The organism is Methanoregula sp. PtaB.Bin085 (assembly GCF_002067035.1).
In the GTDB taxonomy this organism is placed as follows: domain Archaea; phylum Halobacteriota; class Methanomicrobia; order Methanomicrobiales; family Methanospirillaceae; genus Methanoregula.
Map to the genome: position 1 here is coordinate 1 of NZ_MVQB01000043.1, position 115343 is coordinate 115343.

A 115343-nucleotide genomic window follows, 5' to 3' on the forward strand; every position below is an offset into this window, starting at 1 on the left:
GAAAAATTCTATTGAGCTCTATTACATCCTCGAGGGAACCGGCGAGATGCACATCGGGGTCCGGTCCGCTCCGGTGCACCCCGGCCAAATCGTCCTCATCCCGAAAGGCAGGAGGCAGTTCATCAGAAATACCGGTTTAAAGGACCTTGTCTTCCTCTGCATCGTCAGCCCGAAGTGGCAGGCCGCAGACGAGGAGCTGGCGGATGAAAGCAGTCCGCCTCCCCCCGGAAAAAACCGCCGTAAATAATGAAACCGGAGAGAGGTCGCGCGTTGTGGCCTTTCGTCTCCCGGGAGTATTTTTCCTGTGGCAGGATATCCATGGAATACCGGTGCCGGAGGGCTGCACAAAAAACAGGGTGCCGGGGATCAGTTCCAGTAATTCGCGATAAAAAGTTTCGACGACCGGATCGTGCCGGTACCGAACCGGAGCGCCAGCGGCACGATGAGAAGCGTGACGATGACGTTGCCTGCAAACCACGTGAGAAAGATACCAGTGATACCGGCTGTCGTCACGAGTGAGAGGGTGAATGCCCCCCATGCTGCCCCCGCAAGGTTATTGAGGAGGACGGCAAAGAGGATCACGATCGTCCAGTCCCGTCGTTCAGGAAGGGAGAGATCGACATCGAACATCCGGGTAGCTGCAAGCGGTATCAGCGTCTGCACAAGCCCGGCTGCCGCCCAGATGACAGCAATCTCCGGGTGCTGCACGAGTTCGGGCGTGGTCAGAAGACCGCCGAGAAGAGATCCGGCGTACGCCGCGATTGCCCCGTACAGACCGAACCAGAGGGCGAACAGGACCATGAAGGCGACGGCTATATAGACCGGGGAAACACCGCTGGTGCCGGTTGCAAAGAACGTAACCGAGGCCCACGCGAGCACGGTGTCAATGATGATGAGGAGGAGGGTCAGGATGACCAAGGAATAGGTGGGTTCCTGTTTCTGTCTCACGGGTTTCACCTTCTTTACTTCTTGGGTTTTGTCCTAAAAAGCGTTTTACCCCAAATTACCGGCATGAGACATTCAGGGCACCGCAACAGCCCCGGACAGTTCCGGGCTGCCGGCACTTCAGAGAGAGCGGGTGTACATGCCTCACGTACTGATCGCTTTTTACCCCCTCTTCCCGATACAGGCTTTTATTATATCCTGCACCAACAGGATTACAAAGGGGTTTAAAAAACCCGTAAAATACAGTAGAACCGTCCTCACCGATCAAACACCAGGAGTCCCGGGATGATGCCGAAAGGGCTGGCAGATAAAAAAGAGTTCAGAAACCGCAGGCCGGACACCTGGCTCATTATCGGGATACTTCTGATCATCGCCGGCGGCATTGCGCTGAACCTCTGGATGGCACAGAAAGAGGACCGCAGCCTTCGCGGTGACCTGCTCGCGAAGAGCAGGCTCGTGAAAGTCGGGTTTGATACGGATGACCTGGAAAGCCTGAACGGAACGCCCGCGGACCTGTCATCCCCCGCGTACATTGCCGCAAAACAGCAGCTGATGCGGGTGAGGTTTGCCGATCCGCCGATCCGGTTCGTGTATCTTATGAAACAGCGGCCGGATGGCACTGTGGTTTTCCTTGCCGATTCCGAACCGCCGGAGTCAGAGAATTACTCGCCGCCGGGGCAGGAATATCCCGAGGCGTCGGAAGAGATGCTGTCGGTATTCGCCACGGGAGTGGAGACCACAGAAGGCCCGTTGTCCGACCGGTGGGGGACCTGGGTGAGCAGTCTCACCCCGGTCACAGACCCGAAGACCGGTTCGGTTATCGCCGTGCTCGGCATGGACATGGATGCCCGCGACTGGAACATCATGATGTTCGAAGCATGCCTGCCGGTGATCATCGCCACCCTTATCCTCCTGTTCCTCCTGCTGGTCTTCACGTATGCCCACGAAATGAACGAGAGGGAGCGCCGGATCCTCGAGGAATCGCACCGGGAGATTCGGGAATCCGAACACCGGCTCAACGATATCATCAACTTCCTCCCGGATGCAACGTTTGTCATCGATCGCGGGGGCCGCGTCATCACCTGGAACCGGGCAATGGAGGAGATGACCGGCGTCAAAGCCGGTGACATCCTCGGCAAAGGCGATTTCGAGTATGCCCTGCCGTTCTACAAAAAACGGCGACCGCTCCTGATCAACCTCGTGCTGGAGCCGGATAACACGATCATCCGGCAATATACCGGGGGTGTCCACCGGCAGGGAGATTTTCTGGTCACGGAAACAGATACTGATCTCGTGCGGCCTGACGGTTCCCATGCCTTCCTCGCGGCACGGGCATCACCACTCCGTGACGTGGACGGGAACATTGTCGGAGCAATCGAATCGATCCGGGACATCACCTTCCGGAAGAAAGCCGAACTCGAACTGAAGTCACGGGAAGATCGGCTCCGCCTCATCCTGATGAATATCAACGATGGCCTCCTTATCCATCGCATTTCACAGGACGGTCCGCAGGATATCCTGGAAGTAAACGACCGCATCTGCCAGCTCCTCGGGTACTCCCGTCAGGAACTCCTGAGGATGTCAATCCAGGATATCGACGTACCCGAACAGCAAAAGAACGTGGCCGCCCTTGCCGGCGAGCTCTTTGCACGGAAGCATATCATATTCGAGACCGAGTATTTCAACAAGGCCAGGCAGCGGATCCCGGTCGAGATCAGCGCAAGCCTCTTCGAGATGGACAACCAGCCCGCTATCCTTGCGATCGTGAGAGACATCACGGAGAGAAAGATCCTCGAGTCCGAGATGGAACATCACACAGCCGAGCTGCACCGGTTCTCCCAGACACTCCAGCATGTCAACAACAAACTCAACCTGATGAACCGGATCACACGGCACGACATCCTCAACCAGCTCACGGCTATCGTCGGATACCTTGACCTGATGAAGGAGAAGGTTACCGATCCCGGGCTGCAGGATTACATCGCTATCGAGCTCCGTGCAGCGAAGAATATCGAGGACCAGATCATGTTCACCAAGGACTACCAGGATATTGGCTCCCAGTCTCCCCGGTGGTTCGATCTCAGGAGTGTTATCCGCTCTGCAGCGGAGAAACTCACCCTTTCCCCTGTAACGCTCTCGGTCGATACAGGCCCCTCACAGATCTATGCCGACCCGATGTTCGAGAAGGTGTTCTATACGCTCTTCGAGAACACAATCCGCCACGGCCGGAACGTGACGGCCATCACGATCTCCGCTGCTGAAAAAGACTCCCGGCTCGTCATCGTCTACGAAGACAACGGGGGCGGTGTGCCGGCCGGGCATAAAGAGGATATCTTCAACCGGAAATATTTCAGGCACACCGGCTTCGGGCTGTTCCTGTGCCGGACGATCCTGGGTATCACGGGTATCATCATCCGTGAGACCGGCGAACCGGAGAAAGGCGTGAGGTTCGAGATCCTGGTGCCCGCAGATGCATACCGTATGGAACCACCGGTATGAAACCCCGGGCACTACACCCCGGGAGATGTCGTTCCGCTGTTCCGGGCTACCGGATCCTGCCCGGCGTTTCCCAAATTCTTAAGTAATCCCGGGCCGACTGTCATCATACCAGCTTGCCGTATTCCGGCATTTCCACAGTATGACCCTTCCTGATATCGATTCGGTTGCCGGCCTGTCCGTCCAGGAAGCTGCAAAGAAACTCCGGGCCGACGGGTTCAACGAAATCGCCGACTCGCGCCATACGAGCACGTTCCAAATCATCGTCGGGGTCATCAGGGAGCCGATGTTCATCCTGCTCGTTGCGAGCGGGCTCATCTATTTCGTTCTCGGCGACATTTCCGAAGGCCTGATGCTCCTGAGCTTCGTCGTCCTTGTCATCGGCATCACCGTGTATCAGGAACGGAAGACCGAGCGGGCGCTCGAGGCGCTGCAGAATCTCTCGAGCCCGCGGGCGCTCGTCATCCGGGATCATGAACAGATGCGCATCCCCGGCCGGGAGGTCGTCTGCGGCGATATGCTCATTCTTGCGGAGGGTGACAGGGTGCCCGCAGACGGCATCCTGCTCTATTCCAACAATATAATGGTGGACGAGTCCCTGCTGACCGGGGAGTCTGTTCCGGTCCGGAAGACCGCATGGCGCGAGGGTCTGCCTCCCGCACGGCCCGGTGGTAACGGCCAGCCCGCAGTCTTCTCCGGCACGCTCGTCGTGCAGGGCCAGGGCCTTGCAGAGGTCAGGGCGACCGGGGCGCGGACCGAGATGGGCAGGATCGGTGTTGTACTCCGGACGCTCGAGCGGGGGGATACCCGGCTGAAGACCGAGATCACCGGAATCGTCCGGACCATCGCAGTTGCCGGCCTGTTATTATGCGCTACCATCGTTGTCGTATACGGGCTGACCCGGCACGACTGGCTGGGGGGATTCCTTGCCGGTATCACGCTTGCCATGGCGATCCTGCCGGAGGAGTTTCCGGTTGTTCTGACTGTATTCCTCGCCCTCGGGGCATGGCGGATCTCCAAAAAGAATGTACTCACCCGTCAGGTGCCGGCCATTGAGACGCTGGGCTCGGCTACGGTCCTCTGCGTGGACAAGACCGGAACGCTCACCGAGAACCGTATGGCGGTCCGCAGTTTTTTTGCCGGAGGAGATCTGTGCCGTCATGACGAGGGCGGGAAAAACCCGGTCCCGGAGACCTGCCATGAGCTGGCCGAGTACGCGATCCTTGCGTGCAAGAAGGATCCTTTCGATCCCATGGAGCGGGCACTGTTCCGGTTAAAGGAAGGAGATTTCGGCAGCACCGAGCACATCCACGCAAACTGGATTCTCGTACAGGAATATACGCTGAAACCGGACCTCCTCGCGATGTCCAATGTCTGGAGGTCGCCTGACGGGAATGATTACATCATTGCCGCAAAAGGGGCGCCGGAGGCGATCTTTGATCTCTGCCATTTCGATACCGCACAGGCAGAGGCACTCAATACGCAAATCGACGTTATGGCTGCCGACGGACTCCGTGTGCTGGGCGTTGCAAAGGCCTCGTTCACCCGCGCCCGTCTGCCCGGGGAGCAGCACGATTTCACCTTCACCTTCCTCGGTCTTGTCGGGTTTGCCGATCCGGTCCGGCCGCAGGTGAAGGATGCGATTAGCATCTGCTATTCCGCAGGAATCCGTGTGATCATGATCACTGGTGATTACCCGCTGACAGCCATGAACATCGCCCGGCAGATCGGCCTTGCAGGTGCGGACCGCTGCCTGACCGGTGCTGAGATGGAGGTGATGGGTACGGAGGAACTTCACCGGCAGATCACCGGATTCACGATCTTTGCCCGGGTCGTCCCCGAGCAGAAACTCCATATTATCGATGCGCTGAAGGCAAACGGGGACGTGGTCGCGATGACCGGCGACGGGGTGAACGATGCGCCTGCCCTGAAATCGGCTGACATCGGGATCGCCATGGGCGGGAGGGGAACGGACGTTGCACGGGAAGCCTCTTCACTTGTCCTGCTCGATGACAACTTCACATCCATTGTTTCGGCTGTCCGGCTCGGCAGGAGGATCTACGACAACATCAGGAAGGCCATGGCCTACGTCATCTCGGTCCACGTCCCGATTGCCGGCATGTCGCTCGTCCCGGTAATCCTGAACATGCCGCTCATCCTCCTGCCGGTCCATATCGTTTTCCTCGAGCTGATCATCGACCCGGCCTGCTCCATCGTCTTCGAGTCGGAGAAGGAGGAAGCCGATGTCATGCACCGCCCGCCCCGACGGGTGGATGAGCGCCTGTTTACGAAACGGAGCATCCTTCTCAGTATCCTGCAGGGCACGGTCGTGCTCATGGTTGTGATGGGCGTCTACTTCATGGCCCTTGCACGGGGATTCGGGGAGCCGGAGACGAGGACACTCGCCTTCACCGCGATTGTCTTTGCGAACCTCTCCCTCATCCTGACGAACCGGTCATGGCAGGAGACGATCACTTCAACGATCCGCACGCCGAACCGGGCGCTGGTGTGGGTCTTTTCCCTCACACTCGTCTGCCTGGCGCTGGTACTCTTCGTTCCCGCCCTGCGAGAACTCTTCCGGTTCGGCCCGGTCCCGCTTCCCGATCTCGTTATGTGCGCAGCGGCCGGAGGCGCAAGTGTCACCTGGTTTGAGATCTACAAGCTCTGGAACAGGAAGAACGGTACGACAGCCTAAAGCCGGGGCGGCTGCATGACCGGACCCGGCAAAACCCGGGTTTGCTGCGTTTTTTCCATCAGGATTCCTGCCGGTCAGGTCCTTCCATACCTTGAAGTGAGTTCAGGCCAACAGTATACGTATCGCTATGAACAATTCCCCTGACAAGGAATCACTCGACCTTGCCAAGCAGAACACTGCCCGGCTCTCGGTCCTTTCCAACACCACGCTCGTTCTGATGAAGTTTGTTGTCGGGTTTGCGATCGGCTCGGTCAGCATCATCTCGGAAGCTATCCACTCATCCATGGACCTCATCGCGGCCGTGATCGCCTTCTTCTCGGTCCGGAAATCGGCAGAGCCGCCGGACACCGAGCACTCGTTCGGGCACGGGAAATTTGAGGATATTTCGGGACTAATCGAGGCCCTGCTCATCTTCGTTGCCGCGCTCCTGATCATTTACGAGGCAGGAGTCAAACTGCTCGGCCACGAGACGCAGGAGATGCGGCCGGAGCTGCTCATTGCCGGTATCGCGGTCATGGGCATCTCGGCGATCGCCAACTGGTATGTTTCTCACCGGCTGTTCGCAATTGCAAAAGAGTCCGAGTCGATCGCTCTCGAGAGCGACGCCTGGCACCTGCGAACCGATGTATACACCTCGCTCGGGGTCTTTGCCGGGCTCATCCTGATCAAACTCACCGGCAACCCGATCTTCGACCCGCTCGTCGCCCTCTGCGTAGCCGTCGTTATCATGAAAGCCGCGTACGATCTTACGAAACGGTCGGTTGCAGATCTCATCGATCACAGCATCCCGGCTGCGGACGAGAAGCGGATCAAGGAGATCATCCACCAGCATGCTGAGATCTACGCGGGATTCCACGATCTGAAGACCCGGCGCTCGGGCCCGGAGATCTTCATCGAGTTCCATCTCGTGGTCCCGGGAGACATCTCCGTAGTGCAGTCCCATGATCTCACCGACCACCTCGAGTCCGATCTGACCACCGAATTCCCCCGGGCGACTATCACGATCCATGTCGAGCCCTGCACCGAAGGCAAGTGCACCCGGTGCGGGGAGTTCTGCACTTTTACACAGAAGCACCCGGACGAATAATCTTTCCGGGAGATACGGATGGTAGCCTTGTAGTGGAATACAATCCAGGCTCAAAATCCCCGATGCTTCTATTTTTTTCGCAGTCAACGCCAGGTTCATGAGCTTCTGACCCCAAGCGTGTCTGATCAATCATGACACGCAGCAGTTTCCCCCTCCTCGTGCTCATCGCCCTCGCGCTGCTGGGCGCAATCTTCGCGTCCGGCTGTACGGGGACGGTTGTGGCACCCGCAGTAACAGGGGATATCCACAAGTTCGGTTCAGCGGACGAGATCCGCGAGTACATCAGGAACAACACAGCCCTCGCAGCCAGTGAGGATGGTTACGGGTACCGCGAGGACGCTGGAATGGTCAACGGACTGCGGACTATGGCTCCCACTGCCGCCCCGGCAGCGTCCGGCATGGCCGAGTCTTCCGCGGTTGCCAAGGGAGTGTCCCAGGGAGCCTCACCAGGTTTCTGGGCCGGTTCGGCAGGCTCTGCGGACCACTCAGCGACAAATGTCCAGGTCGCGGGCGTTGACGAGCCGGACTTTGTCAAGAACGACGGAAAGTACATTTACGTGATCACCGGCCAGACACTTGCCATCGTTGACGCGTACCCGGCAGCATCTGCTTCTGTTGTCTCGCGCACTGAGATCGAGAACTCACCGCGGGACATCTTCATCGACGGCAACCGGCTCGTGCTCTTTGCAACCGGGACCGCGGAGGTGGACAATACGGAGTCCTCCGGCAATGCGGGCGGTTCTGCCAAAATGATCGCTATGGACTACTACCGCCCCTCACGGTATTCGATGCCGGTCACCCACGCGGTCTTCTACGACATCACCGACCGGGCGCACCCGAAGGTGACAAAGGACTTCACCATTGACGGTGACTACATCGACGCCCGGCTGATCGGCCACAACCTGTACCTCGTCACCCGTGAACAGGTGTACACGTATTACCTTGACACCATCACTGCGCCCGTGGTGCGGGAAGGCACGAAGACCGTGATCGCGCCGGATGTGTACTACTTCGACAACCCCGAGCGCCAGTACGCTTTCACGACTGTCTCCTCGTTCGACACGCAGGCGGCAAAGGAGAAGGAGGCCAAGACCTACCTCGTCGGCACCGGTAATCTCATGTACGTCTCCGAGAACGCGATGTACATCACGTACCAGAAGTACCACAACGTGTACCGTACGATGAAGGCCCAGCCCCTGATCGATGTTGAGGAGGACGTTGCCGTTTCGGGCTCCTCCGCATCCGGTGTCTCCGCTCCCGTCCTCTGGGAGGACTTCAACAGGATGAGCGAGTCCGACAAGCAGGCGTATATCCGGAAGATGAAAGACGCCGAGCAGGAGGCTGTCAGGAAGAAGGAGATCGACCAGACTACGACCGTGATCCACAAGATCGCGATCAATAACGGCGCCATCAGCTATGTTGCCCGGGGCGAAGTCCCCGGTGTTCTCGAGAGCCAGTTCTCAATGGATGAGTACAAAGGCAACCTCCGCGCTGCCACCACCTCCAACGTGTACACGACCCGGGGCTCGTACGAGTACAACAACGTCTTCGTGCTCGACTCCGGTATGAACACCATCGGCTCCCTGACCCATGTGGCCGAGCAGGAGAAGATCTACTCCGCCCGGTTCATCGGCGACCGGCTCTACCTCGTCACGTTCAAGCGGATCGACCCGTTCTTCGTGATCGACCTGTCCAGCCCGCAGGCCCCGAAGATCCTCGGCAAGCTCAAGATACCGGGGTACTCGGACTACCTGCACCCCTACGATGCAACGCACATCATTGGCGTAGGCAAGGAGACCGCGACAAATGACTGGGGCGGCGTGTCAACAAAGGGCATCAAGCTCGCCCTCTTCGATGTCTCCGATGTTGCGAATCCGAAGCAGATCGACAAGGTCGAGATCGGCGATGCCGGTTCGGACTCCGCGGCGCTCTCGGACCACAAGGCGTTCCTGTTCAGCAGGGAGAAGAACCTGCTCGTAATCCCGGCCCGCGTTGTGAAAAACCAGGCGGTGACGACCGACAAATACGGCGGATCCCGGCCGACCATCTGGTACGGGACATACGTCTTCGGCATCACGCCCGAGACCGGCTTTAACCTGAAGGGGACAGTCCAGCACGGCACAGACAACAGCACCTACTACTGGTACGGCAGCTCGCAGGCCGAGGTGAAGCGCTCGCTCTACATCGACAACGTGCTCTACACGCTTTCCACAAAGAGGATCCTGGCAAACTCGCTTTCGGATGTCAACACCACGATCAAGACCATCGACCTTGCGGGTGCGGACGACGTGCTTTACCCGCCGGTGCTGAACGAGAAGGCGATGGTGGAGTAAGCCGGAAACCCCCTTTTTTCAGATTCATTTTTAATAAAAGTTCTCGCCAACTCCTTACTCGGCCGGCATCCAACGGATACTCAGGGCGTCCTGCGAATCGTTCGAAGGATACCGCTCCTGTTGCCAGTCTGCTGACTCGCGAGATTCTCCTGTTTTCAGGTTCACAGATGCTGGCATCCCCTCATTGATCAGACGGTTTGTTTTTCCAGCCCTCGGTTCTGATAATCCTGAGGAAGAACTGGATAAAGGACACTCTGACAATCGTTCAGAAAAAAGTGATTGGGATCAGATCGGCTGGGCGCCCATGCCGGGCGGGATGATCTGGCGGATAAGGATCTCCGGGACCTGCCGGGAGGTCATGACCCGCATGTCAAAGAGTGCGTTGCTGCCGGAAGACCCGATGTATTTCAGCACGATCTGGAAATCCGTGTCGATGACCGGCATGCCGAGTGCGGAGATGCGGGCATAGCGCGCACTGATAGTCCGCTCCTGGCCGACCGCGAGGCGTTCCTTGACGCCGTCAACAGAGGTATCGACCTCGTTGCCCATGGTCAGGACGAGGATCTTGCTGCTCCCGATGGAGATCGGCTGGCTGTCGGGAATCGAGACCCGGTACGTGGTGGTGTACGGGAACGAGTTCCCGGTCGGTGTGTCGAGGACGGCGACCGAGAGGGTCAGGACCGCGATGACACTAACGATGACCACAATAGCGATCAGCCAGAGCAGGATCCGGGTGCCGAGGCTCCATCCCTGCTTCTCCTTGATCACCACAGTCTGCTGGACAGGCTGGGTTGTTGGTTGGGGTGAATCATTCGCCATAGTAGTATTCCATGGGAAGGTGGGGGCGATGATAATATATTGGTTGTGGAATGATTTCAGAAATTACGCACGGAACGATCCATCCGGAAGGGTGCCCAAAGCATGCCGATGGATTCGAAAGATTCATTATACTCCTGATGCCGATGCAGGTTGGATGGGACGCAGGCCGCCACAGGCAGGCCGGTAAATCCTGCGGCGAAAAACCCTGAGGTTCCCTGAAAACACTCCCCCAGGACGAGGGATGTTGGATTCCCGAGACCTCCGCCAGATCAGGTAAAGCGATACTTTCCCTTCGGTACGCGGATCTCGAAGCGTGCACCACTCCCCAGCGTGCCGGTCTCTTTCATTGCAAGATCCGTGATGGAGAGGATCTCGCGGGACAGGAACAGTCCCAGGCCGGTATTCTTCCCGAACCCTTTCTCAAAGATACGCTCCTTCTCGGCATCCGGCACGCCGATGCCGTCGTCCCCGTACACAATCGAGAGCTCATCGTTCGGCTCCCGGACGAGCGAGAACGATATGCGCCGGACACGTTCGCCATGCCGCCGGGAATTGTCGATGAGGTTCTCGAACACCTTATCCAGCATGGGATCGGCATAGACCTCGACCGCGTCCAGCGCCGGTGACGCATCGATAACGATATCGGGTACTGCCGGGACCAGCGCCCGTACCCGCGCCCCGATGTTCTGCCACACGGGCGTATGGGCGCCGATCCCCTCGTAATTCCCGACAAACTCGATCTGTCGCTGGATATTCTGTGCTGCGGTCTCCTCCTGCCCAATGAACTGCAGCATGGCGGGATCGGCGGTCTTCAGCCTCGCAAGCCCGGCTGCGGTGCGGAGCACCGTAACCTGGTTGAGGATGTCGTGGCGGGTGACCCCGAGAAGGAGGCTGAGTTTCCGGTTCACCAGGGAGAGGGCGTTCCGTGCCTCACGGTGATCGGTGATGTCGACCACCGTGCATATGATCTCGTCCTGGTCCGTCTTCACAGAAGAGACAAGCACCCACCGGATGGTGCCGTCCCGGGCAAGAAGACACAACTCGCCATCCACGACAACCTGCCGGCCATGGAGGCGGGAAAGGAACGACGCCCGTTCTGCGGGATCCGGGATGATGTCGGCAAGCGTCATTGTCTTCAAGATTTCAGGATCGTACCCGATCATCCGGGCGAACTTCGGGTTGGTATCCGATATCTTTCCCGATTCCTCGTTGAAACTGAACGCTCCTGCCTGGGAATTGTAGTACAGGTCGCATTTCCTCTGTTCCGCCCGGTAATATTCCTGGGAATAGACCGAGATCAGGACACCGAGCGAGACAAAGATGTAGAACTGGATCGTTGCAACGGTAAAAATGCGTGCATCCGCCGGTGCCCAGAACCAGGCCAGCATGAAGTACAGCCACCCGATGAAGACTGTCCCGTAAATCCCGACTTTCGGGCGGGAGAACGCAATCAGGACAATAGGGACAAGATAGAAGTACGGGAAGACATCGTACACCCCGTTTGTGAGACATTCGCGGGTGATCACGATGGCAGCAGCGACACTCGCAACGGTGCATACGTCGAACAGGACCTGCTTTCTGCGGGACATCTGCTGCATGGAGGTTCTTACATCATAGTATTTGCTCGGTTTAATAAAGATACCCCCATTTTTCAGGCAGTCCCCGTCATGCCGTTTTCCGCTGAATAGAATCTGAAAGTGAAAGACAGCCGGTTCCAGCGGAAGCTCAGGCACAATAACATCATTACCTCCCGCCGCACATTGTTATAGGATTCTGATGCGCATTCCCATCAACGAAGTAACGCCGGCAATCCCGTCTGCGGAGGTCTGCGGCTGGGTCCACGAGGTCCGTGATCTCGGCGGCCTCGCCTTCCTGCTCGTCCGCGACCGGACCGGCATCATCCAGGTCACCATCCCCAAGAAGAAGGTACCCGAACCGGTCCTTGCCGCCCTGAAGTCCGTCTCCCGCGAGTCCGTAGTCCGGGTCACCGGCGCGGTCAAGGCCATGGAGAAGGCTCCCGGTGGCCGCGAGCTCGTGCCCGAATCCCTTGTGATCGTCAGCCTTGCCGAAACCCCGCTGCCGCTCGACGTTTCCGAGAAGGTCCCTGCGGAACTCGACACCCGGCTCGATGCCCGCTTCCTGGATGTCCGCAGGCCCCGGGTCGCAGCGGTCTTCGAGATCCGGTCCGCAGCAATGCACGCCATCCACCAGTACTTCCACCACGAGGGTTTCACCGCCATCACCACGCCAAAGATCGTGGCGGCGGCGACCGAGGGCGGCACCGAGCTCTTCCCCATCGCGTACTTTGACAAGGAGGCCTTCCTCAACCAGAGCCCGCAGCTCTACAAGCAGATGATGATGGCTGCCGGATGCGAGAAGGTGTACGAGATCGGCCCGATCTTCCGGGCGGAGGAGCACAACACAACAAAGCACCTGAACGAGGCGACGAGCATTGACATCGAGGTTTCGTTTGCCGACCACACCGACGTGATGCGCATCCTCGAAGAGATAATCGTCAAGGCCTACGCGTACGTGTACCGCTCCTGCCCTGATCAGCTCGCGAACCTGGAGATCGCCGACTTCGCCGTGCCGAAAGCCCCGTTCCCCCGCCTTCCCTATGCGGAAGCAATCGAGATCGCGAAGAAGGGGATCGACGAACCGATCAAGTACGGCGACGACATCTCCCCGGCAGCCGAGCGGGCGATCGGGGCCGAGATGGGCGGCCACTACTTTATCGTGGACTGGCCCTCCGAGATCCGGCCGTACTACGCAATGCATTACGAGAACGATCCCTCCATCTGCAAGGCATTCGACCTGATGCACCCGCGGATGGAGCTCTCGAGCGGGGCCCAGCGGGAGCACCGGTACGACAAACTCGTGCAGCAGATCAGCCAGAAGGGGCTCAACCCCGAGTCCTTCGAGTTCTACCTCAGGCCGTTCCGGTACGGCATGCCGCCGCATGCGGGCTGGGGCCTCGGCGCCGAGCGCCTCGTGATGACAATGCTCGGCCTTTCCAATGTCCGCGAAGCCGTCCTCTTCCCCCGCGACATGCACCGGCTCGTGCCGTGATTTCAGGGAATCCAATTTTTCGATGTAGTTGTGAAGAGAACGATCGCCCCCTTGCGCCAGCCCTGCTCCCGTTGGGGGCGGGGGCGCTTAGGATTCCGCAGCATTACCTGTACAGGAATTTTTCCACGTTTTTTTTAGTATCGTGGTCATTGGTCTCTTCCGGAACCGCCCGCCCGGAGGACTGCCTGCCTGTGGCGGCAGTCCGTAGGAGTGGGGGGATTGGGGGGAGTTGGTTCACAAGCGGGTTATCGTTGGTAATTTCCTTTGATTTTCCCCCCACCACGAACTATTTCTCGTAAGGAGTCAACCCAATAACCAATCAGTGTCCGGACACTATGACGAAGGCATATTTTATCAATAAAGTACTGGCGACCACGGTTGTCGGCAGTTACCCGGTGGTGAAAGGCGGCGGTCTCATGAGCTTCCTCGATCCGCTCCGCCCCGCGGTTGAGACCGCGATCGGCGACCAGCTTGCTGCCGGGATCGATATCATCTCGGACGGGCAGGTCCGCGGGGATATGATCGGGGCGTTCGTATCCCACCTTCCGGGTATCCGCGAGCAGGAGGTCATCGGCAAGGTCCAGCCGGCGAATGGCGGGATCACGGTTGCCGATACGAAGCTTGCCATCAGCAGGGCTCCGAAGGTGAAGGGAATCATCACCGGCCCGACAACGCTCGCCCACGGCCTTCACATCGCTACGCCGATGTACCGCGGCAAGGAAGATCTTGTACCTGACCTGGCTGCCGCTCTGCTCGTGGAAGCCCGGGCACTCGAGGCAGCGGGAGTGGCTCTCATCCAGATCGATGAGCCCATCCTCTCCACCGGCATCGCCGACCTGGCCGTGGCGCGGCAGGCGGTAGATACCATCACCGCAGGCCTCCATACCCCCGTCTGCATGCATGTATGCGGCAGCCTCGGCAACGTCATCGACGAGATTTTGAAGTTCAATGTGCATGTCTTCGACTTCGAGTTCGCGAACAACCCGGCGAACCTCGACCTCCTCTCCCGCCGTGACCTGGGCGGCCGCATGCTCGGGTACGGCTGCGTGGATAACACATCGGACCGCATAGACAGCGTCGCCGAGATCAAAAAGCGGATCGAGAAGGGCGTGGAGATCTTCGACCCGAAGATCCTGCTCATCGACCCTGACTGCGGCCTGCGGATGCGGACCCGCGAGTCGGCCTATGCCAAGCTGAAGTACATGTGCGACGCGGCAAAGGAAGTGCGGCTCGCGCTGTAATATTTCCTCCTTTTCCTCTTCATCAGCCTTTGGCATGGCAATAAGCGCAGATCAACAGCTTATTGATTCATCACGGAACCAATAGTATTCAGCGATACACAATGCCCAAGACCTGTCCCTCCTGCGGGTACCGCGAGCCCGATCCGCAGGCCATGTACTGTAACAAGTGCGGGTATCCCTTCCCTGCACAACAGCCCCGGCAGGTGCCACCGCAGCCAGTACGGCAGGCCGCATCGGCACCCGCCGCCCGCCCTGCACCCCGAACCGCGAAACGGCCGGCCCGGAAAAAAGCCCGCGGGGGTTTTCTCGATTTTTCCTCCCTCATCACGGAGAACCACCTGAAGCTGATCTACATTCTCGGTGCGGCCCTGATCGTGCTCGTCTCGGTCATGGGGATTGCCGGGATGTTCAAGAAACCGGGAACATCGGACAAGGAGGAGAAGACCGCCAATGCAACCCTCATCGACACGAAAGCGATGGCCGAGTACCCGGCGGGCTCCCCGGTCTTCTGGGTTGGTTTCCTTGTTGTGGGGAGTGTCCTGTGGCGGATGTTCTGCGAGCTCTTCGCGCTGCTGTACCGGCTGCACGGCGGTGCCGGTTCGGACGAGGACGAGGATGAAGGGTATGACGATGATGATGAGGGGTACGCGGACGTCCACGCTGCCGCCCCGGGCGGGGCCGGATCCGGCCAGATGGTCGAATGCCCCAAGTGCCACAAAATCGTCCCCGTTGAAGACCTGCGGGAGTGCGAGCACTGCGGGGTGCAGGGGTGCACGAACTGCATCCGGCTGATGGGGCTCCTCAAAAAGAAGCTGACCTGCCGGGAGTGTTTCGAGGGGAACTGACCGGCCGATATGAGAGGGCACTTCATCCTTTTCATCGCGATCATCTTTATGAGCACCCAGGGTGCTGCAGGTTTCACAGTCTCCTGGTTCGCTGTCGTCCCGCCTGGTGATCTCGAGGACCGCACCATGGTCACCATAACGTGCGAAATCCCGCGAACCGGCATCCTGCTCTACGACCAGCTGGTGATCGTGACCGATCTCGATTCTCCGGTCTGGGAGCCCGTGGTCATCGTGCATGACCGGGAGACACCGGTCACACCCGCATCCCAAGACGGGAACCGGCTCGTCCTCAACGGGGCGGCGTTCAATTACCCGGAGCCGGTCCCGGCGAAACTCCGGCTGATCGTCAAGGGATGGGTGCCCGCCAACCACACGGCAAACCAGACGCTGCTGGACATCCGGCAGATCGATTCGGGCGGGATTCCGTATGCCTGGCCGTCGGGAAATTTTACCCTGCCGATGCCCGGGTTACCTACAGGAACTGTCCCGGTGCTTCCCGCGACAACGATCCCGATACCGGAAGAAACCCTCACCCCGTACACGATGCCAGCGATACAGCTGCCGTCCCCGGCAGAATCTTTGCCGGCAGCAGCCGGTACGAACCCTGAGAAAACCCGGGTTCTTCCCACACCATTGCCAGACACAAGACCGAAAAAAACTGCGTCAGCCGGGCCGCTGGTTGTTCTCGCGGCGGTGGGGATCGCCGCATTGTTCACAGGAAAATGTTCCGGCAGATACGCTGAGTCAGGAAAAACTGTCTGAAAAAAATATGAAAATTTTAAACGGGGAGGTTCTGCCCGCGGTTCATTTGCCCATCGACGGGGTCACCGATCCGTCCAGCACCCGGCGGACACCTTCATTGGATCCGCGCCGGTGGATGGAATCGGAGTAGGGATTGTAGATCCATTCCTTGGCGTATGCATACGGGTCAGCAGCCGTGCCGGCCTCCAGATTCTTCACTGCACGGCTCTCGACCGTGACGAAGTAGGAATACTTCTCCATGTCGTTGGCTTTCCACGTGATGTTCTTGTCGCCGTTGACATAGCCGTCAGCACCAAAGATCAGCCCGTTCTCCCACGAGCCGATGATCGGGTCCATGCCGGCCAGCGGGCGCGTCACTGTCGGCTCGGGAGTCGGTGTCGGCGGTATCGTCATGGTCGGCTCGGGAGTGGCGACCGGCTGCTGTGTTGTCGTGCACCCGGCAGATACCAGGACGAGTGCAAGCAGGAGAATAACAATACAGTACCTCATACACTCCCCTTTATTCTGAAGCCCTAAAAATATTGCTAAATTTTTCGGATCTGTGGGTGCATCAGCCAGAAGAAACCTGCACCACACGGCCTTTTCAGGAATACGTCATGCAAACGAGAACGTTTCCGGAACCAGCGTCTGCAAATCCACCGCAACCGCGAGCGCCGGTGTCGGGTTCACATTCATCTGCTTCTGGAACTTGGTCTGGGACTGCCACGTGCCGGCATTGATCCCGAGCACGCCGCGGTACTGGGTGATGCCCTTGATGTGGACGTGGCCGGTGTGCAGGATCTCGGGCAGCGGGTCGATGATGAGCCGGTCGGTCCGGCCCGCCGCGATCGGCGTACGGCGGCCGTAGGCCGGCGCGAGGTGCCTGCGGATGAGCATCTCCTCCATCATGAGGCCGGAATGCTCGTACGAGGCGCCGGGGATGAGCCCGATCATGTCATCGATGGACCTGCCGTGGTACATCAGCACCCGCACACCCTGAAGCCGCACGAGCGCCGGGTTCTCCACGAGAACGCAGTTGTCCGGGAACTTCTTTGTGAACTGCTCCGGGAGCACCGGCTGGGGCTCGGCCCCGCGGACAACGTCGTGGTTGCCGGGCGAGATGATGATCTTCATGCGGGAGGGCAGGTCCTTCATCATGGCACCGAAAGCGTCGTACTGTTCATAAATATTCTTTATCCGGAGCTCGGCATCCTGCCCGGGGTAGATGCCGATCCCGTCCACGAGGTCGCCTGCGATCAGGAGGTAGGAGTAGTCGGAATCGGAGAGCCAGTCAGCGAATTTGTTCCAGCTCCCCTCGAGGAACGTGTCGCTGCCAACGTGGGTGTCGGAGATGAAGACGGCTTTCCCGGGATCAGTGCTCCTGAACGGGGCGTTGTCGATCCGGATATCGGGGCGGTACAGGAGCTCGGCAAAGAAGAGCTTGCCGTCCATGGAGAGCTTGCCTTTGACCCCAATCACTTCGTCGTGGATGATCCTCTCGGCATCGGAAAAGACCGGCCGGTCCTTGCGGAAGAGCACCGTGATGGTGCCGGTCGCGTCCTCGATCTCGGCGATGCGGTGGCCGTTCGTGGTCGTCTTCACGTCAACGACCATCCCGATGACCGTGCACTCCTCCTGCCGGTAGCGGGTGCTCTTTGACAGCCCCTCGATGGGCATGGCGCCGACCCGGCCCCGGATCATCCCGCCGAGCTTCGCATACCGGTGGCGGAAGTAGTGGAGGTAGTCCTCCGTGCCGTTGACAGCCCCGGATGTGCCGGCGGAGCCGGTCACGACCTCGACTGCGGGGTCCACGTGGAACCGCATGCCGTCCCGGACCGGCTTCACCCCGGGGATGTGCTTTGCGGAGACCACGATGGCGTCCTGCGGGACAGTGGCGATGATGCGGTCGATCATCGCATCCGGCTCGTCCTGCTCCAGGATGTGGCGCACGACCTCCGGGTGCACCTGGAGCTTTTTGTCGAGGAAGCGGTGAGCGATCTCCTGCGCATCAAGCATACCGGATTTTTGGCGCCGGAAGTAGATAGAGATGGTTGTTACGGCACCGGCAACGTGAGAGTACCGCGGCAGGCGATCGTTTCCTACAACCTTAATAATTTGATGACCCAGACCGGAATAAGCAAAAAAACCCGGCCTGCTCCTGTGCTGCGCCGCACTCGCAACCCTCGCCATCGTCTCGGCCTGCACAACACAGACAGCAGGAACCGATCTGGGAAACGGTTTTAAGGAATACAGGGATGTCCCGATGGGCATCAGTTTCGAGTATCCCGCCAGCTGGCATATGGAACGGGCAGCTTCCGCAGAATATGCAAGAACCGTGCAATACACCTTCATCCGTCCCGGCGGGAATTTCACGGCTGCGTTCCAGAGCGGCGACAACGCCGCCCTGAAACATTCCCCGGCAACCCTTGAAGCGTGGCGGGACCAGTATCTGGAGATGCTTCCCAACGCCACCTACCGCACGGACTACAGACTCGTGGCAAGCGAGCCTGCCACTCTGTCGGGATCGCCGGCCTGGCGGATCGAGTACACCGCCCTGATGAAGAACGGCCCCCGCATGCGGGGGGAGGTTTTCCTGATGATGAACGGGACGCGGGGCGCCATGATTGCGCTTGTCGGCAACGATGATGCCGACGGTGCCCTTTCCGACGGCCCGCGCATTTCGTCAGGTCAATCGAAATCGCGGGATAATACCGGCCGGAACGGCCTTTTTTTGGAAGAATCTTCTTTCCCCAAAAATACTCGAAAAACACCCGGCCCGCATCTTCCGCAGCGGCAGATTCCCGTGCCATTCCAATAACGGCAAAAGTATTCATATTTACAATGCTTACACTATGATCATGCCCGCGGTAAAACGGATACCGGTGACAGAACCGGTCTGGAAGGATCTTGCCGAGATGCGGTCAGCCGGCCAGACCTACACGGATCTTCTGGAGGAGATGATTCAGGATCGGAAGATGCGCCGGCTCGAGGAAGACGCGAGGTCCTGGCGCAGCCGCAGAAAGAGGGATTATGTTTCCCTTGCGGAGATTAAGGATTGACCTATTCCCTCATCCTCTGGCATGAACTGGCAGACGAGATCAACAGCCTGCCTGATAAATCACGCCGGATTATCAAAACTGCCCTGAAACGGCTCGAGGAAGATCCGTTCCCGGGAAAAGAGGGCGATAAGGAAAAACTGGTCCTGCGGGGCGGGATAATTATTTACCGGCTTCATATCTCCCGCAGGTATACCGTCTTATATGAGATCGATAAAGAGGAAAAACTGGTGATTGTCCAGGAGATCCTCCCGATAGAACAGGCTCACAAGAAATACGGGTATTACTGATTACCCGTACCCGTCGTTTTTTCAGAACATAAAAAAATTTTCTGTTATTGTCGCCTCCGCATCCAGAGCACGGCGCCGATCGCGATAATCCCGAACACTGCCGCAAAGCCCGGCGACTTCTTTGCCGCAGCAAGCCCGGTGTTGTACTTCGTTGTCTCGCCCGCGGTGATCGAGACCGGCGTGGAGAGATCGGCGTACCCGTCCAGTTTCAGAAGGAGCGTGTGATCGCCCGGTGCGAGCCCGGGGATGTCTGCCGGGGAGACACCCCGCTGGACGCCGTCGATGAAGATTGAGGCGCCGGCCGGGGTCGTGGTGACCGAGAGGGTGCCGGTGGCTCCGGGTGCGATACTGCCTGCCGCTGCTGAACCGGACTGCTGGGAACCGGATCCCGATCCGGACTGAGATGAGCCTGTCTGCTGGTTATCTGAAGAGGAGCCGCCCTGCTGGCTGCCGGAGGAGGATACGGTTTGCGATGACCCTGACTGCGAAGAACCGGCGAGCGCTGCTGCCGCTGCACCTAGGTTCTGCGATCCCGATGCACCGACCTTCGACCCGCTGCCCTGTGCTGCCGTTGTGGTCGTGACTTTCGCAACAATCGTGGGCTTGTCAAGTTTCGGCATCGTCGTGGTCTTCGCTGCTGCGAAATTCACTGCGCCCGGTTTGATCGCGACGGGCGTTGTCGTTGGAGGGGCAGCCGATGAGGGCGTCAGATAAACGTATACATACGAATACTTGCGATCGCAGACCGTCGTGGCGATCAGAAGACGTTCATATCCCGGCCTGGTATATTTCAGGATATAAGAGCCGGGACCAAGCGAGACATGATATGCCGGGATATCACCGTACGGTGCGGGTAAATACTTATAATCTGCCGGAAGGAGTGTTGTATCCCCCCAGTATATCTTCACGTCTTCTGAATACGGCAGATCGGAAAGGAAATAAACATCCCCGCTGGCCCAGTTGGAGAGCGCGGGATTGTCCTCTACGCAGGACCCTTCCGGCGGTGCTGCATGTGCCCACCCGCTACAGAGTGCCGCGAGCAGGAGAAAAAGGAGAACAGGGTATTTCATATCCGGTCTGTTGTATGAAGGGGTTAATTACCGTTCCGATTTTAATCCTGCTTCCCGAATAATCCCGGATAACGTCGTAATTGAATCGTCGGGCCCGGAAATGGGCGGATTGCCGGTACAGGAGGTGAATCGGGCGATGAGATAGCCGGCAGGGAAATACGTTATTGGGATCGCATCTCCCGCAGGCAGAGGACCGCACCCAGTGAGGCGAGTGCCGCGATGAACGCAAAGCCCGGCGACTTCTTTGTGGCAACAGGAGTCCCGGATACCGGGACAAGACCGGAGCTGAATGGCTGGGTCTGGCCGGCGATGATCGTTATCGTGGTGGTGAGGTCCTTGTACCCGTCCATCTTCAGGAGAAGGGTATGGTCCCCGGGTGCAAGTCCCGAGATGGTCGCGGGGGTGACGCCCCGCTGGGCCCCGTCGATGAAGACATAGGCGCCGGCCGGAGTCGTGGTGACCGAGAGGATGCCGGTTGCAGCGGGTGCAATATTCCCGGCAGTTCCGGAGCCGGCCTGCTGCGATCCTGAGCCGGAGCCGGCCTGCGAACTTACGGAGGTAGACCCGGTCTGGCCGGAACCCGTGGAACCGGTGCCGGTGCCCTGCGATCCCGTTCCTCCGGTCTGCGACCCGCTGCCCTGCGATACCGAAGCGGTCGTGGTCTTCGGAGCAAGAGTAGCGACATCGATCGTACCAGCAACATTGACGGCATATTTGGGCGTCGTGGTCACCGGTGCGGTGGTGGCCGCGGTAATGACTGAATAGCCGGATACTGCCGGTTTGACGGCATACCCGCTCTTTGCCGTTGTCACCGTTGTCGTGACGGCAGGTACCATGACGACATTGACAAAGGAATACTTGCAGTCGCAGACTTCGGTTGAGAACGCGGCATCGTTATAACCGGGTCTCCTGACGGTGATCGTGTAGGTCCCGGGAGAAAACCCGAGCTCGTATCCCGTGTAAATTGAATACGGATCAGGAAGGGACCGTATCGTGGGATGCAGCTGCTCGGTCCCGCGCAGGAATATCACGTCATCGGACACGGGGAGGTTGAGATACACCATAACCCGCCCGTTGGGCATGTTGCCACAGCTGCCGATATATGATTGTGCGCAGGACTGTGTTGGCGGTGCAGCACAGACACAGGCGATACAGAAGAACAGTACGAGGAGAAATGCTGTTCCGTATTTCATATCCGGACTGTTGTATGCATCGTTTAATACCGTTCCGTTTTTAATCCGGCCTCTGGAATAATCCCGGATGGCGTCCGAATTCTGCCGTAGCGGATAACGAAAGGCCGGATTGCCGGCACATGAAAAATGACGGGCAGGGGAAAAACCGAAAAAACGGGGATTATGATCGTATCTTCCGCAGGCAGAGGACCGCACCCAGACCCGCGAGCGCTGCAATGAACGCAAAGCCCGGCGACTTCTTCGGCGTTACTGTTGTTTCCGGGGTCGCTGCCGCTGCTGTTGTAGCCTCAGTTGTTGCCGCCACCTTCGCCATGGCTGATGAGTATTCCTGCGTCTTGCCGGCTGAGATCGTGACCGGCGTGCTGATGTCCTGGTACCCGTCAAGTTTCAACAGCAGCGTGTGGGTGCCGGCTGTAATCCCGGGGATCGTGGCCGGCGTGACGCCCCGCTGGACGCCGTCGATGAAGATGAACGCACCGGCTGGCTCTGTCTTCACGGAAAGGGAGCCGAGCGTGTCAGGCTGGGCCGTTGCGAAAGTCTGCTGTCCTGCTGGTACGGCCGGTACTGCAGATGATCCTCCGGAGGACGGGACTGTTGTCGTCGGCAGGGGGACGTTGCCGAATGCCCCACCGGACTTCGAACTCCCGCCGGAACTGGCTGCAGCGGTTGTGATTGTCGTGGTTACCTTGACAGCGCCGGTATTGATCCCTGTCTTGCCGAGGGATACGCTCTTCGTCGGACTAAAGTCTGCATTCGTCACTTTCCCGGCGCATACCTGTATCGTATCGCTGATTTCGCTATATCCTGTCGCCGTGAGTCTCAGCGAATGATATCCCGCCGGTATCTGCCCCACGTATTCGCGTTCCGAATCATCGTAAATGACCTCCGTCAGCGATGCCGGATATACTCCGTCAATGGTAATATCGCCACCAGAATGGCTGAAACCCGCGCTGTTGTGGAGCTGGATTCGGACATGCCCGTTATTCTGGGTACACCAGGAACAGGCCTCGGTCCCGCATGCAATGCTGGCTGTTGCGGGAGCGATACAGAAGAGAAGGACAAGGATAAGCGACAGGGAGAATCTCATACAGGTACGGTAAAATCTGATGGGTAATTATTCTTATGCTCGTATCCGACCGTCTTGATGACGACGGTACGAGACGTCGTTCACGACGGAAAATCAGTCCGGAACCATTGGCCGGGCTGCCAGGAGCGGCCGGAAAAATTATCCGGCCAGTCCCTTCCGCAGGCAGAGGACTGCACCCAGACCCGCGAGCGCTGCAATGAACGCAAAGCCCGGCGACTTCTTTGTGACTGAAGGTGCCGCAGTTGCCAGTAGGAAAAAAGGCTATCCCACCGGATCATCCGCGGGCAAAGGTGCCTGCCCGGTCTATTTATCCCCATTGACCCCCCTTTCGCATGCTCCCGGTAAAAACCTGCATTTTCCGGAGTAAAATGGACCGGAATTAACCATGAAAGCGGGCATGCCACAAGGGGGGTCATTGGGGATAAATTTCCGGCAGCCGTTCCGGATTCCTTAAATTCAACAGGTATTTACGCCGTAATAAAACCTCGGCTCTCCGGCCGGCAGGATCCGGAATTATCCCCACTGACCCCCCATGCGTGGCTGCACGGGTCATGCTGGCCCGGCATGTTTCAATACCGAACGGGACAAGAAAGTACATACGGAGCCACTCTGTTGCTGACCGAAATCCTCTCCACCCTCGCCCTCGGCCTCCTCATCGGCTTCACCGGAGCCCTCGCCCCGGGGCCAACGCTCGTCGCCACCATCAACGCATCGCTGAAAGGCGACTGGACGGCGGGGCTGCGGGTCTCGCTCGGCCACATCGTGATCGAGACCGCGATCTTCTTTCTGATCGTCCTCGGCCTCGCCGCGGTTGCGCGGCCGTACACGACCATCATCGCGATAGTCGGCGGTATTGCGCTGATCGTCTTCGGGATCATGACGATCACCGGCAGCCGGAGCGCTACACTCTCGCTGGCATCGCAGCATGAGAGCGCCGGCCCGGTCATGGCCGGCCTCCTCACCAGTGCCGCGAACCCCTACTTCTGGCTCTGGTGGCTTTCCGTGGGGAGCGCCCTTTTGATCAATGCACTCTCGGGCGGCCTCCTGCTTGCGATTGTTTTCATGATCGGCCACTGGGGGGCTGATGTCAGCTGGTACACCTTCGTCTCCACCGGCATTGCGAAGGGAAAAGCGATCCTTGCCGACACTGCCTACCGCATGATCATGGGCGCCTGCGGCATCTTCCTTGTGCTCTTCGGGATTTACTACCTTGCCGGCCCGTTCCTGCCGTGACCCTGGAACCGCGGCAATCCTGCCAGGTCGAAGAACACTTCGCGGCATTCTCCTGATTTGAGCCCGATGAGCCTCAGCATGGTTAATGTGCAGGGGATCCAACACTATACCATCAATCAGGTCGATCCCATGGCTGACACCCCGCCGTCCCGCGATTCCCCATCGATCATCGAACAGTTCCGCACCAGCGACCACTGGGCCGTTTCGCTCGCCCGCGACCTTATCTGGGTCGTCTGCGTTGTCGGGGGTATCGCGCTCGCCCTGTACCTCATCTGCGGCACGTGGCCCGCGGTCGTGACCATCGAGTCCGGCAGCATGATCCCCCACATGAACATCGGGGACCTCGTCATCGTGGTCGAGAAGGACCGGCTCGGGAACCTCCAGACCTGGGACCAGGGGAAGGCGTCAGGGTACCAGAAGTTCGGGGACTATGGCGACGTGATCATCTACCGGCCGAACGGGTACACCGACTTCTGGGCGCAGGTCGGCCTGCTGCCGCTCTCGGGCCAGCACCCGATCATCCACCGGGCAATGACCTGGACTGAGGCAGGGGAGCAGGTCCCCCAGTATATCAACGTGTACAAGGGATCCGTCACACCGACAGCCTACCTCCCGCTCGCGGCCGCGGGCACTACCGTAAAAGGGTACACGATCCTTGCAGCCGGCAACGACACCGGTGCAGCGAACTATACCGCTGGCGACAGCGACATCACGATCACCAGCACCGCATTCGGGAATTACGTCATCCCCGAACGCTATGTTGACGGCAAGACCGGTTACATCCGGGACATGGGCATTACCACCGACCATGGCGGGTACATCACCAAGGGCGACAACAACAACTTCAGCGACCAGGGATCGCTCTTCTATACCAATACCGGGAAGATCGAGCCGGTGAAGAAGGAATGGGTTGTCGGGAAGGCGCTCATCGCCATCCCGTACGTCGGGCTCCTGCCCCTCAATATCGTGCCGGTCATTGTCATCGTGCTGATCCTCATGGGACTCCACGAGCTGTACCTCCGCAGGAAAGAGGCGGCGGGGAGCGGGGATGCAAAGCCGGCGAAGAAAGGATCGAAGAAGAAGCGGTGAGAGGGAGAGGCGATGACAAAGATCCAGGCACTGGTATCCGATGTGCTGGACGGCCACCGGCTCACGGAAGCGGAAGCGGAACGCCTCCTTTCGGCAACAGGCCGGGACGTGTGGCGGATCACGGCTGCCGCTGACGAGATGCGGGAGCGGAAGGTCGGCAACACGGTCACTTATGTCCGGAACCAGAACCTGCACGTCACCAATATCTGCAAGAACCTCTGCGGGTTCTGCGGCTTTGGCCGGAAGGCAACAGACGAGGGGGCATTCTGCCACGACAGGGCGGGAATCCAGGAGCAGGCTCGTCTCGCACGCAGGCGGAAGGTGACCGAGATCTGCCTGCTGTCGGGCGTCCACCCCGGGTTCACGCTCGACACCTTCGTAGACATCATGCACTGGATCCAGGAGGCGGCGCCGGGTGTCCATATCCACGCGTTCAGCCCGGACGAGATCGCCCACGCGGCAAAGCGGGGGAAGATCCCGACCGCGGAGGTTATTGCCCGGCTGAAAGACGAGGGTCTCGGGACGATCCAGGGGACGGCAGCGGAGATTCTCGTGGACGATGTCCGGAAGGTCATCTGCCCCCGCAAAGTCCCGACCGCGGAATGGGTGCGGATCATTAAGGAGTGCCACAACGCGGGGCTGCGGTCAACGGCCACCATCATGTTCGGCTCGTGCGAGACCCCCCGCGACCAGGCCGAACACCTCCGCGTCCTCCGCGACGTGCAGGACGAAACGCACGGTTTCACGGAGCTCGTCACGCTCCCGTTCGTCCACACCAGCACGCCGCTGTTTAAAAAAGGGCTCGCCCGGGCAGGGCCGACCGGCCGCGAGGACCTGCTGATGATTGCAACCTGCCGGCTCTTCCTCGATAATATCGACAACGTCCAGGTGGCGTGGGGCAAAGTCGGCCTGAAGATGACGCAGCTTGCGCTTCTCTCGGGCGCAAACGACCTTGCCGGTACCATGTTCACGGACGACGTGACCGGCAGCGCCGGGGTGTCGGGGTCGGATTACCTGGACCCGGAGGACATGGAGCGGATCGTCCACGACCTTGGCCGGAACCTCCGGCAGCGTACAACGTTGTACGACCTTGTCCCGGAAAAGAAGAAAACGAAGGAGAGGGCGTAATCCATGACAACACAGGGCGGTTCGAAGATCGCGGTCATCGCGGCAGTTGCCGGCAACCTGATCATCGCGATCACCAAGTTCATTGCAGCGGCAATTACGGGTTCATCAGCTATGGTTTCCGAGGGCATCCACTCGCTCGTGGACACCGGGAACGGCGGTCTCGTGCTGCTCGGCATGCGGCAGGCACAGAAGCCTGCCGACGAAACGCACCCGTTCGGGCATGGCAAGTCCCTCTACTTCTGGACGCATATTGTTGCGATCTCCATCTTCGGGATCGGTGGCGGGATGCCCCGATTCAGGAATACATCCGCGTTGCTGCAGAACGGAGCGGTTTTCCCTGAGGTGTCCGCGGGATGGTGTCTACAAAGAAGAATTTGAGCGGTATCTTGTGCGGGGAGAGCTGGCCGGCGAGATACCCGCGGAGCTCTCCGGCAGTGAGGGCCGGGGCCGGGCCTTGGACTACCACCAGCGCCCCGATCTCCTCCCCGAGGGAAGGATCATCGATGCGGAAACAGAGGGCGTCTGCAACCGCCGGGTGTTTCAGGAGCGCTGCATCGACTTCCGCCGGGGAGATCTTCTCGCCTCCCTTGTTGATCAGTTCCTTCTTCCGGCCGGTGAGGTGAAGGTAGCCCTCGTCATCAAGGAACCCGGTGTCGCCCGTCCGGAACCATCCGTTGGTGAACAGCGATGCATTCTCCTCCGGGCTGCTGTCGTCATACCCGCTAAAAACGCACGGTCCCCGGACAGCAATCTCGCCTTCCTGCAGGGGAGGGAGTGTGTTCCCGTTCTCGTCGATGATGGCGAGTTCGTCGATTACCGGCCTGCCCACGGATCCCTGCTTTCCCGGCGGCAGGTTGGTAGAGATGGTGCCCCCGACCTCGGACATCCCGTAGCTCTCGATAACGGGGACGCCGAGCACCCGCTCGAGCTCCTCGCGGACGGTGCCGGGAAGGCTCGCCGAGGACGAACGGATATGGCGCAGACTGTGCCCCTGCAGTTCTGCCGGCGGGATTGTTTTGAGCACCTTCAGGATGGCCGCGTGCATGGCCGGTCCGGCCGCGTAGAACGTCGGGCGGAACTCTTTCAGCAGTGGTGGGAGATCGGAGGGTATGAAATCCTTCGGGCAGATCACCGTGCCCCCGGCGCACAGGGGAGCAATAAAGCTCCCCATGATCCCCATGGTATGGTAGTACGGGGCAATATGGAGGCAGCGGTCGCGGGGAGTGAACGCGAACGTCCCGCACACCCGCTGCGCAACCCTGCAGATGAGGCGGTGCGTGAGGGGCACGATCCGGGTGGTCGACGTTGTCCCCGAGGTCTGGAGCAGGATGAGCGTATCAGAACCGGATCCAAAAATGGCATTCCCGGTACCGGGGAAGTCCGGGCGGAGGACGAACGTGCCGGCACGGTTGCCGTCCGGGATCATACCGATGACCGGGAGCCCGCAGCGGGCGGCCGCAGTTCTTGCCGCACGGTTATCGTGCTCCTCCACGATGACTGCATCGATCCGCAGCTGCCGGAAGGAGCGCTCGTACTCCTCCGCGGTATACCTGGGGTTGAGGGGGGCGCAGGTGCAGCCGGTCATGACCGAGAGAATGAGAACGCCGGTTACCGGGTGGTCGGGAGTAACGACGGCAACCCGGCTCGATGTCGAAAATCCCAGCCCGTTCAGGAACCGGATGGTGCCGGCTGCCTGGTCCCGGAGCCCGCCAAAGGAGAGCGGCAGCGAGCCGGGTGATTCGATGGCCGGCGTGTCAGGATCCTGGCCGTTTTCGAAAAGGAGGTCGTAGAGCGAGGGCTGGTCCGCGGTAAAAACCATGATCGTGCAATAGTATGAGCCCGTTCTGCTATCAAGGTTCCATTATGCGGGTAATATGCAGGGGTTGTTTATTTTCCGCAATACCCGGGTTTGCCCGTACGGGGAGCATTATATCAGATTGCCCTCGGACTGCACTCACTTCTTCCAGAGCATCGCGAGCCCGTTCTCGATGATTGCTTCATCGGACATCCCGGATTCCCCGCTCCCGATCAGGGAAAGGATCCCGCTCATGATCTGGTACAGCATCGTGCCATGGAATTCAAACGGGAGATCTGCAAGGAGACCTTCGCGGATCGCGGTCTGCATCAGCCCCTCCATCCAGGAGAATTCCTCATAGATCTCCTGCTGCACGTCCTCGCCGATGCCCGGGTAGTTGTAGCACTGGTCGATGAACCGGACCTTGAGCGGGTTTGTCATGCCCCAGAAGATGAAGCCGCGGATGGCCTTCTCGATGCGCGGCTTTGTCGGCAGGGACGGGTCGGCATTATTCCTGATCGCGGCCGCCATCTCCTTTTTTATCGAGAGGTAGAGCGCCCCGACGAGCCTGTCCTTGTCCGGGAAATAGTGGAAGAGCGTGCCGGTCGAGACGCCGGCTTCTTTGCTGATCCGGGCGGTCGGGGTTGCGTCCACGCCATATTCCGTGAAGAGCCGGAGGGCCGTTGCAAGGATCTTCCCGCGATTGCCGGGAGCGGATTCCGGCGCCGCTGCCGGCGATTTCCCGGCAGTCCTCCGCTGTGCGGTCATGGTGTCCTTTCTTCCGCCACCGCTCTTTTTATGATCCTTCCGCTGCGCTGTCACTCCTTTACCTCTTTGGGGAACATCATCCGTACCACCGGCATCAGTATCTTCGTGCGGAGGCCACCGAGTGTTCTGTTCACTTTTGCCAGCTCATCCGGGATCGCGATATGCTGGGGGCAGGCCTTCGCGCACTTCCCGCACTGCTTACAGAGGGAGGCGTCCGCCCGGGCGGGCATTACTCCTCCCATCAGCATTGCACCGTACATCCCGCGTGTGAGGATCCTGTTCGCACCGATGTGGTAATCGTTATACATCGAGAAGCACATCGGGATGTTCACGCCAAACGGGCAGGGCATGCAGTAGGCGCAGCCGGTGCAGCCGACAGGAACGAGACCGCGGTACGCCGCGACCACATCGGCGATGGTGGCGAGCTCGGCATCGGACATCGCATTCGGGAACGCGGTCTGGCACACCCGGATGTTTTCGGCGATGTGGTTCTCGTCGTTCATGCCGGAGAGGACGACCGTGACCTCGGGATGGTTCCAGACCCAGCGGAGCGCCCACTCGGCCGGGGAGCGTTTCAGGGGCGATTTGTCGTATACCTGCTGCACCGCTGCCGGCAATTTCCCGGCCAGCATCCCGCCCCGGAGCGGCTCCATCACCATGACCGCAACATTCTTCGAGGCGGCATACTGCAGCCCCTCGGTCCCGGCCTGGTTCGTCTCGTCGAGATAGTTGTACTGGATCTGGCAGAAGGTCCAGTCGTAGGCATCGATGATCTCTTTAAACGCCTTCCGGTCCCCGTGGAACGAGAACCCGGCGTTCCGGATCCTGCCGTCCGCCTTTGCCGTGTCAAGGAAGTCCAGCACGCCGAGGTCGTGCAGCCGCTTCCACTGGCTGCCCTCGATCCCGTGCAGGAGGTAGTAGTCGATATGGTCCGTCTTCAGCTTCTTCAGCTGGATCCCGAGGATCCGGTCCATGTCCTCCCGCGTGTTCACGTTCTGCGGGGGCAGTTTTGTTGCGAGTTTCACTTTCTGCCGGTACCCGTCCTGCAGGCACCTGCCCAGGAACCGCTCGCTCTCCCCGCCGTGGTACGGCACCGCGGTATCGATGTAATTGACCCCGGCATCGATCGCCGAGCGGATCTGTTTTGTTGCGCGTTCCTCGTCGATACTCATGCGCCGGGTCGGGAGCCGCATCGCCCCGAAACCGAGCGCCGAGAGCTTGTCGCCGTTCTTCGGTACGGTCCGGTATTGCATCATGGTCATTGTTTTTCACCTCTGTCGTGTGTCATCTCAGAACCCCTGCGGATCCACCGCATCCCACCGTATCTTTGCCTGCCGGATGAAGAGCCATGCCGGCACCGCGAGGATGACCGAACCGAGGGCATACCAGGGGTTGATGAACGAGAGCGCGGAGAAGACGGTTATCACGACGCCCACGAGGAGGAGGTACTCGAAGAGCACCTTTACGTCGTATACGAGCACGTTGGGCGAGAGGCCGCAGAGCCATGCCATGATGCCCACGGCATAGAACGAGACCGAAAGGCCGAGCACCACCGCGGGGACCAGGTACGCCGCCTCGCCCGCGAGGATGGAAACCGCCGCAATGAAGACGGCCGGAATTATCTGGAGGATCGTGAACGTGGTCAGCTTGCTCTCGATCAGCGTGCTGACGGCCACGGGAAGGCAGGCGTATGGTCCGAAGGCGTCGAACATCGTGACCCACGTGTACATGGTCGATGCAATGACGCCGGTGGTCACGGCGTACAGGAAGAGCAGGGCGTGGGGCGGGAAGAACTGCGCCATCAGGGAGAGGAAGAACCAGATCACGCCAAGCGGGACCACGAAGGAGAAGATGGTCTGGCCGATCAGGCTCCCGCTCCGGTGGAGGTCGACGGCGTCCTTTGCAGCGAGCGGGGGGTTGGGCAGGAAACTGAGCCGCCCGAGCACGGGCGTGAAGAGATCGGGGTGTTTCTTCTCCGAGCCGACAGATTCGGGGTTGAAGAGCCAGAGCGAGACCACGAAGAGGTACGCGAGCACGATGCAGGAGAGGCCGAGGTTCCACCACGAGAACTCCTCGTGCAGCATCAGCGGCGGGAAGAGGATGGCAGGGTTCAGGCCGGACGCCATGATCCCGCCGAAACCAACGCCGAGCAGGAGGAGGAAGGCCCAGAAGACCGGCTTCGACCACGAAAAGACCGTGGAGAGGAAGAAGATCCCGCAGAGGCCGAAGAGGAACGAGAGCGTGAGCGTGAGAAGGAGAAAGAGCGTGGAGGAGAGCGGGATACCGAGGAACGGCGCCGCGAGGATGTACCCGAACGCGAACGGGAAGACCCAGAGGAAGAAGTAGTACACGGTGTCCTTGACCACGAAGTTTGCAAAGATAGTCCTCTCGGAGATCGGGAGGCTCCGGGCGGAGTAGGCGAGGAAGCTAGCCTGCCCGAAGCGCCGGTTCATCACTTCGTTGCCCAGCATGCCGAACCCGCCGACCATGAGCCCGAGCATCAGGTACATGGCATGGATGATGATCGAGAGGTTCCCGACCGGGAGCGTCCGCTTTACGACCGGGATCAGGAACGATCCCATGAAAGCGATCCCGAAGATCAGGAACGGGAAGAGGGCGAACGAGAGGCTGCCGAACATGGTGGAATGGACCCGCCACTCCTCCTTGACCATGGCGATGAAGAGCTCAAACATGGCGACCCTTCCCGACGAGCGAGAGGAAGAACGCGGGCAGGTGTTCGCCGCGTGCCTTCAGGTCGGCGACCGGCCCGGTGTGGAGGAGCGTGCCCTTGTGCAGGATCGCAAACTCCGAGCAGATCTCCTCGGCCACCTCGAGGATATGCGTGGAGATGAAGATCGTCCGGCCGTTCTTCACGTACTTTGCCAGGTAGTCCTTGACAAGGTCCTGCATGATCGGGTCGAAGTTGATGAGCGGTTCGTCGATGAGCGCGAGCTCCGGCTCGTGGATAAAGGCCTGCGTGAACATCAGTTTCTGCCGGGTGCCCCGCGACAAATCCTTGCAGAGCACGTCCTTCTTGTCCGCGAAGTCGAGGAAGTCGAACCACCAGTCCGCTTTCTTCCCGATCTCCGGGATCTGCCGGACCGCCGCCACGAACTTCAGGTACTCCATCGCGGTGAGGAAGCTCGGCGGCGTCTCCTGCTCGGGGATGATCCCGACCCGGGCCCGGATCCCGACCGGGTCCTGCGTCACGTCAATCCCGAGCACCGAGGCCGAGCCGCTGGTCGGCCGCGTCTGCCCGGTCAGCATCCTGATCATCGTGGTCTTGCCCGAGCCGTTGGGCCCGAGGAGGCCGAAGAGGGCCCCCTTCTCCACCGAGAGGCTTACGCCCTTCACTGCCTGCACATCGCCGTACGTTTTCGCGAGGTTGTCTGCCTTGATCACTGCGGTCATTGTGAACGTCCCTTCCCAGACTGGTTGGTCTAGACTGACTAGTCGGTTGGATGCGGGAGGGGATAAAGGTGACGGGGCGGGAAAATTTTACTATAGTGACACATAATCATTATATATTTCGTAAGAAATGTTGAAATTCGTCTAAGCCTAATATATTGAATGATGGGGGTGGATGTTTTGGGTGAATCAGCAGACACTGAACGGTGGCAATACACTGTTGGAGCAATTGTACTGTTTGTGATTCTGATTTTTTGGTTACTTTTTTCATCAAAAATGATCTAAAACACCAATCTTTTTTCATCAATTCTCCTTAGCGTCCTTATGGATTATCGCAATGGTACAGCGGTGGAGGCATATTCATATGTCCTCCAAGAGCGAAATTTTTTTTAATGGTTTTTGAACCCATTTTCAGAATTCTTTACATACAGATATGAACACATCGAAGAAAAATGAGGATTAATTTTTGATCATTTTGACCAAATGAGTTTTGAGAAAGGAACACCAGAAAGCCAACTTAAGACAAAAATATAGACGAGGAAATCAAGAATTAAAAAAAACACTATTAAAATACTCACAAAAATCCTTGGCTCTATTGAGGGACTGTTGTTAAGTTGAGGAATGAATATCGAGATCCAAGATAAGAGAGGAAATACACATGTAAAAATAATGATAAGCAAAGCAAAGGTCAAAAATAGTAATAAAATGGTTCTAGCGATCTTTGCACCGGGATCATTTGATACTAGATAACGTCTTCCATTTTTATCTATCATCAGTCTTTCCTCAAATAGAATAATGACTATTTATCGAGCATGAAACTATCATAGCTGTTTAGACCCTCTTATACCTCTCAGCCCGCCGGATGTTGAATTTAGAACCTGATCGGATCTTTTTATGATATCAATACCAACCATAATAGACCAAGCTCCCGCCCCCGACGGAGTGCTAAGGGTCATCAGACCCGACGCAGGGGAAGAGCAATAAGGCTCTTTGACTACAGGGTTGGCGCAAGGGGGACGATTATTTAAAGAAATTACGGCTCTGTAGAAATCCTTTTCATAACGCACTCAGTGGAATTGCGAGGGTGACCCCCTCTCTCCCCCAGAGGGGGAGGCAGCCCAAGGGGGCAAGCCCCCTTGACCCCCAATTCCGATCTTTTTTATGAATGCTCCAATACGGCGATGCTCCACGGGGCGAGGGTCGACAGACCCCGAGCGCCCGTGGCTCCATCGCAATACAATCCAAGATTTCTGTTAGCTTTTCTACAGAGCCGAAATTAAAGAGAAAAGAGAGAGAGGATTATCTTCACAGCTGCTCCGCCTCATGCGTCTCGGCGTGCCCGTGCCGGTTCTCGAACCACACGGTGATCTGCCCCATGACCGAGAGCACTGCGGGCATGATGAAGATCGCGCCGATGAGCGAGAAGCCGACCGCGATCAGCGTGGTGACGCCGAAGTTGCTGATGATCGGGAAGGTCGCGAGGCAGAGGGCCGAGAACCCGAAGAAGGTGGCAAGGCCCGAGACCGTAATCGCGGTCCCGATCTTCTGGACGCTCTCCTGGATGGCAGCGATCGGGTCGTGCAGCCGCTCCTCTTCCTCGGAGTAGCGCTCCATCACGAGGATCGTGTACTCCGCAGCCACCCCTATCGTCATCGACCCGAGCGTCGCGGTCAGCGGCGAGTAGTCGATGCCGAGGATGTACATGGCCACCGCGTTCCAGCCCACGATGAAGATGATGGGGATGATTGGCGATGCCGCGTGGAGGTGCCGGTACACCAGGATCAGGAAGACGAAGACGAAGATGAACCCGAGCATGTTCATCAGCTCCTTGGACTCGGCCATTGACGACAGCAGCGTGGTGAAGAGCTCGAAGTTCCCTGCCGGGTCAACCGAGATCCCGATCGGGGGCTCGATGAAGGTAAGGTCGCTCACGACCCGCTTCTTCAGGTCGTTCTGCTGTGTCATGGACAGGTCCGCGGTGCTGAGCCGGATGACCGCACTCATCGACCCGGCCAGGTAGGGCTTCTTCGTGTCAGCCGGGATGCTGTCCAGCACGGCATCGAGCTGGGACTGGGTCTCCGGCATCGCGCCGCCGTTGTACTGGAGCACGTAGGTTGCAATGCTCGTCGCCCCGGTGATCTCCGGGTGGTGCGCAATCTCGTAGTCCTGGAACTCCTTCATCCAGACGATCGTGTCGAGATCGGTCACGCGGGAGCCCCGGACGAAGAGGTCCGCGGTGCTTGTTGCGCCGATGACGCGGGTGACCTTGTCAATGTTGATCTTGGCCGGCATGTCCGACGGGACGAACGCGTTTTCGGAGGTCTGGATCGGGATGTTCGGGTCGATCTGGAATCCGATGAAGGCGACCAGACCGGCAATGAGCAGGATCGGGATCGGGTTTTTGGCAATCTTCATGGAAACGTTTGTCAGGAAATCGCCATAGGAGAAGCCGTTCTTCTTTGCCTTCTCCTTTCCGATGATCGTGTCGCACGCATCGGTCCCTACTGCATAGCACTGGCCGGTCTGGTCCGGTTTGGGCTGGTAGTTCACGAGAAGGGCGAACGTGGGCATGCCGATGCACGAGATCCAGAAGCAGGTGTTGATCCCGATGATGGAGACGAGGCCGAACGAGCGGATCATCGGCATCGTCGATACGAACATGGCCAGGAACCCCATGCTCGTGGCAAGCATCGCGTACATCACGGCCGGCCCGGTGCGGGTCACGGTCATGAAGACCGCGTTCTCGAGGGAGCCCTTCCGGGCCTCCTCGTCGAACCGGGCATGGAACTGGATTGCGTAGTCGATCCCGAGGCCGATCAGGACCGGGAAGGCCCCGATCACCGCCATGTTCAGCTTAATGCCGAAGAGACCCATCAGCCCGAGGGAGGTGATGAGGCCGATCCCGACGAGCAGGACCGGCAGGAAACGGTGGCGGACATAGGAGAAGAGGATCCCCATCGTGATGACCATCAGGACCATGGCGCCGCCGATCAGAACGCCCATGTTGCTCATAAGCCCGGCGCTCATCTGCTGCTGGAACGCGGGCGAGCCGGAGAGCTCGACCTTCACGCCCGGCGGGGGGGTTGAGGTGTCGGCAATGGACTGGATGTTGGCAAGGACACCCTTCTGGGTCTTCTCGGAGAGGCCCTCCGTGAGTTTGACCTGCACGAGGGTCAGGACATTGGAGGAGACGAGCTGGCTGCGGGTTGCTGCGGGCATCGCGGCGATGATCCGGTCCGTCTCCGCCCGGGACGCGGGCAGTTTTCCGCCGTTGTATGCCTTGAGGGCATCCACGATGGAGAGCGTGCTCCGGATATTCTGCTGCTGCCGGAAATTGGTCTCCAGGTTATCGACATACGCGAGGACTTCGGGACTGAGCGGGTCGGCGGCCTCAATGATGAGGATGATCGCGTCAGACTTGTAGTCCTCCTGGTATTTTGCCTCGAGGATACCGGCGGTGGTGTCTTTGTCGAGGTAGGTCTCCCACCCGGTCTGCATCGTCATCAGGGTCATGCCGTAGAGACCGGTGAGGAAGATGAGGCCGACCAAACAGGCGACCAGCTTTGGCTGCCGGTTGATGGTATGTGCTATGCCTTCGAAGATCTGCTGGATCATGGGATATCCTCAGCGGCTGCTCTTCTTCCGCGTATAGAGGAAGAAACCGGCACCCGCGATGATGAGCACGATGACGAGGAAAACGGTCACGATCCCGCCCGGCAGTACTGAGAGGCCGCCCGCTGCCGGGACGACATCCAGCTGCACCGGTATGGTATCGGATTCAATGCTGGTACCCTTTGCATCGCGGTAGCGTATGGAACTGTCAAGGGAATGTTTCCCCGTCCCTGCCTCCGGGTCCGCACGGATCACGAAGCGGGCCGTTGCCGTCTCCCCGGGTCCGATGTCGCCGAGGAACGCGTTGTTGTCGCTCGCGGTGATCGGGTTGTGCGGCTGGAGCCTCACCTGTGCATCGCGGACCTCAACGCTTCCCTCGTTCCGGTAGACAACTTCGATGGTGGTGTCCGCACCGCGGGGGATCGCAGGGACTGGCGATATGATGGTAAAAGCCGGTTTGTCATACACGGGAACGCCGACGGTGGTCTTCTGGGATGTCACGACTGCCCCCTCGCGGTTGGTATAGGTGACGGCAAGGTCCACGGGGTAGGTCTGGTTCGTAGCGTCCTTCGAGACAGAGACCTTGTACCGGCATGTCACAACGCCGCCGCTCGGGAAGTCACCGATGAAGACGGTGCTCGTTGCCGGGATGATCGGGCTCTGGCCGTTCCGTATCAGCCGGACTGCCGCCATCGTCCCGTTCTCGGGTCCGATATTTTTGATGGTCAGGTTCAGGTACCCCTCGGAGCCGGCAACAATCTGTTCGGGCACAAGCCCGGTGACTTCCGGCTTGACGTGTGGCTTGATCCGGAGGGTGATCGGGAGGGTCTTCTTGCCGTTGTTGTAGGTGTACTCGAAGACATCCGCCCGCTCCTGGACGATCACCCGGAGGTACCGGTACTCGATCGTCATGGGCAGCTGGTATTCCCCTTCGGTTGCATTCGCGGAGATCTTCGCCCTGAACTGAACGGTGACCGTCTCCCCGCCGGGGATGTCGCCCACCATCTGCGGGTCGGTCTTGACGATGACCGCATCGCCCGAGGAGTTGAGGCCAATCACGGTGGTCTTGGCCGTGTTCTGCTGGTCTTCGGGCTGGATGGTGCCCATCATGACCTGTTTCATGGAATTGAGGCCGGTGTTCTTGACAATGATGGATACGGTAGCATCCTGGCCCGGCTCGAACTCGTTGGTCCCGCTGACCGTCGCGGAAAAGTCAGGGCCGCTCCCGAGGTGCTGCTCCACGGCGGATGCGGGCACCGCTATCAGCACGCTGCAGGCGAGCAGGACGAGAAACACTGTTACAGTCCCGGCATATCCGGGACAACGTGTGCGGGTCATTTCGACCTCTCACGCGTTCTGGCGCTTACGGTAGATGAGGTACCCTGCACCGATGATTATGGCTGCAAGGACAGCAAGCAGGATCGGGTTTTTGAGCAATCCTGCAACAAGGCCGGTATCTTCCTTCACGGTGATGCCGAGCTTGATGGGGTCCGAGATGATCTGGTTGTCGAACGCGTCGTTATACCTGATCTCGGAGTCGATACCGTATTTTTTCAGGGTCGCCGACTTGTCGACCGTGATGAGGAACGAGGCCTCTTTTGTCTCGCCGGGCCCGACATCCCCGAGGTATGCCGTATCGTCATTGCTCGTGAACGGGTCGACCATGCTCACGCGGGCCTGGGCCTGGTGCGCCGTTGCCCCGCCGGTGTTTTTGAACTGGACTGTGATGGTCTTCTTCTGGCCGGGGCTTACAGTCACGGGTTCAGAAACGATGACGAACCGGGTCTTCCCGCCGACCGGGACACCGATTGTCTCGATGTCCGAGGCAATGCTGTCCCCGTCGCTGTTCTCGTATTTCACGTACACGTCAAGCGGGTAGGTCTGGGCTTCTGCACTGCTGGAAACCGATGCCCGGAAGACCGCTGTCGCGGTTCCGCCGGCAGGGAAATCGCCGATGTAGGCACTGCCCTCGGTCGGGACAATCGGGCTGCCATCGTTCCGTGCAATGGTCAGGATGGCTTTCTTCCCGTTCTCGTGCCCCGTGTTCTTCACCGTGAGCTTAACGGATCCCTCGGTGCCGGCATTCAAATCCTTAAATTCAGAGGACTCGACGCTGATCCGGACATCCGGCTTGACGCGGACCGGGAACTCGAAGTTCTCTTCTTTCTCCTTGTAGAAATTCTGGACGGTATCAACGCCGTACTGTTCTGCCGTCTGGAGGTAGGTGTAGTTCACCCTGACCGGCAGGTTGTAGACGCCCGCGGGAGTATCCGACGGGATCCTGACCGTGAACCGGCCGATAGCCGTGCTGCTCGCACGGAGATCGCCAAGCATCTGGGGATCGGACTTGATGATGAACGGTGATTCGCCGGCGCCGAGCGTGACGGTCAGGAACTTCGCCGTGTTCGGGAGATCGTCACGACTGACGAGCCCGGTGTTGACGAACTTGAACTGGTTCAGGCCGCTGTTTTCGATGACAACGGCGATCTGGACTTCCTGTCCCGGGGAGAACTCGTTCGTGCCCGCGAGATATGCGGAAAGTTTCGGGCTGCCCGACATGTACTGTTCGCCAGCGCTGGCAGGAGCGACAGCGAGAAGCAGTGCTGCAATACAGATAAGGATGAACGGCCGCAGCAGGCTTGCCTGCCCCTGCGTGAGCGGGAAACTGCCGCTGCCGGTCTTGTGCTGGTTCATGGTAACGATCATAATGATTCCGCGATATTTGTTCTGTCTAGGTTTGAGGTTATTCTATTAAAACATTTGCCATATTGGTTATACAAAATGATTATAAACGATGCGCAGGGGCTTTGGGTAACGGCTGTGCCCCGTGGAAGCACTGACAGAAATTGAACAGTGCCTGCAGCCGGTGCGGCATCGCACCGCGATCAGTGGAGGAGCTCCTGGAGCGCATCGATCCGTTCGCGCAGGACCTTCTCCCGCTCGGCAAAGCCCGTGATATCCGCGATGGTGATGTAGTAGCTTGTGATATCCCCGCGCCGGGCAGCCGTGACCTTGCCATGGATGTAGCGGCGCTCGCCGTCCTTGCGCCGGATCCAGATCTTGAACTCGCACGGTTCGGGAGAATCAGGCCGGACCGCCTGGAATACTTCCCGGATCTGGCACCGCTCCCTGATCGGGAGGAACCGCGCATCAACGATCTCCGTGATGTCTTCTGCCTGCAGCGTGCCGTCAATGCCCTGCCGGGCAATCTCTTCCGTTGTATACCCGGTGATCTCCTTGATGCGGCGGTTGGAGAAGACGATGCGGTCGTTCTCGACGATGATGAGGCCGTCCTGGATATTGTCTGCCATCATCCGGAACCGCTCCTCGCTCTCGGCAATGCGGGCATCCTGCAGCCGGTGTTCAGTAACGTCCGTGAAGACGATGAAGTTGTAGAACCGGTCGTGGTGCCTCACCCCGCTGACCCTTGTATGGACGAAACGCCGTTCACCATCCTTCCTGACGATGCAGGTCTGGAGGTCCCGGGGTTTCTCCGGGTGGGCTTCAACGGCCCGGGCATGCTCCTCAGCTTTCTCACGGTATTCCGGCGCGATGATCCCGATGGGTTTCAGTGCCCACAGCTCCTTGATGGAATAGCCGGTAATCTCGGCTATCCGCTTGTTGGCATAGATGATAGTGCCGTTCTCCATGATGATGAGCCCGTCCTGGATGTTGTCGGCCATCATCCGGAACCGCTCTTCGCTGTCCCGGATCTCCCGCTCGGCAAGGATATGCTCTGTCACGTCCGTGAGCATGACCGTGATCGCCTTTTTGCCGTCATCGAAGACGGTCGGGATGCACTTCTGGTGGAAGATCCGCTCCCCCCGGTCGCGGGTCGGGAAGGTGATGGTGATCTCCCTGTCCCCGCCGTTCTTCGCGATACTCCCGAGCAGCTCGTGCGTGTCTGCTGCAGGCGACTGGAGATACGCGATATTCTTCCCGACAGCCTGCTCCCGGGGGAGTTCGAGGAGGGCAAGGAAATTATCGTTGATGTCGATGATCCGGTTCGCATCGTCGAGGACCATGATCAGTTCCCTGGAGTAACTGAGCATGGCCGAGAGCGGGACGCGGCGGGAGATCGTGTACACCTTGGCCATCCCGAATGTCCGCATGTCCACCTGGCCGGAGATGAGCAGGATGTCGAGGTACCTCCCTACGGTATTCTTGTTCTTTTTTAACGCCTTCGAGATATCGGTGACGCTCATGCCCTCGGGATTCTTCGACAGAAGATCCTTGATGGCCGCGAGTTCCTGCTGGTAATCCTGCATCATAGCCGGGTAAGCCGCGCAACCGTCCCTGGAGCGGACAGTATCAGTGTGTTACTACAGATATGTATCGCCATTATTTATAATCGATTGAAGGAGTGTTTAAATATTTGATTGGGGAGAACTGACGTCGGCAGGGATTCAGCATATATGGCAGCGGACAGGGTACTACAAAATCGCTATGAAGAAATCACTGAATACACACCCTGAGGGTTGGACGTCATCGGACCCGAAAAGGGAGAAGAACCATCGGGCTCTTCGAGTCTGGTGGCGCACGAGGGAGAATCACGTTCCGGTACAGGATTTTTCCAGCAAAAAAAATAGGGAAGACAGGAAAGATCCGGGATATGTCGCAGGTGCGTTCAGAGCAGCTCGAGCGCCTGCCTTCCGGTCATCCCGATGGTGATCCCGCGGCTCATCGCCGAGCGATTCGCTTCCTTTACAATACCCCTGAGGACATCATCCGTGTCCACGATACCCGGGCCGATGGCAGGCCGGACCCTGGCTGCCGGGTAGCTGAACGAATCCATCGCCGCGATATCGAACGCCCCGCACCCGACCATGCCGATGTCAGTCTTTATCGCAACAAGGTTGAAGGGCCCGAGCGGGATAACAAACCCTTCGCCCTTCTTCTTCGGTAACCGGACTTCAGTGAATTCCATAGCGCTCCTGCAGGAATGGTTGGCGCGGAAAAATATCAAGGATGCGCACAACCAAACGATAGATTTACCTCCCCTCAGGCGCCACACTGGACAACAGGAGGAAGGACTTCGGTGGACAGGATACTGGGAACGCTGCTTGATGACGTGAAGGGGGGCCACCGGCTGAACCCGAAGGAGGCGCTCGCGCTCTTTAAGACACGGGGACGTGCTGTCTGGGATGTAGCCGCTGCCGCGGACGAGGTCCGCGAAGAGCGGGCCGGCAATGCTGTCACGTACGTCCGCAACCAGAACATCAACGTCACCAACCTCTGTGTGAACGCCTGCGGGTTCTGCGGCTACTCGAAGAAACCCGGCGACGAGGGAATTTATTTCCACGACCGTGCAGCGATTAAAAAGAAGATCGCACAGGCGCGGGAGCGGAAGGTGACCGAGATCTGCACCGTGAGCGGCCTCCACCCGGACTTCACCCTCGAATCATATACCGGCGTCTACCGGCTCATCCATGAGTCCGCGCCGGGCATCCACATCCACGCCAGCAACCCGATGGAGGTTGCGTACGCGGCAAAGAAGAGCCGGATGAGCACGGTCGACGTGCTGGAGGCGATGAAGGAGGCCGGGCTCAACTCGATGTGCGGGACGGCGGCGGAGATCCTTGTGGACTCGGTCCGGGACGTGATCTGCCGGCAGAAGATCCCGACGAAGGAGTGGGTCCGGATCATCACGGAAGCCCACGGCCTCGGGATCCCGACAACGGCCACGATCATGTACGGCCACTGCGAGACCGACGAGCACCGCGTGAAGCACCTCGCCATCCTCCGGGACATCCAGGATGAGACGAACGGGTTCACGGAATTCGTCCCCCTCTCCTTCATCCACATGAACACGCCCCTGTATAAAGCGGGGAAAGCCCGGGCCGGCGCTACCGGCCGGGAGGACCTGCTGATGGTCGCGGTCGGGCGGCTCTTCCTCGACAATTTCCGGAACGTACAGGTCTCGTGGGTTAAGGAAGGGATCAAGCTGGCCCAGCTCGGCCTGATTGCAGGGGCAAACGATCTCGGCGGCACGATGTTCGAGGAGAGCATCTCCAAGGGCGCCGGTGCGCAGAACACCGATTACCTTGACCCGGCCGAGATGGAGCGGGTGGCAAAGGACCTCGGGCGGACCCTCCGGCGACGGACAACATTATACAAGCTGCTCTGAAGCGGCTGCGGGCACCGGAAAACAGGGACACCAATGCGACGGAAGGATTGTGAGATAACGGATCCGGCTGAGATGGAGGCAGTCATTGCGGAGGCTGCGGTCTGCCGGATCGGCCTTGCGGACGAGACTGGGCCCTACATTGTCCCGCTCTGTTTCGGGTACGGGGACAGGGCGCTCTGGATCCATGCAGCTCACGAGGGAAGGAAGATCGATATGCTCCGGAAGGATCCCCGGTGCTGCTTCGAGATTGATATCTGCGACGGGATCATCAGAGGCGGCAGCCCCTGCTCGTGGGGCATGCGGTACCGGAGCGTGATAGTGTTTGGCAGGGCGGTTTTTGTCCATACCCCGGAAGAGAAACAGTACGGGCTGAACTGCATCATGCAGCATTACGGCGGGGGCACCCACGCATTCTCAGAACGCGATCTCAGAACCGTGACGGTCATCCGGATCGATATCGAATCCATGACCGGAAAAAAGCATGACTGAAGGTCAGGCCCCGTTTATGCGTGGTTTTTCTTCACCAGCCGGACGATCTTGTCGCCGATCTTCTGCGCCTTTTTGATCGCCTCGGTATCGTTCAGAACGTCGCCCTCGTGGTACCCGGTCCCGCTGACTTCCCCGAGCGACGCGAACTCATGGGCTGACAGGAACCCCTCGATGGTCTGGACCGCACGGGTGGCCCCCTTGTTTGCATGGACGGCAACTGCCACGGCCTTCTTTCCCGCAAGCTTGCGATCATGGTAGAGCGAGTAGGTGCGGTCGATGAAGTTCTTGAGCTGGCCTCCCACATCGTAATAGTACGTGGGCGAGCCGACGATGAGCACATCGCTTTTCATAACCTCGAGCACGATATCGTTCCAGTCGTCGCTCTCGTTGATGCACCATTTCCGCTGCTTGCACTTCTCGCAGCCAAGGCAGGGCATGATCTTCTTGCCTGCCAGGGAGATGAAATCGGTCTTGATACCCGCGTCCTCGCACCGCTGGAGGATGACCTTGACCAGCTGTGCCGTGTTGCCGTCCTTCCGCATGCTGCCGGATAACCCCAGGACTCTCATAGATATCCCTTACTGCGTTACGGGTTCATGAGGGTTTTGGTGCGGGCATCAAGCCCGAGGACACGGAAAGCCGCCTGCACTTCCGCGACCGGGTTTGTCCGCCGCCAGAAAAGGTGGGATGTACAGCTGCAGTCGCTGCAGCCGAAATGCGGGACGCTCTCCCCGCCGATGGCCCCTGCAAGCCGGCACTCCAGCCGTTCCCCGGTCGCCCCGCTGATTGCGTACCGAAGGGTGAAGGACGGGCTTGTCGAGAGGTAATCGACATGCCATTTCGGGTGTTTGTTCCTGTCCCGGGAAAGGGCGATGTGTCGGTCGAGCCGGGCAAGCCCGCCGCTGCCGAGCGCCGAGCCTACGTAGATATGCCAGCCTCTTCTGAATGCGATCTCCCCCAGCGCCCCGGCCCGGAGCGTGCAGGCCGGGTTTCTGAAGATCAGGCAATAGATACCCTTATCCATACCCGCTCTTCATCAGCGCCAGTGCTGCCGCGATACACCGGCTGCCATTGATCTCCGTTGGTTCACCGTGGCCGGCAAACAGGCCGTCCACGTCAAGCGCCGCGAGGCGCGTAAGCGACTGTTCAAGCTCAGCCCTGCTGCCGCCCATAAAGTCGTACCGCCCGAAGTACCCGTCGGCAAAGACCGTGTCGCCGGAGAAGAGGAGCCGGTCCTTTTCGGAATACAGGCAGATACAGCCCGGGGTGTGGCCGGGGGTGTGGATCACGGTAAACTCCCCGACCGTATCGCCATCACTGAGGAGGATGTCCGGTTTTACCACCGGTGAGCGCCCCCCAAAATTCAAAGCAAGGCTCCGGACATCGTCGGCAAGCCCCCGGGAATCTGCCCTGTGGATGGCGACCTTTGCGCTGCACATGTGCGCGATCTCCTTCAGCCTGGCAATGTGATCGAAATGGCAGTGGGTGAGGACGATCGTGTCAATCTGCTCCCTGTACGGCGCGACATCCATAGGGAGGACCCCGGCGTCCACGAGGATATTCCCGGCGACATAGGAATTCGCCCACGGATCGCCGCTGTACAGCCATTCGACCTGCATGCACAATAATAAGGGCTGGTGACAGATGTTTCTTATGGATTTGCTCATCCGCAGGTGCCGGAAAGGGCTTCCCCGGGAACTGGGGGCCGCGGCGCGGGAAAGCGGGATGGAACCGGACGAGCTTGCCCGGCGGATAGCAGCGGGACGGGTTGTTGTCCCGAAGAACCCGGCGCGGAAGCATGCGCTCTGCACCATCGGCGAGGGATGCCCGGTCAGGATCAATGTCAACATCGGGACCTCGGGGAGCCGGTGCGACCCGGCGCTCGAGGAGAAAAAAGCGAAGGCGGCGCTGGAAAACGGCGCCGATGCCCTGATGGACCTCTCGACCGGCGGCAACCTTGTCGCGGTCCGGAAGAAGATCCTGAAACTGGACACGACCATCGGGACCGTGCCGGTGTACGAGGCCGTCCGCCGTGCGGGGAATGCTGCGGACGTTGATGCCGATCTCCTGTTCCGCGTCATCCGCGAGCACTGCCGGCAGGGCGTTGATTTCCTGACCCTCCACTGCGGGGTGAACCGGCAGGCCCTCGATGCGCTGAAGGCCGACCCCCGTCTGATGGGCGTGGTGAGCCGGGGCGGGTCGTTCCACTGCGCCATGATGATGCAGCGGGACGAGGAGAACCCGCTCTTTTCGGAGTACGACTACCTGCTGGAGATCCTGGCAGAATACGATGTCACGGTCAGCCTCGGTGACGGGATGCGCCCCGGCTGCCTGCAGGACGCGGGGAAGCTGGCGAAGTCCGTGGAGTACATGACCCTCGGCACCCTCGCGAAGCAGGCGCTGGAGAGGGGTGTCCAGCGGATGATCGAGGGGCCGGGGCACATGCCGCTCGACCAGGTGGGTTACAATGTCCGGATGATCAAGGAGATCACGGACCATGCCCCGCTCTACCTGCTCGGCCCGCTCGTCACCGACATTGCGCCGGGCTACGATCACGTGGTCGGGGCCATCGGCGGGGCTGAGGCCTGCCTTGCCGGCGCCGACTTCCTCTGCATGGTCTCGCCAAGCGAGCACCTCGCGCTGCCGGACGTTGATGACATCATCGAGGGCACCCGGGTCGCGAAGATCGCGGCCCATATCGGCGATACGGTGCGGAAGCCGGGTGGCTGGCGGGCGGAGCGGGAGGTTGCGATGGCAACGGCCCGGCACGAACTCGACTGGGACGAACAGTTCCGGCTCGCGTTGTATGGCGACCATGCCCGGAAGATCCACGAGCGGGACGGGGAGACCGAGACCTGCTCGATGTGCGGGGACCTGTGTGCGGTGAAGATGGTCAACGAGCTGTTCGGGACTGCAAAGAAAGGCAAAGGGAAGAAGAAAAGGGACGAGAAAGTAAATCCCGGATAATGCATCTTTGTTATCCCCCTGTTTTGATTTCAATTCTCCCTGAAAAAATATAACTTCGGGCAATCCCATCATCTATACTAAGAAGGCGTTATCATGCCCGGGGCCAGACCCTCCCGGAAAAAACAATCGGTCGATGAGATCCGGCAGAAACTCCAGGCACACCTGCCCGATCTCCGGAGCCGTTACGGCATTACCTACCTCGGGATATTCGGTTCGTATGTCCGGGGCGAACAGAAAACAACAAGCGACGTGGATATTCTTGTGGAATTCAATCGCCCGGGGACACTCCTTGGATTTATCCATCTCCAGAACGATCTCGAGGACCTGCTCGGTGTCAGGGTGGATCTTGTGGAAAAGAACGGGCTCAAGCCCGCGATCAGGCCGCACGTGCTCGGAGAAGTTATTGTGGTATGACGAGCCCGAGAGAGAGACGTAGTGCACGAGAGTACCTCGCTGATATGCGTGAGGCCGTCCACGCAGCCCGCAGCTTTACCACAGGCGTAACATTCGATGAGTTCCGGAAGAACCGGGAAAAGCAGTATGCTGTCACCCATGCTCTCGAGGTCATCGGAGAAGCGGCAAAGCAGGTCCCGGCGTCCGTGCGGGACGAATACCCGGATATCCCGTGGCGCGATATTATCGGCATGCGGGACCGGCTCATACACGGCTATTTTTCCATAAACATTGAACGGCTGTGGAATACTGTCCGGGATGACCTGCCCGGCCTTGAAGAGAGACTCGGAAAGAAATGATCTTTCCCGTTCCCGTTCAATTTGAGAGGGACGGCGAGACGGAGACCTGCCCGATGTGCGGGGACCTGTGTGCGGTGAAGATGGTCAACGAGCTGTTCGGGACCGGCGGCCGGGTGAAGAAAAGAGAGAAACGCGATAAGATACGGAAAAAGTTAGGGCCGTTTGGCAGAATCACATTTTCTTTTTTCGTTTTTTTATCTTTGGTTTTTTTGTATAATCCTCAATTTTTTTCGTTATGGCTTCATCAGATAAAGAAAGATCAACCTCTATTGAATTGTCTTCTTCGACCTCACCTTTTATCAGATACCTCTTGGTCAGTTTGAATTTCAGGGAGCGGTTTCTGCTTTCAAGCTGCCGAAATTTTAACAAAGCCGTGATAAGACCCACAACTGCTGTACCAAAATAAAGATACGCAATAATTTCCGGCCCGCTTTCGTGGGATTCTAAAACGTATTTCTCTCCATCTCTTTCGATTAGTGTCGCACCTTCTTTTTTAACAGGCTGATATTGAGAGATAAATTCATTGAACTGAGTCCATGTTTCATGCCAATGGTTATAACAACAACAACCCCCATCAACAGGTTTGATTTTTATTGAGACGTATTCTTCGTAATTTTGCGGTGTGCGCAATAATTGAATCGCACGATTCAGATTCAGTTCTAAGTTATCCATAATCCCCCACTTGCTATTATAAAATCTGATACATTATTCTTTCCAACCGTGGGTGGATAATATTGTTTGACGCTCTCGGGGGCTCCGCTGACGCTCCGCCCCGCCGCGTGGGCATCCCCCGCATTGTGATGGTGACCTATAACCTTCTGAGGGATTATCCAAAGTTCGTCCCGTCCCCCTTCTGGGGGTCCGGAGCTGAAAGAGATGTGGTGACATCAGACCTGAGGAATAATGTTCCATCAAATCCAGGATTCAAAATCTCAATCGCAACCATGATCGCGATTGAAAATGTGATCCGGATCGATCGAAACCTGATTTGAATTTTTCAACCAGACTTTGATTTTGTATTTTCAGTCAAACCCTGATTGAAAATTTTTCAGCAGACCCTGATTGAAAAACAGTATAACGGTAAGCTTTCCGTCGTGACCGATTGCTGTGCAATAGTGCACATGTGTTTAACTTTTGATCACCAGACCCTGATGAAAAAAATTTCAGCAGACTTTGATGAAAAAATTTCAAACAGACTTTGATTGAAATAAATTCATCGCGATCACAATCGCGATCGAAAAATCAATCCGGATCGATCGGACCCTGAATGAAATCCCATAACAAATCCTATCGGTACTTCGGATTATGATCATCCGGGCCGTGCTCCTGCATCCCCTGTGGCATTATATCGTACGGGATGAGGAAACGATGATGACCGGCCTGTGCCGGGATGAATACGGGAATACCAGAAGAGGACGGGACGGTTTTTGCCAAGGCTCACCGGGCGTTGAGCTGTCCTGATCCGTTCAGGCCAGCGCCGCGAGCGCCGATGCCGCCATCACGGTATTCACGCCGTTGATGGCCATGATGCCGCGGGACTGCGTGTGGTACCCCCATGCGACGAGCAGGAGGCCTCCGATGACCCAGATGGTAAAGCCGATCTGCTGGGCCGTGATGCTCCCGATCTGGCGGACACCGAACCAGCCGATGATGCCGAGGCCGGCGCCGGCATACTCAAGAAAAGTATTGAGGGTTACCGGGATCATGGAGCACGCTCCCGGCTATTGAAGGGACGGGGCTGCCGGCAGTGTGCGGCTCCGGCATGACAAAAGGACCTGTGGGAGTTCAATGTACTGCCCCGTTTGTGCTCTCACTCATGTGGGGAACTTTTGTTTATGAATTCCTACGATAGCTGCGGTTCAATGGGATGATAAGGAAAATACCTAAGGATTACCCATCCCGGCATCCCGCCGGAAAAAAGAGGGGGCAGACAGTCCTCAGTTCTCAATCCTCTCGATCCGGAAGATCACCGGCCGGACACCGTCCGTGCAGCAGCCGATCATCGTCCGGTCGTCCTTCATCCATCCTTCGAACATTCCGCGGGAGAAGTTCCCGCCGGTGAGCAGGACGGCGACCATCGGGTGAATGTCCCGCCATGCCCAGTCGCAGAATTTTTCGGGTTTCGAAAGGCCGCAGACAAACTCCTGCCCTTCACTGAAACAGGGGCACGGGGATATCTCATTCTGACAGTATTCCTTCGCCAGTTCCGGGTAAAGGGTCTTTTTGATTACCGTGATTTTACACCTTGTCATACCTTGTTCACTTCCCGTTTTTCATTTCTGTCCGATACGCACCAGACCCGCCAGGAGGTTTCCCTCCGTCACTTCCTCGACCTGAGCTCTTTCTCCATCGCGGCAAGGCTTGCCTGTACCTGCTCTTCGGTTATTCCCGGGGTATCCCGGATCCGGTTGTACCGGTCGCACATCAGGTCCGGGCATTTGCCGCAGTGCGGCAACTTCCGGTCATTCGTGCAGCAGTCGTAGATAGCGCACCGGTCAATGCCGACGAACGCGGTCCAGAACGGCTTGCCCTTCGTCTTTATGCAGCCGGGACATTCCTTTGTGTGGTGCATGCAGTCGCTGCAGGAGTACCCGCAGACGGTCTGGATCTTCTTTGGTGCCATACTCTAGTGATATTTTTCTCGATGGATAAAGAGGCGGAATACGCGATGCGAAAGTGTCCGGGCATGGCAGGTCCGCCGTGTCCGGGCCCGTGCATTGCCCTGCGGTATTGCCGGTATCTCGGGAGAACGACCGGCGGGAATCCCGCCGGAGATTCATTTCACAATTTTAATAAACCATTCCGTTTAAAGACGGGATCACAGGATTTCCCATGCTCCCTGCTACCCCTCCTTTTCCTCAATGCAGCAGCAGAACGCTTTTTTGTATCACGATCATGCTCCTGATAGCGTGCTGCTGTCCTGCTCATGCTGCCATTACCGGCCTCCAGCCGAAAGTAACGATCAACCCGGGCGTTGTAACACCTGCAACGACAACCGCGACTCCCACCGTCACCTGCCAGGCGCCATGCGAGTGCATGGCCGAGCGGGATGCTGCCCTGCGCTGGAGGGCGGAAGGGTTCACAAAATGTTCGCCAACGCCATGCGCATATACGTACGGGGCAGCAGATGTTCCCCCGAATTACTGTTTCAAATCCGCAGGGACGACCACGGTCCTCCAGCCGCAGGCCTCTGTGTCCATCCAGAAGATCACCACCAGACAGACCGGAACCGCCCTTGCCAGGCCAACCCTCTCCCTCCAGCAGGTGACAACCTCTGCCGGGAGCATCGCGTTCAGGCCAACGCTGAATCCCGCATACTCCTGCGGTCTCAACACCACCGATTCGGATCTCGGTGTCTCGACCTGCCACCAGGATACAAACAGCCTGAACGGCCAGATCTGCACATCGCAGGGTGATGGTATTCCCGATGCCTGCGACAACTGCCCTTCCGTATATAACCCGGACCAGATTGACTCGGACGGCGACGGGCTCGGGAACGCGTGCGATAACTGCGGCTTTGTTATCAATCCCGGGCAGGCAGATGCGGATGGCGACGGTGCCGGCGACCCCTGCGACAACTGCCCTGCAACAGCAAATCCTCCGCAGACCGATTCGGATCACGATGGTCTCGGCGATGCATGCGATCTCTGCCCGCACCACAAATGCGAAGCCCATGACTGCCTGACGGAAAATGCAGAATCGCCCCGGCACGGGACTGACGCTGATAATGACGGGGTAATCACCTTGTGCGATAACTGCCCGTTCCTTTCCAACCCGAACCAGACCGACACCGACGGCGATGGCGTCGGGGACCCCTGCGATCCCGACACCGGCTGCGGCACAGGATCGTTCTCCCTGACCGCGGTCAAGGCAGTCCAGGCATTTTATGATTCGGATCTCGTGTACGGGAAAGGAACCGCATTCCGGACCCTGGTCAGCTCGACCTATGGCTGCAACAGGTCGGTGAAATTCAAATTGACCCTGCCGGCGGACCAGTGGGGCGTCACCGGCAGCCCGGTGTCCAATTATAATACCGGGCAGGCAATCCAGCAGGTCTATGGCCCGATCTCTATTCCGGCCCATGCGAATAATGTCGAAGTTATCCTGCCGTATGTTCCTCCCGGCCAGGAGAATACGATCGGTACCCTGATGGGACAGATCGCCCCGGGCTGCGAACAGAGCATGTACTGCCCGCAGGTCAGGATCATGCCCATGCCAATTACGAAGGGGGATGTCAGTTTCCAGATCGAAGCGGATCCTGAAAATGAGTTTGCAGGATCCCATGCATCCGGGTATGCGGTAAAATCCGGGACAGCCCGTGTCGTCAGGACAAAACCCTGGAAGTTTCTCCTGATCCCGCTCAAGTCGCAGGGCCTGGTGCAGCCGTACTCCTGTTCCCGGGACGGGATACGCATCTCCATGGAACACCTGCTCGGCGCTTTCCCGGTTGCCGACGACCAGCTGGACTGGGACGTGATGGACGGCTATTATTCCGCCCCCTGTGGTCAGGGCGCCTGTCCGGTCTCCTGCCCGCCGCCCCACCAGGACCAGACCTGTTACCAGCCCTGTCCCACGCAGGGATGGGACCAGTGCCCGTACGTCCGGGACATGGATGCCGATACTTCGGAGTACAGGGTGGATACCTACCAGTACCTTGGCACAACGGCGAAAGAATGGGGATATGATCTCGGTGTCGGCCTTGCCATCGGGGAGGGACAGAACATTGGCGGGGCGATCCTGCTCGACCCCTGCGTGAGTCTCCCGCCGGGTCACCCGGAAAATGCCCCGGGAGGATTCGGGAACAGGCCCTGGGTTCTGGCCCATGAATTCAACCATATCGTCGTCCCGATGGACGACGGGGCGCTGCACCAGTACTGGTATTACTGCAACAAGGCTTCGGGTGCATCGCTCTGGGTGAACCGGTACAGAAATGTCTCCGGTCTCCCCTACTTCATGGACGGCCCGAGCTCGCCCGACTGCTGGAATATTTTCAGCAACCTCGATTCAATGAACATCAATAACGTGGCCTGCCAGAATGAATATCCGCCGGGGAACGACGGGTATTATTCCCTGCTGCACAACCAGTTCAAAGACCCGGTGGATCCGGCGGCGCTGCTGGTGAGCGGGATTGTCCGGAAGAACGGGACGGCGACCCTTGGTACGGTCTCGTACCTCCCGGAGGCGAACCTTGACCTGCTGCCCGACTCAGCCGGAGATTATACTATCGCCCTTGTTGATGCACAGGGCAGTGTTCTGGGCAAGAGCGGTTTCACGCCGCAGTTCTATATCTCGGAACCGGCACTGAACAGCTCATCCTACAAGGGAGGCCCGACACAGAGTACTCCCTTTGCCTACCGGGTTGCATGGAAGCAGGGCGTTAAACGCGTCGAGCTCCGGGACAGCCGGGGTACGGTGCTCGCATCCCGTGCCGTCTCCGCGAACGCCCCGTCTGTCCGGATCATATCGCCGAACGGAGGAGAGACCTGGACCGCAGGATCGCCGGTCACGCTCCGCTGGGAAGGGACCGATGCCGATGGCGATACCCTCACCTATTCTCTGGGTCTCAGCAGCGACGGCGGAAAGACCTGGGTGCCTCTTGCCACGGAACTGACCGGCAACCAGACCACCATCGTTACCGGCAGGCTGGAGAGCGGGGACAATTACCGGGTGAAGATCATTGCAAACGACGGGGCGAATACGGGTGAGGCGGTATCGGCAGCAGCGTTCCGTGTCGGCCCGAAGGGATCCTCGGACGGAGGGATCCCGGTTACCGGTATCGCAGCAGGAGTGCTCGTCATCGGTGCGGCGGGTGCCGGCTGGTTCTTCCTGAGAAAGAAGAACGGCGGGAACGGGCAGTAACGCGGTCCCCCGCCCAAAAAAGTTATTTACTTCCTTTTTACCGTCTTCCGCCGGGCCGGCTTCTTCTTTCCCGCCGCATTCCCTGCCTGCCTGACCCCTTTTGTCTCGCAGGGGATGCACTTCTCGAGTTTCTCGTCCACGATGCGGTAGGCGTTTGCCAGAACCGACGAGTTCGAGATCATGCCCGAGAGCAGGATCACCTCGAGGATCTCCTCGCGGGTGGCCCCCATCTTCAGCGCGGCCTGCATGTGGTAGCCGGTGCAGTGCGGGCACTTGAGGGCCGCCCCCACCGCCATGCTGATCAGCTCCACGTACTTGGGGTCGAGCGGGCTCGTCTCGGCCACCGTACCCTTGTACAGCAGGTGGGAGATAAGCACCTCAGGACGCTCGCTCATCCGCCGGAAGATGAGCGGGACCTTCCCGTACTCCACCTCGATGGCTTTCATCCACTCTTCCGCGGTAACGTCGGCGCCCTGCCGGACAATGTGCGCAAGCTTCTCCTCAAAATGCATTTTCGATGCTTTTCCCATTCATACCACCATGTTCGTCTCGGAGAACGGCAGGATCTTCACCAGGATGTAGTCCCGCATCCGTGAGGGAAGAACCTCTGCCACATCGCCAAGGTGTATCCCGTCCTCGATTGCGATCTTCTTCAGCGGCTCCGCAAACGTATCGTACGGCAGCTTGACCCGGAGGCCCTGCATCTGCACGGTCAGGGGCGTCGGTGAGGTGACGTCGAGGATCGCCGGCACCTTCTCCCGGATCAGGTCCATGAGCCGGGCGGGGGAGACCGAGAGCGGATCCTTTGCGATCTCCTCGCGCTTCTTCTCGACAACCCGGGTGATCACGTCTACGATCTCGTCAAGCTTCTCCAGCTGTTCGGCCTCCTTGGTCCGGCGCATGAACCGCCCGACGTTCCCCACGTACCCGTCGAACGGCGGGTCCGTGATGCGCCGGAGGGCAGCCTCGTCCGGGCCGCCGCAGAGGATGATCGGGACATCGATCCCCCGCCGGAGTTTCGGCATCTTCTCCCCGATGCAGTGCTCGAAGTTCCCCATCAGGTAGACCGCAAGATCGTGCTCGTTGATCACGTCCCGCTCCTCGTCGTTCAGGCCCGAGATCCGTTTCCCGGGCCCGCGGGCAAGGCTGACCATGTTGCTCTTGGCCCCGATCCGTCGCACGTACTCCGCGATGTCGCACGACGGGTGGGGCAGGTGGTGGATCTCGAGGCTCATCGACACGATGGCAATCTCGGTACCCACGAGCGGCGAATCCGTTACCTCGCCAAAGAGCGGCTTGCCGAGCCGGCGGATCAACTCGATGTCCTCTTTCGGGACAAAACACTGGAGCACCACTTCCGATGCAATAACGTGCTTCTGGACGATGTAGCCGCCGAGGTCCTCGATGAGGTCGGTGATGATGTCGTGCTGGTAGATCCCACCCTTGTACGTGACCGGCACGAGCGTCATGGCTTCTCACCAATAAGGGCGAACTTCTGCGCCACGAGTGCATCGATATCCTCGGCAAGGGTGTTCTCGCTTGCGACAAACGAGAACTTCGTCTTGTCGAACTTTTCCTTCCGCAGCCGGAACCCCTCGGGCGCAATGCACCGCAGCGCATAGATGAGGTCGCGGAAGAGGGACTCGCTCGGATCGGCAACGACAATGTCCTCGACCTCCTTTGCGGACATCTTCACGTCATACAGCATGACCGTGAACCGGTCCGGCTGCTCCACGTGCTCCTTCCCGAATGTCTCCCAGAAGATCTTCAGCATCGGGGCAAGGTAGGTCTCGTCTGAGATGACGAGCGTCATCTTGCCCTCGAGCGGGTTCACGTTGACGAAATCGCGGACCCGGACGATCGTGGTGATCCGGCGCAGAGTCCCGACCGCAACAAAGACCGGCACCTTCGGATCGATATAAATGTGGAGTTTCTCCACGACTTTCAGGAGGTTGTGATCGAGCAGGACGTCGTTTGCGATCTGCCGGTAGTACTCCGCCCCCAGCGGCTCGGGGCATTCCACTTCAAAGTACTCGAGGGCTGCCATCTCATCGTTCCTGTATGAATCCCGACGCAAGGAGCGCCGACCCGACCGCACCGATGTACTGCGAGTGGGGCGGGACAACAACGTTCACGTGGAGGAGCTGGCCCATGGCGTAGACAAGTCCTTCGATCAGGGACGTCCCGCCGACCATGATCACCGGCTCCTTGATGTCCACTTCCTGCAGCTGCTGCTCGAAGACCTGCTCGGCAACGGAGTGGCAGGCTGCTGCGGCAACATCCTCGGGCCTGCTGCCGGCGGCAAGGGCATTCACGAGGCTCTGGGTACCGAACACGATACAGTAGCTGTTCATCGGCACGTTTGCGCCCATCCCTTTCATGGCAAGCGGTCCGAGTTCGGTGATGTCGACGCCCAGCCGTTTTGAGGTCATGTCGAGGAACCGCCCGCTGGCGCCGGCGCAGATGCCGCCCATGGTGAAGGTCCCGGGGATCCCGTCCATCACCGAGATGGCCTTGTTGTCCATGCCGCCGATATCGATCACGGTCGCCGGCCCGTGCTGGCGGTCAGCGAGATACACGGCACCCTTCGAGTTGACCGTCAGCTCCTCCTGGATGAGGTCGGCCCTGATCTCCTTCCCGACAAGGAACCGCCCGTATCCCGTGGTCCCGACCGCCTGGATGTCGTCCCGGGTGAGACCCGCTTCGGCAAGGGCGCGGGCGATCACCTCGTTTGCGCTCTTCAGCACCTCGGTCGTGGGCTGCCAGCCGGTACCGATGATTTTGTTGTCCTTCATCACGATAGCTTTCGTTGTGGCAGAACCCGAATCGACGCCGAGGGTAATGCCCTGCTGCACCTCGCGGGCGAGGAGGGCACGCCTGCGGGCGATCGTGGTGAGGGCTTCCATGCGCGTGAGCAGGGTCCCCGCGGTGGTACGCTCGGTGAACGAGTAGCTGACCACCGGGAGGCGCGAGTTCTCGGTGATGTACCGCCGGAGCTCGTTTCTCACGATAGCCGCCTCGGCGCACCGGAAGCAGGTGGCGATGAAGACCGCATCCGCCTCCACCCGCCCTTCCACGAGCGCTTTTGCCCGGGCGATGTTCAGTTTCAGGTCGGGGCTGCGGACGTCGAGGCCGAAGAGGTCGAAGTCCCGGCGGATATCCTTGAGCGCAATGTCCGGGAAGAAGATCTCCCCGCCGACCTCGGCTGCCGCCGTGTCGATCTCGTGCTGGATGCCCGAGTATTCCGCCCCGCAGGAGAGCTGGGCGATCCGGACCGGCTGGGTCATTGCTTCCCTCCCAGCCCGTCAAGGAACCGCTTGATCGCCGCCACGAACCGCACGCCCTCCTCCTCGCTCTTCGGGTAGTACAGGTCGAGCTTCGGGATGTCCTTCTGCCGCAGGAGGTACTTTACCAGCTCGTTCGTGCGGGCGCACCCCATGCAGCCGAACGAGAGGTCCGCGTCGTTAATGATGATCGCTGCTTCTGCGGCTTCGATCTGCGGCCCGTAGAGCGCCATCCGTCCCCGGACTCCCGCCGGGACCTCGACTGCCGCCCACCGGAGGCCTTTCTTGGGCTCCTCGGGGGTGATCTGGAGCGGAGGGGACTCGAGTCCTGCGGTCTGGATACGTTCGCGCACGGCAACAGCCGATGAGAGCGGTGTGTGACCGTAACGGGAGACGAGGTCGGAGAGGATCAGGCTCGTTGCGGGGTAAATGAATACTTTTGCCATTTCAGGACTCCTGTGCTTCAATCAGTTTTTTCAGGCGGGCGATCCCGAGCTCGCGGTGGTCGAGGGGATTCTCCGGCGGCGGGACGGATGCAATGTCGCGGGTCTTCAGCGCTTCAAGGCCGTGCGAGACGTACGGGATGACCGTCATCTCGTTCTCCATGCCATGGTATCCCGGGCGTGCGCCGCCGATGTTGGCCCGGCAGCGACGGGGATCGCCCGGCGGGAACCCCCGGTCCTTGACGAAGATGTGATCGGGATCGATCTTCCGCAGTTCCGCGACAACCCGGTTCACCTCTTCCTCCTTCCCGTTGATCACGAGGCCGAAACAGGTTTCCTTGACCATCGTGTCCTTCGAGATCTCGTAGGCACGGATCCCGAGGTCCGCCGGCGTGATGTCGAACGACTCCACGACAACGTATTTTGTCACGGTCCCGGCATGGACCGGCGTATAGTCCGTCACTTCCGCACCTCCCTGATATACACTTTCTCCCGCTCCTTCACTTTTTTGATCTTATCCGTATCTACGACCCTTCCTATGATATTGGTCCCGTCGAACGGCTCGGACGTAGGCCCGAACTCCCGGTGGGCCGAGAGGCGGACGCCCACGAGGCCTGCGTTCTTGCAGGAATCGTTGGTGATGGCAAGAGCTGCCGCAGGGGCCTCGTTGTCCGGAGTATTCTCCGGGATGAGCTTGATGCCGGGAGGGATCGTTGGCCGGAAGAGCACCACGTCGTCGAACTTCATGAAGACCGGCAGGACGCCGGCATCGTGCTCGGCAAGGCCGGTGATTCGCCGGAACACCGCAACGCTCGCCGGTGCACGTGCTTCATCGAGCTCGATATCGATCACCTTGTCGATGGGTGCGGTGGTCACGGCGACTTTCCCGGTTGCCAGGATCTCCAGCGTGGTTTCGGGTTCCTGAGCGACAACAATCCGCTCCCCCGCGTCCCTGTCAATGGAAAGCGCGATCCCCCGTGCGGCTGCAATGCCCTTTGCCTGCGGGAGCGGAATGCCGAGCAGGTTGATCCGTTCCGGCCGTACGGCTACCGCGAGCACGTCGTGTTCCTGCGCGAGCCGGACCAGTTCGATCCCCTGGACTACCTGGCCGACGACCGTGTGCGCCATGCTCCCCGGCACATCGGTCCGGTACAGGAATACTCCCCCGGCCGCTTTTCCTGCCGTGCGGACTGTTACGGCGCCCTCCCGCCGCGGGTGATGATACTCCCGGGGAACCTCCGTCCCGGCGCGCCGCAGGTCGCCGATATGGGTGCTCGTTGAGCGGTCGGCCACGAACCTTCCGCTCTGCAGGGAGAGGAGCATATGTTCGACGCTCGCGGCCGCTTCGTCCGAGATCTTCTCTGGAGCAAACCCCTGTGCGACGATGGCAACCCGGGTCACGACCCGCATCCCGTCCTCGAGCGGGAGAGAGAGGTCGGTTGTGGTGAACGAACGGCTGGTGTCCGCCCAGCTGATGACCGGTTCCGTCTTCGTTACCCTGTCACCGGTCGACCAGCGGTCGATGACACCGAGGCCGCTGACAACCCTGCCGACGATCCCCCCGTCTTCACCCGCACCATGGTCCGCCGCGTGCCTGCTCCGGGAAAATATCAGGTACGACCGCGCCGGATCGTACCCGCCGCAGCCAAGGATAACGTCCCCCCGCTCGTACAGGTGCGGCTTCCTTGCCGGGCGCGTATCCGCGGGGAACGGCCCGAATGCGGCCGCGTACCGGTCCTGCCAGTGGAGCGTAAGGGACGGGACACGATCCGGGGATTCGAGAAATGCTGCCTGGTCCCCGGCAAGCTCGACCACTACCTGGCCGGCGGTCGTGCTGATCGCAAGGCTGCCGGTCTTAGCCTGCTCCTGCGTGGATGGGCGGATAATCGCAACCGCACAGTCCGGGGGATGGTCCTTCAGGATACTGGTTAATGTGCTTCCGTCGGCAGCCACCAGCCGCTCCCCATCGAGGTGGATGGTGACCATGGCCGCCTCATGGGGCCGGCTGGCTCATGACCTTGCGTTCTTCCGCCGTGAGATGCGCAAGCACGTCGCTGGTCTTGCCGATCTCCACGATCTTGCCGCCCCGCATCAGGGCCAGGCGGTCACAGATGTCCCGCACGAAATCCATGTCGTGCGAGACAACGATGAAGGTCTCGTCCATCTCCTCGCGGGCGTGCATGATGGAGTGCTTGACATCGACCTTGGTGATGGGATCCATGGTGCCGGTTGGCTCGTCGAGGATGACGAGCCGGGGCTCACGGATGAGCACCTGGGCAAGGGCAACACGGTGCCGCTCGCCGTCAGAGAGCTGCCCGGGCATCCGCTCGAGGATCTCCGCGCTCTTCTCCTCGGAAAACCCTGCCATCCTGAGCGTGACGAGCGCTTTTCTCATGGCGAGTTCCTTGGGAAACTCGAGGCCGATGGCATCGGTCAGGTTGTCGAGCACCGTGCGGTGCGGGAAGAGGTCATACTCCTGGTGGAGGAGCCCGATATACGGGGTCGCCCGGCCGCGCTGATCCACGCCGGGCTTGGTCATGTCCACCCATTCCTCTCCGATCCGGATATTCATTTCGCCACTCGTGGGCTCGACAAGACCGGCGATAATGCCGGAGAGGGTGGTCTTGCCCGCCCCGGACTTGCCGATGATGCCGAAGATCTCCCGGGTCTGGACCTCAAAGCTGACGCCGTTGACCGCTTTCACGACGCCCCGGTCGACCGAGATGTAGCGCTTGATAAGGTCGCGGGCAACGACCATCTTCTCGCCAAGCTCGGCCTCTTCGAACTTTTCGGAGTCGTCATACCCCTTCATGAACTGGGCGATGACCTCCTTTGGCGACCCGGCCTTCGCGATACTGCCATCGATGAGCAGGAAAGCCCGGTCAACAACATCCTCGATTGTCTGCGAGAAGTGGGACGTGACCACCATCCCCATGTTGTTTGTCTTTGCCGCCTCGGCAAGCATCTCGTGCACGATCTTCGCGGTGCCGGGATCGAGTGTGCCGGTGGGTTCGTCGGCAAAGAGCATGAAGGGCTCCTTTGCGAGCTGGCGGGCGAGGACCACCCGCTGCTTCTCGCCGCCCGAGAGGTCGCGGGCGATGTGCATCATCCGGTGGGAGAGCCGGACCTGGTCGATGAGGTCGGCCGCCCGGTTGATGGCCTGCTCGGCAGGGTAATCGATATCGTCGAGGGCGTGGAGGACGTTCTCGATGACCCGGTCGTCGCCGTACAGGGCAAAGGTCCGCTGGAACATGATGGCCGTCCGCCGCATCAGCCGGCGACGGAGCGTCTCGTCCTTCTCGTTCCAGAGATCGATATCCTGTGCTGCCATGGAACCGCCGCAGTGCGGGCAGGGCTTCCCGGCGGCGCTCCCCACGTCAAGGAATGCACACCCGCTGCAGACTGCCACATGGTAGACGATCCTGCCGCTCGTCGGGGGCTGTTCCACGCCCCGCATGAGATGCATCAGGACCGTCTTACCGGCACCGCTCCTGCCGATGATCCCCAGGACCTCGCCTTCCGCGATCTCAAAAGAGATGTTTTTGAGAACGCTTTTCCCGTCAAAATTCATGGAAAGGTTCTCGACTGTGATCAATGGAGCCTTCATAATACCCTTGTATCTAATGTGGCACAGGTGGCATATTACCTTTTATGTGTAGTATCACAGCCGTCACGATCGCAACTTTTCTTTGCCCGGAGGAGGTCCTCCACGATGGTCACGACCTCCCCCACGCTGCTGACCACATGGTCCGCTTCCTTGTACAGGTCTTCCGGCCGGTCGCCCGGCTGCTGGACGGTCAGGATGGCGATGTCGGCGTTCCGCATGGCGCACAGGTCGTTGATGCCGTCCCCCACCATCAGCACCTTGTCGTATTCCTGCCGGAGGTCGCTGACGATCTGGGCCTTGACCGTCGGTGTTGCCACGCCATAGACCCGGTCGCGGGGGATCCCGAGATGGTCCGCCATCTTTTCGAGCTTGGTGACCCGGTCGCCGGATGCGATGAAGGTCGGCACGCCCATGCGGTGGAGAGCCGTGATCGCGTCCTTTGCGCCATCGAACGGCCAGCCGCCGGCAGTGATGGCGAACTCGATGCCCCGCTGCGCCATGTTGATGATGGCGCCGCTGTTCAGCGTCACGACCGATTCCTCCTTGCAGACCGTCCAGACGTTCCGGATGCACTCCTGCAGGTCGCCCACCCGGGCGCGGTCATCGGCATACAGAACCTCCCCGATCTCGTCGGCTGTGGTGATTTTCCGCGTGCAGCTGATGCCAAACCCGATATCATGCCGGACCAGGTATTCCGACAGGACGGTGCCGGCCGGCGCTGCCATGAGATCCTTTGACCGGACCGGGAGCACAATCAGGACGCGGTCGGGCGAGCTGAACGTGAGCGTCGTGGTCTCGATGCCGGGCAGCAGGGTGTTGTTGCAGATGTCCTTTGCAACCCGGTAGGTATTCAGGAGCGTTCCTGCACTGTCGAAAACAACGGCCACTGACATGATCCACCCGGCAATACCTTATTGTCCTTTTCACTCCATTGTTCAATGAAGCTGATGACCGTACCTGAAACCGCAGAGAAGATAAAGAGCATGGAGATCCGGGGGGCCGGCCGGATCGCCCGTGCAGCCGCTGAGGCGCTCCGGGATCATGCACAGACCCTGAAAGCAAAGGACCTGCAGGCGTTTAAAAAAGAGATGGAACGGTCCGCACGGGTTCTGATCGCAACACGGCCGACCGCAGTGTCGCTCCCGAATGCCGTCCATATTGTCATGAGAGGCCTTGGCGACGAACGTACCGTGGAGGAGGCCCGCGCCGCCCTGGTCCGGAGGGCAGACGGGTTCATCGATTCTTCCCGGCACGCGGTGGAGAAGATCGCGCAGTTCGGCGCCCGCCACATCCGCGATGGCGACACGATCCTGACGCACTGCAACTCCGAGGTTGCGCTGGGTTGCATCATCGAGGCGCACCGGCAGGGGAGGGATATCGAGGTCTTTGCGACCGAGGTCCGGCCGAGGAACCAGGGGCATATCACGATCCGGACCCTGAACGATGCCGGGATCAGGACGAACTTCATCGTGGACTCGGCCGTCCGATCGTTTATCAACGACGTGGATCTCGTCATCGTGGGCGCCGATGCCGTGACGGTCAATGGTGCAGTGGTGAACAAGATCGGCACCTCGCAGGTGGCCCACACGGCAAAGGAAGCACGGGTGAACATGATCGTTGCCACCGAGACCTACAAGTTCGCCCCGCGGACGGTCATGGGCGAGTTCATTGATATCGAGGAGCGGGGACCGGACGAGGTGTTACCGGAAGCTGTCCGGAAGACGCTGCCGAATGTGACGGTCCGCAACCCGGCGTTCGACGTCACTCCTCCGGAATTTATCGACCTGATCGTGACCGAGGCCGGGGCGATCCCGCCGCAGATGGCCTACGTCATCATCCGGGAATTCCTCGGATGGGACATCGGGGAGTTCGGGGCGGAGACCGGCCCCTCCGGGATCAACGGGGAATGAGGCGTCCGCAACCGGTCAGGGATTCTGATGCCGGCTGCAGGATAGTCATCTTAAAAAGCGGATCTGTTGAAACGGGCATGAAGGGTTTCACATCAGGATGATGAAAAGAACATGAAATCCGGATATGTATGAGGGCTCCCTGCCTCATGGCCTCTCCGGGGCACGGCGGGGCCAGAGCAGGTTTTGGGAACCGGTAATCGAAGGCCGCCGCGGGAGCGCCCCCGCGGGGGCGGCGGCATCTATCCTGAAGGGGGTATGGGGGCATCAGCCCCCATCGTTTATCCTGAAGCGTAATTTTCATGGGAGATCCATTCCTGATGAAAAATTATCACATGGATTTCGATCCAAAATCGTGCTCCACGGGGCGAGCCCCGACAGACCCCGAGCGCCCGTGGCTCCTTCCCAATCCAGAGCTTTGCCTTGAAAGGCTTTCCAAGAATCCAAAAAGACTCAACGGAACACAATTCCGTACCTGTTCCATTCTCCCCGCACCCTCAAAACAATAAATTCCCCGCACAACCCATCTGTACCCATGCAGGGAGCGAAACCAATCACAAAGACCGTCCCCTTTACCAAAGCCCGGATCGAGGAACTTGAGAAAAGGTATCCGACACCGTTCCATATCTACGATGAGGAGGCGATCCGCGCAGGAGCACGGCGGCTGTACAAAGCATTCTCGTGGGTAACGGATACTGAAGGTAAAAAGGGCGGCTTTACAAATTTCTTCGCGGTCAAGGCGCTCCCGAACCCCTCCATCCTCCGGATCCTGCACGAGGAGGGGATGGGAGCTGACTGCAGCTCACTTCCCGAGCTCCTGCTGGCAGACGCCGCCGGAATCAAAGGGGAGGAGATCATGTTCACCTCCAACGATACACCGGCCGATGAGTTCGCCCTTGCAAGGAAAATGGGAGCAGTCATCAACCTGGACGATATCACCCATATCGGTTTCCTTGAGAAGGCCGCAGGAATCCCCCGGCTCATCTGCTTCCGGTACAACCCCGGCGAGGAATACAGTCACGGGAACGCGATCATCGGGAACCCGGCCGAAGCGAAATACGGGCTCACGCACGACCAGATCCTCAAAGCCTACACGATCGCACGGAAGAAAGGCGCACAGCGGTTCGGCCTGCATGCCATGATCGTGTCCAACCAGCGCGACGAGGATATCCTCGTTGAAGCGGCCCGGCTGCTGTTCAATCTGGCTGTCGAGATCAAGGAAAAGACCGGCATCCGGGTCGAGTTCATCAATCTCGGCGGTGGTATCGGGATTCCCTACTCACCGGTCGATCACCAGGTTGACCTTGAGCGATATGCACGGGGAGTTCACAAGGCCTATAAGGAGATTATCGCAAAGAACGGGCTTGCACCGATGCGCATCGTCATGGAGAGCGGCAGGGCTGTCACCGGGCCGTACGGGTACCTGGTGTCACGCGTACGGCACGTTGCACGGAAGCACCGCGATTATGTCGGGCTTGATGCCTGCATGGCAAACCTTATGCGCCCCGCCCTCTACGGCGCGTATCATCACATCACGGTGCTTGGAAAGGAGAAGAAGCCCCTTGATCATGTGTATGACGTGACCGGCAGCCTGTGCGAGAACAACGACAAGTTCGCTGTCCAGAGGTTCCTTCCCGCGATGAGCCCCGGGGATCTCGTCGTGATCCATGACACGGGAGCGCACGGCCACGCAATGGGCTTCAACTACAACGGCAAGCTCCGCTCGGCCGAGTTCCTGATGCAGAAAGGCGGGACATTCAGGCTCATCCGGAGGGCGGAGACCGCGAACGATTATTTCGCCACCCTGGACTTCGAAGGATCGGACTTCTCCGGGCTTGCACGAAAGTAATACCCGGAACGGCAAAGGCAGGGTGCAGGAAACGGTAAATCCCGACCCGGGGAATACCGGTATCGCCTTTTCTTTTTTCGCCAGCAACCCGTGATTTCAGAACGTCACCGGCCTCATCCTCAAAAACCGGTCCGGGCTGCGAATTCTGCACCCGGCAGCACCGGTTCAGAACGAATCACGTCGTGACCGGACCCGGCCGGGAGATTCACCGGAACCGATGCTTTTATCGGAGATCAGGGCCCTCAACAGTAGTACAGGCAAGAACCGGCGGGAACCCGCGAGACGGCAGGGCACGGGGGATTTTCCATGGAGATTCATTTCAGCAAACTTCACGAAAATGGCGTTGACTTCATCGTGATCGACGAGTACCACACACTTGTCATTCCCGACGACATGAAAGGGCAGTTCGCTTCCTGTTACTGCGATCGCCGGGTTGGCATTGGTGCCGACGGCGTGCTGTTCCTCATGAAGTCGGCAAAGGACAGTCTCCGGATGCGCCTCTTTCTGCCGGACGGGAGCGAGGCGGAGATGTGCGGGAACGGGATCCGCTGCCTTGCCAAAGCTGCAGCAGATGCCGGGTACGTGAAAGGATCCTTCACGGTGGAGACTGCCGCTGGATCGCTCTCGGTCGTGACAGAGAATTCCGACGACGGATTTCTGGCAACGGTCATCATGTCCCCCCCGCAGTTCGACCGCAGCGATATCCCGGCAACCGGCAGCGGCGAATACAGGGAACATATCGGGGACTACGATGTCTATGCCGCGAACACGGGCGTCCCGAACGCCGTGATCATCGTGAAGGATGTTGACGCAGTCGATGTCGCAGACGTTGCCCCGGCAATCAGCCGGCACGCCACCTTCCCCAAGGGGGCGGACGTGAACTTCGTGGAGAAGACCGGGCAGAACAACATCCAAATCCGCACGTTCGGGCGCGGGACCGGGGACGAGACGCTCTCCTGCAGTACCGGTGCAACCGCATCGGCGGCAGTCATGCACCGGCTCGGCCAGGCCGGCGACACCGTCGAAGTCGAGACCCGGGGCGGCTCCGTCACCGTCTCCCTGAAGGGAACGACAAAAGTGCAGGGGCCGGCCGTAACCGTTTTTTCCGGCGTAATACCCTTTTGATTTTTCCGGGGATTGCCCTGGCCGGCGTTCAGTCCCCGCCGCCTTCCTGTCCTGCAGGTTTCCGGGCCGTTATGTCACGGGAGATGCTCAGGTACTCGCGGACCCGGCCCGACTTCTCGTCGCGGATGACCCGGATCGTGGACTCGAACGGGAGATACCGGCCATCCTGGCGACGGAGCCGGGTCGTGATGGTGAGCTGCTGCAATCCCTGCCGGACGCTGGTATCGAGGAGGTCCCAGCAGGGGGTAATGTCATCGGGATGAACGAACGAGATGAGGTTCTTGCCCAGGATCTCCATCTCGCTATAGCCGAGGAGCCGGGTGACGGCGGGCGAGACATAGAGACAGATAAAATCGTTCGAGAGGCGCGTAATGACATCCAGCGAGTTGTCCGCAATGAAACGGTACTGCTGCTCGCGCTGCCGGAGCTGCTCCTCGATCAGTTTCCGGTCGGTGATATCGGTGACCGATACAATGGACCGGGTTGTCCCCGGAACCGGGCCGACCGTGATGAGGGCCCGCCGGATCTCCCCATCCTTCCTCACGAGGCCGGCCTCGTACTGGCTGGGAGTATCGCTTCCCTCGCGACGCTGGTAATGCCACGCCAGCATGCGTTCCCGGTCCTCCTTTGTCACGAACTCCGTCCAGCTCCTCTTCTTCTCGAGCTCCTGCCGGGAATACCCGGAGATGCGCTCGAATTCGCTGTTCACCAGGCTCACGATCGTATTCTCTTCGATGATGATCGTGGCAGCACCGGTATTCTCGAATACCGCACGGTACCGCGCTTCGCTCTCCCTGATGGCAAGCTCCGCACGGTACCGTTCCGTGATATCGTTGACCGCCACAAGCACGGCTGGCATTCCTTCGATGGATGTGGCCACTCCCCGCCCTTCCACAACAACCGGTGTCCCGTCGAGCCGGAGCATCTGCAGTTCCATGGGAGGCGTTGTCCCGCCACTGAGATCGTCTTCAATGTTTCTTTGGACAGCCCCGCGGAAGGAGGGATCAACAAAATCGAGGATGTTCTTCCCGAGCACCTCCCGGGAATCTCCGGCCCCGACCAGCCTGACAGCCGCCGGGTTCACGTAGATGATCTTCCCGTCGCGGTGCAGGATGACTGCATCGGGCGAGATCTCGATGAGCTTCCGGTACCGCTCCTCGCTCTCCTGCAGCGCCTGCTCGGCCTGCTTTCGTGCGGTGATGTCACGTGAAACGCCGAGAACGGAGGTGACCTCACCCCGGGCATCCATAATCGGCGTCAGGTAGTGGTCGAACCAGTGAACTGTCCCGTTTATCTTCATCTCCCCTTCAGAATGAGCGGGCTTTCCCGTCATGAATATCCGCTGCAGCTGCTGAGCCTGGCGTTCCCCGAGTTCGCCAGGGAAGAACAAGGACCGTTTTTTCCCGATCACCCGATCAGCCGGAAGTCCAAGGACTTCCGCGGCATAGCTGTTGACATAGTCCACGCGATCGTCCTTCCCGATAACAAAGATCAGATCGTGCGAGGCTTCCGTAAGGTTGCGGTACCGGGCCTCGCTCTCCCGCAGTGCCTGTTCGGCAAGCGTGCGACCGGTGATGTCCAGCGCCGTGAAGGTGATCCCGCCGGAGATATTGGCCGGGTCCAGGGGGGTCAGGTTCAGGATGATATTGATACCCGCACCATCCTTTGTCACCCACCGGGTCTCGATCGATGCCGTCCCGTTCTGCTGTATCTGGTTGTATTTCAGTGTCCCGACACGCTCGAACTCTTCTTCAGAGGGGTACAGCATGCGTGCGGATTTTCCTACCAGCTCTGAGGCAGTGTATCCTGTCATCCTGCAGAGCCGTTCATTGACCTCAAGAAAGGTTCGGTTCCTCTCAACGCCGATACCGACGGGGGATACCCTGAAGATGCCGCGCAGGCGGGCTTCGCTCCTGCGGATCCGTTCCTCGTCCCGTTTCTGGTCGGTGATGTTCTCGAGCAGGACCGAAACGCCTTTGGTGCCCTCGTTGAACACTGTCGGTGCCACGCGGCAGAAGAAGTAGGATCCGCGGACGGGGGCGGACAACTCCCCCCGCCACTCCTCGCCCCGGAGTCCCTTCCGGAACCTCTCAAGGAGCTCGGGAAACACATCTTCAAACACAAGGGAGAACGCGGTGAACGAGATGTTCTTGCCGGACATGTCCTTTGCCTGGACGCCAAGGAACGCGAGCAGCGGATCGTTGGCATAGATCACCCGCTCTGAGAGATCAAGCTGCATGACCAGCTCGGACGAGATGGAGAGGACTGAGGAGACCGGCAGCCTCCGTGCCAGCGTGTACAGCTTTGCCATCCCGAACCGCCGCATCTCGACCTGTCCCGAGAGGAGGAGGTTCTCGAGATACCTTCCCGCCGTGTTCCGGTTGATATCCACGGATTTGACCAGGTCCGTGATACTGAGCCCTTCCGGGTGCTTCTCCAGCACCTCCCGGATCCGTGCGGTGATCTCCCTGCTGAGCACCATGAACAACAACCATTCCGCCCGATGGGATATAATGCTTACAATTTTTATAAGGGGCGGTCTGTTACTCCGGACTCCGTACGGACAGGAGATTTGGCCCGGGAACGGTCAGTCCTTAACCCGTATGCCGTCTTCCACGATCTCGAACACGAACGAGGCACCTTCTGGACGGGACCGGTGCTTGACCAGCCGTGCCCGGCGGAGGCCCGGGGTGTCGGTCTTCTCGAGCCGGACAATCACTTTCGAGAGGTGCTCGAGGGCAACTCCCCCGAGGCCGTAAAAGGTGTTCTTCGCGGGATCCATGTACACCTGGTTGGTGATGATGACCGGGATCTCGTAACGCCTGCAGTACCCGAGCAGGTGGATCATCTGTTTCGTCAGCGCCTGCAGGGCGTCCCTGCCCTTCTCGAGGTCCGTGCGGTAGAGGGCGGTGGCCGAGTCCATGACAAGCAGGCCCGGCTTGTGGTTCTTTAACACTTTTTCCGCTTCGGCAATCATGCTTCCCTGGTGCTCGAAGTCGAGCGGTTCGAAGAGGAAGAGACTGTCGGCGATCTTCTCGGTGTCCTCGCCGGCGATCTGGCGGAACCGCTCGATCGAGAATCCCTCGGAATCGATGTAGATGACCGGGTGGCCGGCCCGGAGGCAGGAGACGGCAGCGATCATGCACAGCGTGCTCTTGCCGCTCGCGGGCTCTCCGTAAATCTGGGTGATGGTCCGTACCTCGAGCCCTCCGCCGAGGAGGGTGTCCAGCGCCGGTATGCCGCTGGTGTGGCGATCGGTCTTCATCCCCGCCCTTCCTGCGTCCTGAACCGTTCCCGCGCTTTTTCCTCGACGAGCCGGAGAACGTCCCGGACCGGAATTCCCGTCTCGCCGGCAAGAACGCGGGCGGGTTCGTACTCCGCTTTCACGGAATACATCTTCCCTCCCGTCCACCCGCATTTTACCGGCATCTTCCGCCTCAAACCGTTGATTTCAATCTCGATATCCTCTACGGTCCGCTCCGCGACGAACCGGTGGACGGCCGGGATGCACCGGATCCCGAGCGTCCCGAGCTCGCGGGCCATCAGTTCCGCAAGGGACGGGCTCGTCTCCGGCAGGCAGATCACCCGGATCAGGAATCCCGGGCGGCCCTTCTTCATGATGATCGGCGTTGCTGACGCGTCCCGGGCACCCGCCTCCATGAACCGAGTGATCGCGTGGGCTATCACCTCGCCGCTCACGTCGTCCACGTTCGTTTCGAGAATATCGACCGTGTCCTGCGGCATTTCAGCGGGTGCTGCGGTCTCAACAAGCATCACCCGCAGGACATTCGGGGCATGGTGCGGGTTCCGGCTGCCGGCGCCGTAGCCGATCGCCCGTATGGTGTATGCCCCTGCCGTGCCGGGATCGATCATTGCGAACTCGGCAAGGAGTGCGGCCCCGGTCGGCGTGCAGAGCTCGCCGGCATGGTCCCCCGGCACGGCCGCGAGGCCCGACTCCCTCAGGATCGCCGCAGTTGCCGGCGCCGGGATCGGGAACGTGCCATGGGATCCGGTTGCCGTACCGTATCCGAGCGTGATGGGGAGGACTTTGACGCCGTCCACGGCAAGCGAGTGCAGGGCTGTGCAGGCGCCGATCACGTCCGCGATGGCATCATCCGCCCCGACCTCGTGGAAGTGGGCGTGATCGCCGTGCACGTCCGTTTCCGCGGCATCGATCCGCTTAAAGACCCTGCGGGCCATCGCGAGCGCCGGTGCCGGTACCCGCGGGGCTGCCCCGTCAAGGCGCTCCATCACGTCCGCAAGGGTCCGGTGCGCCGGCGTTGCTTTCGTGTCGACCTTCACGGCACGGATCCCGGCCCGGTTCACCGTGGTGATCGACGGCTCCGCTACAACCGCTGTCATCGCCCGCACGACCGCGTCGCGGTCCGCCCCGCTGTCCAGCAGGGCGCCCGTGATCATGTCGCCGGCAGCACCGTGGAACGGATCGAAGATAAGGACCCTCATTATCAGTACCTATAAATCCCTGCGTATATGACCTTTAAGGTAATGCCTGAAGTGCAATTGAGGGTGGATTCCGCGTATCCCGGCGATCAGGGTGGCGGGAAGGCCCGGCTGGATCCCGAGACCATGCTCGCGCTGAAGATCTCGCCGGGCGATCTCGTCGCAATCGAGGGGAAGAAGCGGACCGTGGCCAAGGTCTGGCGGGCGCTCGTCGAGGACTGGAACCAGCGCAAGATACGGATCGATAATTTTACCCGGCAGAATGCCGGCGTCAGTATCGGTGACAACGTGAAGGTCGTGAAGATCGCAGACGAGGTCGAGGCAAAACGGGTTATTCTCGCACCTCCCGAGGACCTTCCCAGGAAGATCCCGATCGCGAACAATCCCCACGTTGTCAACAGCCTGATCGATTTCCCGGTGGTGAAGAACGATACCATCCCTATCATGCTCGGGCTGCCGTTCATCCAGCCGCAGATCGTGGGCTTCAAGGTCATGGAGATCGAGCCCGAGGAAGCGGTGATCATCACCAAGAATACCGCGATCGAATTCTCCGACAAGCCTGCCGCGGGATTCGAGGGCATCAAGCGGTTCAGTTACGAGGACATCGGAGGATTAAAGGACGAACTCCAGCGCCTCCGCGAAACGATCGAGCTCCCGCTCCGCCACCCGGAGCTCTTCCAGAAGCTCGGGATCGAGCCGCCCAAGGGCGTGCTGCTGTACGGCCCGCCGGGGACCGGCAAGACCCTGATCGCAAAGGCCGTTGCAAGCGAGAGCGGGGCGCACTTCATCCACATCGCAGGCCCTGAGGTCATATCGAAATATTACGGCGAGAGCGAGCAGAAGCTCCGGGACATCTTTGACGAAGCCCGGGAGAACGCCCCCTCGATCATCTTCATCGACGAGCTGGACTCGATCGCACCCCGCCGCGAGGACGTGACGGGCGAGGTGGAACGCCGGGTTGTCGCCCAGCTCCTCACGATGATGGACGGTCTCGAGGAACGGGGCCAGGTCGTGGTTATCGGGGCCACGAACCGCGTTGACGCCATCGATGCGGCCCTGCGCCGGCCCGGCCGCTTCGACCGGGAGATCGAGATCGGCGTGCCGGCAGAGCCGGACCGGATCGAGATCATGAAGATCCACACCCGCGGGATGCCGCTTGCCGACGATGTCAACCTCGACACGCTGGCCCAGCAGACCCACGGGTTCGTCGGCGCAGACCTTGCGGCCCTTGCCCGCGAGGCCGCGATTCGTGCCCTCCGCCGCTACCTGCCGGAACTCTCCGAGCATCTCGATTCCGAGGAGATCCCGCAGGAAGTGCTTGACACACTCAAGGTGTATGCGAGCGATTTCCGCAGCGCACAGCGCGATGTGAGCCCGAGCGCGATGCGGGAAGTCATGCTCGAGGTCTCGCACGTGAAGTGGCAGAACGTGGGCGGCCTCGAGGCTGCCAAAATCGAAGTGAAGGAAGCTATCGAGACCCCCTTAAAGGACCGGCAGAAGATTGAAGATATGGGAATCGAGCCGCCGAAAGGTGTCCTGCTTTATGGACCTCCAGGTACTGGGAAGACCCTTATTGCAAAGGCGGTAGCGAGTGAGAGCGGGGCGAACTTCATCCCTGTCCGCGGCCCTCAGCTCCTCTCAAAGTGGGTTGGTGAGAGCGAACGGGCTGTACGTGATATTTTCAAGAAAGCTCGGCAGGTAGCTCCCTCGATCATCTTCTTCGACGAACTGGACGCACTCGCCCCGGAGCGGGGGAAGGGTGGCGACTCCCACGTCCTCGACAACGTGCTCAACCAGATCCTGACGGAGATGGACGGCCTCGTCGAGCTCAAGGACGTTGTCATCATGGGCGCCACGAACCGCCCGGAGATGGTCGATCCCGCCCTCCTACGTGCGGGCCGGTTCGACCGCCTCGTCTATGTGGGCGAGCCAAGTTTAGAAGACAGGGTATCAATTCTGGCAGTCCATTCAAAATTTATTCCTATTGAGGGGACAGGCATTGAAGAAATTTTAGAATTAACAAAACCGCTAACAGAAGATAATCTTGAAAAAATTATTGATGTTGTCAGGGTTGATCAACCAGTAACAGCCGAAACAATTGTTTCTGCATTCAGGGAAATCCGAAAAAGAAAAGTTGAAGAATTGTTTTCAATGAAAAAATTGGTATTGGAAGGGCTCGACTTTGATACTCTCGTTAATATTACGATGAAAATTGATGATTCTAATATTGACAAGGTTTTCAGCAATATCAGAAAAGAACAGACAGTAAACCAGGAAGATCTTGAACAGAAATTAAAGAAAGTTCAGAAATTATCGAAAAAGGATACCCCCTCTTTGGATCCGGATCTCCGAAAGAGACTTGTCCTGAGCAAAACTGAAAATAAAACAATTCCAGAAGAGGCTCTTAACTATCTTATAGAAACTACCGAGATTTTCAACCAAACATCAATTCTGGAGATAATGGACGTTTTATCCAAATGGCAGGCAATCAAAAGTGAAGACATCGAAATTATTACAAATTCATTCACCCAGAAAGATAGAGTTGCCCGAAATGATGAGAATAGAAGAATTCTCATTACCCAGTTACTTGAACAGCAAAAACTTACTTTGGACAAATCTTCAGTTGATGATTTATTAACTATATTCCGTCATTTCACTGATTCGGATATAAAGAGAATCCTCCTTCATCTCTGGGTAAACCAAGCAGAACGTGAGGTCAGGAGAAGGAAGATTGCTCAGTTATCTGATTCGAAAAAACTCCGGTTAGAAGGATTATCAAATCTTGATTTGGCAGATCTCACCATCGCGAATAAAATCAATGATCATGAGCTTGAAGAGTTCATTGAATTACTTTGGAAGGAACAACCTATTCGTGAAGGCGAAATAATTGATCATATACGGTCGTTAAAATTGGATCCGGATCAAATTGAACTCATTCGCAGATCTTTAAGAAGAAGAAGAATTTTTGAAATTTTTGAGATGAGAAAAATTCAGTTCCAAGATCCGCAGAAGATGGATTTATTGCGTGATTTGGCATCAAAAACAGAAGGTTTCGTGGGCTCGGACCTCGAATCCCTCTGCCGGGAGGCCGGCATGCTCGCCCTCCGCGAGGGCGCAACCATCGTTGCCCGCAAACACTTCGATGCGGCAAAGGCGAAGGTCCACCCCACGATGAACGAGCGCCTCCGCGAGTACTACGGCAAGATCCAGCAGCACTTCAAGGGCGGGCTTCCTGAGAAGGTGCAGCCGCCGGAGTACCAGTAAATTTTTTTTACATTTTTTCTTTCAGCCGGATATTCCGGATTTTTTTGCGTCACGCCTTTTCTCTTCATCTTCGGCAAGTATCCGGCATACCGGGCGCATCCGCTTACCACCGGATTGGCCGGTACGGTAGCAGCAGAAGATCTCGCAGCACTCGGGTTCATCGCGGCATCACCTGGGATCTCACGTCGACTACCCCCCGGGGAATGGAAAGTAGTCTGGTAACATACCCTCCTGATTGTAAAAGTGATGGAGGCGGGTAAAAAAGGCGACCTCTTAAATATTGCCCCTTTTGGCAATCGGAGCCTTTTAATGGCGATTTGGATCTGGTTAAAATTTTCAGAATTTTTAGGTGTCCCGAAAATGTGCCGAATTCGCAGAAAAGTGTTGCGAATTCACTTTTTCCGGGCCTGTTACGGGCCCGGTTCCGGTTTTTCACGCCGGATGTAAAATGTGCTCTAATAGACCCTATTGGACAGCGAAAGTGCCTCCCGGCTGGACCAGAGTAAGGGAAAAATGAAAGGAAGGGGGTTTCAGGTCACCGTCGATCAGCCCCCCGGCGCGGGGGGCGGGGGCGCATTGCGATGGTGGTTGATTACCATTCCCTCGTGAGTTACGAAAACCTTCTGAGTGACTCTCGCAAAGTGGGGGGTGCCTACGCGGCGGGGGCGAAGCCCCCGAGAGCGTCAACGACAACCAATGATTTCTACACAGTATTTTTTTTAAGAGAGAATTTTTCGTGCCCGGTTTTTTCATTCACGATCCGGTTCAGAAAGAAAATTTCCACCGCGATATCCCGGAAATTTTTCATACAACCCGGCCGCTCCAGCGATACAGGGATATGGAAAGAAGAAAAACGCTATTGTATGCCAACCAGCAAGAAACAACTCGTCAAGCTGAACCAGGCAAAGAAGGCCAAGGCAGAAGAACTCTCGAAGCAGGCAGCCGCGGGCAGCGAAAGCGCGAAGAAGAAACTCAAGAAGCTCGAGAAAAAGATCAAGTGAGCCGCGAAAGCTGCTCGCTATCTACAAGATTATCTTTTTTTTTACATTTCCTTCGCTGTGGAAATCCAATGATTATTCTGACGCTCTTGGGGGCGTCGCCAAGCGGCTCCGCCCCCGCCGCTGTGGCATCCCCGGTTACGATAATGCCGTATTACCTGTTTAAAAAATTTTAAGATTTCCTGTACAGGTAATGCAGAGGCATCCTAAGCGCCCCCGCCCCCTCCGGGGGCAGGGTTTGCGCAAGGGAGGTTATCACTTCTCCCGACGATTCCTCCACCTCACCCGCCGAGCAGCATCGATCCGCCGATCAGCACCATCAGCACGGCAAACAGGATCTGCAGGTTCCGGGCCGAACAGGAATGGGCGAACCGCACCCCGATGCGGGCGGCCGGGATCGTGGTCACGGCAAGGAGGGTGAAGGCCAGCAGGTTCACGTACCCGAACGAGTACGGCGGCAGCCCGGCCACTCCCCAGCCGGTGATGATGTATGCAGTAACCGCCCCGCATGACGAGAAGATCAGGCAGGCAGACGATGTCCCGACCGCCCGGTGGATCGGGTAGCGGAACAACAGCACGAGAACCGGCACGAGCAGTGCTCCGCCGCCAAGGCCGGTGAGGCCGGAGAGGACGCCGATGCAGAACCCGGTGATGACGAACTGCCCTGCCGATCCCCGCATGTCGCATTCCGCACATTCCCGGATATGCCAGAACATGCGGACGGCGATGACGAGGATGAAGATGGCAAAGAACACCCGCAGCAGGTGGCCCGGCACATGGGATGCCGCGATCCCGCCGGCAAGCCCGCCGAAGATCGCGGCAATGCCCATCGGCAGGGCCGCGTGCCATTCCACCGCACCGCGTGTGTGGTGGGCCAGCGCCCCGCTGACCATGGTCGGGAGGATCACCGCAAGCGACGTGCCGAACGCGATGCGGATCGCGAGCGTGGAATCGATCCCGCCAAGGGTATACAGCCAGAACTGGACCGGCGTCATCAGGGATCCGCCGCCCACGCCGAAAGCGCCGGACTCCAGACCGGCAACGATCCCGGTGATGAATAAAATGACAGACTGCAGGATCGTATCCATGACGTGCACCGGAAAATATGCTGGTGAAGTATTATGTGCCTGACATCAATAGTCTAACGGGGAAACAAAGATGGAAAAAACTGCACTCCTGATCATCGATATGCAGAACGATTTCGTGCTCGAGGGACGACCGCTGAAGGTTGCGGGAGCCCGTTTAGTGATCCCGAAGATCCAGGCGGTACTCGGGGAGTTCCGCAAGCGGTCCCTGCCGGTCTTCCATGTCCTCCGGGTGCACCGGGCGGACGGCTCCGATGTCGAGATCACCCGGCAGGACCTGTTCCGGAAATCCCCATTTGCCGTTGAAGGGACGCCGGGTGCAGCTGTCATCGGTGAGCTGGAGCCGCGGAGCGGCGAGTACATTCTCACCAAGACCCGGATGAGCGCCTTCATCGGCACGGAACTCGATCTCATGCTCCGCACCCTCGGCGTGACACGGCTGTTCGTCTGCGGGATCCAGACCCCGAACTGCATCCGGACAACGGTCTTCGACGGGATCGCGTACAACTACCCGGTTGTGCTCGTCGACGATGCGACCGGAGCGTCCTCGGAGGAGGTCCACCGTGCGAATGTCCGGGACATGCAGAATATCGGGGTGCGGATCGCGAAGGCAGCAGATGTTCCCGGGCTGCTTGACTGAATATGAAAAATTGGCTCTGTAGAAAACCTCCCAAGATGCAGCAATAGATTGGGATGGGACCGCGGACGCACGGGGTCTGTCGACCCTCGCCCCGCGGGGCATCAGCTTATCCGGGTATCTAAAAAATGATAGAATACGGGGGTCAGGGGGGCTTGTCCCCTTGGGCTGCCTCCTCCTCTGGGGGAGAGAGGGGGTCACCCTCGCAATTCCCCACTGAGTGCGTTGCAGGAAGGGATTTCTCCAGAGCAAAAAATTAAATTCGCTCTGTGAAAACGGGCATTATTGATCAATCCGGAACAATGGCAATCACCTGGATGTTGGATACGTATGATGGCTCCCTGCCTCAGGGCCCCTCGCGGGGCACGGCGGGGCAAGAGCTGGGTTTCGAAAAAACAGCAATTCAAAGCCTCCGCGGGGAGCCCTTCGGGACGGCGGCCGTTTATCACAATCCGGGGGTATGGCGGCATCAGCCCCCATCATTGATCGTATAACACGATTTTCACGGGAGATCCGGTGTGGAAAAATAAAAACCCCCTCTTGCGCCACCCGCCAGTGGAAGAACGCTGAAGCATTCTTTTCCCGTCTCGTCTCTGATGAGAACCTGACTATTCCAGGAGCGTTGCTCCACTGATTTCAACAGATGAAAAAATTACTTTTTCAAAAAATATTTCCGGATCAGCCAGATACCGCCAACAATAAGGATGATATCGAAGGCTGCGGTGAACACGGGCACGAGTTCGTCGGCAATCCAGGTATTGATCAGCTGCATGACAGTGAAGAACAACTGGAACCCGGCTATCACAATGACGAAACCCAGAACCATGATTACCAGCCCGGACCAGTCGTCGCCTTTCTTTGTCTCCGGAAGCGGCTTCGATTGTGTCCCGGGCCCGGCAGTCGGCGGGATGTACACCGGGTACTCCTTCGTATCCTGTGAACCGGCGTCCTGGGTCACTGCTTCCGCCTCCTGATGCAGACAAGCACTGCAAGTGCGACAAGGACGACAAGAACCAGCGGCGCACCGAAGCCGGGGGATCTCGTGGTCGGTATCGCGTTCGGGCCTGCCCGGTATCCCTCCTCGCTGACAAACTTCGAGGTCTCGATCTTCTTGGTAACGAGCTGGGTATCGTCCTTCATGATCGTCCCGGGCCGGAGCCGGACCACGCCTTCGCCGCGCTTGACAATGGTATCGTTCTTCCAGACAATGATCTCGACAAGGTAATTGTACTGGTCGGGCACCGAGAGCGAGACGCTCGATACCCGGGTGGCATCAGGAAGGATGCTGTCGATATGGGCCCGTTGCTTGTCGGCAAGCAGCCGCGCATCCTCCTCCTTTGCCTTCACCTCGACATCGAACGCCCCGCTCGGGACCCGGTTATCGTTGGTGAAATAGATGTCCGCCTGGATGGTTGCCCGGTCTCCCGCCACTTTCTTCACGAGGAAATCCGTGTCGGTGATGGACAGGCCGATCTCCTGCACGTCCGGGACGAGCCGCTCGAGACTGTACACGGTCTTCTCCCCCTGCCCCTTGCGCTGGCCGTTCTCGAAGACCGTACTCACGAGACGGTAGGAACCGGTCCGCGGCAGGGTGATGATCTGGGTAACGGACCCGGTCCCGCCAACACCCAGGAAACCGGCATCGCTGGTCTGTTCGGCAACGACAAGGCCGCTTGCCGTGTCATATGCCCGGAGCTGGACACGGGAGATCCCGGTGGAGACCCCGCGGATGTTCTGTAATTCGGTTGTGACGTTCAGGATGACCTCTGCCCCGGTCACCTTGTCAGCGCCGACCGTGATATCAGTAACGGCGACGAAACTTTCCTTGAGGCAGCCGGCACTGATAGCCAGCGCCGCAAGGCAGACGAGGAGCAGGACGGGCAGTACTGAGGTGAGATTATGATTCGCCATGTATATCTCCGGACACGTTTTATTTTGATGTATTAATGCGTAACGATTTTATATCATGGCCGGCCCGGAGGTGTGCCGCTTTTAAAAGGGTATTGTACAGGATCCTGCCTCGAAACGTGCCCGAGGGAACGGCGGAAAAAACGGGTTGGCGACGGCTCTCCGGACAGGGCCGGGACCTTGGTGCAACTTCCCGTTATTCGCAGTACGGGTCGTTGGCCCATTCCTCGATGACCCGCTTGGGCTGCCGGCCGCCACGGTGGTGGTGCCTGCTGTGGGAGGAACGGCGTTCGTGCCCGGCCTCTTCCTCGTCTTCATTGTCCTCGTCCCTGCCGGGTGCGGGAGCCGGTTGCTGCTGTGCTGCCGGCCGTACGGGCTGTTGCGTGTCGCGCCGGTGGTGGTCCCGCCGTCCGCTGTGGTGGCGGGAGCGATCCCTCCGGTCATTCCTCCGCTGCCCGGATCGCTGGCCCTGCGGGGTCCGGTGCTCCTGCCCGGCCTGCTGCGGCTGCTGTGATGATTGCGGAGGCTGCGCCGCCGGCGACGGCTGCTCCCCGGTACTCTGTGGCTGCGGATTTTCTTCTGCCATGGTTGTCAGACTGATTAATCGGGGCAGGAACCATAAAAAACATTCCGTCCTTCCCCTTCTTTCCGGCCGGCGGAAAGGATCCGGGCGGAGAACGGGCGCCTGCCCGGGAGCCGGGACGGAGCGGGCGGTTGATCCCTGATAATGAACACCTATATACATCAGCGCCCAAATTTGTAACAACCAGTGTACCGGTGTCCCATGTCCAATGTTACAACCCTTCTCGATGCAAAAAGTGTTCCGGAAGCAAAGGCCGCTCTCGTCTGCCCCGGGCGGAACGAGACCTATTCCTATAAGCGGCTTCGCGAAGAGATGAACCGGGTGGGCCTCGGTCTCCTGTCGCTTGGCGTGAAGAAGGGGGACCGGGTCTGCATCTACCTTGACAGTTCCCCTGAGTACCTCATCAGCTACTTCGCCATCTGGCGGATCGGGGCAGTTGCCGTCCCGACCAACATCGTGTACCGCGGCAAGGAACTGCTCCATGTCATCAACGATGCCGGTGCCTGCACGGTCATCACGGACGAGCAGGGTGCCGGCATCATCGCGGGTATCCGCACGGAGGCCCCGACGGTCTCCCATGTCATCTGCACGGGAAACGCCGTCAACGGGACCGTTGCCTGGGACTCGTTCCCCCCGGCGCCGGAGATCACGCGGGCGGCGAACTGTTCGCCCGAAGACCTCTGCCATATCCAGTACACGGCCGGCACCACCGGCAGGCCCAAGGGGGCGATGCTCACCCACGGCAACTGGATGACCGCTCTTGACACCGAACGGGACGCCCTCCGCCTCAGGCCGACGGATGTTTACCTCGGCATCTATCCCATGGGTCACGTCGGGCTCTCGTGGGGGCTTGCCGTCATCCGTGCCGGGGGCACGTACGTGATGATGGAGCGGTTCGACCTTGACCGGTATCTCGCGCTGGCAAAACAGTACCGGGTCACTGTCCTTGCCGGGATGCCGCCGGTCATCCATTCGCTCGTCCATGCACCGCCCGGCACGGAAGATCATCTCGCAGCCGCGAGGGTGATCATCTCGGGCGGCGGCCAGCTCCTGCCGGCGGTCTGGGAGGCGTTCGACCGGCGCTACCGCATCCCGGTTGCGAACTCGTACGGTCTCTCGGAAACGATCGTGATCGGTTCCGGGACCACCACGCTCCCCGAGTACCCGCACCTGACGAAGGGATACCAGAGCGTCGGGGTGGCAGTCGGGTATACCGAGATCCGCATCGTTGACTCAGCCGATCCGGATCAGGAACTCCCGTACGGCGAGTGCGGCGAGATCGCACTCCGCGGGCCGGCGGTGGCAAAAGGGTACTGGAACCTTCCCGATGCGACCCGCGAGGTCTTCCGGCCGGACGGCTGGTTCCTGACCGGCGACATCGGGTTCCTCGATGCCGACGGCATCCTCTGCATCACGGACCGGAAGAAGGACATGATCATCATGTCAGGCTGGAAGATCTACCCGACCGAGGTCGAGAACGTGATCGTCCGGCACCCGGCGGTTGCGGACGTTGCCGTCTTCGGCGTGCCGGACGAACGCAGGGGCGAAGTCCCGGTTGCGGCCATTGTCTTCAAACCCGGCATGGCTCTTGATGAGAAAGAACTCGAGGCGTACTGCCGGGATCACATGGCGGGCTACAAGATACCCCGGCAGCTCATGGTGATGGATGCACTGCCCCGTGTTCATGGCTGGAAACTCCTCCGCCGGGATCTGAGGGAGCAGTTCAGCAGCCGGCAGCGGGGGGCCGCCCGCTGATATTCTGCGAAAAATCCGCGGAATGCCCGAAACCATTTAATGGCTCAAAAGAAAGTATCATTCAGAGTGTATCGTGGTCGACGCGAAAAGCCGTATCCAGGATGTCCCGGCGATCGGCAGGACAAAACGACGCACAACGGGCATCGTGGGTCTCAACCTGCTCCTAGACGGCGGTTTCCCTGAGGGAACTCTTATCATGCTCTACGGGACGCCGGTGGCCGGTGTCGATCTGGCAGCAAACCAGTTCTGGAAGGGGGAGGAAGGGGAAGAGGGCACCTACCTCATGAACGACGGGGACGTCGATGTCGGTATGATCGATGCCTCCGAGATGCATCCGGATCTCTACCTTACCCAGATGGCAGGCAAGAGGATTGTTGTCGATTCCCTCTCCACCCTTATCGTGAAATACGGTATCGACGTTGCCCTCAAGTTCCTCCGCAATGCCCGGGATGAGATAAAGAAACGCAACGCGAACATGGTCTTTGTCGTGTACACCGGCATCCACCAGCCCATCGATATGACAAGGATCATGCGGGCTGCGGATGTTGTCATCGAGTTCAAGACCGAGATCCACCAGGCCGAGATCGAACGGACCCTCGCGGTCCAGAAGATCAAGGACGCGGCGGCTCCCCAGCGGCTCCTGCCGTTCATCATCACCGACAAGGGCATCGAGGCCTCGACAACCTCACGCGTGGTCTGATCGGGACCCGGCTGCCCGCATTTTTCCATAGCTCTTTTCCGGTTTTTTCCGGATTTTTTCAGGTTTTTTTCCGGATTTTTTTTCATTGCTGCCGCGCTGATAGTCCGGACGACATTGAACTCTGGAATGCGCAACTTTTTCCAAAATCCCGGTTAAAATCTGATGAAAAGAAATTCAAAAAAATATTTTCTGATTTGAGAATCAAAATGTTTAAGTATATTAAGGATTTTTAAAAAAATCCCGCAGCAGGTTTATATGAGGGCCCGTGCCACCCTGTTGTACAATGTCAGAGTCCTTTCCGGCTGCTGCCGGTGCCCGGCAGCCAAGGGAGGGGGTGCGGAACCTCCCGGAAGATATCTCCTTTGCAGACGGCCGGAAAAAGAAACGATCCAGCGGGATCGTGGGCCTGAACCTCCTTCTTGACGGGGGGTTTCCCCCGGGAACGCTCATCATGGTATATGGTTCCCCGGTAGCCGGCATCGACATTGCCGCACGGCAGTTCTGGCGCGGCGACGGGGGGGATGACGGCACGTACCTGATGAACGATGGCGACCCGGACGTCGGGATGGTCAATGTCGGGGACGTCCACCCGAGCATGTACCAGGACTGGCTGATGGGGAACCGGATGGTGATCGACTCGCTCTCGTCGATGGTGATCAAATACGGCATCGACGGAACGCTGGCATTCCTGCGGCAGGCACGCGAGGAGATCCGGCAAACCGGGGCAAATATCATGTTCCTTGTCTATACCGGTGTCCACCAGCCGATGGACATGACCCGGCTCATGCGGATCTCGGACATCGTCATTGAATTCACGACCGAGGTCCACCAGGCAGAGATTGAGCGGACACTCGCGGTCCAGAAGATCCGCAAGGCTGCCGCACCCCAGCGCCTCCTCCCGTTCATCATCACGGACAATGGTATCGAGGCCTCGACAACATCGCGGGTCGTATGACCCGATCCCCAATCCCGTTCCGGGACCCGTTCTTTTTTGCAGTATAATCCCCGTACCGGCAGCCGGCGGGCCCGCACTGCCGCCATGAGAAGCCATCAGCTTTTTTTGGCCAGGCCTTTTCAAACGATCTGAGCCGGCGCGGGAGCCGGGTTACGGGACAACGGGTGAAGGGCTCTTCAGCGTCAGGTGGAAGATCGGGGGCAGCGGGGGAAACAGGTATGTCGTGATCGAATCGAGTTCGGGAAGCCCGTACTGCCAGCTCTCGATGACAACGGGGTGGGCCCAGTCCCAGGTCCTGTCCGAACTGGTGCTCCGGTCGGGACTGAGCGGGTACAGGAAAACCCCGGTGGCGTGAATGATCACCGAGATTGCGATAAGGAGGAGGACGCAGGACCAGGCAGCTTTTGTTGCGGGGGCATTCCGGTCCATTTTTCCCAGTTCGCTGATCGCTATCCCGGTGAAGAGCGCAAGGACCGGCACAAAACCGGTCAGGAACCGCTGGCCGTAGGAATAGGCAACGGACGATTCCCACAACCCGAAAAAGCTGTACACCAGGATCTGGAGGAGGATGACGGGGCCGAATACGAAGAGGACCTGCCGGATTCGCCCGCCGGGAACAGTATCCAGGTGAAGATACCCGAAGATCGACAGGACCAGTACCGGGGAGAAGATGAGCAGGCCCACGTTAGGCGCGATGAGAAGGCCGAAAAAGTTCCCGATGCTGGAGAGTCCGAAGCTGAAGAAGTCGAGGTTCTGCCTGTACCCGCCAAACACATTCCCGAAGATCGTGAAGTTGTAGAGGAGGAACGGCAGGCCGGTTGCCGCAGCGGAGAGCGCATACACCGGGAGGTTCTGTCGTTCGTACCAGACCATGTACCCAAGGATCGGGAGAAGAAGGACCGAGTCCGGCGGGCGGTTGAAGACGAACAGGCCGGAGAGGAGCCCGAGCAGGACGATATACCTCCGCGAGCGCTCCCGCTCGTTCCTGATGATAAGCCAGATCATCGCGATCAGCAGCAGTTCAACGGTCCCGTGCTGCCAGAGCGCCTGGCTGCTGACCGACCAGGTGCTGGTGGCAAAGGCATAGATGAGTGCCGTGACGAGCGCGATCTTCCGGGAAAAGAGTTCCTTCCCGGCAAGATACACAAAGACAACCGACAGGGCGGCGATGATCGCTGCGCAGGTCTTTGCCAGGATCATGATGCTCATAGAGTCAAAAGGAATGTTCAGGAGCGTGAAGAGCACGTACGAGACGAAGTACACGGGAGTAATCAGGATCGGCGTAACGATGGGGAAGAGCGAGACATAATGGCCGTTGACCAGCGGGAACGCATAGGCAACGTTCGGCCCGAGCCCGGCACCGACAAACTCGTCAAAAAACACCGTCTGGTGGAGGATGAGCGAGAGCGGGAGGAACGCCGCGGGATTGGTATCGCCGCTCATTGTCATCCGGGACACCGTGTTGTACACGATATACACGAGGACGAAAAGGAGGAGGGAGTCATATCGTACCGCGAGATCCTTCAGGCGACCTGCAAGTACTGGTGCGCTGTCAAGGAGAGGCGCGTTCTTCTTCATCCGATCCTTTTTCTTCTCTTTCATCAGGTTCCCTCGTGCCGGCCAGGGCCGGATTCCCTGCAATAAAAAATAAACAACTCCCGGATATAAAAAACGGGCACTGGAGAAACCTGCATGAAAAGGCTTTGTTCACACCGGAACGAAAAAAATGTTCAGGTATTATGGAGAGTACATGCGTGAGCCTTCCCCCCCTCATGGCCTCTCCAGTGTGACCCCCCGGGCTTCGGGGCAGGGAGCGCCCATCGCTCCATCGCAATGCTGTCTGATAGTTCTGTCAGCGTTTCAACAGAGCCTTTTTTTCAGACTTATCCCATCCACCCGGACAGGATAATAATCCCGAGGGCGACGAGGATAAGCCCGATGACCACGCGGACCGCCCGCTTGTTTTCGGTCCGCCACTTCTCCGCCCGCTCCGGGGATATGCCGAAGGCGACAAGGAGCGTGACCAGCACGAGGGGCAGGACGAACACGAGGTTGTAAAGCACGAGCCAGGGGAGGCCGGTCATCATGGTCATGTCCCGGCCCATGAGGCCGAGGATGCTGATGTAGATGCCGCCGGTGCAGGAGAACCCGAGGATGCCGGCAAGGACGCCCAGCACGAACGCTGCCGGCAGCGTGGCCTTCCGGGCATAGTCGCCGAGCATCCCCTTGCCGGACTGCGGAATCGAGAGGAGGTACGTCTCCCTGTTCCTGAACACGTCCGCAAGGGTTAAAATTCCGAGAAGGAGGGCGATGACGCCGCCGATGATGGAGAAGGGTTTTGCAAGGCCGGAGAGCGAGAAGGCCGAGAAGAGGCCGATGCCGACCAGGAGGTGGAACAGGAACATCGCGATGATGTATGTGCCGCCGACGAGCAGGATGCGCCGCCGGCTGACCGCGGCGGCCATGGTGAGGAGGAGGAAGACAAGAACAGAGAGCCCGCACGGGTTCATGCTGTCGACGAGCGCTGCACCGATGACCATGAGCGGGCTGAGCGCCAGGGCCTGCGGAGTCGTGCCGGCCGGTGTCGGGGTTGTTGTAATGCCGGCAGCGATCCTCTGTTTCTCAGTAAGGACACTGGCCTCCAGACCGCTGGTAATATCAGCCTCGCCGACAAGGCAGTCGTTGCCAATGAAGATGGTGGGGACGCCCGGGTTTGAAATCCCGGACCAGCTGCACATCTCGTTGAACAGGTCCCGGTTCCCTGCGTTGTGGCTGACCTCGAGCGATGAGAGGTTGAGCTCGGGGTACCGGGCGCTGATATCGGCTACGACCGGCTTCACCTTTTCACAGTGCGGGCAGACATCGCTGTAGAAGAACACCGCGTTGATCCGCCCGGTGCTTGCGGCAGGGGTGACTGGTGCGGGGGTGGCGGCCGGACCCGCAGGAATGGTTTTTTCGACGGCAGCAGCGGCCACCCGTTGCTGCTCTTCATAGACCACCTCATCGAGGTGGTCCTTCACCGCAGCCTCACCAAACAGGGCTCTTTTGCCGATGATAATCCCCGGAATGGCGCGGTCACCCGATCCTTCCGGGAGCGGCATTGCCAGGAACGTCTCAAGATTCGTCCTGTTATCATTGATCTCCAGTTCTGTCAGCCGGAGTTCCGGGTACCGTGCCTTCACATCGGCAATCACCGGTTTTACGGCATCGCAGTGGCTGCACCCGTTGCCATAGAAGTAGGTGCCGGCAATGGTCGCATTCGTTCCTCCCGCTGTGCCGTACACCGGGAGAGCGTTCACCTGCCGCGATCCGGTCAGGTTCCCCCGCTGCGCAAGGATGATCTTTTCAAGGCCGGCCTCTATCTCGTCCCCGCCAAGGAGGGAGGTGTTGGCGACGATGACCTGAGGGACGGCGATGGTATCCTTGTCCCTGCCGGCCCTGTGGCTCAAAAGGTTCAGCATTGCGCGGTTGGTGTCGTCATGGAAGGTCTCGAGGATCCGGAATTCGACATCCGGGTATTTGTCACGCAGGGATTCGATCCGGGGCGTTACATTGTGGCAGTGCGGGCATTCACTCCCGTAAAAGTAATAGACGGTAAGATTGGCAGAAGGGGCCTGTTGTTCAGGTGCTGCCGGGAACAGGTTCAGCAGGTACGCTCCCGCGATGAGGGCGCAGACCAGCACCGCGGCGGCAAGCAGGAGAACCATGCTCCGGGACTGGCCCGGAGTATCCTCAGGAGTATCGCGATTATGTTGGGTTTTTGGATCCTTTTTCCTTTTCATTATCCTGTGTCACGCCCGGTTGAATACGTCCTGTACCTGAGAACCCGCATCGGTAATAAAACAGTTATTTGAGGGAGATCATCGTCCCGACGCCGTCACGGGTGAAGAGCTCGAGGATGAGGTTGTGCTCGATGTTCCCGTTGATGATGTGCGCATACTCCACGCCGTTCTCCACGGCCTTTGTCAGCGACGCGACCTTCGGGATCATCCCCTCGCCGATGGCACCTGATTTCCGGAGATTGTTGGCTTCGGCAATCGTGAGTTTCCTGAACACCTTCGTCCGTCCCTTGTCCATGACGCCGTCGACATCGGTCATGTTGACGAGCTTGTAGGCTTTCAGGGCGATCGCGATATCGCCGGCTGCGGTGTCGGCATTGATGTTGAGGCTCCCGCCGGACCGGTCGATCGCGATCGGTGCAATAACGGGGATATACTTCGTGTCGAGCAGGGTGTTGAGGAGGGCCGGGTCGATCCATTCGATCTCTCCCACGTGCCCGAGGTCCACTTCCTTCTGGACGCCGCCGATCTCGACCTTCTGCATCTCCATCTTCTTTGCAAGGATGAGGTTCCCGTCACTTCCCGAGAGGCCGACACCCCGTGCACCGCACTTGGCGATCAGGGAGACGATATTGGCGTTGATCTTGCCGACAAGGACCATCTGGGCGATCTCGAGGGTTTCGTTGTCGGTGACCCGGAGCCCGCCGACGAAGACGGACTCCTTGCCCATCTGCTTCATCTTCTCGGAAATCTCCGGCCCGCCGCCGTGGACGAGTACGACGCGGATGCCGACATAATGGAGGAGGACCGCGTCCCGTATCGCGTTCTCCAGCACCACGGGGTCCACCATCGCGTGGCCCCCGAGCTTGATGACGATGGTCTTTCCATGGAACTGCTGGATGTACGGCAGCGCCTCCATCAGAACGTCTTCGCGCTTCATGTTGTATACTTCCCGTTGATCTCCACGTATTTTTCCGTCAGGTCGCAGCCCCACGCGGTCGCCTCTGCCTTCCCCGCGTCGAGGTCGAGGATAAAGACGACGTTCTTCCCGCGCATTGCCATCTTGGCTGCAGCCAGGTCGGCGATGATTGCGCCGGACTTCACCAGCGGGAACCTGTCGTTCCCGTCGCTGATCCAGAGCGAGACCGCATTGGGATCGAACTTCACGCCGGCCCGGCCGGCGGCGGCCACGACCCGGCCCCAGTTCGGGTCCTCGCCGTACACGGCGGTCTTGACAAGCGGGGACTCGATGACCGTGCGGGCGACCTTCTCGGCATCGTCCTCCTTCTTTGCCCCTTTCACCACGATCTCGAGCAGCTTGCTCGCGCCTTCCCCGTCGGCAGCGATCTGCTTCGCAAGCGAACGGCAGCACTCCTCGAGCGCTGCGGAGAACTCTTTTATGTTCACCTTCCCTGCCTCGCCGGTCGCCGTGCAGAGAGCGATGTCGTTGGTGCTGGTGTCGCCGTCGACCACGACGCGGTTGAAGGACCGTTTCGTGGCAAGTTTCAGGGCTTCGGAGAGCTTCGCGGCCCCGATATCCGCATCGGTATAGATGAACGCAAGCATCGTCCCCATGTTCGGGGCGATCATGCCGCTCCCCTTGGTGATTCCGCCGATGGTGAACCCTTCCCGTTCCACGAGCGCGTGCTTCGGGACGAGGTCCGTGGTCATGATCGCCTTCTCCGCAAGGTCCTCTGCTTCCGGCGTGCTGGCGAGCTTCGGTGCCACCACCCCGCACTGCTTTTTTATCAGCGGCAGGTCGAGATACCGGCCGATAACGCCGGTGCTTGCAACGCCGATACGCGAGGGTTTGATCCCCAGCGCTTCACCGGCATACTCCGTCATCGTGACAGCGTCGGCATAGCCCCGTTTCCCGGTGTAAGCGTTTGCGCACCCGCTGTTGGCGATGACCGCTTCCAGCCTGCCTGCCTTCATCTGTTTTTTCATCAGCTCGATGGGTGCAGCACGGACAAGGTTTGCCGTGAACACCCCGGCAGCTGTTCCGCTGGCGCTGATGAGCGCAAGACCGTACTTCCCTTCTTTTACGCCCCAGGCTTTGACCCCGGGGACTGCACAGATACTCTTGAATGACATCTACTCCTCAGCCTCCCCGTTACCGGAATATGCCGCCCCGATCGCGTTTATGATATCCGCCCGGGTGATGATACCAACGATAGTCTTGCCCCGCATCACGGGGAGCCGGGCAATACCCTCCTTCAGCATGAGGGATGCAGCAGCCTCGACGCTCATGTCCTCTGTTGCGGTGACAACGCGGTGGGTCATGATCTTTTTTGCAGGCATGTCGCCGATATTGGTCAGGGCGTGTTTTGTTTTCTCCCAGTTGATGTACTCCCGGATCGGCACCTCGATGACCTCGAAGGGGGACGGGAGCCAGAGGTCGTCCGAGATCCGCTCGGTCTTCAGGAGGGTGATGAGGTCGGACTCGGTGACGATGCCGACCAGTTCTTTTCCTTCAAGGACCGGGAGGCCCCCGATATGGTGCTTCCGAAACAGCGCAACAACCTGCCGGAGCGGGGTCTCCGCGGTGCAGACCACGGGATTTTTTGTCATCGCTTCCTGTACAAGCATGGTTCCTCCCCGCTCAGGGGAACATCCCGGCGCCGGTAAGGCCGTCGTTTTCCTTGTAGCCGCACATCAGGTTCATGTTCTGGATGGCCTGGCCGCTCGCTCCCTTGACCAGGTTGTCGATTGCCGAGCAGGCTACGACCCGCAGGCCTTCGCTCTCCACCATGACGTCGCAGAAGTTGCTCCCGCGGACTGCAGCAAGGACAGGCTTCTGGTACCGGACGAAATACTCGTCCCTGTAGAAGTCGCGGTAGAGCTTCTCGACCTCTTTCTGCTCCATCGGCTCGTCCAGGAGAATGTGTGCCGTGGTCAGGATGCCGCGGTTCACGGGCACGAGGTGGGGCGTGAAGTAGACCTTTGCCTTCGATTTGAGGAACGCCATCTCCTGCTTCATCTCGGCAAGGTGGCGGTGGCTCGTCCACTTGTACGGTCCGACATTATCACCCACGTTGGGATAGTGCGTTGTAGCCGATGGATTGTCGCCCGCCCCGCTGACACCGGTCTTGGAATCGTAGATGACCGTGTGGGCGTATTTTGCAAGGGGAGCCGCCGCAAGGGTTGCCCCCGTGGGGAAGCAGCCGGGGTTCGAGACGAACTTCGCGTTGATGCACTCCTTGCGATGGAGCTCGGGGATGCCGTACGGTGCGGGGAAATAATCCGAGTGCTTGACATCGTACACTTTCTCGAACACGTCCTTCGGCAGCCGGTAGTCTGCGCTGAGGTCCACGACTTTGATCCCGCGGGACAGGAGTTTGCCGGCATAGGTCATCGCCGCCGTGTGAGGGACCGCGAGGAATGCCACGTCCGCATCGATGGCATCGGTCTCAGGATTCGTGAAGGTGAGATCCGTGAACCCTTTCAGGTGGGGGTGGATCTGGTCAAGGGGAGTACCGGCAAGTTTCCGCGACGTTGCGCACGTCACCTCGGCCTCGGAATGGTAAGCCAAGAGGCGGACCAGCTCACCACCGGCATAGCCGGAGGCCCCGATAATCGCGATTTTCATGGAGAAATATCCGATTACTGGAAATTTAATGGTTCTTAACGGGAAGACGGGGAGGCCGGCGGAATAAAAGCGGGGTTATGCCTGCCCGGTCCTGCGGGAATACACGGAATACAGCCGCTGGCCGAGCAGCTCGATCCGCTGCCGGTCCTCGAGCCCGGTGATCAGGTCATCCGGGAGTTTGTCGGCACCATCCCGTGCCCCGAGATATGCCCCGCAGAGGAACGCGATCGTGTCGGTATTCCCCCCGGTATTGGCTGCGACTGTGAGAAGGTCGGGGGGGTGGGTATACCGGCTGATCAGGAAGAACGCAATCGGCACGGTCTGGAAGACCGAGACATCGTTGCCGATCTTGAGGAGCGCGGTCTCCGTCTCCATTCCATCTTTCTCGAGAACGAGCGCGTTGCGGATCTTGCCTCCCAGCACCTCATCCTCAACCTGAGCCTTGGCAAGGGCCTTGCCAATCGGATCGGGCGTTTCGTGAAGGGTATGGTACAGGAGAGTCACGAAGGTCGAGACCGCGGCGTGGGCGGCCGGGTGGGTATGCGTGACATTGCAGGCCCGGACTGCCCGTTCGCAGGCTTCGCTCATATCGGGGAACGCGAGGGCAAAGGGGACCGCGAGGGGGAGGCAGCCGGCAGTGGTCGACTTGACACCCTTGCGGGGCACATTCTCCCGGTCAACGTGCTCGCAGACCGCAGAAACCGATCCGTCGGGGAAACGCAGTGCTCCCCTGCCGTACAGTTCGCGGAGTGCCGCGGTGTACCGTTCCTCGTTGTATTTACCGTCAGCAAGGAGGGTTGCAACCAGGATCATGATCTGGGTGTCGTCAGTATACTGCCCCGGGTTCAGGCCTTCGTTGGGATGACCCTTGTAGGGTCGCCTGTACCCGTACTTCATCTTGTTGATATTGGGTGAGGTGCTCTCGTTGGGCATGCCGAGCGCGTCGCCGATCGCTGCGCCTAAGAGGCACCCCGTGAATTTCTTCAGCATCATTGCTCTATTGGAAAACCCGGACAGATAATCCTTCTTATATCTTTTAAGGGCGGACAGAATCCCGCATTGTCCAATCAGGGAGCTGCTATTTTCCCTGCACGGACAGAACCGGATCACCCTTTGGATTTTGTCGAAACCATATTCGACAAATTTTAAATATGATGTTCAACATGATTAATAATGTAAAATGGGTGTGACATGACGGAAGACTTTGATGTCAGACTGGTTGAGGACGTGAAATCGTACACGCCCGATCCCGCGTACAGGAAAAATGCCTGGATGCCGGACTACCAGAAAGCCTATGCAGAATTTATGAAAAACCCGGAAAAATTCTGGGAGGCCCAGGCAAAGGAACTGGACTGGATCAGGCCATGGGATAAGGTACTGGAATGGAACTACCCGTACGCAAAGTGGTTCACTGGTGCTCAGCTGAATATCACGCTCAACTGTCTTGACCGGCATGCCAACAACAGCCGGCGCAACAAAGTCGCCCTCATCTGGAGGGGGGAGGAGGGGCGCGAGCGGATCTTCACGTACCAGAAGCTGCTGTCCCAGGTCTGCCGCTTTGCGAACGCCCTGAAAAAAATCGGTGTGAAGAAAGGTGACTGCGTCTGTATCTATATGCCGCTTGTCCCGGAACAGCTCATAGCCATGCTTGCCTGTGCCCGTATCGGCGCAGTCCACAGCGTCGTGTTCGGTGGTTTCGGCTCTGCTGCGCTGAACATGCGCATTAATGATGCCGGGGCAAAGGTCATCATCACCGCGGATATCTCGATCCGTCGCGGAAAGGCAATCCAGCTTAAGGCGATCGTTGATGAGGCCACGGTCGATGCCCCCACGGTCGAGCATGTCATCGTGCTGCGGCGGCGGGAGCCGCTCGTTGATCTCCAGGAGATCGAGCTCGACTTCCACGAGATGATGGCGGGAATGCCGGACACCTGCGAGCCTGAGGTCATGGACGCCGAGGACCCGTTCTTCATCCTGTATACCAGCGGGTCCACCGGCAAGCCCAAGGGGATCGTTCACACCTGCGCAGGATACATGGTCGGTACCCATTACACCAGTAAAAACGTCTTTGACATCAAGGAGAACGACACCTACTGGTGCACCGCCGATCCCGGCTGGATCACCGGCCACAGCTACATAGTGTACGGACCGCTTGCAGTGGGTGCAACGGTCTTCATATCGGAGCTGACCCCGGATTACCCGGATGCAGGCAGCTACTGGAGCCTCATCGAGGAGCAGAAGATCACGATCTTCTACACTGCACCGACAGCCATCCGGATGTTCATGAAGATGGGCGAGGAGTGGCCGGACAAGTATAACCTGAGCTCCCTGCGGATCATCGGGTCGGTTGGCGAACCCCTCAACCCGGAAGCGTTCGAATGGTATTACCGGGTCATCGGGAAGAAGCGGTGCCCGATCGTGGATACCTGGTGGCAGACAGAAACGGGAATGATCATGATCACAACCGTGATCGGCGAACCCATGCACCCGGGATTCGCCGGCAAACCCCTCCCTGGCGTAATAGCCGATGTCGTGGACAAGGAGGGAAAGCCCGTGAAACCCGGCACCGGCGGGCTGCTCGTAGTAAAATCTCCCTGGCCATCCATGCTCCGTACGGTCTACAAGGACGACGAGCGGTACCGCAAGTACTGGTACACCATCGACGGTGTTTATACCGTGGGCGACCTTGCCGTAAAAAGCAGGGACGGCTACATCATGATCCTGGGACGATCGGACGACATCATCATCGTTGCCGGCCACAATATCGGGACAGCCGAGGTCGAGAGCGCGCTGGTCTCCCACCATGCGGTAGCCGAGGCTGCGGTCATCGGCAAGCCGGATGAGGTCAAGGGCAACAGCATCAAGGCATTCGTCATTCTCCGGGTCGGCAACAAGCCAGGCGACCGGCTCAGGCAGGACCTGCTCCACCATGTCAGGAGCACGCTCGGGCCGATCGCCATGCCCCATGAAATCGATTTCGTGGACAAGCTGCCCAAGACCCGGAGCGGCAAGATCATGCGCCGGGTGCTCAAGGCAAAAGAGATGGGTATGGACCCCGGCGACGTGTCCACGCTGGAGGAGTAAACTCCTCTTTGTTTTTCGGCCGGATCCCCTCAGAGGGATATGCGACAGACAATGAGATCTGACGAGAGGGTATTATGACGGAAAATTCACCTGAAACGATTATGGGAATGGAAGCGGAAAAAGGGCGCTGGGTGCTGGTCATCCCCGGGATGCTCATCAACCTCTGCCTCGGCACGATCTACTCGTGGAGCGTCTTTGTCGCACCGCTCACCGAGTACTTCAGGAAAGACCTCGGGCTCGCGGTGACGGCGAACGATGTCCTGCTGCCGTTCTCGGTCTTCCTGTTATTCTTTGCCATCACCATGGCATTTGCCGGCAAATATATCGAGAAGTACGGGCCGCGGAATGTCACGATTGTCGGCGGGATCCTGACCGGCCTCGGCTGGCTGCTCGCGTCGTTTGCCACGTCGGTGCCGATGCTCTATGTCCTGTACGGTGTTGTCGGCGGGATCGGTGTCGGGATCGCGTACGGCGTCCCGGTTGCGGTTGCTGCACGCTGGTTCCCCGACCGGCGGGGCCTTGCCGTAGGCCTGACACTGCTCGGATTCGGTTTCTCCGCGTTCTTCACGGCAAACATCGCGTCGTACCTGATCGGGGCGTACGGGGTCATGACAACGTTCAGGATCTTCGGGATCGCGTTTGTCATCCTGACCGTCCTCCTCGCCCTGCCGCTGAAGTTCCCGCCGGCCGGGTGGAAACCCGCCGGGTGGACTCCCCCGGCGCCGGCTGCAGGCCGGGCGGTCACCTGCGAGCTCCGGCGCGAGGAGATGGTCAAGACTTCCTCGTTCTACGCGCTGTGGGCCTGCTACTTCATCGGCTGCCTTGCCGGCCTCATGGCGGTCGGCATCGCAAAGCCTGTCGGCTCGGATATCGGCATCGAGGCGGGTCTCGCAACGATCCTCGTCGGGGTCTTTGCGATCTTCAACGGCTTCGGCCGGCCGGTCTTCGGTTCCCTCACCGACCGCCTCACCCCCCGGAACACAGCCATGCTCTCGTTCGTCCTGATCGCGGCCGTGTCCGTCCTGATGTGGCAGGTGCCGGCGGTCCCGGTGTACCTCCTTGCCTTTGTCGTCCTCTGGGGCTGCCTCGGAGGGTGGCTCGCGATTGCCCCGACCGCGTGCGGCAGCTACTTCGGCACCTGCGACTACCCGCGATGCTACGGCGTGCTCTTCCTTGCCTACGGTGCCGGCGCCATTGCCGGGCCCCAGCTGGCAGGATTCATCAAGACCTCGACCGGCTCCTATCTCGGGGTATTCCCGTACGTCGCGGTTCTCGCGGCGATCGGGTTTGTCATCGCGTTCGCGCTGCTGAAGCCGCCGAAGGTTTCCCCTGAAAATATCGCCAAATGATAGAATGATGGGGGCCTGATGCCCCCATACTTCCGGTTAGGATAGTTGCCGCCGCCCCCGCAGGGGCTCTCCCGCGGCGGCTTTCAATACGCGTTTCACGGAACCTGCTCTGGCCCAGCCGTGTCTCGGAGAGGCCCTGAGGCGGGGGGCCATCGTAATTTCCAGCTGTTGCCTGTTTTTCATTATTCACGTCTGAACGCTTGTTAAGCCGGGTTTCTGACTGAGTTTTTTCCAAAAAAAACTCTACGGTTACCTAATGGTGGATCTTCTTCCTCTGGGCGATCCGGTATCCCGAGATGACCTGAAGGGAGTCCCCGAACTCCCGGTCGAGATCCGGGTCTCCGGAATCGATATAGAGATGCTTAATCTCCGCGAGCTTGTGGGGCGTTGCGATAACGATGAGATTTTTTATCCCGACCTTCCGCACGAGTGCGGCACTGATCTGCTGGTTGCCCCGGCCGAGGACAAATCCCTGCGCCCCGATCGGGCTGAGGATAATCCGGGTATCGGGGTACTTGTCCGCAAGGGCAAGGAGGGTCTTCTCGTCGCAGTCGGTTGCGACAAGGCGCCGGTCCCTGACGGCATCCACACCAAGCAGGGTCTTTTTTATCCCGAGCCGGCGGGCAATGGCCTCGGTCGTGGTACCTGCCCCGATGATGTAGAGGGTTCCCCGGAGCATGATCTCGTCAACGAACTGGGCGATTGCGGCCTTTGCCCGCTCTTCGTCCGCCTCCTCGTACACTGCCTTCGCCGCCTGGGTCTTCCCTGCAAGCGCCGGGGTCCGGGCGATCCCGTACAGGCGGGTCTTCAGGGTATTGGCCCGGTACGCGTCCTCATCGACATCCATGACTTCCGCATCCCTGAGGCGGTGCCGGTCGAATGCCTGCACGAGGTCCGCCGCACTGGCCGGGTCGACGGCAAAGACCGCGGAATACATCTTGACCCCCGCGGGGATGCCGAGGAGCGGGACATCCCGGCCGGTGATGTCAAAGACATCGCGTGCCGTCCCGTCCCCCCCGCAGAACAGGACCAGGTCCACCCCGTTTTTCAAAAAAGCTTTCACGGCGTTCTTCGTATCCGCCTGGCTGCTCTCGCCGGTATACCGGTACACCTCCTCAAAATCTGTGATACCTGCACCCTTCAGGGCATCCGCACCCATTGATCCGGAGCAGGTGATGAATACCAAATCCGTCTTTCCTGCAAGACGCCCGAGTGCTGCCGTTGCCCGGTCCGTGGCATGCGGGACAGCGCCACGCCGCCGTGCTTCCTCAACATTCCCGTCGGTCCCTTTCAGCCCTACCGACCCGCCCATCCCGGCAACCGGGTTGACGATGAGACCGATCCGTTTCATGAAAAAAGATGAGCAGCCGGGATTATTGTATCTTGGGGATACGGCCGATGGCCTCTTTGATCAGTTCGTCCGGGTACTCGTAGTCCACGAGCTGCCCGGAGTAGAACGCATCGTAGGCGGACATGTCGAAGTTGCCGTGGCCGGAGCAGTTGAAGAGGATGGTCTTGTCCTCGCCCGTCTTTTTGCATTTCATCGCCTCGTCGATGGCTCCCTTGACTGCGTGGGCGGTCTCAGGGGCAACGATGATCCCTTCCGTGCGGGCGAAGGTCTGGGCTGCATCGAAGACCTCGCTCTGGTGGTACGCGACCGCCCGGGCAACCCCGTCGTGGACAAGGCGCGAGACGATGGGCGAGTCGCCGTGGTACCGGAGACCGCCGGCGTGCATGGACGGCGGGATGAAGTCATGGCCGAGGGTGTACATCATCAGGAGCGGGGTCAGCCCGGCAACGTCCCCGAAGTCGTACGTGAAGACACCCTTCGTCAGGGTCGGGCACGATGCCGGTTCAACGCCGATGATGTCCACATCCTTGTGCTTCCCGGTCATCTTGTCGCCCGCGAACGGGAACGAGATCCCGGCAAAGTTCGATCCGCCGCCAACGCAGCCGATGACAACGTCCGGGTAGTCGTCGACCATCGCGAGCTGCTCCCGGCACTCCTGACCGATAATGGTCTGGTGGAGGCAGACGTGGTTCAGCACGGAGCCGAGCGCGTAGTTGGTGTCGGCGTGCGTTGCGGCGTCCTCGACGGCCTCAGAGATCGCGATCCCGAGCGCCCCGGGGGTGTCCGGGTCCTTGTCCAGCACAGCCTTTCCCGAGTTCGTCTTCGTGCTGGGGCTCGGGATGCACTCCGCTCCCCAGACATGCATCATCGACTTGCGGTAGGGTTTCTGGGTATAGCTCGACCTGACCATGTAGATGGTGCAGTCGAGATCGTAGAGCATGGTCGCGAACGCCAGCGCGGATCCCCACTGCCCGGCGCCGGTCTCGGTTGCAATCCGCTCGATCCCGGCCTTCATGTTGTAGTACGCCTGCGGGATCGATGTGTTGGTCTTGTGGCTCCCCGCAGGGCTCACGCCCTCCCACTTGTAGTAGATCTTCGCCGGGGTCTTCAGGAACTTCTCCAGCCGGTGGGCGCGGTACAGCGGGCTTGGCCTCCAGAGGTGCAGGACTTCCTGGACTTCCTGCGGGATGTCGATATACCGGTCGGTCGAGACTTCCTGTCTGATGAGTTCCATCGGGAAGATGGCCTTGAGGTCATCGGGTCCCACCGGTTTGTGGGTAGCGGGGTGGAGATCGGGTGCCAGTGGCGACGGCAGGTCCGCCTGGATATTGTACCACTTCTTCGGCATCTGATCCTCTTCGAGCAGGATCTTGGTCTTCATACTCAGTACTTACTCTGTACAAATATATACATTGTGGCACACAAATGCTTAATTGTGTATTCTTTTGCACATGGAATCCGGGTCCATTCCAAGCCTGAAATCAAATATTTTTTCCGAGCATCTGCCGTAATGTATATCGAACCATCATGGTCTTCATCTACTACAGCCAGGGTGTCGCCTCCCAGTACCAGGATTTCACCGAGCGCCTGATGTCCCACCTTGCCCTGAAGGGCACGGAGATCACGCAGCAGGATCTCAAGGAAACCACCGCCCGGATGCATGTCAAGCACACAGACGAGCAGGGAAAACTGGACATCGCGGTCGAGAACGACAATGTCAAGGTGTCCTACACGGTCGAACGCGAGCGCAAGGAGATAACGAAGGGCGTTGCCGGGGCTGTTGCCGGGGCTGGCCTTGGCGGCCTGATCGGAAATATCCTGCGGAAGGACCAGAGCGTCGGCGATGCCCTTGCCGGTGCTCTTGGCGGGGCCGCGACCGGCGGTGCATACGGTGCATACAGCGGATGGGAGGAGTCCAAGAACGAGCGGACCGAGTTCGCCGCAGTTCTGGCACAGACGATAAAAGAGGTCGAGGACGAGCTCCAGTACATCATCCAGGGGCAGCAGGAGGCAAAGGAGGCAATCCGGGAGAAAGGCCGGCAGAAGCTCGAGGAGGAGAATGCAAAGGCAGACGAGTACCGGGGCATGCTCGAAGACCTCTACGGGCAGGTCCTTGCCGTGCAGGAAGAGATCGGGATGGCCGGCAGCGAAGGAACGAACGTGACAAAACCGAAAGGCCGGATCGATCGTGCAGAGGCCCTGTACAAGGAAGCGCAGGCCGCATTCGACAAGAAAGAGTTCGGCACGATAAAACCGAAGATCACCGCGGCGCAGAACATGGTCGAGAAGGCGCGGGAAGCCCTGTCAGAGGCCCAGTCGGGCTCGTGATCCCCTGCAGTACCGGTCCTGGTCCCGGCACTACCCGTTTTTTTATCGTTATCTTATTACCCTGCAGCGAGTATCTGTATACAGACGACCGGCCGGGTACGGATGGCAGCTGCCTGCAGGAAATGCCCTGCGGGGGAAAACCGGATTTTCCCTGCGCCCTCTGACGTGGAAAAACCCTCAGAAACCATTTATAGTGTCAACATCAATATGTTGACGAGTTCTCCGGCAGGACACTCATCGTTATCCAGCAGACATATGGTGTAAAAATGAGTTCATCTCTCCCAGAAGTACTGACCAACCCGGATGCATTTTTCGGCAGCGTGATCGCAGAGAAAGAAAACCTGAAGACACCTGCCCTCATCGTCCTTGCGGGCGCCATTGTAGGAGCCGTCTACGGCTACCTCATGGGCGGGCTGAGTGCAAAGATGATGGCGGGCGTGATGCCCGGCATGGATGCGATTATCTCCATCTCCGCCACCCTCGGCGCCCTGATCGGGACGTTCATCTTCTGGCTCATTGCAGCCGGGATCTTTTACGGTATATCGGCCGTTTTCAGGGGGAGCGGATCCTTCAACCGTGTCCTTGAGATCGTGGGATACGGGTATCTCCCCCAGATCATCGGTTCCCTCATAACGCTCATTGCAGCGGTCATGTATATCCCGAGGATTACTGTCCCGGCCCTCACGAAAGCCGCACTGGAGGATCCGGCAGTCATGCAGGAAGCAACAAAAGCATTCATGCACGACCCGGCCATGATGGAGCTGACGCAGATCACGACGCTCGTCTCCATCGTCTTCATGCTCTGGAGCGCCCACATCTGGATCTTCGGCATGAAACACGCCCGCGGCCTCTCGCCGAGGGACGCGGCTGTCTGTGTCGGTGTCCCGATCGTCCTCTGGGTCCTGTACCTGACGTACAATCTCGGGGTAATGTAAATGAAATTCAGAAAAAGCAGGACCATTGCCTTCCTCCTCGTGCTGCTCAGCCTCATGCCCGGCATGGTGCTTGCATTTATGACTCCCGAGTCGATAGTAACGGCCGGTAATGTGTACGTATCGGGAGCTGAGTTCGATCCCGGCTCGTTCTTTACCGGCGATCGCGGGACGGTTACGGTGTACGTGACCAACGGGAATACCAACCAGAGTGTTGTGGTGAACCATGCAACCATCGGAGACCAGAATATCCGGCGCACGAGCGATCCCTACGATACCTCGGCAAATATCGGGCCGCTCCAGACCCGGCCCTTTATCTTTTCCGTGGCCACCGATGCATTCGAAGGCACGTACTACCCGACGTTCTCCCTCAGTTTCCGGGATGCGGACAGCCTCTATTACCGGGCAATGGTCAGGGTGGACAATACCCCGCTGGAACTGACCGTCCTTGACAAGCCGGATGCGTTCACGCAGGGAAAGAAACGGACCATCAACTTCCAGGTTGCCAACCCGCGGACAAACAACGTGACGAACGTCATCCTTGACGTGGCCGGCGACGGCATCTCGGCGACGCCCGGCCGGGTGTTTATCGGCAATCTCGGCAGTGGCGGGAAAATGCCGGTCAATATCTCGGTAACTCCCGAAAAGGCGGGCACCGCACTGGTGACGCTGAGCTACAATAACGGCAACAATCCCCACACAACCACCCTTGAGCTGCCGGTGCAGTTCGGCGTGGACAAGAAACAGGCCAACCCGGTCGTCAGCAACGTGCAGGTAACGAGCACCGGCGGTGTCTACTCGGTAACCGGCGATGTCAATAATGCCGGCCTCGAGACCGCCAATACCGTCATGGTCACGTCCCTTGCACCCGCGGTGCCGCAGGACCCGTACAAGACATACGTTGTCGGTGCGCTCAAGCCGGACGACTTCGGCAGCTTCGAGATCACGTTCACCGCAGAGCCTGGCAACACCAGCGTCCCCATCGAGATGTCCTACAAGGATGATGACGGGAATATCTACCGCTCGGTCCAGAACGTGAAGATCTCCTCGTCCGGAGCTGCCTCGATATCCGCGACCGGGGACAGCTCCCAGAACCTGGTGCCCGTTGCGGCGGCAGTCGTCGTCATCCTCGCCTTTGTCGGCTTCTGGATCTACCGCCTGAGAAAGAACACGAAGTGACCGCACCCATGGACAACCTACCGGTCATGCAGTTCCGGGACGTGGTCAAGGTGTACCCGCTCCCGGCAGGCGATGTCGTGGCACTGGACGGCGTCTCGTTCCAGGTGGACCGGGGGGAGTTCATCTCGGTGATGGGACCCTCCGGCTCGGGCAAGTCCACGCTCCTCAACCTGATGGGGTGCCTCGATACCCCCACATCCGGCGATATCTGGATCAGCGGAAACGCGATCCGGGACATGTCCGATGCGGAGCTGACAAGCCTCCGGCGGGACCGCATCGGGTTCATCTTCCAGTACTTCAACCTCTTCCCGCTCCTCAACATCATCGAGAACGTCACGTTCCCCATGATGCTCAAGACAGGGAAGGGGGTTGATCCCGAGCGGGGGAAGGAGGTGCTCCGGGCAGTCCAGCTGGACGACAAGCTCTTCACCCACACGCCAACCGAGCTCTCCGGGGGCCAGCAGCAGCGGGTCGCCATCGCCCGGGCCCTCATCAACAATCCCGACATCCTCCTCTGCGACGAGCCGACCGGCAACCTGGACTCGAAGACCGGCGCCGGCATCATGGAGCTGATGAGCGACCTCAACCGCAAGGGCACGACCATCATCATGGTCACCCATGATCCGAATATCGCGAGTTACTCCAGGAGGACGATCCGGATCGCCGACGGGAGGATCGTGTCATGAGCATCTTCTGGGAGATCGCCAAGCGCAACATCCGGGTCCATTTCCTGCGTTCGGCTCTCGCCATGCTCGGCATCGTGATCGGGGTCGTTGCCATCGTATCGATGGGAATCCTCGGGAACGCCATGGTAGCCATGGTCTCCGAGACCATCTCGTCTGTCGGGGACAGCGTCGTCGTGTACCCGTATTTCGGGAGCGCCGGGATGGGCGGGGGAAATATCGCGAACCTCAGGATCACGGACCAGCAGTTCCAGCAGATCAAACGAGTCGTCGCTCCCAACGTGGCAGTTCCGGTGCAATCGGCATCGGAACGCATGAAGATCGGCGTTGGTGGCGACGATATCATCGCCACGGTATATGGCGTAGACCCTCAGTACATCCCCGATCTCCGTTTCGACCTGGAAGCCGGCAGTAATAACAATGCCAATTCCGGGTGCATGGTGGGATCGACCTTTGCGAAGGACAACAACATCAAGGTCGGGTCCCGGATTTCCCTGGGTTCGGACGGCTCAAAGGGGACCCTCCGCGTCACCGGCATCATCAAACAACGCGGGATGAGCTTTGATATCAGCACGGACAATGCCGTTGTCGTTACCCGGGACTGGTTTGAAAATTCCTACGACCGGAAGGACTACGACAATGTCGTCGTCAAGGTGAAACAGGGCCAGGACAGCGCAGCGATCACCACCACCATCGAGAAGCAGATGAACAAGCGGGACAAGGTGGTCATGGCGATGGACAGCAAGGTTGTCCTCGGCGCAATCAACGATATGGTGGGCCAGGTCACGCTGTTCGTTGTCGCTATCGGCGGGATATCCATGATCGTTGCCGGAGTCTCGATCTTCAACATCATGATGATGTCGGTCAGCGAGCGGATCAAGGAGATCGGTATCATGAGGAGCATCGGGACCCAGAAGAAGGAGGTGATGAGCATGTTCGTGTACGAGGCGGTCATCATCGGCGTTGTCGGGAGCGCGATCGGCGGAGTCATGAGCCTTCTCGGGGGATATGCCATCAACGTGCTCATCTTAAAGTCGACCAAGTATCTCTTTACCATCCCGAACGCGATCTCCATTGCACAGGGTGTGGCATTCGGGATCGTGGTCTGTATCGCCTGCGGGATCTACCCGGCATGGAAGGCGGCGAACATGAATCCCATTGACGCACTCCGGCACGAGTAACGGGTATCTCCTCTGCGGTACCATCCGCGATCTTTTTTACCGGGCAGCTCCATACGGTATGCCATGAACCCGGCGCCCGCCCAGGCACCCTGCGTGGATCCCGACTGGAACGAGGTCTGGAAACAGCAGCAGATCCTCCATGATTCCTCAAAAGTCCAGGAGGACAGAACCCACGACTGGAGCAAAAAGGAGAATGCCGAGCGGTACGATGCGAATGCCCGTAATGAGTATGATGAGCGGGTAAGGGCGACCATCGCGGCCCTCGGTGCAACGAAGGAGATGCGGGTGCTGGACATCGGGGCCGGGCCGGGCACCCTCGCCATCCCCCTCGCCCCGCTCGTGAAGGAGATCACTGCTGTTGAGCCCGGCGCGGGGATGATCAGTGTCCTGAAGGCCCATGCAGAGCGCGAGGGGATCGGGAATATCGCCTGCGTGCAGAAGCTGTGGGAGGACACCGATATCGCCCGCGACCTTGACGGCCCGTACGATATCGTGATCGCATCGCTGTCGCTCACCATGCACGACATCCGGGAGGCGCTCCTGAAAATGGACGCCGCCTGCTCGGGTTCTGTCCACCTCTTCTGGTTCGTGGACATGCCCTTCTGGGAGCGGATGTCGGCGGACCTCCAGGAGCCCCTGCACGGCCGCAAGTACCACCCGGGGCCGAAGGCGGACTGCCTCTTCGGTGTCCTCTGCCAGACAGGCATCTATCCCGATGTCACCATGATGACGCTGCCCAAGGAGTACCGCTTCGGGAGCCGGGAGGAGATGCTTGGGTTCTTCTGCAAACGGTTCGCGGCAAAGACGCCGGAGCAGCAGCGGATCGTGCAGGAGTATATCACGCCGCTGGTCCGGGAGCGTGACGGCGAGGTGGTCGTGTCGGGGGATTCGGTGTTTGCACATATGTGGTGGAAGAAGAAGTCATCCGAATAAGACGGCAGCCTCTCTGACGCTCCCGGGGGCGTCGCCCGGCGGCTCCGCCCCCGCCGCTGTGGCATCCCCGGTTACGATAATGCCGTATTACCGTACACCATACTATCCAAAATCCGTTGCAGGAAACCCGGGGCATCGCAATGCGCTCCCGCTTCCCGCACCGGGGGACAGGACGGGCGCGAGGGGGCCCGCTATCCAAACATCCTTTTTTCCTGCACGCCAATGATCAACGGATGGATACCATTCCCGGGACCCGCATTGTACCGGTAACGCCGGCGAATTTCCCTGAACTTTTAAAGCTCATCGAGGGACTCGCCGCATACGAACACCTCGACCCGCCCGATGAAGCGGCACGCGGGCGTCTCTTTGCCGATGCATTCTCGGATCCGCCCCGGTACGAGGCGTACCTGGCAATGGCTGATGGGGTGCCGGCAGGGTACGTCACGTTCTACCACACCTACTCCAGCTTCCTTGCCCGGCCCTCGCTCTATCTCGAGGACATCTTTGTCCGGGAGGAGTTCCGGCACCGGGGCATCGGCCGCGAGCTCTTCTCGTTCTGCAGGAACATTGCCCGTGAACGCGGCTGCGGGCGGATGGACTGGCAGGTGCTCACGTGGAACGAGCCGGCCATCCGGTTCTACGAGAACGAAGGGGGGAAACGGCTGGAGTGGTATGCGTACCGGATCGGGCGGGAGGAGCTTTGATCCACGTATGGGATACTCCGGATAACGACTCATGACATTCCACGATCTCTTCAGGAGAACGAGTCCGGCAATCATCCGGGAGTATGAACGGGAGCACTCCGCGCTCCCCCGGAGCCTGTCCCTGCCGGCCATAGTCCTCTTCGGTCTTGGCACGATCATCGGTGTCGGCATCTTTGTTGTCACCGGGATTGCTGCGGCAAAATATGCCGGCCCGGCGCTCGTCCTCTCCTTTGTCATTGCCGGGATCACGGCAATCCTTGTCGGCCTCTGTTATGCCGAGTTCGCTGCCATGGCGCCGATCGCCGGCAGTGCCTACTCGTACTCCTATATCACGATCGGCGAGTTTGCGGCATGGATCATCGGCTGGGACCTGATCCTCGAGTACGTTCTTCTCATAAGCGAGGTGGCGATCGGCTGGTCTGCCTATGCTGCGGATTTCCTGAAGCTTGCCGGCGCAGACCTGCCCCCTGCATTCACGTCTGCGCCGGCAGACGGTGGCCTCGTCAACCTGCCGGCGGTCCTCCTCGTCTGTTCTGTCGGGATCCTGACCTGGTGGGGCTTAAAGGAAAGCGTGCAGGCCACGACCGCAGCCATCGTCGTCAAAGGCCTGGTCCTCGGGATATTCTTAGTCATCGGCATCCCGCATATCAACCCGGCGAACTGGAGCCCGTTCATGCCATTCGGGATCTCCGGGATCATGCTCGGGGCTGCCATCACGTTCAACGCATTCCTCGGGTTCGATGCGATCTCGACGGCAGCAGAGGAGACAAAGGACCCGCAGAGGACCGTTCCCTTAGGGATCATCCTGTCGGTCTCGATTGCCATCGTCCTCTATATCCTCGTCACCCTGACGCTGACCGGCATCATGCCGTATTACGAGTACAGCAGCACCGCCGCACCTGCGGTATATGCCCTCGGGTACGCAGGGGCACATTTCGGCGAGGCCCTCATCTCCGCCGGGCTGGTCGGGGGCCTCCTCGCCGGCATCATCGTGGTCTACTACGGCGCCACCCGGATCCTCTTTGCCATCTCCCGCGACGGCCTGCTGCCGCCTGTCTTCATGCGGATCAGCCCCCGCACGCAGACGCCGGCCATGAGCATCCTCCTCATCGGCGTCGTAGCCTCGCTCATTGCCGGGTTCGTCCCCATCACGTATATTGTCGAGCTGGTCAACATCGGGACGCTCGTCGCGTTCACGATCGTTGCCGTATCGGTCATCATCCTCCGCTCCACCCGCCCGGAGATCCCGCGTCCCTTCCGCTGCCCCCTTGTCCCCTTCGTCCCGCTGGTCGCAATCGCGCTCTGCGGGTACCTCATCGTCGTCCTGCCGTTCATCACCCATGTCCGGTTTGTCGTCTGGATGGCCCTCGGGTGCATCATCTACTTCCTCTACAGCAGGAAGCACAGCCGGATCGGGCGGGCCGGGGCTGAGGGCTGAGCCCCTGCCTCATGGGCTCTACCAGTCCCCGCATCCGCCAAATGGTGGCGGTGTACCCTTATACTCCTCCGGCAGATCTCCCCGTGTTACTTCGAGGCGTACCGCTTCACCAGCTTCAGCGCTCCCGAGTTCATGCAGTACCTTTTACCGGTCGGAGGGGGGCCGTCGGGGAAGACGTGGCCGAGATGGGCGCCGCAGCGGGAGCAGAGGACCTCGGTCCGGACCATCCCGTGGCTGCGGTCTTCTGCAGTCCGGACATTCCGGGGGTCAACGGGGGATGAGAAGCTGGGCCACCCGGTCCCGGAATCGAACTTCGCTTTCGCATCGAAGAGGTCTGTGCCGCAGCATGCGCAGGTGAAGATCCCGTCCTCATGGGAATCGTGGTATGCGCCGGTGAAGGCCGGTTCCGTTGCCTGCTGCCGGGCAATCTCGAAGGTCTGCTTCGGGAGAATGGCTTTCCATTCTTCCCCGGTCTTTACGATCGGTTCCACGAGCTCCACCCGCCCGGATTTTACCGAGAATATCGGAATTTTCCCCTGCATGTATCTCTCCTGAATAACCCACGGATACGTGAGAGGATAAAACCTCGCGTCGGGGCATCGGGGGATTCTGCAATCCGGGACGAGTACTTGCCATCCCAAGCAATATCTGTTCCCCTGGTTTCATCCTGAGCTGATATATTTATGTCATAGAGATGCAACAGAACCGGTATCAGAACATGCAGCCGATACCCGCGCCGGAACCCTACACGCTTCCACTCACCATCAGGGTCCCCCGGAGTTCATTCATCCTGTTTTCTGTCATTTTTCTGCTCCTCATTGCGCTTCTCCTGTTTTTTGCCACCGGTATCCCGTTGGTAACCATGGAGGACTGGACACCGGTTTTCCTGATCGCCGCGGGCATGGGGCTCTGTTATCTTTTTTTTGTCATGCCCGCAATCCGGCTGACCGAAGACAGGATATCCTACCGGGCCTGGTTTGAATGGAGTGAAATGGAGTACACGAGGATCACATCAGTACGGTATTATTACCTGACCGGCGGAGATGCGGCTGCAAAATTCCCAGTGCTTGAATTATCCGGGGATTCTGGTAACCTGATCACCATCAACCTCGGTATGTTTGTCTTCCCTGCAACTCTCTGGATTATCTACGATGTGCTGAAAAAGAAAGCTCCCCGGGCGTATCTGCGTAATTCCCAGGAGAAATTCTTTACCGATTCGGACACAACTGCGTGGAGAAAGGACCTGCAGCCGGGACCGTATTCGCTTCCTCTCACCCTGCGGGTAAACCCGGTTTTTTTCTTCACGATGTCCGTCATCTTTCTTCCGCTCATCGCTCACTTCTTTTATCTCGCGGCTTTCGCATATTCCACGGAGACGATGGAGGTAAGGGTATTTTTCTCCCTGATTATAGCAGGCCTGTTGCTCGTGTATCTTTTCTTTATCATGCCCGCGATCCGGCTGACCGAAGACCGGATATCCTGCCGGCATCATTTTTTCTGGAACGAGATGGAGTACAGCAGGATAACCGCAGTACGGTATTGTTACCACGATACGCAGACCGCCTGGGATTCGGGCCCGGTGATAGAATTGTCCGGGGAATCCGGTGAGAGGATCACCATGAAGTTCGGCATGTTCATCAGCCCCCTGCATCTCCCGGTCATCTATGATGTGCTGAAAAAGAAGGCCTCCCGGGCGGGTCTCCGGAATTCCCCGGGCGTATTCTTTGCCTATCCGGACACAACAGCCGGGAGCTGACCCCCCGGCCCGGGCCGTTGCAATACTGTCATGCATTGGTTTTATTACCGGTGCGGTTGCATGGAGTTGATTATGAACGGGTGGGACGACAGGGGAACCGGGGCTTCCGGAAGGAAGACCGTGGCATGGCAGGACGAATGCGGGTCATCCTGTCGGGCCGGGCGGTCGGGAACGGAACGGGGCACAGGGGGCACACGGCAGGGACCCTGCATGGTGGCCATGGCCTCTTTTCTGGTTATGGTCCTGGTGCTTGCGGCGGGATGCACCCAGACCGGTTCCCTGCTTGTCAGCTCGGAGCCGGCAGGCGCACATGTGTCCGTGAATGGTGCGGAGAAAGGCGTGACGCCCCTGGAACTCGGGGATCTTCCGGAGGGCTATTACCTGGTCGCCCTTCGCTCTGACGGGTACATTAACGAGCAGCGCAACATCTCGGTCTCTCCCGGGTCAAAGGAAACGGTCGCTTTTACCCTGACCCCGCTTCCTGCAGTCCCCGGGAAAAAATATTCAACGGTCACGGATCTTAATACCGGGGCCGTCCGCAACCGGCTCTATGCCGGCGGGTGGCGGATCGATGCCTCGGGCTCATCCGTATCGGACATCGTCGTCACGATCGGCAGGGACGCGGCCGATGACCCTGAACCGTTCCCGCTCGATGGAGCGGACGTGGTGATCGCCGGTAAAAAGAACATCGTCGTGCTGAAGCAGGACACGCCCCTCTACAACCAGGGCATTTATCCCCGGGCCGGGAGCTGGAACATCAATAACAAACTCAACTCCTACGCGGACAACGCGGTTGACCGGAACGAGCAGTTCACGCTGGTCCTTATCCCCGGGCCGGGACAGGCGATCCCGTTCAGCGATCCCCTGACGGTCGAGATCCGGCCTCGGATCGGTGCAGCGGCAGTCTTCGTGCCGCCGGGAAGCGCACCGGCGCAGGGAGTGCAGGCAGCCCGGCCTGCCACTTCGGCGACGACCGCTGCCATTCCGGCAACTGGTTCCGGATCCCCGGGTTCACCGGCGGTCCCGTACGCCATCACCTCCGGAGGGAACTCACCGGAGGGAGCGGTGTACTCGTATTTCACGGCAATGGATCGCGGGGACGCAGCCACCGGCCTGGACCTGCTCCTCATGTACGCCCTGATGCCGGATGACCAGAAAACCGCGATGATGCAGAACGCAACCTCCGCTTCGGCACGGACCTTCGGGAAAAATGGCGAAGGCATTACTCTCGCGAACATGATGGTGACTGCAAAGGAACCGTTCCCGATCTGCCAATCGGGCGATGCCACGCAGAACGCCCTCTGCCGGAGCAATATCACCGACGCGTACCGGATGACCGTCATCATGGATGAAACACTTTCGGGGCAGTCGAAATCCTCCCGCTCGTACACTATGCTTGCAGTCCTGTACAGGGGATCGTGGAAACTGGTACCCTGATGGTCGGCGTATCTGCGAGATTCCGGCCGGGACTGGTACGGGCAGAGCCGGGAGTCCTCCCTGCCCGGGATCCCCGTCCCGTTTCTTCAGCTTCCGATACTTATGCTGAGGCCGGCACGGTATCTGCCCGGGGCCCGGCTCCGGATGGCCTCGCCAGAGAGAGGTGCGTGTCACCAGGCCCGGCTGATGTACGAATCATCGGATTAAACCAGCTTTTCTTGAACCAAAAGTGTAATCAGGGATCGATTTTGATCTGAGATTCGCTGATCAATTTCTGTACCAAAACCGGATCGCGATCGATCCGGAAAATTTTCTGATCGCGATCATGGCTGCGATTGCGATCTGAAAATCGCTGATCGATTTGAAAACAAAAACCGGGGATCGATTTTGATCTGAAAATCGCTGGTCGATTTTCGTACAAAAATCGGGATCCGATTTCGTACTCCGTCTGTGAGAACCCCATTCTTCCGGGTTTTCAATCGCGGATCGATTTTCATCTTGAAACCGGGGATCGATTTTTCCGGAAAAATCGCTGATCAATTTCTGTACCAAAATCGGATCGCGATCGATCCGGAAAATTTTCTGATCGCGATCATGGGTGCGATTGCAATCTGGAAATCGCTGGTCGATTTTCGTACGAAAATCGGGATCCGATTTTGCGCTCCTCCTGTGAGAACTCCATTTTTCCGGGTTTTCAAGTGCTGATCGATTTCAGAATACATACAGGCCCGGATTTTCTTAGGAAAGGGAGAGGGTGATACGAGAGGGATGTCAGACAGATGGGGGGTGAGCGATCCGGACCCGCTCCAGCGCCGCAGCCATCTGGCTTGCGATTGCCGTGAGGATCCGGTCCTGCTCGTGGGTGATGATCCCCTCCGCCTCCACCGGCCGCACACCAAGGATTCCCATGACACCCGAAGATCCGGTCAGGGGAATATATCTTAACCGTGAGCCGTGCAGGGTGTCCGTGTCGTACCCCGCAACGGCATTGTGCCGGAAGGCCCAGGTCGCCACTGCAATATCGTCACCACTCAGGGAGAGCCTTTCAGGAGATGCAGCGGGGAAGAGCCCGTCTTTACCGGGAAGCAGGACAACGCTCTCCCAGCCGAAGATCCCGGAGATATGCCGGGTCCCGGCCGCAATGATGGCGGACTCGTCCGGGGCTGCCGCCAGATCGCGCGAGAGGGCATAGAGCGTGCCGGTCTCCTTTTCCCGCCGCTGGGCGGCAATGGCGTTATCCCGCGCCCGGGTGACGAGGATGCTGACAAGGGCGCCGACGATGATCATCCCGGCAAAGGTGATCAGGTATTCCGTATCGGTGACCCGGAATGTCAGGTACGGCGGGACAAAGAAGAAGTCGAACGCCAGCACCCCGATGACAGCCGTGAAGATGGCCGGGCGCAGGCCGCGCCGGAACGCGATGACGACGACCGCGAGGAGGAAGAGCATCGCGAGGTTTGTCGGGGAGATGAAGTCCCTGATGAACCAGCCAAGGACAACAACCAGGGAAACGAGGACGAGTGCGGCAACGTAGTCGGCGGGCGGGGCTGCCGGGAGCAGGTGTTCGATGTCACCGATCATCTGCGGGGTATGTTCCTCGGCGCTGATGACGTACACATCGATGGTCCCGCTGTCATGGATGAGCTGGTCCACGATGGAACCGAACAGGTATTCCTGCCAGCGGGGCCGGAGGGTCTTGCCGACAATAATCCGCGTGATATTGTTCCGCCGGGCATAGTCAAGCACGGAGGAGGCAATGCCAAACCCGAAGACCGTGACCATCTCTGCGCCGAGCTTGCGGGCAAGTTCCATGGTCCGGGTCAGCTGCTCCTTCCCTTCGCGGGAGAGGCGGTGATGGGCCGGCGTCTCGACATAGATCGCGGTGAGCCGGGCTCCCATCCGGTCGGCCTGCCGCCGCGCAGTCCTCACCAGCCGCTCGGAGAGCGGACCGGGGCCAATCGAGACCAGGAGGTGTTCCCCGGCGGCCCATGGCCCGGGAATGGCCCGGGTCTGCATGTAGGCAAGCATCTGATCGTCGACACGTTCGGCTGCCCGGCGCAGCGCGAGTTCCCGGAGGGCATAGAGGTTCCCCTCGTTGAAGAACTTCTCGATGGCCTGCGCAGCCATCTCGGGGACATACACCTTTCCCTCCTTCAGGCGCTGGAGGAGCTCAGGGGGAGCAAGGTCCACGACCTCGATCTCGTCCGCCTCATCGATCACCCGGTCCGGCACGGTCTCGCGGACAATGACGCCGGTTATCTGCGCCACCACGTCTTTGAGGCTCTCGATATGCTGGACATTGAGGGTGGTATACACATCGATGCCGGCATCGAGCAGCTCCTCGATGTCCTGGTAGCGCTTCAGGTGCCGGGAGCCGGGGACGTTGGTATGGGCAAGCTCGTCAACCAGAACGAGTGCCGGACGGCATTTCAGGGTTGCATCGAGATCGAACTCGGGCAGCAGGACTCCCCGGTACTCCATCATGTTCCGGGGGATGATGGTGAGACCTTCGAGCAGGGCTTCCGTTTCCCGGCGCCCGTGTGTTTCAGCATATCCCACCCGGACATCCACCCCTTCCGTCATGCGGAGATGGGCGGCCCTGAGCATCTCGTAGGTCTTCCCGACCCCCGCGATGTATCCCAGAAAGATCTTCAGCTTGCCCCGTTTCTTCCGGCGCTCTTCGTTCCTGATGCAGGCGAGCAGGGTGTCAGGGTCCGGGCGGTACTCGGGAAGGGCAGGCATGGCGATCAACCCACACCCAGCAGTACGAGCAGGATATCGATAATCTTTATGCCGATGAACGGGGCGATAACCCCGCCAGCACCGTAGAGGAGGATGTTGTTCCTGAGGGCGTCCTCGGCCGACATGGGCCGGTACGCGACGCCGTGCAGGGCAATCGGGATGAGGAAGACGATGATCAGGGCATTGAAGATGACCGCCGAGAGGATCGCGTTGTGCAGGCCGAGGATGTTGATGGCGGCAAGCGCCGGGTACGTGCTTACAAAGGCTGCCGGGATGATGACGAAATATTTGGCAAGATCGTTGGCGATCGAGAAGGTGGTGAGGGCTCCCCGCGTCATGAGGAGCTGCTTGCCGATCTCCACGATCTCGATAAGTTTCGTGGGGTTGGAATCGAGGTCGATCATGTTCGCGGCCTCACGGGCCGGTTGCGTCCCCGTGTTCATCGCGACCGCTACGTCGGCCTGGGCAAGCGCCGGGGCATCGTTTGTCCCGTCGCCGGTCATCGCCACCATCCGCCCCCCGGTCTGGTACTCGCGGATGAGGGCGAGCTTGCTCTCGGGCGTTGCCTCGGCCAGGAAATCATCCACACCGGCCTCGGCCGCGATGGTTGCTGCGGTCAGGCGGTTATCGCCCGTGATCATGATGGTCTTGATGCCCATGCGCCGGAGCTGGGAAAAGCGTTCCTTCATCCCGCCCTTGACGATGTCCTTGAGGTGGATCACCCCGAGCGCCCGGCCATTGCGGGCAACCACGAGCGGGGTGCCCCCGGCCCGGGAGATGGTGTCGACTTCCCGTTTCAGGTCGTCCGATGCCGTATTGCCAACAGCGGTGATGTACGTATACATCACGTCCGCTGCCCCTTTGCGAATCTGCGTAGTGTCATAATCAACACCGCTCATGCGGGTCTGGCTCGTGAACGGGACAAACTGCATGGCCGGGCCGGACCCGGTAGACCCGACGGTCCTGCCCCGGAGCCCGTACTTCTCCTTGGCAAGGACCACGATACTGCGGCCTTCCGGTGTCTCGTCGGCAAGCGATGCCAGCTGGGCGGTCTCTGCAAGTTCATCGATCGTTGTCCCGTCCACCGGGATGAAGTCCACAGCCTGCCGGTTCCCGAGCGTGATGGTGCCGGTCTTGTCGAGCAGGAGCACGTCGACATCCCCGGCGGCCTCGATCGCCCGGCCCGAGGTCGTGATCACGTTGCGCCGGATCAGCCGGTCCATGCCTGCGATGCCGATGGCGGAGAGGAGTCCCCCGATGGTGGTCGGGGCAAGGCAGACCAGGAGCGCCACGAGCACCGTGATGGTGACCGGCACGCCGCTTCCTGCAGCCCCCACGCTGTACACCGAGAACGCCCACAGCGTTGCGCAGACCACGAGGAAGACCATGGTCAGGCCGATGAGGAGGATGTTGAGGGCAATCTCGTTCGGGGTCTTCTGCCGTTTCGCACCTTCGACAAGCCCGATCATGTGGTCGAGGAAACCCTCGCCGGCATTGGCGCTTGCCCGGATGATGAGCCAGTCCGAGAGGATCACCGTCCCGCCTGTGACCGCACTCCGGTCCCCGCCGGATTCGCGGATTACGGGGGCGCTCTCGCCCGTGATCGCGCTCTCGTTGACCGAGGCAACCCCTTCCACCACTTCGCCGTCTGCCGGGATGGTATCGCCGGCTTTCACGTAGAAGAGGTCCCCCTTCCGGAGCGAGGATGACGAGACCTCGGAAAAGCTTGCCGCTGCCGGCTCCCGGCCTTTGATGATGGTAAATCCCGTGGCCAGCTTCTTTGCAACGGTGTCCTGCCGCATCTTTTTCAGGGACTCGGCCTGGGCCTTGCCCCTTCCCTCGGCAAGGGCTTCGGCAAAGTTGGCAAAGAGGACCGTGAACCAGAGCCATGCCGCAATCGCCCCGATGAACCCGGCCGGTGCCTCACCGTGGCCGGTGAGGGCCTGGAGCCAGAGGAGGGTGGTCAGGGCACTGCCCAGTTCCACCACGAACATGACCGGGTTCCGGGCCATCTGGCGGGGGTCGAGCTTCCGGAAAGCGTCCGCTATCCCACGCTGGTAGAGGCCGGCATCAAAGGTGCCCTGGCCGGAAGGTTTTCCTGCGCCGGGCATGGTCAGACACCTCCGGTGAGCATGAGGTGTTCCACGATCGGGCCGAGGGCAAGGGCCGGGAGGAAGCTGAGCGCCCCGACAATCACGACCACAAAGACCAGCCAGAGGATGAAGAGCGGGCGGTGGTCCGAGAGCGTCCCCTCGCTCCCGGGGACGATCTTCTTCTGCACGAGCGACCCGGCAAGGGCAAGCACCAGGACAGCCGGCAGGAACCGGCCCACGAACATGCAGAAGGCTGTGGCCAGGGTCCAGAAGGGGGTGTTTGCCGAGAGCCCGGCAAAGGCGCTGCCATTGTTCTGCGAAGCGGAGGTGAACGCGTACAGGATCTCGGAGAAACCGTGGGGCCCGGGATTGAAGACCGCTGCCCGGCCGGCATCGGTGAGGACCGCGAGCGCCGTCATCACGAGAATGAGGATGATGGGGATGAGGATGATGATCGTGGCGATCGTCATCTCGTCCGGTTCGATCTTCTTGCCCAGGTACTCCGGCGTCCGGCCTACCATCAGGCCGGCGATGAACATCGCGATGATGGCAAAGACGATCATCCCGTACAGCCCGGAGCCGATCCCGCCATACACGACCTCGCCCAGCTGCATCATGAAGAGCTGGACAAAGCCGCCAATCGGCATGAACGAATCATGCATCCCGTTCACCGCCCCGCAGGAGGCCGCGGTGGTCACCACCGAGAAGAGGGTGGAGCCCACAATCCCGAACCGGACCTCCTTTCCTTCCATGTTCCCGCCCGGCTGGAGCTCGGACGGGGTCTGGTCGATCCCGGACGGGGCAAAGGCCGGGTTGCCCCCGGTCTCGGCAGCAATCGCGAGGCCAAGGAGGGGCAGGAAGATGATGGTCATGGCGATGAGGAGGCTGACGCCTTTCCTGCCGGCACCGATCATCCGTCCGAACGAATAGCAGAGTGCTGCCGGGATGAACAGGATGGCGACCATCTCAAGGTAGTTGGAGAACGGTGTCGGGTTCTCGAACGGGTGGGCGGAGTTGGCATTGAAGAAGCCGCCGCCGTTCACCCCGAGCTGCTTGATGGCGATCTGGGACGCGGCCGGCCCGAGCGGGATGGTCTGGGTTGTAACAGGCGTCCCGTCCGTTGCCCGGTACGGGTCAAGGAGCGGGACCGTTACCGGGCCGGCAAGCGTCTGTACCGTGCCCTGCGAGACAAGGAGGAGAGAGAGGATGATGCAGAACGGGATGAGGAGGAAGGTGCTCCGCAGGAGGAGCGCCCAGAAGTTCCCGATTGTTGATCCCGAGCGCCGGGAGAACCCGTACGCGAGCCCGGCAAGGACCGCAAGGCCGGTGGCAGCCGAGGCAAAGTTCTGGACCGTGAGTCCCGCCATCTGGGTGAGGTAACTCATGCCGGTCTCGCCGGCGTACGCCTGCCAGTTGGTGTTGGTGACAAAACTGACCGCCGTGTTGAGGGCAAGGTCAAGGGGCGGGGAGCCGGCACCGGCGGGGTTGAGCGGGAGGAGCGGCTGGGCAAGCTGGAGGAGGACAAGGAATGCGATCCCGGAAAGGGAGAAGACGATCATGGCAAGGGCAAAGGTCTTCCAGTCCATCTCCTCGCCGGCACGGACCTGCGACCAGGCAAGCACCCGCTGCTCGACCGGATCGAAGACAAAAGAGAGGAGATGGGGTTCGCCGCCGATGACCCGGACCATGAACCGCCCGAGCGGGACGACCGTGACCACAAAGAACCCGATGAAGAGAGCAAGGAGCACCCAGTCGGGGAGCCGGAGCCACGGGGTCTCTGAGGCGTGCGGATCGGCAGCCCCCGGCGCAACGGCCGTGCCTCCGGCCCCGGAGATATCGTCAAGGGCAAGGTTGAGCTCCAGGACGTTCACCCGGGGCTCTCCCAGGAACCCGAACTGCCGGGGCTCAACATGCGAGTCCACGAGGGCATGGACCGCAACTTCGGTCATGCCCCGCTCGCGGGCAACCCGGGAGACCTGGTAATAGGCTGCGGCCGGGCTGATGTGGGGGTCAAGGCCGCTGCCGGAGGCCGTGACAAGGTCGACCGGGACAGGAAGCTTGTTGGAGGGATCAGCCAGATGAAGGATCGCAACCCGGGCTTTCACGGCATCGGTGAGGGCAATGTTGGAAGGGCCGAGGTTGGAGCCGGACGAGTGCCCGGCATTGTACGGCCCGGGAGTTGTCGCCGAGGGCCGGCCCCAGAAATACTTCGGGGACGAGAACGGCTGCCCGATGAGCGCGGACCCGGCAACCTTCCCGTTATGTATGAGGAGGTCCCCGTTTGCCTGCACGGGGAAGGCGACCTGGGCAATGGCGGTGATGAGGAGGGGATAGCAGATGCCGGTGACGAGCGTGAGGAACACAAGGATGACAACCGCCGGCCGGACCTGGGCTGCAATCCGCGAGGGGAGTTCGGTATATTCCTTCATACCATACCAGTCAGACTCCTGCCGGAATATCCTGCAGTGAGTTCACATTACAACCGTGATGAGTATAGCTATTTAATGACAGTGGGAAGTGTGCTTCCATACGTTATCATAAAAAGGACTGTTTTTGGATCCGGGCTGGACCGGAACCCCCGAACCCCATAATGCTGAGCTGGTGCAGGAGGGGATGACCAATGGGGGTTTTTTCCCGGATCCAACAGCACATCGCTGATCGATCTGAATAAAAATTTCGGTGACGAGTATCGGGAACCCGAATTTCCAAAAGAGCAGGGCAGGGTTCTCCCCCGCCCCGTTTGTTCATCTCACGATACTTATGCAAGCACCGCCACGGTGTCCGCCCACGTCTCGACCTTGCTCTGGATCGCATCGTCCGAGAACGAGGTGAGGGTCACAAGGTCCCGGCTGAAGTTCACGAAGTAGATCTCGCCGTTGGGGTCGTGGCACCGCAGGGTTGCCGCGAACTTCTCGTTCGCGAAGTCCCGGGATGGTGTCCCGCCGAGGTCGGTTGCCAGCTGGGTGTTTGCCACGATATGGTTTGCCGCTGCCGTGAAGGCCGCGATGGTCGGTGCCCGGACCGTGACGATCGCCACGGTCTTCGCCATCCCGTCCTGGTAGAGGATGCGGGAGGTGTACCCCTGTCTGCTCCGCTCGACCGGCGGGTGGTCTGCCCCGCCCTGGTTGTAGATCGTGCAGCCGAAGGGGTTGTTCGTGATGACGCCCTGGACGATGTTGTCGAAGGCAGTCACGTCCGCGAGCGGTTCCGCGAGTCTGCGGACCGCGCTCTTTGTGGTGCTTTTTGGTTCGAAGTCTGCCATGTTTGTTCACTCCTTTCTTTGGTCTGGGGGAGATCCTCCGGATCTCCCTTGTTTTGACGGATTCCATCCTGGCTTCCGTCGATTGGTTGTCCTTGGGCGCCCTTGGACAGCTCGAAGAACGGCTCCACCGTTCTTCTCGTGTCCGCGGCATCCTGCTGGATGCCTTGGACAAACAGCATAGAACTGGACCATATATGGCCTTCCCCGCCACTTTGAATCCGGGGCAGGAGAATGGTGCTTTCAGGAGATCTGGGCCATCTTCAATGCGCATTTGGTCCCGGGGGGTTTTAATGAGACGGAATATTTTTGGTATGCGGGATGCTTCGAGAGGGTTTGTGTCTGAGGATGCCGGATTTATCGCAGGTCCTGACTGGAACAATATGTTATGGAAAAATCATTGGATCCACACTCTTGGGGGCTCCGCTGACGCTCTGCCCCCGCCGCTGTGGCAGCCCCCGCATTGCGATAACCACTCAGAAGGTATTCGGAGAATCCGAAAGAACAAGTAATTATCCGCCATCCCAATGCGCCCCGTCCCCCATCGGGGGACTGGTGGCGCAAGAGGGGGGTTCATATTTTGGAACAGGATTTTTCCAGACAGCGAAAATGCAATCGCGATCATGATCGCGATTGAAATTTTGATCCGGATCGATCGGACTTTGATTTTTGTTTTTCAATCAAGGTTTGATTGAAAAATTTTCAGCAGACTTTGATTGAAATTTTTCAAGCGACCTTTGATTGAAAACCGGTTGACGGATCGATCGTTCC

The 115343-nt window shown here is 59.4% G+C and carries 100 protein-coding genes and 1 pseudogene; 46 read left to right on the top strand and 55 right to left on the bottom strand.

Annotated elements, in window-relative coordinates; all coding sequences use genetic code 11:
* Positions 1–247 (top strand): cupin domain-containing protein (locus A4E33_RS08900; protein WP_292347381.1); only part of this gene is annotated, 247 nt, incomplete at its 5' end.
* Between the two features lie 119 nt (positions 248–366).
* Here A4E33_RS08900 and A4E33_RS08905 read toward each other — a convergent pair.
* The gene (locus tag A4E33_RS08905; protein WP_292347383.1) at positions 367–948 is read right to left on the bottom strand and encodes a hypothetical protein; all 582 of its coding nucleotides are present in this window, start codon (positions 946–948) and stop codon (positions 367–369) included.
* Positions 949–1230: 282 nt separating this feature from the next.
* Between A4E33_RS08905 and A4E33_RS08910 the strand changes: the two genes are divergently transcribed.
* The 4 genes from A4E33_RS08910 (at position 1231) to A4E33_RS08925 (ending at position 9556) form a co-directional block, all read left to right on the top strand.
* Positions 1231–3444, top strand: a complete 2214-nt coding sequence (locus A4E33_RS08910; RefSeq protein WP_292347385.1) for a PAS domain S-box protein — start codon at positions 1231–1233, stop codon at positions 3442–3444.
* 139 nt (positions 3445–3583) lie between these two features.
* A complete protein-coding gene (locus tag A4E33_RS08915) occupies positions 3584–6136 on the top strand; it encodes a cation-translocating P-type ATPase (RefSeq protein WP_292347387.1) in 2553 nt (850 codons plus the stop codon).
* 127 nt (positions 6137–6263) lie between these two features.
* Entirely contained in the window at positions 6264–7223 is a 960-nt protein-coding gene (locus A4E33_RS08920; RefSeq protein WP_292347388.1) for a cation diffusion facilitator family transporter, read from the top strand.
* 131 nt (positions 7224–7354) lie between these two features.
* Positions 7355–9556 carry a beta-propeller domain-containing protein gene (locus tag A4E33_RS08925; RefSeq protein WP_292347389.1) on the top strand — a complete coding sequence of 734 codons (2202 nt, stop codon included), beginning with the start codon at positions 7355–7357 and terminating at the stop codon, positions 9554–9556.
* Positions 9557–9841: 285 nt separating this feature from the next.
* On the opposite strand, the gene A4E33_RS08930 is transcribed toward A4E33_RS08925, so the two are convergent.
* Positions 9842–10375, bottom strand: coding sequence for a hypothetical protein (locus A4E33_RS08930; protein ID WP_292347390.1), 534 nt, complete (start codon positions 10373–10375; stop codon positions 9842–9844).
* Positions 10376–10644: 269 nt separating this feature from the next.
* Entirely contained in the window at positions 10645–11973 is a 1329-nt protein-coding gene (locus tag A4E33_RS08935; RefSeq protein ID WP_292347392.1) for a sensor histidine kinase, read from the bottom strand.
* A 178-nt stretch (positions 11974–12151) separates the two neighbouring features.
* On the opposite strand from A4E33_RS08935, the gene aspS reads away from it, so the two are divergent.
* The 4 genes from aspS to A4E33_RS08955 all read left to right on the top strand — a co-directional run bounded on the left by aspS (position 12152) and on the right by A4E33_RS08955 (position 16292).
* Positions 12152–13444: an aspartate--tRNA(Asn) ligase gene (gene aspS / locus A4E33_RS08940; protein WP_292347394.1), complete on the top strand. Its 1293-nt coding sequence runs from the start codon at positions 12152–12154 to the stop codon at positions 13442–13444.
* Positions 13445–13779: 335 nt separating this feature from the next.
* Positions 13780–14685 (top strand): methionine synthase, encoded by a 906-nt coding sequence (locus A4E33_RS08945; protein WP_292347396.1) that lies wholly within the window; start codon positions 13780–13782, stop codon positions 14683–14685.
* A 101-nt stretch (positions 14686–14786) separates the two neighbouring features.
* A complete protein-coding gene (locus A4E33_RS08950) occupies positions 14787–15530 on the top strand; it encodes a DUF4282 domain-containing protein (RefSeq protein WP_292347397.1) in 744 nt (247 codons plus the stop codon).
* 9 nt (positions 15531–15539) lie between these two features.
* The gene (locus tag A4E33_RS08955; protein WP_292347399.1) at positions 15540–16292 is read left to right on the top strand and encodes a hypothetical protein; all 753 of its coding nucleotides are present in this window, start codon (positions 15540–15542) and stop codon (positions 16290–16292) included.
* A 42-nt stretch (positions 16293–16334) separates the two neighbouring features.
* Here the strand turns inward: A4E33_RS08955 and A4E33_RS08960 are convergent, their stop codons facing one another.
* Positions 16335–16781, bottom strand: coding sequence for a hypothetical protein (locus tag A4E33_RS08960; protein WP_292347402.1), 447 nt, complete (start codon positions 16779–16781; stop codon positions 16335–16337).
* Between the two features lie 105 nt (positions 16782–16886).
* Positions 16887–18287, bottom strand: coding sequence for a DNA-directed DNA polymerase II small subunit (locus tag A4E33_RS08965; protein ID WP_292347403.1), 1401 nt, complete (start codon positions 18285–18287; stop codon positions 16887–16889).
* 247 nt (positions 18288–18534) lie between these two features.
* Here A4E33_RS08965 and A4E33_RS08970 point away from each other — a divergent pair, with 247 nt between their 5' ends.
* The 3 genes from A4E33_RS08970 to A4E33_RS08980 are packed head-to-tail and all read left to right on the top strand — an operon-like array spanning position 18535 to position 19617.
* Positions 18535–19089, top strand: a complete 555-nt coding sequence (locus A4E33_RS08970; RefSeq protein WP_394334364.1) for a hypothetical protein — start codon at positions 18535–18537, stop codon at positions 19087–19089.
* 40 nt (positions 19090–19129) lie between these two features.
* Positions 19130–19330 (top strand): hypothetical protein, encoded by a 201-nt coding sequence (locus A4E33_RS08975; RefSeq protein ID WP_292347405.1) that lies wholly within the window; start codon positions 19130–19132, stop codon positions 19328–19330.
* Positions 19327–19617 carry a type II toxin-antitoxin system RelE/ParE family toxin gene (locus A4E33_RS08980; protein WP_292347406.1) on the top strand — a complete coding sequence of 97 codons (291 nt, stop codon included), beginning with the start codon at positions 19327–19329 and terminating at the stop codon, positions 19615–19617. Before A4E33_RS08975 ends, A4E33_RS08980 begins: the two co-directional genes overlap by 4 nt.
* 44 nt (positions 19618–19661) lie before the next feature.
* Here the strand turns inward: A4E33_RS08980 and A4E33_RS08985 are convergent, their stop codons facing one another.
* From A4E33_RS08985 to A4E33_RS08995, 3 genes are all read right to left on the bottom strand, one after another.
* On the bottom strand, positions 19662–20687 hold the full coding sequence (locus A4E33_RS08985; protein WP_292347408.1) for a PEGA domain-containing protein: 1026 nt from the start codon (positions 20685–20687) through the stop codon (positions 19662–19664).
* A 161-nt stretch (positions 20688–20848) separates the two neighbouring features.
* Positions 20849–21880 carry a PEGA domain-containing protein gene (locus A4E33_RS08990; RefSeq protein WP_292347409.1) on the bottom strand — a complete coding sequence of 344 codons (1032 nt, stop codon included), beginning with the start codon at positions 21878–21880 and terminating at the stop codon, positions 20849–20851.
* Between the two features lie 160 nt (positions 21881–22040).
* A complete protein-coding gene (locus A4E33_RS08995; RefSeq protein WP_292347411.1) occupies positions 22041–22967 on the bottom strand; it encodes a PEGA domain-containing protein in 927 nt (308 codons plus the stop codon).
* 57 nt (positions 22968–23024) lie between these two features.
* Between A4E33_RS08995 and A4E33_RS09000 the strand changes: the two genes are divergently transcribed.
* The 5 genes from A4E33_RS09000 (at position 23025) to A4E33_RS09020 (ending at position 26795) form a co-directional block, all read left to right on the top strand.
* On the top strand, positions 23025–23198 hold the full coding sequence (locus A4E33_RS09000) for a hypothetical protein (RefSeq protein ID WP_292347413.1): 174 nt from the start codon (positions 23025–23027) through the stop codon (positions 23196–23198).
* 381 nt (positions 23199–23579) lie between these two features.
* Positions 23580–24200 (top strand): LysE family transporter, encoded by a 621-nt coding sequence (locus A4E33_RS09005; RefSeq protein ID WP_363054123.1) that lies wholly within the window; start codon positions 23580–23582, stop codon positions 24198–24200.
* Between the two features lie 78 nt (positions 24201–24278).
* Entirely contained in the window at positions 24279–25289 is a 1011-nt protein-coding gene (locus A4E33_RS09010) for a S26 family signal peptidase (RefSeq protein ID WP_292347414.1), read from the top strand.
* Positions 25290–25301: 12 nt separating this feature from the next.
* Positions 25302–26417 (top strand): 5-amino-6-(D-ribitylamino)uracil--L-tyrosine 4-hydroxyphenyl transferase CofH, encoded by a 1116-nt coding sequence (gene cofH / locus A4E33_RS09015; RefSeq protein WP_292347415.1) that lies wholly within the window; start codon positions 25302–25304, stop codon positions 26415–26417.
* 3 nt (positions 26418–26420) lie between these two features.
* On the top strand, positions 26421–26795 hold the full coding sequence (locus A4E33_RS09020) for a cation diffusion facilitator family transporter (protein WP_292347416.1): 375 nt from the start codon (positions 26421–26423) through the stop codon (positions 26793–26795).
* Here the strand turns inward: A4E33_RS09020 and A4E33_RS09025 are convergent.
* The 10 genes from A4E33_RS09025 to A4E33_RS09070 all read right to left on the bottom strand — a co-directional run bounded on the left by A4E33_RS09025 (position 26713) and on the right by A4E33_RS09070 (position 40927).
* Positions 26713–28236 (bottom strand): AMP-binding protein, encoded by a 1524-nt coding sequence (locus tag A4E33_RS09025; protein ID WP_292347418.1) that lies wholly within the window; start codon positions 28234–28236, stop codon positions 26713–26715. The two genes, A4E33_RS09020 and A4E33_RS09025, sit on opposite strands and share 83 nt — an antisense overlap.
* Before the next feature lie 135 nt (positions 28237–28371).
* Positions 28372–29034: a TetR/AcrR family transcriptional regulator gene (locus tag A4E33_RS09030; protein ID WP_292347419.1), complete on the bottom strand. Its 663-nt coding sequence runs from the start codon at positions 29032–29034 to the stop codon at positions 28372–28374.
* On the bottom strand, positions 29031–30233 hold the full coding sequence (locus A4E33_RS09035; protein ID WP_292347600.1) for an aldo/keto reductase: 1203 nt from the start codon (positions 30231–30233) through the stop codon (positions 29031–29033). Before A4E33_RS09035 ends, A4E33_RS09030 begins: the two co-directional genes overlap by 4 nt.
* Positions 30234–30269: 36 nt before the next feature.
* A complete protein-coding gene (locus A4E33_RS09040) occupies positions 30270–31673 on the bottom strand; it encodes a hypothetical protein (protein WP_292347420.1) in 1404 nt (467 codons plus the stop codon).
* The gene (locus tag A4E33_RS09045) at positions 31666–32391 is read right to left on the bottom strand and encodes an ABC transporter ATP-binding protein (protein ID WP_292347421.1); all 726 of its coding nucleotides are present in this window, start codon (positions 32389–32391) and stop codon (positions 31666–31668) included. The genes A4E33_RS09040 and A4E33_RS09045 overlap by 8 nt, the downstream gene beginning before the upstream one ends.
* A 1302-nt stretch (positions 32392–33693) precedes the next feature.
* Positions 33694–36003: an RND family transporter gene (locus tag A4E33_RS09050; RefSeq protein ID WP_292347422.1), complete on the bottom strand. Its 2310-nt coding sequence runs from the start codon at positions 36001–36003 to the stop codon at positions 33694–33696.
* Positions 36004–36012: 9 nt separating this feature from the next.
* A complete protein-coding gene (locus tag A4E33_RS09055) occupies positions 36013–37338 on the bottom strand; it encodes a COG1361 S-layer family protein (protein ID WP_292347423.1) in 1326 nt (441 codons plus the stop codon).
* A 9-nt stretch (positions 37339–37347) separates the two neighbouring features.
* Positions 37348–38706, bottom strand: a complete 1359-nt coding sequence (locus A4E33_RS09060) for a COG1361 S-layer family protein (RefSeq protein ID WP_292347425.1) — start codon at positions 38704–38706, stop codon at positions 37348–37350.
* Positions 38707–38885: 179 nt separating this feature from the next.
* Entirely contained in the window at positions 38886–40271 is a 1386-nt protein-coding gene (locus tag A4E33_RS09065; RefSeq protein ID WP_292347426.1) for a PAS domain S-box protein, read from the bottom strand.
* A 356-nt stretch (positions 40272–40627) separates the two neighbouring features.
* Positions 40628–40927 carry a YunC family protein gene (locus A4E33_RS09070; RefSeq protein WP_292347428.1) on the bottom strand — a complete coding sequence of 100 codons (300 nt, stop codon included), beginning with the start codon at positions 40925–40927 and terminating at the stop codon, positions 40628–40630.
* A 111-nt stretch (positions 40928–41038) separates the two neighbouring features.
* Here A4E33_RS09070 and cofH (A4E33_RS09075) point away from each other — a divergent pair, with 111 nt between their 5' ends.
* Both cofH (A4E33_RS09075) and A4E33_RS09080 read left to right on the top strand, forming a co-directional pair.
* Positions 41039–42127: a 5-amino-6-(D-ribitylamino)uracil--L-tyrosine 4-hydroxyphenyl transferase CofH gene (gene cofH / locus A4E33_RS09075; RefSeq protein ID WP_292347429.1), complete on the top strand. Its 1089-nt coding sequence runs from the start codon at positions 41039–41041 to the stop codon at positions 42125–42127.
* Positions 42128–42160: 33 nt separating this feature from the next.
* Positions 42161–42616, top strand: coding sequence for a pyridoxamine 5'-phosphate oxidase family protein (locus A4E33_RS09080; protein WP_292347430.1), 456 nt, complete (start codon positions 42161–42163; stop codon positions 42614–42616).
* Between the two features lie 14 nt (positions 42617–42630).
* On the opposite strand, the gene A4E33_RS09085 is transcribed toward A4E33_RS09080, so the two are convergent.
* From A4E33_RS09085 to A4E33_RS09095, 3 genes are read right to left on the bottom strand one after another with little or no spacing between them, the layout of a single operon-like run.
* Positions 42631–43185, bottom strand: coding sequence for a flavodoxin family protein (locus tag A4E33_RS09085; protein WP_292347431.1), 555 nt, complete (start codon positions 43183–43185; stop codon positions 42631–42633).
* Positions 43186–43202: 17 nt separating this feature from the next.
* Positions 43203–43640 carry a DUF123 domain-containing protein gene (locus A4E33_RS09090; protein ID WP_292347433.1) on the bottom strand — a complete coding sequence of 146 codons (438 nt, stop codon included), beginning with the start codon at positions 43638–43640 and terminating at the stop codon, positions 43203–43205.
* Positions 43633–44235, bottom strand: a complete 603-nt coding sequence (locus A4E33_RS09095; RefSeq protein ID WP_292347435.1) for an MBL fold metallo-hydrolase — start codon at positions 44233–44235, stop codon at positions 43633–43635. The genes A4E33_RS09090 and A4E33_RS09095 overlap by 8 nt, the downstream gene beginning before the upstream one ends.
* A 25-nt stretch (positions 44236–44260) precedes the next feature.
* On the opposite strand from A4E33_RS09095, the gene thiC reads away from it, so the two are divergent.
* The 3 genes from thiC to A4E33_RS09110 all read left to right on the top strand — a co-directional run bounded on the left by thiC (position 44261) and on the right by A4E33_RS09110 (position 46335).
* Entirely contained in the window at positions 44261–45583 is a 1323-nt protein-coding gene (gene thiC / locus A4E33_RS09100) for a phosphomethylpyrimidine synthase ThiC (protein WP_292347437.1), read from the top strand.
* A gap of 93 nt (positions 45584–45676) precedes the next feature.
* Positions 45677–45997: a nucleotidyltransferase family protein gene (locus tag A4E33_RS09105; protein WP_292347438.1), complete on the top strand. Its 321-nt coding sequence runs from the start codon at positions 45677–45679 to the stop codon at positions 45995–45997.
* Positions 45994–46335, top strand: a complete 342-nt coding sequence (locus A4E33_RS09110) for a DUF86 domain-containing protein (protein WP_292347440.1) — start codon at positions 45994–45996, stop codon at positions 46333–46335. The genes A4E33_RS09105 and A4E33_RS09110 overlap by 4 nt, the downstream gene beginning before the upstream one ends.
* A gap of 171 nt (positions 46336–46506) precedes the next feature.
* Here the strand turns inward: A4E33_RS09110 and A4E33_RS09115 are convergent, their stop codons facing one another.
* The gene (locus A4E33_RS09115) at positions 46507–47007 is read right to left on the bottom strand and encodes a hypothetical protein (RefSeq protein WP_292347441.1); all 501 of its coding nucleotides are present in this window, start codon (positions 47005–47007) and stop codon (positions 46507–46509) included.
* Positions 47008–47069: 62 nt separating this feature from the next.
* On the opposite strand from A4E33_RS09115, the gene A4E33_RS09120 reads away from it, so the two are divergent.
* Positions 47070–47327: a hypothetical protein gene (locus tag A4E33_RS09120; protein WP_292347442.1), complete on the top strand. Its 258-nt coding sequence runs from the start codon at positions 47070–47072 to the stop codon at positions 47325–47327.
* Positions 47328–47801: 474 nt separating this feature from the next.
* Here A4E33_RS09120 and A4E33_RS09125 read toward each other — a convergent pair whose 3' ends face one another.
* From A4E33_RS09125 to A4E33_RS09135, 3 genes are all read right to left on the bottom strand, one after another.
* Positions 47802–48041 (bottom strand): hypothetical protein, encoded by a 240-nt coding sequence (locus tag A4E33_RS09125; RefSeq protein ID WP_292347443.1) that lies wholly within the window; start codon positions 48039–48041, stop codon positions 47802–47804.
* A gap of 231 nt (positions 48042–48272) precedes the next feature.
* Positions 48273–48587: a TIGR04076 family protein gene (locus A4E33_RS09130; RefSeq protein WP_292347445.1), complete on the bottom strand. Its 315-nt coding sequence runs from the start codon at positions 48585–48587 to the stop codon at positions 48273–48275.
* Positions 48588–48655: 68 nt separating this feature from the next.
* The gene (locus A4E33_RS09135) at positions 48656–48958 is read right to left on the bottom strand and encodes a DUF3795 domain-containing protein (protein ID WP_292347446.1); all 303 of its coding nucleotides are present in this window, start codon (positions 48956–48958) and stop codon (positions 48656–48658) included.
* Positions 48959–49230: 272 nt separating this feature from the next.
* Between A4E33_RS09135 and A4E33_RS09145 the strand changes: the two genes are divergently transcribed.
* Positions 49231–52194: a thrombospondin type 3 repeat-containing protein gene (locus A4E33_RS09145; RefSeq protein WP_363054133.1), complete on the top strand. Its 2964-nt coding sequence runs from the start codon at positions 49231–49233 to the stop codon at positions 52192–52194.
* Between the two features lie 26 nt (positions 52195–52220).
* Here the strand turns inward: A4E33_RS09145 and A4E33_RS09150 are convergent, their stop codons facing one another.
* From A4E33_RS09150 to A4E33_RS09190, 9 genes are read right to left on the bottom strand one after another with little or no spacing between them, the layout of a single operon-like run.
* Entirely contained in the window at positions 52221–52724 is a 504-nt protein-coding gene (locus tag A4E33_RS09150) for a carboxymuconolactone decarboxylase family protein (RefSeq protein ID WP_292347447.1), read from the bottom strand.
* Positions 52725–53663 carry a methanogenesis marker 7 protein gene (locus tag A4E33_RS09155; RefSeq protein ID WP_292347449.1) on the bottom strand — a complete coding sequence of 313 codons (939 nt, stop codon included), beginning with the start codon at positions 53661–53663 and terminating at the stop codon, positions 52725–52727.
* The gene (locus A4E33_RS09160; protein WP_292347451.1) at positions 53660–54241 is read right to left on the bottom strand and encodes a methanogenesis marker 17 protein; all 582 of its coding nucleotides are present in this window, start codon (positions 54239–54241) and stop codon (positions 53660–53662) included. The genes A4E33_RS09155 and A4E33_RS09160 overlap by 4 nt, the downstream gene beginning before the upstream one ends.
* Position 54242: 1 nt before the next feature.
* Complete coding sequence (locus tag A4E33_RS09165) at positions 54243–55481, bottom strand: methanogenesis marker 15 protein (protein WP_292347453.1); 1239 nt, start codon at positions 55479–55481, stop codon at positions 54243–54245.
* Complete coding sequence (locus A4E33_RS09170; protein WP_292347455.1) at positions 55478–55924, bottom strand: methanogenesis marker 5 protein; 447 nt, start codon at positions 55922–55924, stop codon at positions 55478–55480. The genes A4E33_RS09165 and A4E33_RS09170 overlap by 4 nt, the downstream gene beginning before the upstream one ends.
* 1 nt (position 55925) lies before the next feature.
* Positions 55926–56384 (bottom strand): methanogenesis marker 6 protein, encoded by a 459-nt coding sequence (locus A4E33_RS09175; RefSeq protein WP_292347457.1) that lies wholly within the window; start codon positions 56382–56384, stop codon positions 55926–55928.
* Positions 56381–57907 (bottom strand): methanogenesis marker 3 protein, encoded by a 1527-nt coding sequence (locus A4E33_RS09180; RefSeq protein ID WP_292347459.1) that lies wholly within the window; start codon positions 57905–57907, stop codon positions 56381–56383. Before A4E33_RS09180 ends, A4E33_RS09175 begins: the two co-directional genes overlap by 4 nt.
* 7 nt (positions 57908–57914) lie before the next feature.
* Positions 57915–59528, bottom strand: coding sequence for a methyl coenzyme M reductase system, component A2 (atwA, locus tag A4E33_RS09185; RefSeq protein ID WP_292347461.1), 1614 nt, complete (start codon positions 59526–59528; stop codon positions 57915–57917).
* A gap of 35 nt (positions 59529–59563) precedes the next feature.
* Complete coding sequence (locus A4E33_RS09190; protein ID WP_292347463.1) at positions 59564–60421, bottom strand: HAD family hydrolase; 858 nt, start codon at positions 60419–60421, stop codon at positions 59564–59566.
* Between the two features lie 54 nt (positions 60422–60475).
* Here A4E33_RS09190 and A4E33_RS09195 point away from each other — a divergent pair, with 54 nt between their 5' ends.
* From A4E33_RS09195 to dapF, 3 genes are all read left to right on the top strand, one after another.
* Positions 60476–61438: a ribose 1,5-bisphosphate isomerase gene (locus A4E33_RS09195; RefSeq protein ID WP_292347465.1), complete on the top strand. Its 963-nt coding sequence runs from the start codon at positions 60476–60478 to the stop codon at positions 61436–61438.
* Between the two features lie 532 nt (positions 61439–61970).
* Positions 61971–63284, top strand: a complete 1314-nt coding sequence (lysA, locus tag A4E33_RS09200; protein WP_292347467.1) for a diaminopimelate decarboxylase — start codon at positions 61971–61973, stop codon at positions 63282–63284.
* 306 nt (positions 63285–63590) lie between these two features.
* Entirely contained in the window at positions 63591–64409 is an 819-nt protein-coding gene (gene dapF / locus A4E33_RS09205) for a diaminopimelate epimerase (protein WP_292347469.1), read from the top strand.
* 28 nt (positions 64410–64437) lie between these two features.
* Here dapF and A4E33_RS09210 read toward each other — a convergent pair whose 3' ends face one another.
* The 3 genes from A4E33_RS09210 to larC all read right to left on the bottom strand — a co-directional run bounded on the left by A4E33_RS09210 (position 64438) and on the right by larC (position 68873).
* A complete protein-coding gene (locus tag A4E33_RS09210) occupies positions 64438–66891 on the bottom strand; it encodes a PAS domain-containing protein (RefSeq protein WP_292347471.1) in 2454 nt (817 codons plus the stop codon).
* A 105-nt stretch (positions 66892–66996) separates the two neighbouring features.
* Positions 66997–67674 (bottom strand): DNA repair and recombination protein RadB, encoded by a 678-nt coding sequence (gene radB, locus A4E33_RS09215; RefSeq protein ID WP_292347473.1) that lies wholly within the window; start codon positions 67672–67674, stop codon positions 66997–66999.
* The gene (gene larC, locus A4E33_RS09220) at positions 67671–68873 is read right to left on the bottom strand and encodes a nickel pincer cofactor biosynthesis protein LarC (protein ID WP_292347475.1); all 1203 of its coding nucleotides are present in this window, start codon (positions 68871–68873) and stop codon (positions 67671–67673) included. Before larC ends, radB begins: the two co-directional genes overlap by 4 nt.
* Positions 68874–68915: 42 nt before the next feature.
* On the opposite strand from larC, the pseudogene A4E33_RS09225 reads away from it, so the two are divergent.
* The 3 genes and pseudogenes from A4E33_RS09225 to A4E33_RS09235 form a co-directional block, all read left to right on the top strand.
* Positions 68916–71231, top strand: a pseudogene (locus A4E33_RS09225) (CDC48 family AAA ATPase); the annotation flags it as partial.
* Positions 71232–71882: 651 nt separating this feature from the next.
* The gene (locus tag A4E33_RS09230; RefSeq protein WP_292347603.1) at positions 71883–72134 is read left to right on the top strand and encodes a hypothetical protein; all 252 of its coding nucleotides are present in this window, start codon (positions 71883–71885) and stop codon (positions 72132–72134) included.
* 863 nt (positions 72135–72997) lie between these two features.
* On the top strand, positions 72998–73135 hold the full coding sequence (locus tag A4E33_RS09235) for a hypothetical protein (protein WP_292347477.1): 138 nt from the start codon (positions 72998–73000) through the stop codon (positions 73133–73135).
* A 278-nt stretch (positions 73136–73413) separates the two neighbouring features.
* Here the strand turns inward: A4E33_RS09235 and A4E33_RS09240 are convergent, their stop codons facing one another.
* Positions 73414–74220 (bottom strand): sulfite exporter TauE/SafE family protein, encoded by an 807-nt coding sequence (locus A4E33_RS09240; protein WP_292347479.1) that lies wholly within the window; start codon positions 74218–74220, stop codon positions 73414–73416.
* A gap of 70 nt (positions 74221–74290) precedes the next feature.
* Here A4E33_RS09240 and A4E33_RS09245 point away from each other — a divergent pair, with 70 nt between their 5' ends.
* Positions 74291–74857 carry a cysteine hydrolase family protein gene (locus A4E33_RS09245; RefSeq protein ID WP_292347481.1) on the top strand — a complete coding sequence of 189 codons (567 nt, stop codon included), beginning with the start codon at positions 74291–74293 and terminating at the stop codon, positions 74855–74857.
* A gap of 649 nt (positions 74858–75506) precedes the next feature.
* Here A4E33_RS09245 and A4E33_RS09250 read toward each other — a convergent pair.
* From A4E33_RS09250 to A4E33_RS09260, 3 genes are all read right to left on the bottom strand, one after another.
* Positions 75507–75812, bottom strand: coding sequence for a hypothetical protein (locus A4E33_RS09250; protein WP_292347483.1), 306 nt, complete (start codon positions 75810–75812; stop codon positions 75507–75509).
* Positions 75809–76765 carry a hypothetical protein gene (locus A4E33_RS09255; protein ID WP_292347486.1) on the bottom strand — a complete coding sequence of 319 codons (957 nt, stop codon included), beginning with the start codon at positions 76763–76765 and terminating at the stop codon, positions 75809–75811. Before A4E33_RS09255 ends, A4E33_RS09250 begins: the two co-directional genes overlap by 4 nt.
* Positions 76766–76958: 193 nt before the next feature.
* A complete protein-coding gene (locus A4E33_RS09260; protein WP_292347488.1) occupies positions 76959–77348 on the bottom strand; it encodes a hypothetical protein in 390 nt (129 codons plus the stop codon).
* 198 nt (positions 77349–77546) lie between these two features.
* Here A4E33_RS09260 and A4E33_RS09265 point away from each other — a divergent pair, with 198 nt between their 5' ends.
* The 3 genes from A4E33_RS09265 to A4E33_RS09275 all read left to right on the top strand — a co-directional run bounded on the left by A4E33_RS09265 (position 77547) and on the right by A4E33_RS09275 (position 80755).
* Positions 77547–79100: a class I adenylate-forming enzyme family protein gene (locus A4E33_RS09265; RefSeq protein ID WP_292347490.1), complete on the top strand. Its 1554-nt coding sequence runs from the start codon at positions 77547–77549 to the stop codon at positions 79098–79100.
* Positions 79101–79173: 73 nt separating this feature from the next.
* On the top strand, positions 79174–79800 hold the full coding sequence (locus A4E33_RS09270; protein WP_292347492.1) for an ATPase domain-containing protein: 627 nt from the start codon (positions 79174–79176) through the stop codon (positions 79798–79800).
* A gap of 283 nt (positions 79801–80083) precedes the next feature.
* The gene (locus tag A4E33_RS09275; protein ID WP_292347494.1) at positions 80084–80755 is read left to right on the top strand and encodes an ATPase domain-containing protein; all 672 of its coding nucleotides are present in this window, start codon (positions 80084–80086) and stop codon (positions 80753–80755) included.
* Between the two features lie 150 nt (positions 80756–80905).
* Here the strand turns inward: A4E33_RS09275 and A4E33_RS09280 are convergent, their stop codons facing one another.
* The 7 genes from A4E33_RS09280 to A4E33_RS09310 form a co-directional block, all read right to left on the bottom strand.
* Positions 80906–82357, bottom strand: coding sequence for a glycosyltransferase family 39 protein (locus A4E33_RS09280; protein WP_292347496.1), 1452 nt, complete (start codon positions 82355–82357; stop codon positions 80906–80908).
* Positions 82358–82638: 281 nt separating this feature from the next.
* Positions 82639–84462 carry a cytochrome c biogenesis protein CcdA gene (locus tag A4E33_RS09285; protein WP_292347498.1) on the bottom strand — a complete coding sequence of 608 codons (1824 nt, stop codon included), beginning with the start codon at positions 84460–84462 and terminating at the stop codon, positions 82639–82641.
* 139 nt (positions 84463–84601) lie between these two features.
* Positions 84602–85474: an acetylglutamate kinase gene (gene argB, locus A4E33_RS09290; protein WP_292347500.1), complete on the bottom strand. Its 873-nt coding sequence runs from the start codon at positions 85472–85474 to the stop codon at positions 84602–84604.
* Positions 85471–86628 (bottom strand): bifunctional ornithine acetyltransferase/N-acetylglutamate synthase, encoded by a 1158-nt coding sequence (gene argJ / locus A4E33_RS09295; protein WP_292347502.1) that lies wholly within the window; start codon positions 86626–86628, stop codon positions 85471–85473. Before argJ ends, argB begins: the two co-directional genes overlap by 4 nt.
* Positions 86629–87123, bottom strand: a complete 495-nt coding sequence (locus tag A4E33_RS09300; RefSeq protein ID WP_292347504.1) for a CBS domain-containing protein — start codon at positions 87121–87123, stop codon at positions 86629–86631.
* Between the two features lie 13 nt (positions 87124–87136).
* Positions 87137–88123, bottom strand: coding sequence for an N-acetyl-gamma-glutamyl-phosphate reductase (gene argC, locus A4E33_RS09305; protein WP_292347506.1), 987 nt, complete (start codon positions 88121–88123; stop codon positions 87137–87139).
* A gap of 75 nt (positions 88124–88198) precedes the next feature.
* Positions 88199–89116, bottom strand: a complete 918-nt coding sequence (locus tag A4E33_RS09310; protein ID WP_292347507.1) for an ADP-ribosylglycohydrolase family protein — start codon at positions 89114–89116, stop codon at positions 88199–88201.
* Positions 89117–89314: 198 nt separating this feature from the next.
* On the opposite strand from A4E33_RS09310, the gene acs reads away from it, so the two are divergent.
* Positions 89315–91207 carry an acetate--CoA ligase gene (gene acs / locus A4E33_RS09315; RefSeq protein WP_292347509.1) on the top strand — a complete coding sequence of 631 codons (1893 nt, stop codon included), beginning with the start codon at positions 89315–89317 and terminating at the stop codon, positions 91205–91207.
* A 107-nt stretch (positions 91208–91314) separates the two neighbouring features.
* Positions 91315–92556 carry an OFA family MFS transporter gene (locus tag A4E33_RS09320; protein WP_292347511.1) on the top strand — a complete coding sequence of 414 codons (1242 nt, stop codon included), beginning with the start codon at positions 91315–91317 and terminating at the stop codon, positions 92554–92556.
* A 253-nt stretch (positions 92557–92809) separates the two neighbouring features.
* On the opposite strand, the gene A4E33_RS09325 is transcribed toward A4E33_RS09320, so the two are convergent.
* Both A4E33_RS09325 and A4E33_RS09330 read right to left on the bottom strand, forming a co-directional pair.
* A complete protein-coding gene (locus A4E33_RS09325; protein WP_292347513.1) occupies positions 92810–93907 on the bottom strand; it encodes an ATP-NAD kinase family protein in 1098 nt (365 codons plus the stop codon).
* A gap of 22 nt (positions 93908–93929) precedes the next feature.
* Positions 93930–95288: a TrpB-like pyridoxal phosphate-dependent enzyme gene (locus tag A4E33_RS09330; RefSeq protein ID WP_292347515.1), complete on the bottom strand. Its 1359-nt coding sequence runs from the start codon at positions 95286–95288 to the stop codon at positions 93930–93932.
* Between the two features lie 146 nt (positions 95289–95434).
* On the opposite strand from A4E33_RS09330, the gene A4E33_RS09335 reads away from it, so the two are divergent.
* The 8 genes from A4E33_RS09335 (at position 95435) to A4E33_RS09370 (ending at position 103285) form a co-directional block, all read left to right on the top strand.
* The gene (locus A4E33_RS09335) at positions 95435–96235 is read left to right on the top strand and encodes a hypothetical protein (protein ID WP_292347517.1); all 801 of its coding nucleotides are present in this window, start codon (positions 95435–95437) and stop codon (positions 96233–96235) included.
* A 266-nt stretch (positions 96236–96501) separates the two neighbouring features.
* Complete coding sequence (locus A4E33_RS09340) at positions 96502–97170, top strand: Yip1 family protein (RefSeq protein ID WP_292347519.1); 669 nt, start codon at positions 96502–96504, stop codon at positions 97168–97170.
* Positions 97171–98346: a hypothetical protein gene (locus A4E33_RS09345; RefSeq protein WP_292347521.1), complete on the top strand. Its 1176-nt coding sequence runs from the start codon at positions 97171–97173 to the stop codon at positions 98344–98346.
* Between the two features lie 8 nt (positions 98347–98354).
* On the top strand, positions 98355–99032 hold the full coding sequence (locus A4E33_RS09350; protein ID WP_292347523.1) for an ABC transporter ATP-binding protein: 678 nt from the start codon (positions 98355–98357) through the stop codon (positions 99030–99032).
* Positions 99029–100210 carry an ABC transporter permease gene (locus A4E33_RS09355; RefSeq protein ID WP_292347525.1) on the top strand — a complete coding sequence of 394 codons (1182 nt, stop codon included), beginning with the start codon at positions 99029–99031 and terminating at the stop codon, positions 100208–100210. Before A4E33_RS09350 ends, A4E33_RS09355 begins: the two co-directional genes overlap by 4 nt.
* Positions 100211–100273: 63 nt before the next feature.
* Entirely contained in the window at positions 100274–101143 is an 870-nt protein-coding gene (locus A4E33_RS09360; RefSeq protein ID WP_292347526.1) for a class I SAM-dependent methyltransferase, read from the top strand.
* Between the two features lie 233 nt (positions 101144–101376).
* Positions 101377–101847 (top strand): GNAT family N-acetyltransferase, encoded by a 471-nt coding sequence (locus A4E33_RS09365; protein ID WP_292347527.1) that lies wholly within the window; start codon positions 101377–101379, stop codon positions 101845–101847.
* A gap of 31 nt (positions 101848–101878) precedes the next feature.
* Entirely contained in the window at positions 101879–103285 is a 1407-nt protein-coding gene (locus A4E33_RS09370; RefSeq protein WP_292347529.1) for an amino acid permease, read from the top strand.
* 86 nt (positions 103286–103371) lie between these two features.
* On the opposite strand, the gene msrB is transcribed toward A4E33_RS09370, so the two are convergent.
* Positions 103372–103827, bottom strand: a complete 456-nt coding sequence (gene msrB / locus A4E33_RS09375) for a peptide-methionine (R)-S-oxide reductase MsrB (RefSeq protein WP_292347530.1) — start codon at positions 103825–103827, stop codon at positions 103372–103374.
* A 176-nt stretch (positions 103828–104003) separates the two neighbouring features.
* Here msrB and A4E33_RS09380 point away from each other — a divergent pair, with 176 nt between their 5' ends.
* Positions 104004–105041: a hypothetical protein gene (locus tag A4E33_RS09380; protein ID WP_292347532.1), complete on the top strand. Its 1038-nt coding sequence runs from the start codon at positions 104004–104006 to the stop codon at positions 105039–105041.
* Positions 105042–105101: 60 nt separating this feature from the next.
* The gene (locus tag A4E33_RS09385) at positions 105102–106478 is read left to right on the top strand and encodes a PEGA domain-containing protein (protein ID WP_292347534.1); all 1377 of its coding nucleotides are present in this window, start codon (positions 105102–105104) and stop codon (positions 106476–106478) included.
* A gap of 771 nt (positions 106479–107249) precedes the next feature.
* Here the strand turns inward: A4E33_RS09385 and A4E33_RS09390 are convergent.
* From A4E33_RS09390 to A4E33_RS09405, 4 genes are all read right to left on the bottom strand, one after another.
* A complete protein-coding gene (locus A4E33_RS09390; protein WP_292347604.1) occupies positions 107250–109220 on the bottom strand; it encodes a sensor histidine kinase KdpD in 1971 nt (656 codons plus the stop codon).
* Positions 109221–109225: 5 nt separating this feature from the next.
* Positions 109226–111331: a potassium-transporting ATPase subunit KdpB gene (gene kdpB / locus A4E33_RS09395; RefSeq protein WP_292347536.1), complete on the bottom strand. Its 2106-nt coding sequence runs from the start codon at positions 111329–111331 to the stop codon at positions 109226–109228.
* Between the two features lie 2 nt (positions 111332–111333).
* The gene (kdpA, locus tag A4E33_RS09400) at positions 111334–113742 is read right to left on the bottom strand and encodes a potassium-transporting ATPase subunit KdpA (RefSeq protein ID WP_292347538.1); all 2409 of its coding nucleotides are present in this window, start codon (positions 113740–113742) and stop codon (positions 111334–111336) included.
* Between the two features lie 329 nt (positions 113743–114071).
* Positions 114072–114575 (bottom strand): hypothetical protein, encoded by a 504-nt coding sequence (locus A4E33_RS09405; protein ID WP_292347540.1) that lies wholly within the window; start codon positions 114573–114575, stop codon positions 114072–114074.
* Between the last annotated feature and the right edge of the window lie 768 nt (positions 114576–115343).

Excerpts from the sequence above, each read along its gene's own strand:
- A4E33_RS08910 (WP_292347385.1), top strand. The coding sequence starts at position 1,231 with ATGATGCCGAAAGGGCTGGCAGATAAAAAAGAGTTCAGAAACCGCAGG.
- A4E33_RS08915 (WP_292347387.1), top strand. The coding sequence starts at position 3,584 with ATGACCCTTCCTGATATCGATTCGGTTGCCGGCCTGTCCGTCCAGGAA.
- A4E33_RS08920 (WP_292347388.1), top strand. The coding sequence starts at position 6,264 with ATGAACAATTCCCCTGACAAGGAATCACTCGACCTTGCCAAGCAGAAC.
- A4E33_RS08925 (WP_292347389.1), top strand. The coding sequence starts at position 7,355 with ATGACACGCAGCAGTTTCCCCCTCCTCGTGCTCATCGCCCTCGCGCTG.
- A4E33_RS08930 (WP_292347390.1), bottom strand. The coding sequence starts at position 10,375 with ATGGCGAATGATTCACCCCAACCAACAACCCAGCCTGTCCAGCAGACT.
- A4E33_RS08935 (WP_292347392.1), bottom strand. The coding sequence starts at position 11,973 with ATGCAGCAGATGTCCCGCAGAAAGCAGGTCCTGTTCGACGTATGCACC.
- aspS (WP_292347394.1), top strand. The coding sequence starts at position 12,152 with ATGCGCATTCCCATCAACGAAGTAACGCCGGCAATCCCGTCTGCGGAG.
- A4E33_RS08945 (WP_292347396.1), top strand. The coding sequence starts at position 13,780 with ATGACGAAGGCATATTTTATCAATAAAGTACTGGCGACCACGGTTGTC.
- A4E33_RS08950 (WP_292347397.1), top strand. The coding sequence starts at position 14,787 with ATGCCCAAGACCTGTCCCTCCTGCGGGTACCGCGAGCCCGATCCGCAG.
- A4E33_RS08955 (WP_292347399.1), top strand. The coding sequence starts at position 15,540 with ATGAGAGGGCACTTCATCCTTTTCATCGCGATCATCTTTATGAGCACC.
- A4E33_RS08960 (WP_292347402.1), bottom strand. The coding sequence starts at position 16,781 with ATGAGGTACTGTATTGTTATTCTCCTGCTTGCACTCGTCCTGGTATCT.
- A4E33_RS08965 (WP_292347403.1), bottom strand. The coding sequence starts at position 18,287 with ATGCTTGATGCGCAGGAGATCGCTCACCGCTTCCTCGACAAAAAGCTC.
- A4E33_RS08970 (WP_394334364.1), top strand. The coding sequence starts at position 18,535 with ATGGGCATCAGTTTCGAGTATCCCGCCAGCTGGCATATGGAACGGGCA.
- A4E33_RS08975 (WP_292347405.1), top strand. The coding sequence starts at position 19,130 with ATGCCCGCGGTAAAACGGATACCGGTGACAGAACCGGTCTGGAAGGAT.
- A4E33_RS08985 (WP_292347408.1), bottom strand. The coding sequence starts at position 20,687 with ATGAAATACCCTGTTCTCCTTTTTCTCCTGCTCGCGGCACTCTGTAGC.
- A4E33_RS08990 (WP_292347409.1), bottom strand. The coding sequence starts at position 21,880 with ATGAAATACGGAACAGCATTTCTCCTCGTACTGTTCTTCTGTATCGCC.
- A4E33_RS08995 (WP_292347411.1), bottom strand. The coding sequence starts at position 22,967 with ATGAGATTCTCCCTGTCGCTTATCCTTGTCCTTCTCTTCTGTATCGCT.
- A4E33_RS09000 (WP_292347413.1), top strand. The coding sequence starts at position 23,025 with ATGACGACGGTACGAGACGTCGTTCACGACGGAAAATCAGTCCGGAAC.
- A4E33_RS09010 (WP_292347414.1), top strand. The coding sequence starts at position 24,279 with ATGGTTAATGTGCAGGGGATCCAACACTATACCATCAATCAGGTCGAT.
- cofH (WP_292347415.1), top strand. The coding sequence starts at position 25,302 with ATGACAAAGATCCAGGCACTGGTATCCGATGTGCTGGACGGCCACCGG.
- A4E33_RS09020 (WP_292347416.1), top strand. The coding sequence starts at position 26,421 with ATGACAACACAGGGCGGTTCGAAGATCGCGGTCATCGCGGCAGTTGCC.
- A4E33_RS09025 (WP_292347418.1), bottom strand. The coding sequence starts at position 28,236 with ATGGTTTTTACCGCGGACCAGCCCTCGCTCTACGACCTCCTTTTCGAA.
- A4E33_RS09035 (WP_292347600.1), bottom strand. The coding sequence starts at position 30,233 with ATGCAATACCGGACCGTACCGAAGAACGGCGACAAGCTCTCGGCGCTC.
- A4E33_RS09040 (WP_292347420.1), bottom strand. The coding sequence starts at position 31,673 with ATGTTTGAGCTCTTCATCGCCATGGTCAAGGAGGAGTGGCGGGTCCAT.
- A4E33_RS09045 (WP_292347421.1), bottom strand. The coding sequence starts at position 32,391 with ATGACCGCAGTGATCAAGGCAGACAACCTCGCGAAAACGTACGGCGAT.
- A4E33_RS09050 (WP_292347422.1), bottom strand. The coding sequence starts at position 36,003 with ATGATCCAGCAGATCTTCGAAGGCATAGCACATACCATCAACCGGCAG.
- A4E33_RS09055 (WP_292347423.1), bottom strand. The coding sequence starts at position 37,338 with ATGACCCGCACACGTTGTCCCGGATATGCCGGGACTGTAACAGTGTTT.
- A4E33_RS09060 (WP_292347425.1), bottom strand. The coding sequence starts at position 38,706 with ATGATCGTTACCATGAACCAGCACAAGACCGGCAGCGGCAGTTTCCCG.
- A4E33_RS09065 (WP_292347426.1), bottom strand. The coding sequence starts at position 40,271 with ATGATGCAGGATTACCAGCAGGAACTCGCGGCCATCAAGGATCTTCTG.
- A4E33_RS09070 (WP_292347428.1), bottom strand. The coding sequence starts at position 40,927 with ATGGAATTCACTGAAGTCCGGTTACCGAAGAAGAAGGGCGAAGGGTTT.
- A4E33_RS09080 (WP_292347430.1), top strand. The coding sequence starts at position 42,161 with ATGCGACGGAAGGATTGTGAGATAACGGATCCGGCTGAGATGGAGGCA.
- A4E33_RS09085 (WP_292347431.1), bottom strand. The coding sequence starts at position 43,185 with ATGAGAGTCCTGGGGTTATCCGGCAGCATGCGGAAGGACGGCAACACG.
- A4E33_RS09090 (WP_292347433.1), bottom strand. The coding sequence starts at position 43,640 with ATGGATAAGGGTATCTATTGCCTGATCTTCAGAAACCCGGCCTGCACG.
- A4E33_RS09095 (WP_292347435.1), bottom strand. The coding sequence starts at position 44,235 with ATGCAGGTCGAATGGCTGTACAGCGGCGATCCGTGGGCGAATTCCTAT.
- thiC (WP_292347437.1), top strand. The coding sequence starts at position 44,261 with ATGTTTCTTATGGATTTGCTCATCCGCAGGTGCCGGAAAGGGCTTCCC.
- A4E33_RS09105 (WP_292347438.1), top strand. The coding sequence starts at position 45,677 with ATGCCCGGGGCCAGACCCTCCCGGAAAAAACAATCGGTCGATGAGATC.
- A4E33_RS09110 (WP_292347440.1), top strand. The coding sequence starts at position 45,994 with ATGACGAGCCCGAGAGAGAGACGTAGTGCACGAGAGTACCTCGCTGAT.
- A4E33_RS09115 (WP_292347441.1), bottom strand. The coding sequence starts at position 47,007 with ATGGATAACTTAGAACTGAATCTGAATCGTGCGATTCAATTATTGCGC.
- A4E33_RS09125 (WP_292347443.1), bottom strand. The coding sequence starts at position 48,041 with ATGATCCCGGTAACCCTCAATACTTTTCTTGAGTATGCCGGCGCCGGC.
- A4E33_RS09130 (WP_292347445.1), bottom strand. The coding sequence starts at position 48,587 with ATGACAAGGTGTAAAATCACGGTAATCAAAAAGACCCTTTACCCGGAA.
- A4E33_RS09135 (WP_292347446.1), bottom strand. The coding sequence starts at position 48,958 with ATGGCACCAAAGAAGATCCAGACCGTCTGCGGGTACTCCTGCAGCGAC.
- A4E33_RS09145 (WP_363054133.1), top strand. The coding sequence starts at position 49,231 with ATGCTCCTGATAGCGTGCTGCTGTCCTGCTCATGCTGCCATTACCGGC.
- A4E33_RS09150 (WP_292347447.1), bottom strand. The coding sequence starts at position 52,724 with ATGGGAAAAGCATCGAAAATGCATTTTGAGGAGAAGCTTGCGCACATT.
- A4E33_RS09155 (WP_292347449.1), bottom strand. The coding sequence starts at position 53,663 with ATGACGCTCGTGCCGGTCACGTACAAGGGTGGGATCTACCAGCACGAC.
- A4E33_RS09160 (WP_292347451.1), bottom strand. The coding sequence starts at position 54,241 with ATGGCAGCCCTCGAGTACTTTGAAGTGGAATGCCCCGAGCCGCTGGGG.
- A4E33_RS09165 (WP_292347453.1), bottom strand. The coding sequence starts at position 55,481 with ATGACCCAGCCGGTCCGGATCGCCCAGCTCTCCTGCGGGGCGGAATAC.
- A4E33_RS09170 (WP_292347455.1), bottom strand. The coding sequence starts at position 55,924 with ATGGCAAAAGTATTCATTTACCCCGCAACGAGCCTGATCCTCTCCGAC.
- A4E33_RS09180 (WP_292347459.1), bottom strand. The coding sequence starts at position 57,907 with ATGGTCACCATCCACCTCGATGGGGAGCGGCTGGTGGCTGCCGACGGA.
- atwA (WP_292347461.1), bottom strand. The coding sequence starts at position 59,528 with ATGAAGGCTCCATTGATCACAGTCGAGAACCTTTCCATGAATTTTGAC.
- A4E33_RS09190 (WP_292347463.1), bottom strand. The coding sequence starts at position 60,421 with ATGTCAGTGGCCGTTGTTTTCGACAGTGCAGGAACGCTCCTGAATACC.
- A4E33_RS09195 (WP_292347465.1), top strand. The coding sequence starts at position 60,476 with ATGACCGTACCTGAAACCGCAGAGAAGATAAAGAGCATGGAGATCCGG.
- lysA (WP_292347467.1), top strand. The coding sequence starts at position 61,971 with ATGCAGGGAGCGAAACCAATCACAAAGACCGTCCCCTTTACCAAAGCC.
- dapF (WP_292347469.1), top strand. The coding sequence starts at position 63,591 with ATGGAGATTCATTTCAGCAAACTTCACGAAAATGGCGTTGACTTCATC.
- A4E33_RS09210 (WP_292347471.1), bottom strand. The coding sequence starts at position 66,891 with ATGGTGCTCAGCAGGGAGATCACCGCACGGATCCGGGAGGTGCTGGAG.
- radB (WP_292347473.1), bottom strand. The coding sequence starts at position 67,674 with ATGAAGACCGATCGCCACACCAGCGGCATACCGGCGCTGGACACCCTC.
- larC (WP_292347475.1), bottom strand. The coding sequence starts at position 68,873 with ATGAGGGTCCTTATCTTCGATCCGTTCCACGGTGCTGCCGGCGACATG.
- A4E33_RS09230 (WP_292347603.1), top strand. The coding sequence starts at position 71,883 with ATGGATTTATTGCGTGATTTGGCATCAAAAACAGAAGGTTTCGTGGGC.
- A4E33_RS09235 (WP_292347477.1), top strand. The coding sequence starts at position 72,998 with ATGCCAACCAGCAAGAAACAACTCGTCAAGCTGAACCAGGCAAAGAAG.
- A4E33_RS09240 (WP_292347479.1), bottom strand. The coding sequence starts at position 74,220 with ATGGATACGATCCTGCAGTCTGTCATTTTATTCATCACCGGGATCGTT.
- A4E33_RS09245 (WP_292347481.1), top strand. The coding sequence starts at position 74,291 with ATGGAAAAAACTGCACTCCTGATCATCGATATGCAGAACGATTTCGTG.
- A4E33_RS09255 (WP_292347486.1), bottom strand. The coding sequence starts at position 76,765 with ATGGCGAATCATAATCTCACCTCAGTACTGCCCGTCCTGCTCCTCGTC.
- A4E33_RS09260 (WP_292347488.1), bottom strand. The coding sequence starts at position 77,348 with ATGGCAGAAGAAAATCCGCAGCCACAGAGTACCGGGGAGCAGCCGTCG.
- A4E33_RS09265 (WP_292347490.1), top strand. The coding sequence starts at position 77,547 with ATGTCCAATGTTACAACCCTTCTCGATGCAAAAAGTGTTCCGGAAGCA.
- A4E33_RS09275 (WP_292347494.1), top strand. The coding sequence starts at position 80,084 with ATGTCAGAGTCCTTTCCGGCTGCTGCCGGTGCCCGGCAGCCAAGGGAG.
- A4E33_RS09280 (WP_292347496.1), bottom strand. The coding sequence starts at position 82,357 with ATGAAAGAGAAGAAAAAGGATCGGATGAAGAAGAACGCGCCTCTCCTT.
- A4E33_RS09285 (WP_292347498.1), bottom strand. The coding sequence starts at position 84,462 with ATGGTTCTCCTGCTTGCCGCCGCGGTGCTGGTCTGCGCCCTCATCGCG.
- argB (WP_292347500.1), bottom strand. The coding sequence starts at position 85,474 with ATGAAGCGCGAAGACGTTCTGATGGAGGCGCTGCCGTACATCCAGCAG.
- argJ (WP_292347502.1), bottom strand. The coding sequence starts at position 86,628 with ATGTCATTCAAGAGTATCTGTGCAGTCCCCGGGGTCAAAGCCTGGGGC.
- A4E33_RS09300 (WP_292347504.1), bottom strand. The coding sequence starts at position 87,123 with ATGCTTGTACAGGAAGCGATGACAAAAAATCCCGTGGTCTGCACCGCG.
- argC (WP_292347506.1), bottom strand. The coding sequence starts at position 88,123 with ATGAAAATCGCGATTATCGGGGCCTCCGGCTATGCCGGTGGTGAGCTG.
- A4E33_RS09310 (WP_292347507.1), bottom strand. The coding sequence starts at position 89,116 with ATGATGCTGAAGAAATTCACGGGGTGCCTCTTAGGCGCAGCGATCGGC.
- acs (WP_292347509.1), top strand. The coding sequence starts at position 89,315 with ATGACGGAAGACTTTGATGTCAGACTGGTTGAGGACGTGAAATCGTAC.
- A4E33_RS09320 (WP_292347511.1), top strand. The coding sequence starts at position 91,315 with ATGGAAGCGGAAAAAGGGCGCTGGGTGCTGGTCATCCCCGGGATGCTC.
- A4E33_RS09325 (WP_292347513.1), bottom strand. The coding sequence starts at position 93,907 with ATGAAACGGATCGGTCTCATCGTCAACCCGGTTGCCGGGATGGGCGGG.
- A4E33_RS09330 (WP_292347515.1), bottom strand. The coding sequence starts at position 95,288 with ATGAAGACCAAGATCCTGCTCGAAGAGGATCAGATGCCGAAGAAGTGG.
- A4E33_RS09335 (WP_292347517.1), top strand. The coding sequence starts at position 95,435 with ATGGTCTTCATCTACTACAGCCAGGGTGTCGCCTCCCAGTACCAGGAT.
- A4E33_RS09340 (WP_292347519.1), top strand. The coding sequence starts at position 96,502 with ATGAGTTCATCTCTCCCAGAAGTACTGACCAACCCGGATGCATTTTTC.
- A4E33_RS09345 (WP_292347521.1), top strand. The coding sequence starts at position 97,171 with ATGAAATTCAGAAAAAGCAGGACCATTGCCTTCCTCCTCGTGCTGCTC.
- A4E33_RS09350 (WP_292347523.1), top strand. The coding sequence starts at position 98,355 with ATGGACAACCTACCGGTCATGCAGTTCCGGGACGTGGTCAAGGTGTAC.
- A4E33_RS09355 (WP_292347525.1), top strand. The coding sequence starts at position 99,029 with ATGAGCATCTTCTGGGAGATCGCCAAGCGCAACATCCGGGTCCATTTC.
- A4E33_RS09360 (WP_292347526.1), top strand. The coding sequence starts at position 100,274 with ATGAACCCGGCGCCCGCCCAGGCACCCTGCGTGGATCCCGACTGGAAC.
- A4E33_RS09365 (WP_292347527.1), top strand. The coding sequence starts at position 101,377 with ATGGATACCATTCCCGGGACCCGCATTGTACCGGTAACGCCGGCGAAT.
- A4E33_RS09370 (WP_292347529.1), top strand. The coding sequence starts at position 101,879 with ATGACATTCCACGATCTCTTCAGGAGAACGAGTCCGGCAATCATCCGG.
- msrB (WP_292347530.1), bottom strand. The coding sequence starts at position 103,827 with ATGCAGGGGAAAATTCCGATATTCTCGGTAAAATCCGGGCGGGTGGAG.
- A4E33_RS09380 (WP_292347532.1), top strand. The coding sequence starts at position 104,004 with ATGCAGCCGATACCCGCGCCGGAACCCTACACGCTTCCACTCACCATC.
- A4E33_RS09385 (WP_292347534.1), top strand. The coding sequence starts at position 105,102 with ATGGAGTTGATTATGAACGGGTGGGACGACAGGGGAACCGGGGCTTCC.
- A4E33_RS09390 (WP_292347604.1), bottom strand. The coding sequence starts at position 109,220 with ATGCCTGCCCTTCCCGAGTACCGCCCGGACCCTGACACCCTGCTCGCC.
- kdpB (WP_292347536.1), bottom strand. The coding sequence starts at position 111,331 with ATGCCCGGCGCAGGAAAACCTTCCGGCCAGGGCACCTTTGATGCCGGC.
- kdpA (WP_292347538.1), bottom strand. The coding sequence starts at position 113,742 with ATGAAGGAATATACCGAACTCCCCTCGCGGATTGCAGCCCAGGTCCGG.
- A4E33_RS09405 (WP_292347540.1), bottom strand. The coding sequence starts at position 114,575 with ATGGCAGACTTCGAACCAAAAAGCACCACAAAGAGCGCGGTCCGCAGA.